This is a genomic window from Bdellovibrio sp. 22V (assembly GCF_030169785.1).
Lineage (GTDB): Bacteria > Bdellovibrionota > Bdellovibrionia > Bdellovibrionales > Bdellovibrionaceae > Bdellovibrio.
The window spans coordinates 1,028,878-1,143,265 of sequence record NZ_CP125854.1 but is presented as its reverse complement, the minus strand read 5'-3'; the positions used below and the strand labels follow the sequence as shown (position 1 = coordinate 1,143,265).

The 114,388-nt window shown below is 46.9% G+C and carries 115 protein-coding genes and 6 tRNA genes (1 of these 121 cut by a window edge); 35 read left to right on the top strand and 86 right to left on the bottom strand.

What is annotated here, in order from left to right; translation table 11 throughout:
* On the top strand, positions 1-784 hold the 3' portion of the coding sequence (locus tag QJS83_RS05535; protein WP_284608140.1) for an MraY family glycosyltransferase. 266 nt of this gene lie to the left of the window's left edge; the window shows 784 of its 1,050 coding nt (coding positions 267-1,050); its start codon lies off the left edge, out of view; its stop codon occupies positions 782-784.
* 53 nt (positions 785-837) lie between these two features.
* Here QJS83_RS05535 and QJS83_RS05530 read toward each other — a convergent pair whose 3' ends face one another.
* From QJS83_RS05530 to QJS83_RS05520, 3 genes are all read right to left on the bottom strand, one after another.
* Positions 838-1,557 (bottom strand): hydrolase, encoded by a 720-nt coding sequence (locus QJS83_RS05530; protein WP_284608139.1) that lies wholly within the window; start codon positions 1,555-1,557, stop codon positions 838-840.
* Positions 1,558-1,888: 331 nt separating this feature from the next.
* A tRNA-Arg gene (locus tag QJS83_RS05525) sits at positions 1,889-1,965 on the bottom strand.
* An 83-nt stretch (positions 1,966-2,048) separates the two neighbouring features.
* Positions 2,049-2,864, bottom strand: a complete 816-nt coding sequence (locus QJS83_RS05520) for a YihY/virulence factor BrkB family protein (RefSeq protein WP_284608138.1) — start codon at positions 2,862-2,864, stop codon at positions 2,049-2,051.
* A gap of 104 nt (positions 2,865-2,968) precedes the next feature.
* Here QJS83_RS05520 and lysM point away from each other — a divergent pair, with 104 nt between their 5' ends.
* Together lysM and QJS83_RS05510 are read left to right on the top strand one after the other, a co-directional pair.
* On the top strand, positions 2,969-3,487 hold the full coding sequence (gene lysM / locus QJS83_RS05515; RefSeq protein ID WP_284608137.1) for a peptidoglycan-binding protein LysM: 519 nt from the start codon (positions 2,969-2,971) through the stop codon (positions 3,485-3,487).
* Between the two features lie 116 nt (positions 3,488-3,603).
* Positions 3,604-4,041: a cupin domain-containing protein gene (locus QJS83_RS05510; RefSeq protein WP_284608136.1), complete on the top strand. Its 438-nt coding sequence runs from the start codon at positions 3,604-3,606 to the stop codon at positions 4,039-4,041.
* 63 nt (positions 4,042-4,104) lie between these two features.
* Here QJS83_RS05510 and QJS83_RS05505 read toward each other — a convergent pair whose 3' ends face one another.
* On the bottom strand, positions 4,105-4,842 hold the full coding sequence (locus QJS83_RS05505; protein ID WP_284608135.1) for a hypothetical protein: 738 nt from the start codon (positions 4,840-4,842) through the stop codon (positions 4,105-4,107).
* A 1-nt stretch (position 4,843) separates the two neighbouring features.
* The gene (locus tag QJS83_RS05500; RefSeq protein WP_284608134.1) at positions 4,844-7,582 is read right to left on the bottom strand and encodes a PKD domain-containing protein; all 2,739 of its coding nucleotides are present in this window, start codon (positions 7,580-7,582) and stop codon (positions 4,844-4,846) included.
* Positions 7,583-7,900: 318 nt separating this feature from the next.
* Between QJS83_RS05500 and QJS83_RS05495 the strand changes: the two genes are divergently transcribed.
* Complete coding sequence (locus QJS83_RS05495) at positions 7,901-8,782, top strand: pirin family protein (protein WP_284608133.1); 882 nt, start codon at positions 7,901-7,903, stop codon at positions 8,780-8,782.
* Between the two features lie 54 nt (positions 8,783-8,836).
* Here QJS83_RS05495 and QJS83_RS05490 read toward each other — a convergent pair whose 3' ends face one another.
* Together QJS83_RS05490 and QJS83_RS05485 are read right to left on the bottom strand one after the other, a co-directional pair.
* On the bottom strand, positions 8,837-9,478 hold the full coding sequence (locus tag QJS83_RS05490) for a phosphoribosyltransferase (RefSeq protein WP_284608132.1): 642 nt from the start codon (positions 9,476-9,478) through the stop codon (positions 8,837-8,839).
* Between the two features lie 14 nt (positions 9,479-9,492).
* Positions 9,493-10,008, bottom strand: coding sequence for a DUF2231 domain-containing protein (locus QJS83_RS05485; protein ID WP_284608131.1), 516 nt, complete (start codon positions 10,006-10,008; stop codon positions 9,493-9,495).
* A gap of 125 nt (positions 10,009-10,133) precedes the next feature.
* Between QJS83_RS05485 and QJS83_RS05480 the strand changes: the two genes are divergently transcribed.
* Entirely contained in the window at positions 10,134-10,799 is a 666-nt protein-coding gene (locus QJS83_RS05480) for a JmjC domain-containing protein (RefSeq protein WP_284608130.1), read from the top strand.
* On the opposite strand, the gene QJS83_RS05475 is transcribed toward QJS83_RS05480, so the two are convergent.
* Positions 10,796-11,929: a winged helix-turn-helix domain-containing protein gene (locus tag QJS83_RS05475; protein WP_284608129.1), complete on the bottom strand. Its 1,134-nt coding sequence runs from the start codon at positions 11,927-11,929 to the stop codon at positions 10,796-10,798. The two genes, QJS83_RS05480 and QJS83_RS05475, sit on opposite strands and share 4 nt — an antisense overlap.
* Positions 11,926-12,300: a hypothetical protein gene (locus QJS83_RS05470; RefSeq protein WP_284608128.1), complete on the bottom strand. Its 375-nt coding sequence runs from the start codon at positions 12,298-12,300 to the stop codon at positions 11,926-11,928. Before QJS83_RS05470 ends, QJS83_RS05475 begins: the two co-directional genes overlap by 4 nt.
* A 191-nt stretch (positions 12,301-12,491) precedes the next feature.
* On the opposite strand from QJS83_RS05470, the gene QJS83_RS05465 reads away from it, so the two are divergent.
* On the top strand, positions 12,492-13,142 hold the full coding sequence (locus QJS83_RS05465) for a methyltransferase (protein ID WP_284608127.1): 651 nt from the start codon (positions 12,492-12,494) through the stop codon (positions 13,140-13,142).
* Here the strand turns inward: QJS83_RS05465 and QJS83_RS05460 are convergent.
* The 3 genes from QJS83_RS05460 to QJS83_RS05450 all read right to left on the bottom strand — a co-directional run bounded on the left by QJS83_RS05460 (position 13,139) and on the right by QJS83_RS05450 (position 15,712).
* Positions 13,139-13,609: a hypothetical protein gene (locus tag QJS83_RS05460; protein WP_284608126.1), complete on the bottom strand. Its 471-nt coding sequence runs from the start codon at positions 13,607-13,609 to the stop codon at positions 13,139-13,141. The two genes, QJS83_RS05465 and QJS83_RS05460, sit on opposite strands and share 4 nt — an antisense overlap.
* Positions 13,609-14,304: a 3D domain-containing protein gene (locus tag QJS83_RS05455; RefSeq protein WP_284608124.1), complete on the bottom strand. Its 696-nt coding sequence runs from the start codon at positions 14,302-14,304 to the stop codon at positions 13,609-13,611. The genes QJS83_RS05460 and QJS83_RS05455 overlap by 1 nt, the downstream gene beginning before the upstream one ends.
* 133 nt (positions 14,305-14,437) lie before the next feature.
* Positions 14,438-15,712, bottom strand: a complete 1,275-nt coding sequence (locus tag QJS83_RS05450; protein WP_284608123.1) for a carbohydrate porin — start codon at positions 15,710-15,712, stop codon at positions 14,438-14,440.
* Positions 15,713-15,804: 92 nt separating this feature from the next.
* On the opposite strand from QJS83_RS05450, the gene QJS83_RS05445 reads away from it, so the two are divergent.
* From QJS83_RS05445 to QJS83_RS05420, 6 genes are read left to right on the top strand one after another with little or no spacing between them, the layout of a single operon-like run.
* Positions 15,805-18,435 carry an alpha-1,6-glucosidase domain-containing protein gene (locus tag QJS83_RS05445; RefSeq protein ID WP_284608122.1) on the top strand — a complete coding sequence of 877 codons (2,631 nt, stop codon included), beginning with the start codon at positions 15,805-15,807 and terminating at the stop codon, positions 18,433-18,435.
* A 35-nt stretch (positions 18,436-18,470) separates the two neighbouring features.
* The gene (locus QJS83_RS05440; RefSeq protein WP_284608121.1) at positions 18,471-20,642 is read left to right on the top strand and encodes an extracellular solute-binding protein; all 2,172 of its coding nucleotides are present in this window, start codon (positions 18,471-18,473) and stop codon (positions 20,640-20,642) included.
* Positions 20,639-21,457 (top strand): sugar ABC transporter permease, encoded by an 819-nt coding sequence (locus QJS83_RS05435; protein WP_284608120.1) that lies wholly within the window; start codon positions 20,639-20,641, stop codon positions 21,455-21,457. Before QJS83_RS05440 ends, QJS83_RS05435 begins: the two co-directional genes overlap by 4 nt.
* Before the next feature lie 3 nt (positions 21,458-21,460).
* Positions 21,461-22,504, top strand: coding sequence for an ABC transporter ATP-binding protein (locus tag QJS83_RS05430; protein ID WP_284608119.1), 1,044 nt, complete (start codon positions 21,461-21,463; stop codon positions 22,502-22,504).
* Between the two features lie 8 nt (positions 22,505-22,512).
* Positions 22,513-23,952: an alpha-amylase gene (locus QJS83_RS05425; protein WP_284608117.1), complete on the top strand. Its 1,440-nt coding sequence runs from the start codon at positions 22,513-22,515 to the stop codon at positions 23,950-23,952.
* Position 23,953: 1 nt separating this feature from the next.
* On the top strand, positions 23,954-24,913 hold the full coding sequence (locus tag QJS83_RS05420; protein ID WP_284608115.1) for an ROK family protein: 960 nt from the start codon (positions 23,954-23,956) through the stop codon (positions 24,911-24,913).
* Here QJS83_RS05420 and QJS83_RS05415 read toward each other — a convergent pair whose 3' ends face one another.
* Complete coding sequence (locus QJS83_RS05415; protein ID WP_284608113.1) at positions 24,914-25,516, bottom strand: hypothetical protein; 603 nt, start codon at positions 25,514-25,516, stop codon at positions 24,914-24,916.
* A gap of 268 nt (positions 25,517-25,784) precedes the next feature.
* Between QJS83_RS05415 and QJS83_RS05410 the strand changes: the two genes are divergently transcribed.
* From QJS83_RS05410 to QJS83_RS05390, 5 genes are all read left to right on the top strand, one after another.
* On the top strand, positions 25,785-26,681 hold the full coding sequence (locus QJS83_RS05410; protein WP_284608111.1) for a hypothetical protein: 897 nt from the start codon (positions 25,785-25,787) through the stop codon (positions 26,679-26,681).
* Positions 26,682-26,744: 63 nt separating this feature from the next.
* On the top strand, positions 26,745-27,122 hold the full coding sequence (locus QJS83_RS05405; RefSeq protein WP_284608110.1) for a hypothetical protein: 378 nt from the start codon (positions 26,745-26,747) through the stop codon (positions 27,120-27,122).
* 64 nt (positions 27,123-27,186) lie between these two features.
* On the top strand, positions 27,187-30,312 hold the full coding sequence (locus tag QJS83_RS05400) for an efflux RND transporter permease subunit (RefSeq protein ID WP_284608108.1): 3,126 nt from the start codon (positions 27,187-27,189) through the stop codon (positions 30,310-30,312).
* Positions 30,313-30,325: 13 nt separating this feature from the next.
* Positions 30,326-30,739, top strand: a complete 414-nt coding sequence (locus QJS83_RS05395; protein WP_284608107.1) for a hypothetical protein — start codon at positions 30,326-30,328, stop codon at positions 30,737-30,739.
* Between the two features lie 8 nt (positions 30,740-30,747).
* Positions 30,748-31,992: a TolC family protein gene (locus tag QJS83_RS05390; RefSeq protein WP_284608106.1), complete on the top strand. Its 1,245-nt coding sequence runs from the start codon at positions 30,748-30,750 to the stop codon at positions 31,990-31,992.
* Between the two features lie 249 nt (positions 31,993-32,241).
* Here the strand turns inward: QJS83_RS05390 and QJS83_RS05385 are convergent, their stop codons facing one another.
* The 4 genes from QJS83_RS05385 to QJS83_RS05370 all read right to left on the bottom strand — a co-directional run bounded on the left by QJS83_RS05385 (position 32,242) and on the right by QJS83_RS05370 (position 35,415).
* A complete protein-coding gene (locus QJS83_RS05385; RefSeq protein ID WP_284608105.1) occupies positions 32,242-32,685 on the bottom strand; it encodes a hypothetical protein in 444 nt (147 codons plus the stop codon).
* 141 nt (positions 32,686-32,826) lie between these two features.
* Positions 32,827-33,366, bottom strand: coding sequence for a hypothetical protein (locus QJS83_RS05380; RefSeq protein WP_284608104.1), 540 nt, complete (start codon positions 33,364-33,366; stop codon positions 32,827-32,829).
* A gap of 158 nt (positions 33,367-33,524) precedes the next feature.
* Complete coding sequence (locus QJS83_RS05375; protein WP_284608103.1) at positions 33,525-34,832, bottom strand: metallophosphoesterase family protein; 1,308 nt, start codon at positions 34,830-34,832, stop codon at positions 33,525-33,527.
* Positions 34,833-34,965: 133 nt separating this feature from the next.
* A complete protein-coding gene (locus tag QJS83_RS05370; RefSeq protein WP_284608102.1) occupies positions 34,966-35,415 on the bottom strand; it encodes a DMT family transporter in 450 nt (149 codons plus the stop codon).
* A 60-nt stretch (positions 35,416-35,475) separates the two neighbouring features.
* On the opposite strand from QJS83_RS05370, the gene QJS83_RS05365 reads away from it, so the two are divergent.
* The 5 genes from QJS83_RS05365 (at position 35,476) to QJS83_RS05345 (ending at position 42,487) form a co-directional block, all read left to right on the top strand.
* Entirely contained in the window at positions 35,476-36,939 is a 1,464-nt protein-coding gene (locus QJS83_RS05365) for a xanthine dehydrogenase small subunit (protein WP_284608101.1), read from the top strand.
* Positions 36,930-39,257 carry a xanthine dehydrogenase molybdopterin binding subunit gene (gene xdhB / locus QJS83_RS05360; RefSeq protein WP_284608100.1) on the top strand — a complete coding sequence of 776 codons (2,328 nt, stop codon included), beginning with the start codon at positions 36,930-36,932 and terminating at the stop codon, positions 39,255-39,257. The genes QJS83_RS05365 and xdhB overlap by 10 nt, the downstream gene beginning before the upstream one ends.
* Positions 39,250-40,062, top strand: a complete 813-nt coding sequence (xdhC, locus tag QJS83_RS05355) for a xanthine dehydrogenase accessory protein XdhC (RefSeq protein WP_284608099.1) — start codon at positions 39,250-39,252, stop codon at positions 40,060-40,062. Before xdhB ends, xdhC begins: the two co-directional genes overlap by 8 nt.
* A gap of 8 nt (positions 40,063-40,070) precedes the next feature.
* Positions 40,071-41,837, top strand: coding sequence for an adenine deaminase (gene adeD, locus QJS83_RS05350; RefSeq protein ID WP_284608098.1), 1,767 nt, complete (start codon positions 40,071-40,073; stop codon positions 41,835-41,837).
* A gap of 83 nt (positions 41,838-41,920) precedes the next feature.
* Positions 41,921-42,487: a hypothetical protein gene (locus tag QJS83_RS05345; protein WP_284608097.1), complete on the top strand. Its 567-nt coding sequence runs from the start codon at positions 41,921-41,923 to the stop codon at positions 42,485-42,487.
* A 7-nt stretch (positions 42,488-42,494) separates the two neighbouring features.
* On the opposite strand, the gene QJS83_RS05340 is transcribed toward QJS83_RS05345, so the two are convergent.
* Complete coding sequence (locus QJS83_RS05340; RefSeq protein WP_284608096.1) at positions 42,495-44,051, bottom strand: PAS domain-containing sensor histidine kinase; 1,557 nt, start codon at positions 44,049-44,051, stop codon at positions 42,495-42,497.
* An 86-nt stretch (positions 44,052-44,137) separates the two neighbouring features.
* On the bottom strand, positions 44,138-45,031 hold the full coding sequence (locus tag QJS83_RS05335) for a S1 family peptidase (RefSeq protein ID WP_284608095.1): 894 nt from the start codon (positions 45,029-45,031) through the stop codon (positions 44,138-44,140).
* Between the two features lie 127 nt (positions 45,032-45,158).
* On the opposite strand from QJS83_RS05335, the gene QJS83_RS05330 reads away from it, so the two are divergent.
* From QJS83_RS05330 to QJS83_RS05320, 3 genes are all read left to right on the top strand, one after another.
* Positions 45,159-46,709, top strand: coding sequence for an acyl-CoA dehydrogenase family protein (locus QJS83_RS05330; RefSeq protein ID WP_284608094.1), 1,551 nt, complete (start codon positions 45,159-45,161; stop codon positions 46,707-46,709).
* Between the two features lie 158 nt (positions 46,710-46,867).
* Positions 46,868-49,426, top strand: coding sequence for an ATP-binding protein (locus tag QJS83_RS05325; protein ID WP_284608093.1), 2,559 nt, complete (start codon positions 46,868-46,870; stop codon positions 49,424-49,426).
* Between the two features lie 161 nt (positions 49,427-49,587).
* Entirely contained in the window at positions 49,588-50,379 is a 792-nt protein-coding gene (locus QJS83_RS05320) for a murein L,D-transpeptidase catalytic domain family protein (RefSeq protein WP_284608092.1), read from the top strand.
* A 34-nt stretch (positions 50,380-50,413) separates the two neighbouring features.
* Here the strand turns inward: QJS83_RS05320 and QJS83_RS05315 are convergent, their stop codons facing one another.
* Complete coding sequence (locus QJS83_RS05315) at positions 50,414-51,790, bottom strand: mannose-1-phosphate guanylyltransferase/mannose-6-phosphate isomerase (RefSeq protein WP_284608091.1); 1,377 nt, start codon at positions 51,788-51,790, stop codon at positions 50,414-50,416.
* A gap of 249 nt (positions 51,791-52,039) precedes the next feature.
* Here QJS83_RS05315 and QJS83_RS05310 point away from each other — a divergent pair, with 249 nt between their 5' ends.
* The 3 genes from QJS83_RS05310 to QJS83_RS05300 are packed head-to-tail and all read left to right on the top strand — an operon-like array spanning position 52,040 to position 55,026.
* Positions 52,040-53,143 (top strand): DegT/DnrJ/EryC1/StrS family aminotransferase, encoded by a 1,104-nt coding sequence (locus QJS83_RS05310; RefSeq protein ID WP_350159282.1) that lies wholly within the window; start codon positions 52,040-52,042, stop codon positions 53,141-53,143.
* Positions 53,143-53,994 carry a 3-deoxy-8-phosphooctulonate synthase gene (gene kdsA / locus QJS83_RS05305; RefSeq protein ID WP_284608089.1) on the top strand — a complete coding sequence of 284 codons (852 nt, stop codon included), beginning with the start codon at positions 53,143-53,145 and terminating at the stop codon, positions 53,992-53,994. The genes QJS83_RS05310 and kdsA overlap by 1 nt, the downstream gene beginning before the upstream one ends.
* A 36-nt stretch (positions 53,995-54,030) precedes the next feature.
* Entirely contained in the window at positions 54,031-55,026 is a 996-nt protein-coding gene (locus QJS83_RS05300) for a lysylphosphatidylglycerol synthase transmembrane domain-containing protein (protein ID WP_284608088.1), read from the top strand.
* A gap of 11 nt (positions 55,027-55,037) precedes the next feature.
* Here QJS83_RS05300 and QJS83_RS05295 read toward each other — a convergent pair whose 3' ends face one another.
* Complete coding sequence (locus QJS83_RS05295) at positions 55,038-56,012, bottom strand: D-glycero-alpha-D-manno-heptose-1,7-bisphosphate 7-phosphatase (protein WP_284608087.1); 975 nt, start codon at positions 56,010-56,012, stop codon at positions 55,038-55,040.
* Between the two features lie 119 nt (positions 56,013-56,131).
* On the opposite strand from QJS83_RS05295, the gene QJS83_RS05290 reads away from it, so the two are divergent.
* The 3 genes from QJS83_RS05290 (at position 56,132) to QJS83_RS05280 (ending at position 59,872) form a co-directional block, all read left to right on the top strand.
* On the top strand, positions 56,132-56,656 hold the full coding sequence (locus tag QJS83_RS05290; RefSeq protein WP_284608086.1) for a TIGR03546 family protein: 525 nt from the start codon (positions 56,132-56,134) through the stop codon (positions 56,654-56,656).
* A gap of 11 nt (positions 56,657-56,667) precedes the next feature.
* The gene (locus QJS83_RS05285; RefSeq protein WP_284608085.1) at positions 56,668-58,614 is read left to right on the top strand and encodes a TIGR03545 family protein; all 1,947 of its coding nucleotides are present in this window, start codon (positions 56,668-56,670) and stop codon (positions 58,612-58,614) included.
* A gap of 178 nt (positions 58,615-58,792) precedes the next feature.
* Positions 58,793-59,872 carry a hypothetical protein gene (locus QJS83_RS05280; RefSeq protein ID WP_284608084.1) on the top strand — a complete coding sequence of 360 codons (1,080 nt, stop codon included), beginning with the start codon at positions 58,793-58,795 and terminating at the stop codon, positions 59,870-59,872.
* Between the two features lie 21 nt (positions 59,873-59,893).
* Here QJS83_RS05280 and QJS83_RS05275 read toward each other — a convergent pair whose 3' ends face one another.
* The 37 genes from QJS83_RS05275 to QJS83_RS05095 all read right to left on the bottom strand — a co-directional run bounded on the left by QJS83_RS05275 (position 59,894) and on the right by QJS83_RS05095 (position 89,299).
* The gene (locus tag QJS83_RS05275) at positions 59,894-60,460 is read right to left on the bottom strand and encodes a TlpA family protein disulfide reductase (protein WP_284608083.1); all 567 of its coding nucleotides are present in this window, start codon (positions 60,458-60,460) and stop codon (positions 59,894-59,896) included.
* A 205-nt stretch (positions 60,461-60,665) separates the two neighbouring features.
* Positions 60,666-61,199, bottom strand: a complete 534-nt coding sequence (gene rplQ / locus QJS83_RS05270; RefSeq protein ID WP_284608081.1) for a 50S ribosomal protein L17 — start codon at positions 61,197-61,199, stop codon at positions 60,666-60,668.
* Positions 61,200-61,378: 179 nt separating this feature from the next.
* On the bottom strand, positions 61,379-62,410 hold the full coding sequence (locus QJS83_RS05265) for a DNA-directed RNA polymerase subunit alpha (protein ID WP_284608080.1): 1,032 nt from the start codon (positions 62,408-62,410) through the stop codon (positions 61,379-61,381).
* A gap of 20 nt (positions 62,411-62,430) precedes the next feature.
* Positions 62,431-63,057, bottom strand: a complete 627-nt coding sequence (gene rpsD / locus QJS83_RS05260; RefSeq protein WP_284608079.1) for a 30S ribosomal protein S4 — start codon at positions 63,055-63,057, stop codon at positions 62,431-62,433.
* A 10-nt stretch (positions 63,058-63,067) separates the two neighbouring features.
* Complete coding sequence (gene rpsK, locus QJS83_RS05255; protein WP_284608078.1) at positions 63,068-63,463, bottom strand: 30S ribosomal protein S11; 396 nt, start codon at positions 63,461-63,463, stop codon at positions 63,068-63,070.
* A 13-nt stretch (positions 63,464-63,476) separates the two neighbouring features.
* Positions 63,477-63,851, bottom strand: coding sequence for a 30S ribosomal protein S13 (gene rpsM, locus QJS83_RS05250; RefSeq protein WP_284608077.1), 375 nt, complete (start codon positions 63,849-63,851; stop codon positions 63,477-63,479).
* A gap of 2 nt (positions 63,852-63,853) precedes the next feature.
* The gene (rpmJ, locus tag QJS83_RS05245; RefSeq protein WP_080683743.1) at positions 63,854-63,967 is read right to left on the bottom strand and encodes a 50S ribosomal protein L36; all 114 of its coding nucleotides are present in this window, start codon (positions 63,965-63,967) and stop codon (positions 63,854-63,856) included.
* Positions 63,968-64,096: 129 nt separating this feature from the next.
* Entirely contained in the window at positions 64,097-64,732 is a 636-nt protein-coding gene (locus tag QJS83_RS05240) for an adenylate kinase (RefSeq protein ID WP_284608076.1), read from the bottom strand.
* Positions 64,732-66,060, bottom strand: coding sequence for a preprotein translocase subunit SecY (gene secY, locus QJS83_RS05235; RefSeq protein ID WP_284608074.1), 1,329 nt, complete (start codon positions 66,058-66,060; stop codon positions 64,732-64,734). Before secY ends, QJS83_RS05240 begins: the two co-directional genes overlap by 1 nt.
* Entirely contained in the window at positions 66,060-66,497 is a 438-nt protein-coding gene (rplO, locus tag QJS83_RS05230; RefSeq protein WP_063204844.1) for a 50S ribosomal protein L15, read from the bottom strand. The genes secY and rplO overlap by 1 nt, the downstream gene beginning before the upstream one ends.
* A gap of 3 nt (positions 66,498-66,500) precedes the next feature.
* A complete protein-coding gene (rpmD, locus tag QJS83_RS05225) occupies positions 66,501-66,686 on the bottom strand; it encodes a 50S ribosomal protein L30 (RefSeq protein ID WP_284608073.1) in 186 nt (61 codons plus the stop codon).
* A gap of 17 nt (positions 66,687-66,703) precedes the next feature.
* On the bottom strand, positions 66,704-67,159 hold the full coding sequence (gene rpsE, locus QJS83_RS05220) for a 30S ribosomal protein S5 (protein WP_063204846.1): 456 nt from the start codon (positions 67,157-67,159) through the stop codon (positions 66,704-66,706).
* 10 nt (positions 67,160-67,169) lie between these two features.
* A complete protein-coding gene (gene rplR, locus QJS83_RS05215; RefSeq protein ID WP_284608072.1) occupies positions 67,170-67,535 on the bottom strand; it encodes a 50S ribosomal protein L18 in 366 nt (121 codons plus the stop codon).
* A gap of 12 nt (positions 67,536-67,547) precedes the next feature.
* Positions 67,548-68,090 carry a 50S ribosomal protein L6 gene (gene rplF / locus QJS83_RS05210; RefSeq protein ID WP_284608071.1) on the bottom strand — a complete coding sequence of 181 codons (543 nt, stop codon included), beginning with the start codon at positions 68,088-68,090 and terminating at the stop codon, positions 67,548-67,550.
* Positions 68,091-68,097: 7 nt separating this feature from the next.
* The gene (rpsH, locus tag QJS83_RS05205; protein WP_284608070.1) at positions 68,098-68,487 is read right to left on the bottom strand and encodes a 30S ribosomal protein S8; all 390 of its coding nucleotides are present in this window, start codon (positions 68,485-68,487) and stop codon (positions 68,098-68,100) included.
* Between the two features lie 10 nt (positions 68,488-68,497).
* Positions 68,498-68,803, bottom strand: a complete 306-nt coding sequence (gene rpsN / locus QJS83_RS05200) for a 30S ribosomal protein S14 (RefSeq protein ID WP_284608069.1) — start codon at positions 68,801-68,803, stop codon at positions 68,498-68,500.
* 11 nt (positions 68,804-68,814) lie between these two features.
* Positions 68,815-69,354 (bottom strand): 50S ribosomal protein L5, encoded by a 540-nt coding sequence (gene rplE / locus QJS83_RS05195; RefSeq protein ID WP_284608068.1) that lies wholly within the window; start codon positions 69,352-69,354, stop codon positions 68,815-68,817.
* 11 nt (positions 69,355-69,365) lie between these two features.
* Complete coding sequence (gene rplN, locus QJS83_RS05190) at positions 69,366-69,734, bottom strand: 50S ribosomal protein L14 (RefSeq protein WP_284608067.1); 369 nt, start codon at positions 69,732-69,734, stop codon at positions 69,366-69,368.
* Positions 69,735-69,746: 12 nt separating this feature from the next.
* Entirely contained in the window at positions 69,747-70,019 is a 273-nt protein-coding gene (gene rpsQ / locus QJS83_RS05185) for a 30S ribosomal protein S17 (RefSeq protein ID WP_284608066.1), read from the bottom strand.
* Between the two features lie 9 nt (positions 70,020-70,028).
* The gene (gene rpmC / locus QJS83_RS05180) at positions 70,029-70,220 is read right to left on the bottom strand and encodes a 50S ribosomal protein L29 (protein WP_284608065.1); all 192 of its coding nucleotides are present in this window, start codon (positions 70,218-70,220) and stop codon (positions 70,029-70,031) included.
* A gap of 4 nt (positions 70,221-70,224) precedes the next feature.
* Positions 70,225-70,632: a 50S ribosomal protein L16 gene (gene rplP, locus QJS83_RS05175; protein WP_041577922.1), complete on the bottom strand. Its 408-nt coding sequence runs from the start codon at positions 70,630-70,632 to the stop codon at positions 70,225-70,227.
* Entirely contained in the window at positions 70,619-71,284 is a 666-nt protein-coding gene (rpsC, locus tag QJS83_RS05170; protein WP_284608064.1) for a 30S ribosomal protein S3, read from the bottom strand. Before rpsC ends, rplP begins: the two co-directional genes overlap by 14 nt.
* A 2-nt stretch (positions 71,285-71,286) precedes the next feature.
* Positions 71,287-71,619 (bottom strand): 50S ribosomal protein L22, encoded by a 333-nt coding sequence (gene rplV / locus QJS83_RS05165; protein ID WP_284608063.1) that lies wholly within the window; start codon positions 71,617-71,619, stop codon positions 71,287-71,289.
* A gap of 12 nt (positions 71,620-71,631) precedes the next feature.
* Complete coding sequence (gene rpsS / locus QJS83_RS05160; RefSeq protein ID WP_284608062.1) at positions 71,632-71,922, bottom strand: 30S ribosomal protein S19; 291 nt, start codon at positions 71,920-71,922, stop codon at positions 71,632-71,634.
* A 9-nt stretch (positions 71,923-71,931) separates the two neighbouring features.
* Complete coding sequence (gene rplB / locus QJS83_RS05155; RefSeq protein ID WP_284608061.1) at positions 71,932-72,750, bottom strand: 50S ribosomal protein L2; 819 nt, start codon at positions 72,748-72,750, stop codon at positions 71,932-71,934.
* Positions 72,751-72,752: 2 nt separating this feature from the next.
* On the bottom strand, positions 72,753-73,031 hold the full coding sequence (gene rplW, locus QJS83_RS05150) for a 50S ribosomal protein L23 (RefSeq protein WP_284608060.1): 279 nt from the start codon (positions 73,029-73,031) through the stop codon (positions 72,753-72,755).
* Complete coding sequence (rplD, locus tag QJS83_RS05145; protein WP_284608059.1) at positions 73,031-73,660, bottom strand: 50S ribosomal protein L4; 630 nt, start codon at positions 73,658-73,660, stop codon at positions 73,031-73,033. The genes rplW and rplD overlap by 1 nt, the downstream gene beginning before the upstream one ends.
* A gap of 1 nt (position 73,661) precedes the next feature.
* Positions 73,662-74,330 (bottom strand): 50S ribosomal protein L3, encoded by a 669-nt coding sequence (rplC, locus tag QJS83_RS05140; RefSeq protein ID WP_284608058.1) that lies wholly within the window; start codon positions 74,328-74,330, stop codon positions 73,662-73,664.
* 9 nt (positions 74,331-74,339) lie between these two features.
* Entirely contained in the window at positions 74,340-74,657 is a 318-nt protein-coding gene (rpsJ, locus tag QJS83_RS05135) for a 30S ribosomal protein S10 (RefSeq protein WP_025308875.1), read from the bottom strand.
* Positions 74,658-74,941: 284 nt separating this feature from the next.
* Positions 74,942-77,047: an elongation factor G gene (fusA, locus tag QJS83_RS05130; RefSeq protein WP_284608057.1), complete on the bottom strand. Its 2,106-nt coding sequence runs from the start codon at positions 77,045-77,047 to the stop codon at positions 74,942-74,944.
* 9 nt (positions 77,048-77,056) lie between these two features.
* Complete coding sequence (gene rpsG / locus QJS83_RS05125; RefSeq protein ID WP_284608056.1) at positions 77,057-77,530, bottom strand: 30S ribosomal protein S7; 474 nt, start codon at positions 77,528-77,530, stop codon at positions 77,057-77,059.
* Between the two features lie 13 nt (positions 77,531-77,543).
* Positions 77,544-77,918, bottom strand: coding sequence for a 30S ribosomal protein S12 (gene rpsL / locus QJS83_RS05120; RefSeq protein WP_284608055.1), 375 nt, complete (start codon positions 77,916-77,918; stop codon positions 77,544-77,546).
* 148 nt (positions 77,919-78,066) lie between these two features.
* Positions 78,067-82,197: a DNA-directed RNA polymerase subunit beta' gene (gene rpoC, locus QJS83_RS05115; RefSeq protein ID WP_284608053.1), complete on the bottom strand. Its 4,131-nt coding sequence runs from the start codon at positions 82,195-82,197 to the stop codon at positions 78,067-78,069.
* A 35-nt stretch (positions 82,198-82,232) separates the two neighbouring features.
* The gene (gene rpoB, locus QJS83_RS05110) at positions 82,233-86,441 is read right to left on the bottom strand and encodes a DNA-directed RNA polymerase subunit beta (RefSeq protein WP_284608052.1); all 4,209 of its coding nucleotides are present in this window, start codon (positions 86,439-86,441) and stop codon (positions 82,233-82,235) included.
* A gap of 226 nt (positions 86,442-86,667) precedes the next feature.
* Positions 86,668-86,847: a hypothetical protein gene (locus QJS83_RS05105; RefSeq protein WP_284608051.1), complete on the bottom strand. Its 180-nt coding sequence runs from the start codon at positions 86,845-86,847 to the stop codon at positions 86,668-86,670.
* Positions 86,848-86,890: 43 nt separating this feature from the next.
* Positions 86,891-87,343: a DUF3015 family protein gene (locus tag QJS83_RS05100; RefSeq protein WP_284608050.1), complete on the bottom strand. Its 453-nt coding sequence runs from the start codon at positions 87,341-87,343 to the stop codon at positions 86,891-86,893.
* A 63-nt stretch (positions 87,344-87,406) separates the two neighbouring features.
* Positions 87,407-89,299 (bottom strand): Lnb N-terminal periplasmic domain-containing protein, encoded by a 1,893-nt coding sequence (locus QJS83_RS05095; protein WP_284608048.1) that lies wholly within the window; start codon positions 89,297-89,299, stop codon positions 87,407-87,409.
* A gap of 148 nt (positions 89,300-89,447) precedes the next feature.
* On the opposite strand from QJS83_RS05095, the gene QJS83_RS05090 reads away from it, so the two are divergent.
* Positions 89,448-90,206 (top strand): alpha/beta hydrolase, encoded by a 759-nt coding sequence (locus QJS83_RS05090; protein WP_284608046.1) that lies wholly within the window; start codon positions 89,448-89,450, stop codon positions 90,204-90,206.
* An 8-nt stretch (positions 90,207-90,214) separates the two neighbouring features.
* Positions 90,215-90,952, top strand: coding sequence for a hypothetical protein (locus QJS83_RS05085; RefSeq protein WP_284608045.1), 738 nt, complete (start codon positions 90,215-90,217; stop codon positions 90,950-90,952).
* A gap of 5 nt (positions 90,953-90,957) precedes the next feature.
* Here the strand turns inward: QJS83_RS05085 and QJS83_RS05080 are convergent, their stop codons facing one another.
* The 19 genes from QJS83_RS05080 to QJS83_RS04990 all read right to left on the bottom strand — a co-directional run bounded on the left by QJS83_RS05080 (position 90,958) and on the right by QJS83_RS04990 (position 101,767).
* Entirely contained in the window at positions 90,958-91,494 is a 537-nt protein-coding gene (locus QJS83_RS05080) for a hypothetical protein (RefSeq protein WP_284608044.1), read from the bottom strand.
* Positions 91,476-92,288, bottom strand: coding sequence for a metallophosphoesterase family protein (locus QJS83_RS05075; protein ID WP_284608042.1), 813 nt, complete (start codon positions 92,286-92,288; stop codon positions 91,476-91,478). Before QJS83_RS05075 ends, QJS83_RS05080 begins: the two co-directional genes overlap by 19 nt.
* Positions 92,285-93,259, bottom strand: coding sequence for a hypothetical protein (locus tag QJS83_RS05070; protein WP_284608040.1), 975 nt, complete (start codon positions 93,257-93,259; stop codon positions 92,285-92,287). Before QJS83_RS05070 ends, QJS83_RS05075 begins: the two co-directional genes overlap by 4 nt.
* 117 nt (positions 93,260-93,376) lie before the next feature.
* Entirely contained in the window at positions 93,377-93,745 is a 369-nt protein-coding gene (gene rplL, locus QJS83_RS05065) for a 50S ribosomal protein L7/L12 (protein ID WP_284608038.1), read from the bottom strand.
* A 58-nt stretch (positions 93,746-93,803) separates the two neighbouring features.
* The gene (rplJ, locus tag QJS83_RS05060) at positions 93,804-94,328 is read right to left on the bottom strand and encodes a 50S ribosomal protein L10 (RefSeq protein WP_063204872.1); all 525 of its coding nucleotides are present in this window, start codon (positions 94,326-94,328) and stop codon (positions 93,804-93,806) included.
* A 270-nt stretch (positions 94,329-94,598) separates the two neighbouring features.
* The gene (gene rplA / locus QJS83_RS05055; RefSeq protein WP_284608037.1) at positions 94,599-95,303 is read right to left on the bottom strand and encodes a 50S ribosomal protein L1; all 705 of its coding nucleotides are present in this window, start codon (positions 95,301-95,303) and stop codon (positions 94,599-94,601) included.
* A gap of 9 nt (positions 95,304-95,312) precedes the next feature.
* Entirely contained in the window at positions 95,313-95,735 is a 423-nt protein-coding gene (rplK, locus tag QJS83_RS05050) for a 50S ribosomal protein L11 (RefSeq protein WP_038448239.1), read from the bottom strand.
* 60 nt (positions 95,736-95,795) lie between these two features.
* Positions 95,796-96,329, bottom strand: coding sequence for a transcription termination/antitermination protein NusG (gene nusG / locus QJS83_RS05045; RefSeq protein ID WP_284608036.1), 534 nt, complete (start codon positions 96,327-96,329; stop codon positions 95,796-95,798).
* 10 nt (positions 96,330-96,339) lie between these two features.
* On the bottom strand, positions 96,340-96,717 hold the full coding sequence (secE, locus tag QJS83_RS05040) for a preprotein translocase subunit SecE (RefSeq protein ID WP_284608035.1): 378 nt from the start codon (positions 96,715-96,717) through the stop codon (positions 96,340-96,342).
* A gap of 27 nt (positions 96,718-96,744) precedes the next feature.
* Positions 96,745-96,820, bottom strand: a tRNA-Trp gene (locus tag QJS83_RS05035).
* 108 nt (positions 96,821-96,928) lie between these two features.
* Positions 96,929-98,119 (bottom strand): elongation factor Tu, encoded by a 1,191-nt coding sequence (tuf, locus tag QJS83_RS05030; protein WP_284608034.1) that lies wholly within the window; start codon positions 98,117-98,119, stop codon positions 96,929-96,931.
* Positions 98,120-98,186: 67 nt separating this feature from the next.
* Positions 98,187-98,261, bottom strand: a tRNA-Thr gene (locus QJS83_RS05025).
* A 154-nt stretch (positions 98,262-98,415) separates the two neighbouring features.
* Positions 98,416-98,492 (bottom strand) — tRNA-Gly (locus tag QJS83_RS05020).
* A gap of 67 nt (positions 98,493-98,559) precedes the next feature.
* Positions 98,560-98,645: transfer RNA gene (locus QJS83_RS05015), tRNA-Tyr, on the bottom strand.
* A 28-nt stretch (positions 98,646-98,673) separates the two neighbouring features.
* A tRNA-Thr gene (locus QJS83_RS05010) sits at positions 98,674-98,749 on the bottom strand.
* A gap of 67 nt (positions 98,750-98,816) precedes the next feature.
* Positions 98,817-99,716, bottom strand: a complete 900-nt coding sequence (locus tag QJS83_RS05005; protein WP_284608033.1) for a TrmH family RNA methyltransferase — start codon at positions 99,714-99,716, stop codon at positions 98,817-98,819.
* Entirely contained in the window at positions 99,703-100,425 is a 723-nt protein-coding gene (gene pyrF / locus QJS83_RS05000) for an orotidine-5'-phosphate decarboxylase (RefSeq protein WP_284608032.1), read from the bottom strand. The genes QJS83_RS05005 and pyrF overlap by 14 nt, the downstream gene beginning before the upstream one ends.
* A 53-nt stretch (positions 100,426-100,478) precedes the next feature.
* Complete coding sequence (locus QJS83_RS04995; protein ID WP_284608031.1) at positions 100,479-101,069, bottom strand: hypothetical protein; 591 nt, start codon at positions 101,067-101,069, stop codon at positions 100,479-100,481.
* On the bottom strand, positions 101,066-101,767 hold the full coding sequence (locus QJS83_RS04990; RefSeq protein WP_284608030.1) for a hypothetical protein: 702 nt from the start codon (positions 101,765-101,767) through the stop codon (positions 101,066-101,068). Before QJS83_RS04990 ends, QJS83_RS04995 begins: the two co-directional genes overlap by 4 nt.
* Positions 101,768-101,928: 161 nt before the next feature.
* Here QJS83_RS04990 and QJS83_RS04985 point away from each other — a divergent pair, with 161 nt between their 5' ends.
* Together QJS83_RS04985 and QJS83_RS04980 are read left to right on the top strand one after the other, a co-directional pair.
* Complete coding sequence (locus QJS83_RS04985; RefSeq protein ID WP_284608029.1) at positions 101,929-102,351, top strand: HAMP domain-containing protein; 423 nt, start codon at positions 101,929-101,931, stop codon at positions 102,349-102,351.
* Between the two features lie 111 nt (positions 102,352-102,462).
* Entirely contained in the window at positions 102,463-102,909 is a 447-nt protein-coding gene (locus QJS83_RS04980) for an Ig-like domain-containing protein (protein WP_284608028.1), read from the top strand.
* A 68-nt stretch (positions 102,910-102,977) separates the two neighbouring features.
* Here the strand turns inward: QJS83_RS04980 and purM are convergent, their stop codons facing one another.
* The 9 genes from purM to purF are packed head-to-tail and all read right to left on the bottom strand — an operon-like array spanning position 102,978 to position 114,327.
* Positions 102,978-103,976 (bottom strand): phosphoribosylformylglycinamidine cyclo-ligase, encoded by a 999-nt coding sequence (gene purM / locus QJS83_RS04975; protein WP_284608027.1) that lies wholly within the window; start codon positions 103,974-103,976, stop codon positions 102,978-102,980.
* Between the two features lie 9 nt (positions 103,977-103,985).
* Complete coding sequence (purH, locus tag QJS83_RS04970) at positions 103,986-105,509, bottom strand: bifunctional phosphoribosylaminoimidazolecarboxamide formyltransferase/IMP cyclohydrolase (protein WP_284608026.1); 1,524 nt, start codon at positions 105,507-105,509, stop codon at positions 103,986-103,988.
* Positions 105,506-106,240 (bottom strand): phosphoribosylformylglycinamidine synthase subunit PurQ, encoded by a 735-nt coding sequence (locus QJS83_RS04965; protein ID WP_284608025.1) that lies wholly within the window; start codon positions 106,238-106,240, stop codon positions 105,506-105,508. The genes purH and QJS83_RS04965 overlap by 4 nt, the downstream gene beginning before the upstream one ends.
* Positions 106,224-109,268: a phosphoribosylformylglycinamidine synthase subunit PurL gene (locus QJS83_RS04960; RefSeq protein ID WP_284608024.1), complete on the bottom strand. Its 3,045-nt coding sequence runs from the start codon at positions 109,266-109,268 to the stop codon at positions 106,224-106,226. The genes QJS83_RS04965 and QJS83_RS04960 overlap by 17 nt, the downstream gene beginning before the upstream one ends.
* A complete protein-coding gene (gene purN, locus QJS83_RS04955) occupies positions 109,268-109,888 on the bottom strand; it encodes a phosphoribosylglycinamide formyltransferase (protein ID WP_284608022.1) in 621 nt (206 codons plus the stop codon). Before purN ends, QJS83_RS04960 begins: the two co-directional genes overlap by 1 nt.
* Complete coding sequence (gene purD, locus QJS83_RS04950) at positions 109,885-111,165, bottom strand: phosphoribosylamine--glycine ligase (protein ID WP_284608021.1); 1,281 nt, start codon at positions 111,163-111,165, stop codon at positions 109,885-109,887. Before purD ends, purN begins: the two co-directional genes overlap by 4 nt.
* Positions 111,123-112,163, bottom strand: coding sequence for a phosphoribosylaminoimidazolesuccinocarboxamide synthase (locus QJS83_RS04945; protein WP_284608020.1), 1,041 nt, complete (start codon positions 112,161-112,163; stop codon positions 111,123-111,125). The genes purD and QJS83_RS04945 overlap by 43 nt, the downstream gene beginning before the upstream one ends.
* On the bottom strand, positions 112,160-112,873 hold the full coding sequence (locus QJS83_RS04940) for an AIR carboxylase family protein (RefSeq protein ID WP_284608019.1): 714 nt from the start codon (positions 112,871-112,873) through the stop codon (positions 112,160-112,162). The genes QJS83_RS04945 and QJS83_RS04940 overlap by 4 nt, the downstream gene beginning before the upstream one ends.
* Positions 112,870-114,327 (bottom strand): amidophosphoribosyltransferase, encoded by a 1,458-nt coding sequence (gene purF / locus QJS83_RS04935; RefSeq protein ID WP_284608018.1) that lies wholly within the window; start codon positions 114,325-114,327, stop codon positions 112,870-112,872. The genes QJS83_RS04940 and purF overlap by 4 nt, the downstream gene beginning before the upstream one ends.
* Positions 114,328-114,388 lie beyond the last annotated feature (61 nt).

Sequence of the window (114,388 nt, the reverse complement as noted above, 5' to 3'; positions counted from 1 at the left end):
CATTGAGGTCTTGGGAATTCTGCTTTTAACCTTCGGAGCTATGATGTCGGGATGGCTCGATGACAAGTCAGTCACTTCCTGGGGCGAGTACAAAAAAGGTTTGATCGACATGGTTCTTGCCATCGCGGCGGCCTTTTTGCTTAGTGGAATGAAAGACGTTGAAATTTGGCTGCCTTTTACTTCGCAAATGTTTTTGCTTCCGTTGTGGCTCTTTGTTCCTCTCGCAACTATTCTGCTCTGGGCGACTATCAACTCTACGAACTGCACAGATGGCGTCGATGGTCTTTCGGGCACTTTGACGGCGTTTGCTTTCACGAGCTTGGGTTCGTTGCTGTATTTTATCCTGGGCCACAAAGAAATCGCGAACCACTTGTTGTTGCCTCACTACGCTGACGGTGCCAACTGGGGAATGATGGCTTTCTCGATGGTCGGCTGTATCTTGGGTTATCTTTGGTACAACGCCAATCCTTCCATTTTACTCATGGGTGATGCGGGTTCGCGCGCTTTAGGATTTTTGCTTGGCGTTTTCGTGATCAAGTCAGGCAACCCTTTCTGTATCTTGATCGTCTCCGCCGTCTTGATGGTCAACGGAGGAACAGGTCTTGTGAAGGTAGCGATCATGCGCTTCTTCAAAGTAGCTTTTCTCAAAAACGTTCGCTTCCCTTTGCACGATCACATGCGCCACAACAAAGGCTGGTCCAACACTCAAGTATTAGTCCGCTTTGCTCTGATCCAAGTGATGATCACTCTCACACTCTTAATTTTCCTGATTAAGATCCGCTAAAAAAACAAACTCGAGCGTAGAGGCAAGAATGGCTCTACGCTCTTAAGACACGGCTAATGCGGTCTATGCTCCTCCCCAGAGGATTTTCCCGACGCTCGCATTTCGCCTCCAGCTTTATATTTATGATAAGCAGCGACTTCACCTTCAAGGGTCAGGTACCAACCCCAAGCTCCACCCTGATCTACAGCGGTTTGCACAAATCCCGAGACCGTCTCGGACCGCGCCCAATCTCTCTGCAATTCGCAAGCGACGGAATTCCAGCCAACGGGTTGTGCGCCCGCATGAACCATTCGCTCAAGAGCCGCGCGGTGTCCTTCCAATGAATTCGCGCCCACGCAGTCAACAACTGGAAACACTTCAAAGCCTTCCTTGAGTGCATCCATTGTCGGAAACAACAGACATGCATCCGTCCATAGCGCCGCGATCAGCAGTTTTTTTCGCCCGGTTGCTTTCACTGCTTTCACGAACTCTTCATCCTCCCAAGAATTAATCGATGTTCGGTCTATCGATGGAACACCCTCCAAAAGTTCTTTGAGTTGCGGAATCGTATCGGGATTTCGCCCGTTAGTATGGTTCACCGTGCTGAGAACAATGGGAAGTTTAAAGTTCTGCGCCGTCTTGATAAGAGCCCTCATGTTGTCAATCAGGAGTTGCCGATCCATCGACACGGTCGTAAAAATCTGCGGGGGCTGATAATCAATAATGACGAGAGCGGCATTTTTGGGTGTGAGTAAGTGATCATTAACTTGATCTCTGATAGGTGTGCTTTTCATTACAACAATCCTTTCAAAACGAAGTTTATTTCGCCTTAATTTCTCCCTTCTAAACGGAGAAATTCAAGACTTCGCCTACAAGCAATGTCAAAGACCAATCCCTCATTACAACTTACAAACGCAGATCACCATTTCCCTCTCTTGCGCAAGTTCCGCAGCAAAAGCAAATTCACACGAAGGCAAAAAACACCATCGAGCCAAAATTCAAACTAAACTAAAAAGAAAAAAACGAGCGAGGAAAAAAATGCCAGGAAGGCATTTTTTCGCGTAGTCCCGCTAGGGATTACTGCCAGGAAGGCAGTAACACTGTTCGCGGCGCAAGAGAGGGAAATGGTGATCCGGGCACGACTCGAACGTGCGACCTACTGCTTAGAAGGCAGTTGCTCTATCCAGCTGAGCTACCGGACCACGAAGATAAAAATATCTTAAAGAGGGACAACCTAGCAAATTGATTCCGAAAATCCAAGCCTATGGGACGCAAAAACCTTAATTTACGCAACGTGTCGTTTTTGTAAAGAGGCGCACAAGGCGACTCCCCCAAGGATCACGTACCACATCGTGAGAATCCATAACAAAAGAATCGGAAGAGCGGCGAACGAGCCATAGATTTTATTGTAAGCAAAAAATTTGATCGCCAAAATCGCATACGCCTTATGTACTCCATACAATGTGATCGATGTCAGAATAGAGCTTACAAAGGCCGCTTTCGTACGCACGGCAAGATCCGGCACCATCTTGTAAATCAGAAACAAAGTTCCCACCAAAACCAGAGAGTTGGAAACCGTCGCGGGTAACACACGATGAACGAACTTGAACTGCTCCAAAGATGTGAAACCCACATAGACCGCCAAGAGCAGAGGAATCGCCAGAATCAAACCCCATTGATAGATCAGCCGCTTGTAAAACGGTCGAGTGTTGCGCTGGTTCCACACACGGTGAATACCGACTTCCATATCATGAAGCAAACGAAGCGACGTCAGGAAAAGCAACAACGCGCCCGTAAAACCGAGCTTGCCGGCACTGATGTTCTTCAGAAAAATGCGGATGAACTTTGTGACATCACTCCCCGCCGCTTCCCTCATATTGCGCAAAAGAAGAGCTTCCACCTTCGGGTAAAAAGCCTCGAGTCCACCGATAGATTGAAAAGTCGCAAGCACGACGGCGATAAAAGGAACCAGAGCAATAGCTGTAGAGAACGACAACGAAGCCGCCACCAATGCCAACTCTCCGTCACGCATTTGTTGAAGAGTGTCTTTGAACACCTCCATCAATCTTTTTATGCCGATTTTCTCTAAAGCAGGACTCATGCTTGAATAGTAACACCTCCGCCTCTTGCTATCAATCAAGTGTTCGTTCTTTTGTTTAACTCCTACGATCGAAGATATCTGAAACAAAAAAGAAAGGATCCAAGATGGGACTTCTGAATTTCATGAAAGACGCCGGAGAAAAATTGTTCGGAGCAAAAGACACGAAGGCGGCACCAACCGCGACGGCTCAGTCACCAGCCACACCTCCTGCAGGAACCAACATCGACGCCATCAAAAAGTACATTCAAGCCCAAGGCATTTCCACGGACGGGATTAACATTTCTTTTGATAGCCTTCAGGATAAAGTTGTTATCTCGGGCAAAGTACCCGATCAGGAGACAAAAGAAAAATTGCTTCTTTGCTGCGGGAATATTCAAGGCGTTGGCGCCGTGGAGGACAATCTCACGGTGACTCAAGCTTCGGGGGAATCACAGTTTTATACCGTAAAGTCGGGAGACACCCTTTCAAAAATCGCGAAGCAATATTATGGCGATGCCAACAAGTACAGTGTGATCTTTGAAGCCAACCGTCCGATGCTTTCTTCGCCCGATAAGATCTATCCAGGACAAACGTTGCGCATCCCAAATCAAGGTCCCTCTAAAGAAAAAATAGCCCAGATATAAAAGGAATTATGTATATTTTCGGAATTACGTGGACCAAAAGCCCTGTCGAATTGCAGACCGGAATCTTTTCCTGTCCCTGAGGAGTAAAATATAAAGAAACAGTAAAGGAGGCGGTTATGGCAACAAATGTATCTGGGCAAACCCCGTCGCCGCAAAAACAACAACCTCAGGGCTTTCAGGAAAGTTTAGATAAAATTTCGAGTCAAAACTTTTCGGAAGCGACCGAAGTTCGCGAATTCCCGAATGGCAAACTTGAGCTGCTCAAGTTTGGTGATCGAGTGATTGGCAGAGCCACTTTGCAACCGGGCTGGAAATGGTCCGAGTCGGTAAAATCCATCGCAGGCACCGAAAGCTGCGAAGCTCCGCACTTTCAATATCATGTGTCTGGCGTTCTCAAAATTAAAATGGACGACGGCACCGAAATCGAATGTAAAGCGGGAGATATTTCAAACGTCCCTCCGGGCCACGATGCTTGGGTCGTCGGCGATGAACCTGTCGTGATCGTAGACTTCCAAGGTATGGCGACTTACGCGCAAGAACCGCATAAGCATTAAGATTAAAACAACTCAGTCGAAAAAAGGCTGAGTTGTTTTTCAAGAACGTGGTTTAAAGAGCTTTTATTTTCCGGCTTCAAAGGCCGATTCGGCGAGATTGCTTTCTTGTTGGGCTTTAACATTGGCCCAAATTTTTTGAGAGGACGGACCAGGCAGCATTCTTTCTAGATCGCCCTGGCTTTGTGGGTAGAGTGAACTCCACTGATACAGAATCTCGCCCTTGATTCCGCCTAAAGATTTACGAATATCCGCATCGACTTTGTTGTCCTCGACGGCAGAATCGGCCACAACATCCTTTAGGACTTGCGCGGCCTCACTATTCGCTGATTTCTGCAAGCCTTCCAAAAGCAAATCCAAGGCTGCGTTTTGCATGGACTCTTGATCTGGTTTTGTCGCAGGAACTAAAAGCAGATCCTTCATGCTCGCGATCGCACGGTGGTTATTAAGCAGATCTTTGCGGAAATTGCGTTCTTCTGGAGTTAAGAAAACTTTCGTATGAATCTTTTTATACTCTTCAAGATCTTTTTTATATGGAAAATCCCGAAAGACGACATCGGCTTTGTCTAACAAAGCTTTGGTCTCGGCCACGGATTTTTTCCCTGCTTGAACTACCGGGGCCTTCACTGCTGGCGCCGCGGGTGACGGGGCTTTCGCTTCCATCACTTCCGTTTCGCCGACACCGGTTTCTTGCGTTGGTGCCTCTTCCACTTTTTCAGACTGAGAGGAAGTCATGACCAGCATGACTCCCCCAACAATAACTATCATTCCTAATACAAGACCGAGTTTCACCTTTGTCGTCATCTTAGAAAGCTCCGCGTGTCAGAGTTTTTCTAAAGAGTGAACGATTCAGATCTTTCGCGCCCGCATTTTGGAAGTATGCGGAACCGTTCAAGTAGCCGTTAAGGACGATGATGTTGTGATGAATCGCATTGGATTTCACATACACGTTGTAAACCTTACCGAAGTACTTGATAGGAGTGATCGACACAATCGGATCCAAGATGCCGCCGACTTGGACAAGATCATCACCTACTTTGAACTCTTGCGAAAGTCTCATAAATCCGTTCGAAGCCACGAGAGGATGGTTTGGAGTCACTCGCAACTCACGACCCGACTTCATTTTGAAAACAAGGATGTCATGTTCACTGTCGATAAGCTCTGTCACCCATTGATCCACTCTCGTTTTCTGAACGTCTTTGCTGCCCATTGATTGAGCGCTTTGTAGTGACGCCACGAACATATAGTTCTTCGTCAAAGCCTCAACAAACGGAACGTATTGCAACTTACCTGAGCCCTCTGCCTGAGCAAGTATTTGCTGTTCAGGTGTCGCGCATGAAGACACACACACTGTCGCTACGTAAACCGTGCTTGGCATTTCACAAGGAGCGCTTTTCTTCTTAGGCGCAATCCAAGGTTTTTCTGGCACCGTCGCGCGGTTCATGAAGCTTGGATACAAGTGCTGACCTTTGGAATCCAAAGCGTAAGACGTGTTGCCTTTTTTCTTCTGAACATCTTCGAAGTACACTAGGAATTCTTTGATGATTGGCAATTGATCCTGACACTTCACCATCCATTCATAGCGGCCTTGCGCTTCAGAGTTGCTCAAGCTGTCGTGTGAACATCTGTGTGCCACGTAGTCACGGCAGTAACTTTCAGAGACCCAAGCACCGTAGATCACGTTTTGTCCCTCGAGTTGCACTTGGTGATCAATACATGCATAAGTTTTCACTGTCGTTACTTCGCGTTTGTTCACAACCACACCGATTTGGTTGGCAGGGCATGTTTGCGAGCTGTTTGCTTCTTCGATCGCAACAGAGGACTCTTGGCGGCGAACCGCTTCTGGATTTCCGTCACAAAGGCGTTCTTCGATTGGATATGCAAGTCCCGCACAACGAGCGGCATCGACTTGCGTCCCTTTATCGTCCACGCAAACGAAGATACGTGATTGTTTGCCTCCGCAGTCTGCAGAACAAGCTGTGAAGTTATCTGTCGGAGCATATTTATAAGTAGGACATACACCTGGAGTTTTGATATTTCCTTGGTGAGTGTTTGAGGTCACAATCTGGCCTTCAACACAGGCTTGATCAGACACTTGCTCAAAGATATCAAAGATACCAGTTTCACCGTAAGCACAAGTTTTCGCGATGCTGATTTCACCAGTCACGACGTTTGTTTTCACCGTTCCATGAGAACCGAAGTCACCACAACCATTATGACAAGATCTTTGATTGTAAGACTCAGATCCCGAAAGGACACCGTTCGTACATACGCGTGTTTGGCTTACTGTCGCACAACTTCCCGCAGGAGTTTGCGTTGAATAAAGGACATGCGAAGTTCCATTAGGCACGATCGTTCCATCAGGCAAACGGCAAGATTGGCCTTCACAAGTTCCTTCATGAGTCGTTTCTTTTGTTCGAGAAACTTCAACCCATTTCAACGTTTCGCCTACAAGCTTACATTCTTCTTTAATAAGATCGCGGTAAGACATCTCTTTCGTTCCGTCGATACCGCAAGACGCTGTCTCAGAGTAAATTTCACCATGAGATTCACGAGTCTGACCCGCAACTGAACACGCAAGAGGTTCAGGTGTCGGTGTTGGCGTGGGCTCTGGTTCTGGCTCCGTTGTTTTTTCAGTTACAAGAACTGAATGTTCCAACGTGAAAAGAGCTTTGTCTGAAGAGTACAACACAGCCTCAACCGCGTATGTCCCCTTCGCACCATAAGTGTGTTGGATGGATTGGCCTGAAGCCGTGCCACCGTCACCCATCGTCCATTTAATCGAAGTCACTTTATCAGCCAAACACTGTGGCATATAAATAGACAATGCGATCGGAGAATCCACCTTCGCTTCAGAAGGACCCGAGATCGCTGCCGCCATCGTACAATTTTCCACAGGTGCTTCTGTGATTTCAATTGTGTGAGTCAAAACTTTTTCGTTACCGTAGTCACCGGCAATTTCAACTTTCACCTGATATGTTCCCACAGCGGTAAACGTGTGTTGCACCGGCTGCAGCGTCGTCTCAGTTGGAGATCCGTCTCCAAAGTTCCAAATGGCTCTATATAAGGTGACGTGGCTTGGAACAGCCAATTGTAAAGAGACAGGTTCGTTGACCACGCCCACTTGCGGACCTGATACAACAACCTCATCCGATACGACTGTTGTCATCATAGCAACTTCTTGAGAAGAAGAGGCTCCGTCCTCAATCTTCGCTGTTACTATATATGTTCCAGCTTTATTAAATGTGGAGTTCACGCTGGTTGCAGTATAAGTGCTGCCACCAACTGTTTTCCATACGACCTGTTGATTTCCATCACAGCTTAAAGACTTATTAAGTCTGTATGAGACGGATTCACCAGCCTGACTGACAGAGTTTCCTTGAATACTCAAGCCCTCCGTCCCTACTTTTTCAGAACCGGGCGTGCAGCTCAGAGCTGAATTACCACTCGTCAATTCGAGCTCCCCGCCTGCTTCCGGCGATTTCGAACAACCCGCCGTCAGCGCGCACAATCCTAATGCTACTAAGAGAATCTTTTTATTCATACAAGACTCCTGATGGTTTGCTTGACCTTTATGTTACAAGAAGCTTTTGGAGTTTCTATAAATTCGCGCATGTTGGCTCATCATGACCTGCACGTCTCTCTAAGTTTTTGACGCTTTTTACAACTTTCAAAAAAGGTCTATTTTAGTGTCGATTGTTTATTCATGGGATTCTGAAACTTCCTAAAGTGGCCTAAAACCTGCTAGATGCCTTTAAATCGCTCCTATTATCCAATAGGCTGAATAATCTTTTCATTTTATACGGACTAATCAAGGCCCGCGAACGGGAGTATAGTCTCTCTATAGATGAAAGGACTGAGTATGAAAAAGCTATTATTCTCTCAACAAAGTAATGATCGTCACTGGGTTGGCGACGGTTTTCCAGTCCGCTCGATCTTTACTTACAACGATATCGCTCGCGAAATGTCCCCATTTCTTCTTATGGACTATGCGGGACCTGCGGTGTTTCCTCCGACTGAACACCGCCGTGGTGTGGGTGAGCATCCCCATCGCGGTTTTGAAACCGTGACGATTGTTTATGAAGGTGAAGTGGAACATCGCGATTCCTCCGGTGGCGGCGGTCTGATCACTCCGGGCGACGTGCAATGGATGACAGCGGCTTCGGGCCTTGTGCATGAAGAATTTCATGGAACCGCGTTTGCGAAAAAAGGCGGTCCCTTTGAGATGATTCAACTTTGGGTCAACTTGCCTAAGAAAGATAAAATGGCAAAACCTAAGTACCAAGGCATTCGTAACGCGCAAATCCCGAAAGTAGAACTGGCGGATTCTTCTGGATACTTAAGAGTCATTGCCGGCGAATACCAAGGAGCCCAAGGTCCTGCGAGCACCTTCACTCCGATGAACTTGTGGGACGTGCGTCTTAATGCAGGTCACAAGTTCGAGTTCACTCCTCCACGCGGTCATACGGCTGCCGTGTTTGTCTTGAGTGGAAAAGTGACTTTAGGAAGCGGTGAAACTTTGAGCGAAGCGGAACTTGGCGTTTTTGATCGCGATGGCGACAGCATTGTTATGTCGGCAACGACCGATACAAAATTGCTTTTCCTCGGCGGAGAACCTATCAACGAAAGAATCGTCGGTTACGGTCCCTTCGTGATGAATTCTGAAGAGGAAATTCGCCAAGCCTTTGTCGACTTTCAACAAGGCAAAATGGGTCAGATTGGATCCATCGAAGGATCACAGTAAACCCTTAAGGGAGGAGTTCGCAAGGACTCCTCCTTTTTTTGCCTTGGCGTCTTTTTAAATTGAAAACTCTTTGTACGAAGAAGGGTGAAGAATCTTAATAACCTCTTCATCTGTCACCTGCGGAAACTCCACGAAATACTGACTGACAGCATAGAACGAGTCAGACTCTACCAACGACACCAGCTTATCCACCTGCGGGCGAATCTTATCCGCCGTATCGTGAGCAATGGCGGCTGTGACAACCACGACCTCTTTAGGGTGCTGTGATTTCACTTCTTCAATAGCGCCAAGAACGGTGGCACCAGTCGCAATTCCGTCATCCACGATCATAACGATACGATCGCGATAAGAAATATCTTTAAGATGAAACTGAGCTTGGCGTCTTTTGAGCACCGCGAGCTCTTCAGCCGCGGCCCGTTCGACATAACTTTCAGGAATGCCATACACGGTGATCAAGCCTTTGTTGCGAAAAATTTTTCCGCTTAAACCGATCGAGCCGATAGCCAATTCCGCATAACCGGGAGCGGGAATTTTATGCACGAGCACGGCGCTGAGTTCGCCGTGCAAGCCCTCCGCAATCGTTTTTGCCATAGGCACGGCGCCTCGGGGAATCCCCAGAACCAGAACGTTCTTGTCTTTATAGGCGCCTAATTTTTTTAAGAGCAAACGAGCTGCTTCATCACGATTTTGAAACATCACAAATCACTTTCTTAATGGAAGACGACGGGAGGCTCTTCCTCATTTTCATAACGATCTTGAATTCTTTCTTGTTCTGCGGTCATGAGGACACCTACTTTGTGTTGGCCCACCATCTTCCAGCCGTAGAATCCGGCGAACATAAGGGTGATACAACCGCAGGCGGTCAAGACGACACTCATGCCAACGCCGGTAATGCCCGTTTCCCATTGGCCCGAGATCATAATCGCATTCGTAGCGAAAATGCCCAGAGTGATGAGATTTAGAGTCATATGAATCATTCCGTCTTTCTTCGCCAAAGTGTCGCGGGGAATCCCGAAGGCCCAATCAATAAACCCGGGAATCGCTGCCACTAAAGCCGTGACTACGCCGGCAAAATTGCAGAAATAAGCAAGCTTAAACCAGAAGATGTCGTTGCTCGCCGTTTGGTACACTAAGAAAGCCACAAATGTCGTAAGGTAAAAAGTGATTGGGAACGCGACAAACATAGGATGAATAGGATGACGGCCGATCTTGGCTTTGCTGTACATAAAGGACTCCTTCCATTATTTTTTCTCGATGCCAAAATTTTAAGAGCCCCCCGTCCCCTCAGCAATTTGTAATTTGTAGGTTTTCTCTCGGCAGAGTATGAAAGCTTTCACGAGGAGCTCTCTACATGTCTATTTTGGAAGAACTTCTGTCTCCTCTGACATTGTCAGAGTTCCAAACTCACTACTTCCAAAGAGAAGCGTTTGCAGCGCCCTTTAAGGCGTCGTTTTTGAAAAACACGGTCTCGTGGTCTTTGTTGAAAGAAATCTTTTTATCCCGACACAGAAATTGTTGGTTGCCAAAAGCAGGATGTCTGCCAGACGAGCCTCACCTTAATACCGGCTTGCTCAATTACGAACAAGCCCGTCAAGGTTTTGTCGAAGGACGCACGGTTCTTGTTCGACATGCCGAGGAAGCACATCCTTTAATGACTCTGATTGGAACGGATTTCAAAAGACTCTTTAACAAACCAATCGATATCCAGCTTTATTGTACGCCGGCGCAGCAGCAAGGTTTTGATTGGCATTATGACATCGAAGACGTTTTTGTCATTCAAAGTGCCGGGGAAAAAGAATTTCATCTGCGCAGAAATACGGTCTCTGAAAAACCTTATGACTTAAAAAAGCAGAATGCCGATTTTATGAAAGAGCCGCGCTCTCAAGAAATACGCTGCTGGCTTAAAGCCGGCGACTGGCTTTACATCCCCGCAGGCTATTGGCATAAAGCCCATGCGATTACGGATTCGTATCATCTTTCGGTCGGCGTCTTGACGACGGCGCCGTTGCCTCACTAAATACCGAATTGGAATTTTTCAAAGCGATGCAGTTCTTCTTCCACTTTGCGTTTAGCAGAAGCCGTTTTTTCTTTTTTTAGCCATGTCCATTTTTGAATCAAGAGTTCTTGCTCTTCACGATCGGCCTTCAAGTCCATCACCGCCACAATGCGATCATCGATCAGAACCGGCAAAGCGAAATAACCGAACACTCTTTTTTCTTTCGGAAGATACGCTTCAAAACGGTGATCGTAATCGAACAAAGCGCTAAGACGTTTTCTCTGAATAACCAAAGGATCAAAAGGAGAAAGAATATGAGTCATTTCATCCCGCGGTTGAAGATCCTCTTGCAAAGCTTCGGGAGTCGCCCAAAAAAAGATTTTCTCAAGCCCCGCTACTTCCACGGGCAATAACAAACCTTTTTTTACTTTTTCGTCGATGACTTTTTTCACGACAGGTTTACGGCTGGGGTAAAGATGACAAATGGAATCCAAAGTCACAAGCCCTTGCGCGCGCAAAGAGCGATTTAACAAATACTCCGTACATTGCTTTTCAGAAGCGGCCTTGGGAAAACGATCCCAGCCAAAGTGACGCTCGGTCAGTTCGTACTTTTTCAACATCCCCACGCGCTCGCTGATCGTCAGCTTGCCAGAGTAAAAGCCCAACTGCAGTGCTCGTTTCGAAGGTTTTTTGCTGGCCCAAGCGTGAGTCTTTTCAACTAAGACGTCGTCCTCAATATCCCGGATAGATAACGCCCCGTCTTTTTTAATCATCCGCAACACTTTGCTGTAATCCGATTTCGTCACCGATTGAAACCACCGCGACGGAGTCTTTTGCATGCGCTTCATCTCGTTCACAAAAAAGGGAAAGTCTTTCGTCGGAATGTACGACAAAGCGTGAGTCCAATATTCAAAAACGGATTTGTTTTTAGATTGGGCCGCAAAAAGATCTTTGCGTGTATAAGCGGGAATCCGCGTAAAAAGAATGTGATGATGGCAGCGTTCGATCACATGGATGGTGTCGATCTGAACGTAACCCAAGTGTTCAACGGCTGCCTCCGTGGCAGAGACCCCTTTCCCAAAAGGCGTCTTTTCGTCCAAACGCTGCGCTCGCAACCACATACGGCGCGCCTGAGCCTTTGAAATTTTCATGAGGGCTTCATTCTTTCAGAGGTGACTTGCGCAGGAATAGCTGTGCCATGCCAGATCTGCGTTTGATAACGGCCTTTCAAAACTTTTTCCGACGTGATGTCGACATCGATTAAGGCATTAAAACGGCCTTTGACGGCAAAGAATGCAAGACGCAGCAAAGTCTCTTCACGGTCGGCGCATCCTTTCACCTTAAAAGGTGTCTCGTTTCTTTTGAAGTTGCGTGTTTCTTTCGACTGAGTTTTAAAAAACACGATGATGTTCTTGGCGTCTTCCAACGCTTGATTATAACTTTCCAGTTCCGGCGCCACCTTGGCGTCAAAACAAGGACCGCAATAAGTTGAATGAGAAAGGTCCTCAGGGATTTTTGCCAAAAAAGAAAAGCTGCCCTCTTCTAAAAACTGGGCGCAGTTCTTACAAACGGCACTTTGACAACATCCGCATTGAAGCGTGGCTTTAGGCTTTTGGCAAACTGAACAACTTTCCATAGATCCCCACCCTATCACAGGTCGGTAAAAAATAGAATGAAACTGGCTTTTTTATTTTGAAAAGGCTAAAAAGAGCCATGTCGTCCATAAACCCGCACTACACCTTTCAATACTCGCAACCCGAAGAGTATCGCTTTTCCCATGATTCGGTGTTTTTGGCCCGAAGAGTGTTTGAATTCGTTAAGGATGACGATTGGGATCAGGCACGCGGCTTAGACCTTTGTTCCGGCTGCGGTATCATCGGTCTTGATTTTTTGTTTCACCTGCAAAATGAAACCGGGAAATCTTTGGCCGCTTTCGATTTTTTGGAAGTGCAGTCTCTTTATCACGACCATTTTACAAAAAATCTGTGTGAACTTGGCGAAACTAAAACGGCTTGTCATTTTATTAACGACAATTATCAAGTTCTCAGCACCGAGCCTTTCAAAGAACGTTACGACATCGTTTTATCAAACCCACCGTATTTCCAAGTGGGTCAGGGAAAACTCTCTCCGTCCGAATTTAAAAATCGTTGCCGCTTTTTTATCGACTCGGATTTTCGCTCGTTGATTTTGGGAATTGAAAACAGTTTGGCGCCGCAAGGACGGGCTTTCGTTCTTTTGCGAAGTTTAGCGGATCATGGAATGAGTTACCTCAAAGAGGCGGAAAGACTTGTCTCGAAAAGGGTTTCCATCCAGAGTCTGGGCGACATTCGTGGCACGGATTTAGTTCTTTTTAAAAAAGACTAAGGGTTCTTCTTAGTCTCTTCTGCCGGGCTCTCGTCATCGGTGTCTTTTTCGCCCAGCGCTTCGCGATTTTCTTTCTTTTTATTCGCGAACATCCCTAGGGTCTCTTTGCGAAGAGCCGCGATTTTTTGACAGGTTTCATGCAACGAAGACTTATGGCAAGAAACGTAAAGTTTACGGCGCAAGATATTCCAGGACTGATACCACTCCGCCGCTTCTTCCAGCGTATGCTTGTCGGTCCCTTCAAGCGAAGGCACCTTCGGAAGAGCCTTAGTTAAAGCCTCCAGATAAAACGTTTTTTGTTCCGGACGAAGATCTTTGAACTCGTCGTAAGACGACATCCAAAATGGCGGCTCCGCCATATCGATTTTATCTTCACCGACTTGCAGAACTTCCGCCGAGGCAAAAGAAGCCGTGCCCATCATCAAAAATGCCAGAAGCCCCAGAAGAAGTAATTTCAATGAACCCATTAGCGTACTCCTCCAACAGCGGCTACCATCACTTCGATCGCGGAAGTGCTGATATTTCGAGTCGCATTTTCAATAGCTGCCAATGATGACTCGTAATTTGGAGTTTCACGACGGATCACAGAGTATTGTTTGTGAAGAGAACACTCGCCCGTATCCACCATGCGCACGTCTTTAGCGCCTCTTAAGCCGAACGGATTGTTCCAGTTGTCGATAGCATAAGAGCCCGTGAAGAAGTCAAAGCGACCTTTGCCCTTAATAGCCCCACCCGTGTCGTGCACGATGAGATAACCTGGATGCACCATGTGTTTTCCGTTTGGCAAAGTAAAGATTTTACCTCTTAATGAAGGCATTTCAATAATGTCGCCCATTTGATAGTGGTCGGCGTCGGCAGCAACGGAAATAAATGGAATCAAACAATTTCCACTCGCACCGAAAGCCGTGTCACAGCTTCCTAGTGAAATGGTCTTTCCCGTATAAGTGAGAAGCTTATTGCCAGGCAAAGTTCCAGAGCCCTGCATCTTCACTTCTTTTTTGAACTTCTTGCAAGGAGTGGAACCTTTGCAATAGTCCTTAATATGCGGGATGAAGTACATGGATGTTGTCGCAATTCCGTCAGAGCAGCGAGATTCTGCAACCTCGGCCGCCATCATCATTGAACAGAACATCATGATTTTAAGCTGTGTTTGTTTTGTCATGCTTTTAAGACAAAGCAAAACTAAGACCGCCTCTAGTGCCGATTATTGTTAGCTGGTTGTCAGCTTCTTTTACAACCTGCTGTCAGCATCGACACTTTCTCAAAATGAAAATTCTCACTCTGAAACGCGACGTTTAGAACCAAGCTTCGAACTGATAACCAAACGACGTCCCGTCATTTTGATTTCTGAAAGCCGGCGCCTGCGTCGCGATGGCATCTTTGTTGTTGTTGTTCCAAAAAGACTGCGACAAGAAGGCTCTTAGAACCGGACGTCCCCAAATAGATTTACGAATTGAAAGCTGCGGAGCAATCGTCACACGCGCCAATTCTCTGGCACCCACTCTCTCGGCGCCGGAAAATTCGTTGTCGTTTTTGTAGCGGGAATAACCGGCTTCAAAAACCCACTGGAAACGATCCGACACGAAGTAAATAGGTCGAATGCCGATTTCTTGAAATTCACGATGATTGTTGCTGTCGTCTTCCGTGCCGTTATCGCCTATCTCTGCGGCCACACCTAACATCACAGCCCAGCGATCAGAAACATCTTGATGCCAGTCTTCAACGATACGCAAAGTCCACGCTTTATTTTGACTGTCGTCATTGGCAGGCAGGGCGCTCTTCGCATAGATATTAAAATCCTTCATCGTTCCTTTGCCGTAAAGAAGTGCAAAGTTATTCTGTCCGCCCCACCACAATCCCTGTAAGCGTGAAGCGATGGAGTAACCGTTTGTTGAGCGATAAGAAGTCATCCCATCGTTGCTTTCCGGAGCCCACGCATACACGGCCCAGAAATTCAGATTGTGGTCTTCTGTCACTGGAATCGTCGTCCAACGCAAGTCCACAGCTTGCAAAACAGGCAGACCCACAGACGTTGAAAGATCGTCGTTGGCCTGCACCAAGTGCGCGACAGCGAAACGACCTTCGCCCAACGGAATGTTTTCAATCCCTGCGCCCACACCGCTCATATCGGCATAGTAGTACCAGTCAAAAATATAAAGATCGACATCACGGTAAAAGCGTTTCCCGATCCACAAGTCTCCAGGAATTTCCGTGAATCCACCCGCTTTAACGAAGGCTTCAATCTGGCTCATGTCGCGGTTTGCCGCAGGTTCCCACTGGCGCGTGCCTTTGGAGTTGAAGACGAGGCGCATCTGAGTTTTGAAATAGACAGAATCTGTCGGTTCCGGTTTCTTGTGATGAAAGATCAGGGCCAACTCTGAATAGAATCCGCACTCATTACCTAAACGCAGGAAATTCCCAGGGATTCCCGTATTAAAAAAACAATCTTGTTTGCCGCCTTCGAGATTTATTCCCGTGCCCCCGCGAAGGTAGCCTGTAAATTCAGCATCCAATGCCGACGCAAAATTTCCCGAGAAAACTAGCATTAAGAACAACGTAATACTTTTCACCTTCGCCCCTTGAAAAAGACGAGGGATACCCATAAAGTCGGCGCCTGACCATACATTACGCGTAGAGACTGACATTTCCTTGAGGGGGGTTTTTGAAAAAAAGCTACTGGGTGTTGCCATTCTTATTGTTGCTCCATTGCTCCAGCGCGATGGCAGGTTTGGCGCGTGCGCAGTGGTTGAACTCCTCGACAATTCGTCTGCAATTGCCTCCAGGTCTTTATGTCAATTCCTCGACAACGCAGTTTTCTTTAGTCGACAGCGTTCAAACCTTGCGCGCTGGAACTTCGATTTCTTTACCGCTGATTCGCGCGCAAGGTGCCTTTGCCGAATTGAGTGCCGCGCACATTCCTCTTGCGACAATAGATCAGCTGATTCGTCTGCCGTTGAAAGTTGTGATTACGAACAACAATAAACAAATCCTCGACATGACGGCGATTCAATATGCGGGTCTGCTCGATGAAAACTATTTTTACGCCGGCGACGATCTGGGCGGACACTGCTCTGCTGTCAATTGCCGTCTAAAACTTTGGGCACCGACCGCGCAAAACGTACGCGTCTTGATCGGCACTGAATCCCTCCCGATGATTCGCGAGAACAAAGGTGTTTGGTCGTTGCAGCTACCGCGCTCGTACGCTCTTGCCTACTATCAGTATGAAGTGCAGGTGTATCAACCACTTAAAGATCAGGTCGAGACGTCCATAACGACAGACCCGTACAGCTTCAGTCTTTCTTTGGGCGGCACTCATTCGCAGCTTGTGGATTTGGACTCAGCGGAAACAACACCGGCACATTGGAAAAACTTTGTAAAACCGCCTTTGAACTCGCTGAAGGATTCTGTGATCTATGAATTGCACGTGCGAGACTTCAGCGCTGACGACCAAAGTGTTCCCGTCTTTCTGCGCGGAACTTATCTGGCTTTTTCAGAGGAAAACTCCGACGGAGTTCACTACCTGCGCTCCTTGGCCAAAGCGGGTCTGACGCATTTACATCTATTGCCTTTCAATGACTTTGGCAGCGTGAACGAAGACAAATCACAGTGGAATCAATACCAACATCACCCAGGAGATTTGCAAGAACCGCAAAGCGAGATCGGCCTTATTCGCGCCTCCGACCCTTTCAACTGGGGTTATGATCCCGTTCATTATTTCGCTCCTGAAGGCAGCTATGCCGTGCAAGGACAAGGAGCCAACCGCATCCGCGAAGTGCGCTCAATGATTCAAGCGATCAACGAGCTGGGTCTGCGCGTGGTCCAAGACGTTGTTTTCAATCACACCTACCAAAGCGGTGCAGAGCCGTTCTCGGTTTTTGATAAGATCGTGCCGCTTTATTATTATCGTGTGGACGACGCGGGCGTGGTTCACAAATCTTCGTGCTGCAACGACACCGCGAGCGAACATCGCATGATGGAAAAACTCATGATCGACAGCGTGGTGTTTTGGGCTAAGACATACAAGCTCGATGGCTTCCGCTTTGATCTGATGTCATTTCATTCTCGCGCAACCATGGAAAAGCTGCGCGACACAGTTCGCTCTTTGACTTTGCAACGGGACGGCGTCGATGGCGAAAAGATTCTTTTCTACGGAGAAGGCTGGAGCTTCGGGTCTTTCTATGACCGTTTCCCTCGTGAAGCGATGACGGTTGAAAATTCGGCGGGAAGCGGTTTTGGATTTTTCAACGATCGTCTGCGTGATGCCGTTCGCGGCGGAACGACGAATTCCGCTGAAAAATCGGATCAAGGTTTTGCAACGGGGCTTTATTTCGATTTCAATCATGAGCCTGCCAATCGCAACACACCGACAGACTTACAAGCGCAACGCGGAAAACTTTTGCACTTAGGCGATGTGATTAAAGTCGGCCTTGCGGGTAATCTGCAAGACTATAGTTTCCGTGAACATCTTGGCACAACCATTCGCTCGGGCGATTTACGCTTCCGTGGCACTCCCGTGGCCTTTGCTCACGATACGATTGAAACCGTCAACTATGTGGTCGCGCACGACGGTTACAGTTTGTGGGATGCCATCCAAGCTAAGGCCCCTTTCCACACTCCTTACAGAAGCCCTGCCACCGCAACAGCGGAAGACCGCCAGCGCATGCACCAATTGGCACTCGCGATTCCTCTTCTGGGTCAGGGCATTCCGTTTTTTGAAGGCGGCACCGAGTTGCTGCGCTCAAAAAATGGCGATCAAGACAGTTACGACTCAGGAGATTTCTTTAATCGCCTGGATTGGACATTGCGCTCGAACCATTGGGGCGAAGGTCTTCCCCCGGCGTGGAAAAATCTGAACGATTGGTCTTTCTGGCAACCGCGCCTGCAAGAGCCTGCACTTAAGCCTTCATCAGCTTTACTGGCGCAAACAAGTCGTTATTTCAAAGCGCTGCTGCGTTTACGCCAAAGCTCGGATCTTTTCAAGCTGCGTACAGCTTCGGAAGTTCAGGCGCATTTGAAGTTTATTGATAACGATCAACAAGCCGAGCCGGGTTTGATTGCCATGTCCCTGCGCAATCACCAAGAGTCTTTATTGATATTCCTCAATGCTTCTCGTGAAGCTCGAGTGTTTCAACATCATTTACTTAAATTCCCTTGGCATGTGCATCCGCTCCTGGATTCACAAGTGGATCCGGTTCTAAGCCAAGTGGTTTTAAATCCTCATCAAGAGTCCGTACAAATTCCCGGGCGTACAACTCTTGTCTTGCGACTCAATCCCGCTGAAAGAACGCACTGATGTTTTTGCGACTGGTATTTTTTCTAAGCCTACTTATGAACATCGCGACGGCTCACGCGGAACCGGTGCGCATTCAGCTTTGGCATCAAATGATTTACGGCCATCGCCAGGTTTTAGCCGAAGCTCTGCGCGCTTTTGAAAAAGAAAATCCCGATATCGTCGTACAAGAAACTTATCGCGAGACGGAAGAACTGCGGTCCTCTTATCAAGCGGCGGCAATGGGTGGCAGCGGTCCGGAACTTGTCTATGGTCCTAGCGATCAAATCGGCCCTTTCGCGGCGATGAATATCATTCGTCCTTTGAATGAGCTTTTAGAAAAAGATTATTTCAAACAGTTCGATCCCTTAGCGACACCTCTGTACCAGGAAAAATACTACATGATCGGCGGCGGCGTCGGAAATCACCTGATGCTTCTTTATAACAAGAAGCTTTTGTCGCAACCGCCGCAAACGTCTCAAGAGCTGATTGAGATCGGTCAGAAAATGACCGCGGACCTTGATGGCGACGGCAAGATCGACCGTTTCGGTTTGGTTTTCAACTATACGGAGCCTTTCTTTTTTGCTCCGTTTATTCCAGCTTTTGGCGCGCCGTTTATGACCGGGAATACAGAGCCGAATCTAGGCACACCGGCTTTGCAAAAAACTTTCGAGTTCATTTTAGATCTGCGCGATAAGTATAAAATCATTCCTAAAGAGTGCGATTACGAAACCGCCAATGCTTTGTTCAAACAAGGCAAAGCGGCCATGCTTATCAATGGCGACTGGTCTTGGGGCGACTACAAAGAAGCTCGCGTGGATTTCGGCATCGCACGCATCCCAATGATCAGCGAGACGCAGCGTTGGCCAAGTCCTTTGGTCGGAACGGCCGGTTATTCCGTGAATGCAAACATTCGCAGTCCCGAACATCTTGCCGCGACTTTAAAAGTTTTGAAGTATCTGACTTCCGAAAAAGTCCAGCTGCTTTTCACAGAACGTGTGGGTGTCCTGCCTTCACTCCTTTCCTTGCGCGCGAATCCTTTGGTCAAAGACAATCCGTTGCTGCAGGTTTCTTCGCAAATCATGGAAGTCGGCACGCCCATGCCGGTGGTGCCCGAGGTGCGCGCGGTGTGGGACAGTCTTCGCATTCAGTATCAAAAGCTTCTGGCGGGCTCGGTAACTCCGCAGGCGGCTGCGCAAGAAGCACAGTCCATGGCGAAAGCGCAGATTCATGACATGAATGAAGTCATTCAACCGGATGCTTCGGCTTTCATTATCAAAGGACTTATTTTAGCGGGAATCCTTGCTCTTCTGTGGATGTCTCGAAACTCCGTCGGCCACTTCATCCAAGGTTTCCGTGGACCGCAGAAGTTCGTATACTACATGATGCTACCGGCGTTTGTGGGAATCTTTGCCGTTATTATTTATCCGTTCTTCTATAATATCGCGATCTCGTTTTCTAATTTCAGTCTGCGCACATTCCAGGATTGGTCGATTGTCGGTGTTCAACACTACGTCGATGCTTTGACAGATCCGAAGTTCTATTCTCTTCTTTTAAAGACAGTGATTTGGACCGTCGTGAACGTTTTCTTTCACGTAACGTTGGGTATTTTTCTGGCGGTGATCATCAATCAGGTGATGCCGGCCAAAGGCTTCTGGAGAACGCTTTTCATTATTCCATGGGCGGTGCCTCAGTACATCACGGCACTGACATGGCGGGGAATGTTTAACCAAGAGTACGGCCCGATTAATATTTTCCTGCAAAAATTTTTGCACCTTTCACCGGTCCAATGGTTAAGCCAACCGTTCACGGCCTTCACGGCGTGTATTATCACGAATGTATGGCTTGGCTTTCCTTTCATGATGATTGTCGCTTTAGGCGGACTGCAATCCATTCCGCATTCGCTTTATGAAGCAGCTTACCTGGACAAGGCCAATGCTTGGCAACGCTTCCGCCACATCACCCTGCCACTCTTAATGCCGGTGATGATCCCGGCAGCTTTGCTTGGCTGTATATGGACATTTAATAATTTGAACATCGTATGGCTCGTCAGCAATGCCGGCGAACCCGGCGATCAAACGCATATCTTAGTGAGCTACGTTTACAAAGCCGCCTTCAATCTTTATCGCTACGGGTACGCGGCGGCCGTGTCTGTTCTTATCTTCCTGATCCTCGTCGGCTGGAGCTTGGGCTCGCTTGTACGCCAATACAACAAAGAGAAAAAAGTATGATCAAAAAAACTCTCGCTTGGCTAAGCATTCTTCTTTTTGCGGTGTTTTCCATCTATCCGATGTTGTACGTGCTTTCCGTTTCTTTACGCGGTGATAATGCTTTCCAGTCCCATTCACTGGAGATCTTTACAAGCACCTCCACCGTAAAGAATTTTATAGATCTCTTCGTTAATACCGATTTTATTTTGTGGATGCGCAACTCTTTATTAGTCGCGACGATGACAACTCTTTTGGGTGTCGCGTTCGCGTCGACAAGCGCTTATGCTTTGTCACGCTATCAGTTCCGCGGCCGCAACATGATGCTGTTCTCTTTGCTGGCGACGCAGATGTTTCCGGCCACGATGTTGATCCTTCCGTTTTACATTATTCTCTCTAAATTGCGTTTGATCGACAGCTTCTGGGGACTTTTCATTATATACTCCTCAACGGCTCTGCCTTTCTGCGTGTGGCAGATGAAGGCGTACTACGACACGATTCCTAAAGAACTCGAAGAAGCGGCGCTATTAGACGGTTGTTCTCCATGGAAAACTTTTTATAAAATCATTCTGCCGGTGTCTTCACCAGCTTTGGTTATCACCGCTCTTTTCAGTTTCATGACAAGTTGGAGCGAGTACGTTATCGCCGCCGTCGTTTTGCAAGACCCGCAGCTTTACACTTTGCCGCTGGGCCTGCGCTCGTTTCAAGCCAGCCTCGCGACGCAATGGGGTTTGTATGCAGCGGGAGCATTGATCGTAAGCATTCCCGTTTTGATTTTATTCATCAGTATTTCACGTTATTTGGTTTCCGGTCTGACGATGGGAAGCGTGAAAGGATAGTTTATGGCGCACATTGAATTCTCTCAGCTCTCTAAAAGTTTCGGCCCGCAACATATCTTAAAGAACGTCGACTTGCAGATTTCCTCGGGCGAGTTTCTGGTTCTCGTGGGTCCTTCGGGATGCGGCAAATCCACATTGCTTCGCACTTTGGCTGGTCTGGAAAAAGCGGATGCCGGTGAAATCAAAGTCGACGGTAAAACGATCAACAAAATCGAACCGCAGGACCGCGACGTTGCCATGGTGTTTCAGAATTACGCTCTTTATCCGCACATGAACGTGGCCGAAAACATGGGCTTTGCTTTGAAGTTACAAAAACGTTCCGGGTCCGAAATTGAATCACGTGTAAAAGAAATCGCGCAGCTTTTGCAAATCGATCATCTTTTACAGCGCAAACCAAAAGAACTTTCCGGCGGGCAACGCCAGCGCGTGGCTTTAGGGCGCGCTTTAGCTCGTCGCACTTCTATTATTCTTTTTGACGAACCACTTTCAAATTTGGATGCGCATCTGCGCAGTCAAATGCGTGTGGAGATCAAACGTCTGCATCAGAATCTGAAAAGCACGATGATCTATGTGACTCACGATCAGATGGAAGCGACGACGATGGGCGATCGTATCGCCGTGCTCAAAGAAGGTGTTATTGAACAAATCGGAACGCCTTCCGAGATTTATCACAAACCGAAAAATCTTTTTATTGCGAGCTTTATCGGGTCCCCGGAGATGAATTTCATCGAAGGTGAACCCGTGCAAAAACTTCCTTGGCCGGAAGCTCGTGTCCCGGGACAGATTTTAGGGGCGCGTCCCGAAGCTCTAAAGGTGTCACAAGGACCGCTCGCAGCCAATGAAATCGAATTGGGGAGCTATCAGATCGAACTATCTGAAAATCTTGGCGGGCAGCAAATGCTTCATGGAAACTTAGCGGGTCAAAACGTCAGAATTCTTGTGGATTCAGCGGATAATTTTTCCAAGGATCAAAAGGTCACGCTGAAGATCGACCTGACAAAGGCTCACCTCTTTGATAAAAAAACCGGACTCAATCAACGCGTCTAGGAGCTGCGATGCCGACGTCTTTTTTTGCCAGAATAATCCCGTTCTTCGTTCTGCTTCTGGCTTTGCAGTCGCACGCGGCCCCGCGCACGGTCTTTGTGCATCTTTTTGAATGGCCGTGGAAAGATATTGCTCGCGAGTGCGAGATTTATTTGGGTCCTGCCGGTTTTGCCGCCGTTCAGGTCTCGCCGCCTCATGAACACATCTTATGGCAAGACAATCCTTGGTGGGAACGCTATCAAGTGGTGTCTTACAAAATTCAATCGCGCAGTGGCAATGAAACGGAATTTGCCGACATGGTTCGCCGTTGCCGGCAAGCGGGTGTCGACGTTTACGTCGATGCCGTGATCAACCATGCTACAGGAATTCCCGGCGGCATCGGATATGCGGGAACAAAATTCAGTCACTATGAGTATCCCGGTCTTTATTCTTACAACGATTTTCATCACTGCGGTCGCAACGGCAACGACAATATCTCGAATTTCAATGACCGCTACGAATTGCAGAACTGCGAGCTCTTAGATCTTGCCGATCTCGCGACCGAGTCCGAATACGTGCGCACAAAAATCGCGGATTACCTCAATCATCTGCTGGATCTCGGTGTTACAGGATTTCGTATCGACGCCGCCAAACACATTCCCGTGCAGGATTTAGCCGCGATCAAATGGAAACTCAAGCGCTCCGCTTATATCTATCAAGAGGTCATTTACGATCCACGCGGTCCCGTTGAGTACAACGATTATCTTCCGGTCGGCGACGTCATGGCCTATGACTATCCTCGCGTGTTGGCGTATGGATTCCGTGATAAAAAAACCGAGCCTTTGCAAAATATCGCGCAAGGATTCCCGGCGAGCATTGACTCAATCGTTTTCGTCACGAATCACGATCTTGAGCGCACTGGAAATATTTTAAGCTACAACGGTTCGGAACAAAACCTGTATCGCCTGGCGCAGATCTTCATGCTGGCCTGGCCCTTTGGTTATCCGCAACTTTACTCTGGGTATGCGTTCAACAACCCTGAACAGGGACCGCCTTTAGCGGCAGACTATTCAACACTTCCTATTTTAGATGCCAGCAATCAATGTCATGCCCCTTGGACTTGCGAACACCGCTTACCGGAAGTCGCAGCGATGGTGGACTTCCGCAATCAAACAGACAAAGCGTTCACAGTAAATAACTGGTGGAGCAACGGTCGCGACGTTCTCTCCTTCAGTAGAGGCGCGTACGGATTTCTTGCCTTGAATTTCTCGAATAAGGACGTCACGCAGGATTTCTCGACGACACTCCCCGAAGGAATTTACTGCAACATCCTGGATTCCGGTTACAACATTAAAAATAAAACGTGTGCGCAAGGTTATCGTGTCAGCAACAACCGTGTCAGAATCCTGGTCCCGGCGATGTCGGCGGTGGCCTTCTTGCGTAAATCAACGACAAAAAATATCTTAGAGTAATATGAAAAAAACCACGTACACTATCGGCTTTGATCTTGGCGGAACGAAACTTGCGGCAGCGCTTTTATCCAACAAAGGCGACATGATCGACTTCATTAAAGTGCCCGTCGATATGAAACGCGAAGGATCCGCGGCAAAAACACAAAAGCGCGTGATTGGTTTGATGGCCGATATTGCTCTGGATTTCAAAAAGAGATTCCCGAAGGAAACCAGCGGTAAAACCTTTTTAGGTATTGGCTTGGCTAGTGCCGGGCCCTTGAATGCCGCCGAGGGAAAACTGATTCATCCCGTGAATTATCCCGGTTGGAAAATCGTTCCGATCCGCGACCTTTTGGAAAAAGAAGTGCTTCGTCAGGGATTTAAAACCAAAGTGTACTTCCAGCATGACGCTACAGCGGCGGCCCTTGCGGAAGGTTGGGTCGGCGGAGCTAAAGCGATGTCTTCCTTTGCCGTCGTCAGCGTTGGAACCGGCATCGGTTCCGGAGTTATCTTCAACGGTTTGCCAGCGCAAAGCCGCGGAATGGGCTCTGAATACGGTCACACGATCGTTGATTTCAAAAGACTGCAGAACCAACCCAACAAACTCCACCACTGCACGGTGGAAGGTGTTGCCTCCGGAACGGGACTCCTTCGTCGCGCGAAAGAAATGGGGTTCCAGGGAAATTCTGTCGAGGAACTTATCGAAACTAAAGATGCGAAGTACGGCGTTTTATTTAATGAAATGGCCAGTGCTTTAGCGTGCCTTTGCTACAATCTTTCTATTGGCTATAACTTAGAGAAAATTTTCCTGAGCGGTGGCCTTATTAAGATCAAAAATCTTTATTTCAACGAAATGAAAGCGCACTACAAAACGATGATCCGCCAGATGAACCCCGCTTTTGAGTGCAAGATTGAGATCGCAAAAACGAAGAATCATGCTGGCGTTTTAGGGGCCGGTTATCTCCCCTATTTGTACCGCTAATTAGTTACAAGAGGCGCTGAGGTCTTTCAACAGAAGGACTTCTTTATATTGCAGGAAAAGGACCTTTCCCAATTTCACTTCCGCACTGCCGTTATCGTACACTTTGCTCACGATAGCTTGTGTGCCAGCTTTGACAGAGCCTTTTGCCGCGTAAAGTTTTTTAGGCACACAAAGATGATCTCCAGCGCGAACGCCCATGTATTCCGCGACTTCGACTCCCAACTTCGCCACAGCAATACGTGTGCTGCGCTTTAACCACGGTTTATTCATGACGGTGGACCACAAGAAGGCCAGACCGTTTTCGAAGACCGCTGTTACTTCCGAAGTCTCCATGTACTTTGTCGATTCGTTATAATAAGTCACCGTCGCGCCTGTGGAAACTCGCCCGTAGGACTCAATACTTTTAAGCAAGTCGGAACTTTTACGCTGAAGAGGCCAGGCCTTTTCGTCATTGTTGTGGATATAGATTTTATCGCCATGAATGCTGTCGATATAGTAAACCCAGCCCGTGACTTTATCATACACGGTATCTCCCTCCGCCAAGGAAGCGGCTGATGCCGGGAGCGCGATCACAAGAACCCAGAGTGCCAATATTGCTTTCATATAATCCTCCACAAAATTAGTAACGCTCTGGTTTTAGCAAGGTTCATTCCGGAATCTCCTGGAATTTAAAGCCTCGTCAGAAAGAGCGCTGTCCAGGGCCTTGACGCTTTCAAAAGTGACTCTAAAAAAAGTGCCTGTTCCAAAATCTTTTCCGGAAGCGGCACCCTCGCCCGTTTTCCTTTGACTTCACGGCGATATTCCTGAAATTTACGCCCCGATGTTGCGCTCTTTAACGATTCTATGTTTGTTTTGTCTCACCAGTCCCGTCATGGCTGAGGAGCTGACGTGGTGGGCCGCCACCGCAGAGCAGGTCTTGCAAGCGCCTTGCAAAACGCAGCATCCGCCTTCTCGCCAAGAGATGTTGCAAAGTTTGAAGTTTCCTCGGGCTTCCCTGCTTACAACGACGGTTCATGGCGTGGCCTTCAAAAATGAGGCTCAGCCTTTAATTCAACTTTTCGCTGATTTGCACGCCTTAGACATCAGCTGGCGTGGCAGACCGGCGCTAAAATTTTCCGTAAAGTGCGACAAAGTTGTCTGTGCGATGAAGGAAATCTACGGAGACGATGAAGGAGTACAGCTTCTTTATCTTTTGAAGACCTTTGGCTTTAACGGTTCACATCTGCGCACAGCCAATGCCTCTGCCTGGAGACCGGATGAGTTGAATGAAATTCTGCAAGCCCTGCATGATTATCCTCTTTCGCTTTATCCGATTACCTATAACAAACGCCTTATTCATTTCGCCCGTGGCAAAAGGTACAGCTTCGGTGAAGAAATCGTGGCCAACGCCAGTATGGAAGTTTTTGATCTTTGGAATGAACTTTCTTTTCCGGAGCGGCAGCAGACGTTTTTGCATGAATTGGGTCACACGCTCGCCTACCGCGGTCAGCTTGACACTTCGACTGCGTGGCTAAAAATCGGCGGTTGGAAAGAGTCGCGTAAGCTCGTGAATAAGCTCGAGTACAAAGTCTATGAGTTGGCGGATCCAAGCAAGGCTGTCTCAGAATATGGCATGCTCAATCCTCAAGAGGATTTTGCAGAGTCCGTAGTCGCCTATCGCTTTCGCGGAGCTTACTTAAAGAAAGCCCAGCCCGAAAAATATGAGTTCTTAAAGACACAGACTTTCGCCAACCGAGAATATCTCAGCGAAGATCAATGTCTTAAATAGATGCGGCATCATTTGAAATGACCGGTGGACATTCCCTCTTTAGGAGCGTAGTCTTATTGAAGCATGAGACCGAAGAACTCCTCAGAAAAGTTCAAAATCTTTCTTCGCCCGTTTTGGGTGCTTATGCTCTTTTTATTTTCTCTGCAAATCGTTTCCTTCAGCCTTACCCAAGCGGATTGTCATGAACATCTGACAAGCTCTCACGTCACAAGCGAGCAGACCGTGAACTCGAATGGTACAGAGACACATCAAGCCGATTGCGAAGATATCGGCCTTTGTTTTTTGGGTCATTGTCACATGGGACACTGTTCGGTCCTAGTAACAAGTAATGCTATTGTTCCTGAAGACTATTATTTTGCGAAACCTCTCACTGTGGTTCGAGAGTCTTCGCTTCGTTCCCTTTTCGTCCAAGGTAAACCTTGGCAACCTCCCCGAGCTTAAATCGATCTTTCGATTTATCGCACGCACCTTCGATTCACTTTAGTTAGAAATTAGAGGCATTAAAATGCTCAATACTATTATTCGGTTCGCGTTGAACCATCGACTGCTTGTGGTGGCGGTCACTGCGCTGATTATTGTCTATGGCGCGGTTACTCTTAAAAATCTTCCCATTGATGTATTTCCAGACATCAATAAACCCACGGTCACGATTATGACCGAGGCGCACGGCATGGCACCGGAAGAAGTCGAAACGCGTGTGACTTATGCGATCGAGTCTTACCTCAACGGCCTGCCCGGTGTTGAAAGAATTCGCTCTCAATCCGGTATCGGCTTGTCGGCCATCTATGTCGAGTTTGAATGGGGCTCCGACATCTATCGCAATCGCCAACTTGTCCAAGAAAAGCTGGCTTTAGCCAAGGAGCGTCTGCCTAAAGACGTGACGCCGATCATGGGTCCTATCACTTCTCTGATGGGACAAATCCAAATGATCGCGCTTTATTCTGAAAACGAATCTGTTCCACCCATGCAAGTGCGCGATCTGGCAGAGTGGGTTTTGCGCCCACGCCTGATGACAGTTCCGGGTGTCGCGCAAGTTATTTCCATCGGCGGTGGACTAAAACAGTATCAGATCCTTCTGTCGGCGGAGAAAATGAATCTCCATCAATTGCACTTAGAACAAATCGATAAGGAGCTTGCGCAAATCAGTCAGAACACCACAGGTGGTTTTTTAGACAAGGATACGCAAGAGTATTTGGTTCGAAATATTGGTGTCGTGGAAAGTCTCGACGACATCAAAAACACTCTGGTCGGTTTGCACTTTGGCCGTCCTATTTTTCTTAAGGATATTGCCGAGGTCGTGGAAGCTCCGAAAACAAAACGCGGCGACGGAAGCTACAAAGCAAAACCTGCGGTGATTATCACGGTACAAAAGCAGCCCTCCGCTGATACGGTGACGGTGACTCGCAATATTGAAAAAGCGATTGCTGAAATCAAACCGTCTTTGCCGCCGGGAGTTACCGTCAATACCGATATCTTTAAGCAATCTCATTTTATTGAGGCGTCTATCGACGGCATTCAAGGGAAGCTCAAGTTCGGAACGGTTTTGGTTTTTGTGGTTCTTTTTATTTTTCTTGCGAACCTACGCATGTCCGTCATTACTTTGACGGCGATTCCCGTTTCCTTTTTGGTGACGTTCGTTGTCTTTCGCTGGTTTGGTCTTTCCGTCAACACAATGACACTCGGTGGACTTGCTATCGCTATCGGCGAATTAGTCGATGACTCGATCGTCGATGTTGAAAACGTTTATCGCCGCTTGCGCGAGAATATGAAACTGTCAAATCCGCGCTCGAGCTTGCGTGTTATTTTTGACGCTTCTTCGGAAGTGCGAAACTCTATCGTCCTCGCAACTGTGATTATTGCTTTGGTGTTTTTGCCGCTCTTTAATCTTACGGGACTCGAAGGACGTCTTTTCACTCCGCTTGCGATTGCTTATCTAACGGCCCTGACGGCGTCATTGTTGGTTTCACTGACTTTAACTCCGGTGCTATGTTCGTACTTCCTGACGCAAGGATCTTTAAAAGAACACGGGGACACTCATTTCGTACAGTGGTTGAAGAAGCAAGATCGCAGAATTTTAGAGTGGGCCTTGCCGCGGTCGAAACTGATTTTAGCGGCAACAAGTGTACTTCTAATTTTATCGTTGTTATTAGTTCCTTTCATGGGCCGCGATTTCCTACCGCAGTTCAACGAGGGCACTGCGATGGTGAGCGTGATCACTCCTCCGGGCACAAGCTTGCAAGCCTCCAATGAGATCGGCAAAAAAGCTGAGCTGATTATTATGAAGACTCCAGAAATTAAGTCGGTGTCTCGCCGTACCGGAAGAGCAGAAATGGATGAACACGCCATGGGCGTCAATATCAGCGAGATCGACGTCGATTTCCATGCAAAAGGCCGCAGCAAAGATACCGTGCTTAATGAGATACGCGAAAACATCAAACGCGACCTTCCTGGAATGGGCGTGAACATCGGACAGCCTATTGGGCATCTGATCGATCACATGCTTTCGGGTGTCAGCGCTGCCGTTGCAATTAAAATCTTTGGACCTGACTTGACGACGTTGCGGGAAAAATCCATCGAACTCAAAGAAGCCATCGAAGGCACACCAGGTTTAGTGGACTTGCGTATCGAAAGCCAGGGTTTGATTCCGCAAGTGAAGATTCACGTCTTGCGTGACGAAGCCGCCAAATACGGAATGAGTCCTGGCGAAGTGACTTCGCTGCTGGAGGGGGCTTTCAACGGCGAAACCGTCGCCCAGGTTTTGGAAGAGACTCGGCAATACGATGTCTTCTATCGCTTCGACGACAAATCAAAACAGTCTTTAGAGAAAATGCAAAAAACTGTTTTAAAAACGATGCCTGACGGTCGCAAGGTTCTTTTGGAGCAAGTCGCCGACGTCTATGAAACAACAGGCCCCAACGAGATCAACCGCGAAAACGGCCAGCGCCGTATCGTGATTTCAGCCAATGTGAGCCAAAGAGATTTAGGCAGTCTGATTCAAGACATTCAAAACAGAGTGACTGAAAAAGTAAAACTGCCTTCCGGCTACTATGTCGTTTATGGCGGACAGTTTGAAAGTCAGCAGGCGGCAACGAAAAAAATTATTCTTTTCGGTGTGCTTTCTTTATTCGGCATCGCCTTCGTTCTTTATACGCACTTTAAATCGACGATGATCACCGCGCAGATTATGGCGACGATACCATTTGCTTTCATCGGCGGCATCGTTCTGCTGTTTATCACGGATCGCTCGGTCACGGTGGCTAGCCTTGTCGGTTTTATTACATTGTGCGGAGTCGCCTCGCGCAATGGCATTATGATGATTTCCCATTACTTGCACTTGATGAAGCATGAAGGTGAAGGATTCAACAAAGATATGATCATTCGCGGCTCGCAGGAACGTCTTGTGCCTGTGATGATGACGGCGTTTGTGGCGTCTTTGGCACTTTTACCTTTGGTCTTTGCAAAGGGCCAACCGGGAAGTGAAATCCTGCATCCTGTGGCGGTCGTGATTGTCGGAGGTCTTTTAAGCTCGACACTTTTGGACATCATCGTCACCCCAACCCTTTTCTACCGCTTTGGAAAAAAGGCGGCAGAACAATCCATTGAAACAGAAAATAACAACGAAACTATTTAATCAGGAGATTTTTATGAAACAGATTTTTCTTTCACTTATCGCAGCTTCTTTTTTCGCGTTGCCTGTGAGCGCTCATGAAGGCCACGATCACGACGGACCTGCGATGGTGCAGGCACCCAAAGGCGGCGTCATCAAATCGCTGGAAGAAGTGCACGTCGAAGTCATTTCTAAAGGCAAAGATATCAAGGTCTATTTGTACAATAAAGACCTCAAGCCCGCAGACGCGAGCCAATTTAAAATCAAATTGAAGGCGGAACTTCCGCGCTCTAAAAAAACAGAAGAGCTGACATATAAAACGGAAGCACATCATCTTGAAGCCAGCTTTGATGCCAAAGGCGCGCATCGCTACAACCTGATTGTTTTAATCACCGATGCGAAACAAGGACATGAAGACAAATTGACGTTCACTGTAGAACCTCGCAAGTGAGAAATAGCATGAAACAAATTATTTATCTTTTCGGGAGTCTTTTATTTGCGCTCAGTGCGAGCGCCAATGAGAGTGTCTCTTTTGAACAGATCGCGGAAAGAGTGCGAAGTAAAAATCCTTTAGTGGAATCGCTTGAAGGTAAGAAAAACGCCAAGAAATCGCGCGAGGGTCATTTAGGGCGCTCGTTTATCCCAGACATCAACGCCGAATACGCACAAGAGACTTTCAAGGTCGGAAACGAAGAACAAAAAACCCAGCCGCATTGGCGTGCTGAGGCCACATTGAATCTTTTCCGCGGTGGCGCGGACTCACAAGAGGAAGCTTCCCGGGAATTAGAAACAAAGGCCGCGGAGTACGAAACCAAATTGTCCCTTCAGGAGGAAATTCAAAAAGCTTACGATCTCTACTGGAATCTTTTGTTTCAGCAGGAAAGGCTGAAGATCCTCAATGACGATTTGAAACTGACCCAACAGAATCTTCAAGAAGCCAGCCGCCGCGTTTCCGCCGGCGTCGCAACGGCAACAGACCGTTTAGAGTTTGAAATGCGCATCTCGGTTATCAAACAAGAGATTTCGCTGACCGAAAAAGACATCCGTCAAAACTCCAAATCTTTGGCCTTGTCTTTGGGTGCCAAGTCTCCCGTCATAGCCCAGGGGTCTCTTCACCATTTTCACGAATGGGAACAGAACCTCAAACCTATTTCCAGCGAACGATTGCCCGAAGTGAATCTTCTCAATACGGAAAAGGAAGTTCTGAAAAGCAAAAAAAGCCAATACAAATCCGACTACTTCCCGGCGATTGATGCCTATGCGGGTCTTGCTGAAAACAATCAACGCGACGAAAGAGATTTCGCCGATGCCTCTGACCGCCGCGAAACCTATATGGGCCTGCGCGCCTCTTGGTCTTTGGGAAAAACCGTTTCCTCTTTTGTTGAAAGAAGCAGCCTGCAAAAGGAACTTGCTTCTAAAGAGTTGGCTCTTAACTACGCTCGCCAAAAAACGGAACTGGATCAAACCAACAAAATCGACGAACTCCGCACCCTGCATTCGTTCGTGCATGATACGGAAGAAAATATCAAAAGTGCTTCCCGCTATCTCGACGCCACAAGAAAGGAATATGCCCGCGGAGTCAAAAACTCCCCCGACATGCTCGAAGCCACGGAAAAATATATCAACGCCAAACTGCGACTCTCTGAAATCGTCCGCGACTTCAATAAACTTTATTCATCTCAACTTCTGCTAAGCGAACTCTAAGCACGAAAAAAAAAAAAAAAAAATGCTTCGTCAAGATCAGGAATACTACATCTTGACGAAGCACCGATTTAAGCGCCGGGCTTTGCAGTTTGCCGGCCGTAGCGTCGACCTTTGCCGGCGCCACGATGGCGCGAACCGGGCGTCAGCCCGGGGCGGCAACTGAGGCACGAGGCCGTGTCGACCGAAGCGCCGGGAAACTGCAAAGCCCGGCGCTTAAATCCGTCGTGCTCGCCAAGAACCCGCAGAAAGTTACTGCTTTTTGACGTAAGCGTTTAACGTCATTCCTGGGGCCATGGAACTTGTTACGGAAACATTTGTCCCGCGAGCTAAGTCCTCGGTCGTTTTATTCTGAAAATCGATATTGAAAGTGACTACGCGAGAGCGGTTGCTAGGGCATGTGAAGGTGCCTTTGAAAGTCTTGCCTTTAGCGAGCAACGCGAAATCATCCCAGAACAAAGTGGGATTAAGATTGTAAGTTCCGTTGCAAAGTTCATCGACATTTCCGTTCGGATACGTTCTTTGCAATTCGAATTCTTTCGTATTGATGACACGGAACTTGATATAAACTTTTTGAAATCCCGCGCGGGCTTCGACTCTGTAACGTCCGATAAGATTTCCCGGAGTCAATTCCGCTGCGAAAGCGGAACTTCCCGCAAGTACGATTAAGGCTGCTGAAAAAAGCATTTTCATCATTGATCATCCCTCCATTTGGATGGTTTTTTATACCGATAAGAGGGAGCGTGTGAGTAGATTTAAACCGGCACTCTGAAGGATTACATGAGGACGAAAACGAAAAAAAAGCGGTGCTTCTTTTAGAAACACCGCTTCTGGAACTTATTCTGGTACGACTTCAGGATCGCTGACAGCAGTGATCGTCAATTTGTCGATGCCAACATTCAAGCCCAAACCTTTAAGAAGTTTGACCGAGAAATTGACAGCCAATTGCGGCAAGCCCACTTTCACACCTGTGAAAGTTCCGACACCTGCAATGATCGAAGCGTCCGCTGTTGCAATTTTGTATTTGCCCAGAATCACTTCTGGAGACTTATTCAACAAACTGATTTCAGAAGCTGCCCCTGCCATTTTGAAGTAACCAATGCCGGCTGACGGGCCGATCCAGTGGTGACCGATCGTAAGTTTCACATCTTGGTAATACTTTTTACCAACCCCCTTACATACGAGCGTGCCGTAAGCCACCGTTTTGAAGTGACCGATAATAACTTTCAAGCCTTTAGCCGTTCCTTTGAAAGTCATTCCGCACACCCAGGCACCCATTGCATGAGCGTCGTTGCCGTATGTATCCAGTTCTGTGGTCTCAGCGTGAGCAAAGGCTCCCATCAAGCTGAACGCCAAAATCATCGCTAATTTTTTCATGATTCCTCCTTGTTGTTGTTTGAACACTGGCTCCAATAAAGACTGAAGACCAAATGTCAGGCAAGTCAGCGGATGAAAGACATAAACATACTGATACGCGAGAAAATATTTTCAGCAAACTCGTGGTAAAATCCGGAACGGCTGTGTTCATTCACAAACTAACGAATCACAGAACCTTCATGGTAAAAAAGATTTCGGCCAAAGCGGCCCGTCGCATAACAAGAAGTTTTAAGACCGCCTTTTATCACTTTCGAGTGCATCATGACGAAGTTGTGTTTCCACGTGTGCGCCACCCGACGGGGATTTTTCAAAAACCACGTCGTCGGAAAATTAAAACTGTGCATTGCACTCGAAGTGAATTCAAAAGTTTTATAACCTAAAACCCGCGGCTCAATTCGCATCACTTCGCTAAAATGAATATCGCCGGAAGCAAATAAGACAGGCGCTTCCATTTTCGATAATTTGCGAGTCACGTCGACAAGATTTTTAAAGAAGTTCTTCTGGAAAGATTCGTCCGTCATATAGTTGCCAAAAAATTGGCTTCCGTTCATGATCCATGTTGGCTTTGAACTTTTAGAAATCAAGTCGAGCACCATCTCCTGCTGCTCTCCTCCCCACATCATGCCGCCGGAGGTATTCTTTGGATCACGAAAGGTCCGATCATCCATGAAAAAGAAACGCTGCCCGAAACCCGTGAAGACAGAACCGACTCCCACGGTTTTTTTATACCCGGTCACCTCTCTGGAACCGAAAAACAATTCGAAACAACGTTTCGCCATTTTTTTATTCTTATAATATCGATCCGCATTGTCTTGGCCATAATCATGGTCGTCCCAGACGGCAAGAGTCGGCACAAGATTGGATTGCTTAAAGTGCGATAAGGTTCTACGTGTTTCACAGTAGCGGCGCCAAATATCGAACTCACTGCCGTCCGTTCCTAAATCGGCATAACAGGCATCGCCTAAAAGCATGATGACTTCGGGCCGGTCATCAAAAAGACGGTGCCACATGTTTTTATTCTGAAAAAAGTATGCATCACAGGCGCAGCTAATCAGTGCGAACTTTGCGGACGCCCTATTAAGAATAAGATTTTTAAAAAATCTTTCATCGATAACTGTTCCACGATCTTTATCAATGATACGCAAGCGGTATTTTGTGTCTGACTGCAAGTTTCTTACGATGAGTTTGTCGATGCCCCAACCATAACTTTTCAATTTGTCATGATCGTACATCTCGACCGGCAGTTCTTTGCCGTGAGGATCAAAAACCCGGTAGGCATACGGCAGTTTTCCCGGAGTCAGAACTGAAAACTGCGCGGAGGTTTCATTGGTCATGTGCTGATTTACTGCCACATGGCCGGTATAATAACTGGTAAGCAGTTCCTCCCACGCTGAGCTCAAGCCCGGAAGTGATGTCAATGCCGCTGTCCCTGCTATTTTTAGAAAGTGCCGACGAGAAGAGTCCATTCTTTTCCCCTACTCTTCAAGGGGACCTTTAAACTTCCGACCGTTCAATCAGTGGAGAGAAAATACAAAATGAAAAGACCGCGCAGAGACCGCAACATGGCGCACAAACGAACGAGATTAAAACCTCGCAAGACTATTTTTTCGAACTCATAAGAATAAAGAGCCCCACACACATCACGGCAACACCGACGAGGCTCATCCATGACGGCGGAGTTTTTTGCGCGTACGAATCCCAAAACAGACTGACCAACAACTGTGTGCAAATAATCACCGAGAACGTCAGATTCGCACCGAAATTTTCAATGGCCATGGGGGTCGCGAAAACAATCAGAAAGCCGCACAAGCCCGGTAAAAGCTGCCACCAGCGTAAATCCATAAAGGGCTTCGCGGACAGCGCAGGAGTACCGGAAATAATCTGGAACTTCATCAGTAACCACAAAGCTCCCGCCAACACGAGCAGAATCCCGGCATTCAAAAGAATCGCGGAAACCAAGCCTATTTGCGTGGCGGAATTGCGGTTCAATGTTCCTTGTAAAACGATGGAAAGCCCGGCCACGATTGGTAAGAAAAATTTAATCACCATGCATTCAACGCTACTTGAATAAGTGTTGTAATGAAAGTGATTTTATGAGAGCCATTTAAAATGGCTCAATTCACACGCAATCAAATTCACCTTCTGATTAACGGAACCGAACACGTCGTTCAGGGCGAACACGCCTTTTTACCGCTCGCACAGTATTTGCGATATCACGCACACTTGCCTGGAACTAAGGTCGTTTGCGCCGAAGGCGACTGCGGAGCCTGCACGGTTCTTGTCGCACGCTGGAACCAAGAATCTTGGACTGCTTTCCAAACACTCAACTCGTGCATCGCGCCGGTTTATTTGTTCGATCTGGCTTCGATCGTCACGGTCGAAGGCTTGGCTTTCGAAGAAGAACTCAATGAAGTGCAACAAAAAATGCGCGAATTTCACGGCGGCCAGTGCGGCTATTGCACACCGGGTATGGTGTGCTCCCTTTCAGGACTTGCAGAGGCTTGCGCTCCGACACGCACGAAGATCAGCGAAAAGAAAGCCCGCAATCACTTAACCGGAAATCTTTGCCGCTGTACGGGATATGAGCCGATTCTCAATGCCGCCACACATATCGACTTAGAAAAATGGTCTTCTTTGAAAGCTCGCTATCTGACGGCCGAGCAAGCACTTCAGTTCAAAGCTCGCGCGCAAGACGCGATCACTCTTGTCGACGGTCTTAAAGAAATCCATGCGCCGAAAACGCTGGATGAAGCCGTTAAAATTAAAATGCAAAAGCCGGGCATTCGCATTACCGCGGGCGCCACAGATCTTGGCGTTTTGCATAACAAAGGAAAATACTTCCTTGATCAAGTTCTTGTTCTTAATCGCATCCCCGAGTTAGGACGCGTTGAAATGACAGCACAAGGGCTGTGGGTGGGCGCCAAAGTCACTCTGACCGAGTTTGAAAACGAAGTCGAATTATCCGTCCCCGAGTTCAGCCGTCTTTTAAGAATTTTCGCTTCTCCGCAAATCAAAAATCAGGGAACTCTTCTGGGCAATGTCTTAAACGGTTCCCCTATCGGAGACAGCATCCCGGCTTTACTCGTGTTGAATGCAGAACTCCATTTGATGTCGACAAGAGGTTTGCGCAAAGTGCCTCTGACACAGTTTTACAAAGCCTACAAATCTTTTGATCTGCAGCCGGATGAAATCGCGATCGGTCTTTCGATTCCGCCTTTGCGCGATAGTTGGAGCTTGAAGTTCTTCAAAATGTCTTTGCGTAAAGATCTAGATATTTCTGCGGTGACTTTCGCGGCGGCTCTTCGCATTGAAAACGAAACGATTCTTGAAGCGCGTATCGCCGTAGGTGGCGTGGGACCGACCGTTGTTCGCGTGCCCGCTATCGAACAAGATTTTGTCGGCAAAACTTTTAGCGAAACGGTCTTTAAAGAAGCCGGTAAAAATATTCGCCAATACATTAAACCCATCTCTGATTTGCGTGCGAGCGATGCTTATCGTCTGCAAGTCGCAGAAAATCTTTTCCATAAATGCTGGTATGAAATGGCCGAAGAAAAGGAGAGCGTATGTCCATAGGACAAAACATCCCTCATGACTCTTCACGTGGTCATGTTTCCGGTGGCAGCGTTTTTATCGACGACCGTCTGTTGACGCAAAAAGAAGTTTTGATTCTGCCTGTCGGAGTTCCGGCGGCCTCGGGAACCGTGAAGAATATTTACACCGACATCGCAGCCCAACAAGAAGGCGTGCTGGCGGTTTTCACAGCAAAAGATCTGCATCACAATGCGTGGGGCACCATCATTCCCGAACAACCTATTCTTGTGCAGGATAAAATCGGATACTACGATGAGCCCGCAGTACTTCTTGTCGGCACCTCCATGGAGGCCTTGTTACGCGCCAGAAGCCACATCAAGTTTGAAATCGAAAAATCCGAACCGATTCTTTCCATTGACGACGCCATCCGAAAAAATAGTTTTATTTACAAGGCGAATGCCTTTGTCACCGGGGACGTTGATGCGGCTTTGGCCAAAGCACCGCACAAGCTGAAAGGCGAATTTGAGTGCGGCGGCCAGGAACATTTCTATTTGGAATCGCAAGCCTGCATCGCTTACCCTCTTGAAGACGGACAAATTGAAATTCATTCCAGCTCGCAACATCCAAGTGAGACACAGCACGTGGTGGCAGAGGCCTTGGGTTTGAGTCTGCACGAGGTTGTCTGCATCGTAAAAAGAATGGGCGGCGGCTTCGGCGGAAAAGAAAGTCAGGCGGCTCCTTTCGCAGCGATGGCGGCGCTGGTGGCGACTCGTATGCAGCGCCCGGCGCGTCTTTGTCTTTCAAAAGATGACGACATGATGATGACCGGAAAACGTCATCCTTTTAAAAACTTCTATGAGGTTGGCTTCGATAACGACGGTCGCATTCTGGGCTTGAAAGCTCACCTCTATGCGGATGGCGGCGCTTACGCTGACTTGTCTTCGTCGATTCTTGATCGCGCCATGTTTCACATTGACGGAGCCTACTATCTGCCAAACGCGCACATCGAAGGCTCGGTGTGCAGAACGAATTTTCATTCGAATACGGCCTTTCGTGGATTCGGCGGTCCGCAAGGAACAATGACTATTGAAAGCATTCTTGAAGATATCGCGGTTTACTTAAAAAAAGAGGCTTTCGAAATCCGTGAACTCAATTGTTATGGCGTCGAGAAAAACAACGTCACTCATTACGGACAGAAATTAGATCACAACCCGCTTCCAGAGCTTTTTGCCCGTATCAAAAAAGATTCCGACTATGAACGCCGTCGTCAGGAAATTGACGTTTTTAATCGCAGCCAAAGCGGATACATCCGCGGTCTTTCGGTAACAGCGACAAAGTTTGGGATTGCTTTTACGGCGCGCTTTCTGAACCAAGGCAATGCGCTGGTCAACGTGCACAAAGACGGCACCGTGCAAGTTTCCACCGGCGCCACGGAAATGGGTCAAGGCGTGAACACGAAAATTCAGCAGATCGTGGCGCATGCTTTTGGTATTCCTCCTCAAGATGTCAAAGTCATGACGACGTCGACAGAGAAAAATCACAACACGTCGCCCACGGCCGCCTCCAGCGGTTCTGACATTAACGGCGCCGCCGCTTTAAAAGCGTGTGTGGCTTTGCAAAAAAGATTGGCGTGGTTGTTTCAGCATATTATTCATGGCACGCCTATGAACGATATTGCGGAATGTCCGCCTCTTGAAGACGCGCAATTGCGATTGGAAGATTTCATTTTCTCCGGTAAAGAGCTTCAGCATTTGCCGACGAAACAAACCATTGCCTGGCCGGATCTGGTGAAGCGCGCCTATCTGAATCGCATTTCCTTAGGAGAATACGCGCACTTTACAACCGAAGGACTAGGTTTTGATAAAGCCCGCAGCATGGGAACACCGTTTAGCTATTTCACAAATGGTGTCGCTGTCTGCGAAGTGCAAGTGGATACTTGGACCGGCGAGTACAAAGTTTTACGCACTGATATTTTGATGGATCTAGGCCGACCTTTAAATCCAGGTATTGATCGCGGGCAAGTGACAGGAGCTTTCATTCAAGGCATGGGTTGGGTCACAACGGAAAAACTTTATTACAATAAAGACGGCAAACTTTTAAGCCATTCTCCGACAACTTATAAGATTCCGAACATTCAAGATACGCCCCGCGAGTTTCACGTGCATTTTATTGAGAACAATGAAAACCGTCAGAACGTCCATCGCTCAAAAGCGGTGGGAGAACCGCCTTTCCTTCTGGGCATCAGCGTGTGGACGGCGCTTAAAGATGCATTGAAGTATCGCAGTGGCAAAACTCTTCCTTATATAAAATCTCCGGCAACACCGGAAGAAATGCTCATGGAGCTTTCACGTTATGAGTAAAACAAACTTTGAAGATTTTCTTTCCGCAATGAATGCTTTAAAAGAAGCCGGCAAAAATTTTGTCGCCGTAACGCTAGTTAAACAAGTGGGCTCGTCGCCGCAAGACGTGGGCGCCCGCGCCTTGGTCAGCAGCGATGGTCTTGAGTACGGAACCGTCGGCGGCGGCAAAGTCGAAAACCGCGCAATTCAGGAAGCGAAAAAAATGATCGCGGATAAAACGCGCTATCAGTATGCCGACTGGAATCTGCAAAAAGACATCGGGATGACCTGCGGTGGAGTCGTCGGTTTCTTTTTCGAGCTTTTTGAAAAAGAGCATCCGTTTCATGTCGCCGTATTTGGCGCCGGCCATATTGCTCAAGAATTCATTCCTCTTCTGCTTAAGCTTGACTGCAAGGTCACTTGTTTCGACTCACGCCCTGAATGGATCAACCGCTTACCGTCGTCGCCAAAACTCACGACACTGTGTACGGAAAACCTGGCAGAGCAAGTCGCGAAGCTTCCCCCGCGCTCTTTCGTCGCGATCATGACAATGGGACATGGTACGGATCTTCCTATATTGATTGAAACAATGAAACAGCGAGAGCGCTTTAGTTATGTCGGGAACATCGGGAGCGACCTCAAATACTTGCGTCTTAAGAAAGATCTACAGCAAGCGGGCATTTCAGAAGATACGATCCAACAGTTTCATTGCCCCATGGGTGAAAACTTTGGCGGAAACTCCCCTATTGAAATCGCCTTTAGCATCGTCGCACAACTTTTAAAAACCAAAGATCAAATCTTTGCAAATACCGAAACTCTTGCTTAGGAGGGTTTATGGCATCAACGCTGAGTCAAAAGAAAACACAGAAAATTTCTTCCACGGAACTTCCTCAGCGTTTGGCGCAAGCCCGCGGCGATGCGGAGCTGGATCTTCTCATTACGAATGTTCAGCTTTTGGATGTGATTACCGGTGAAATTTATCCGACGTGCGTAGCTATCGGCGGTGAATACATTGTCGGTGTCGGCGAAGAATACAAACAAAGCCCTGCGAAAAGAGTCTTCGACGCTCAAGGCGCTTTTGTCACAGCTGGATTTATCGACGGGCATTTGCACATTGAATCGTCGATGATGTCGCCTTTTGAATTTGAACGTGCCACTTTGCCTCTTGGCACGACGACGGCGATCTGCGACCCCCACGAAATCACCAACGTTCTTGGTTCACGCGGATTTACATGGTTTTTACGCTCCTCCGAGTTGATGCATCAAAATCTGTTCGTGCAAATGTCTTCTTGCGTCCCTGCCCTGCCGGGATTTGAAACGACAGGCAGTGATTTTCCTTTAGAAGAAATGAAAAAGCACAAAGATCATCCCGCCGTCTTGGGACTGGCAGAGATGATGAACTTTCCCGGCGTGATCTATGCCGACAAAGATGTGCTTGCCAAAGTCGAAGCCTTTGATGATTTGAATCTGGATGGTCATGCGCCACTTTTGCGCGGCAAATCTTTAAACGCTTATCTTCTGGCCGGAATTCAGAACTGTCACGAGACGGTGACTTTAGAAGAAGGTCGCGAAAAACTGCAAAAAGGCATGGGCCTTATCATTCGTGAAGGCAGTGTCGCAAAAAATCTGCGCACGCTAGCGCCTTTGGTGAACGAGTTTTCCTCTGCACAGTGTTTGCTTTGTACGGATGATCGCAATCCTTTCGAAATCGCTCACGAAGGACATATTGATTTCATCATTCGCGAGATGATTAACAAACACGGGGTTGCCGTGCATGTGGCTTATCGCTTAGCCACTTATTCCGCCGCGAAACACTTTGGTCTGAAACGCTTGGGACTTGTCGCGCCTGGCAAGAAAGCCGATTTGGTGCTGCTCACGGATTTAGAAAAAGTCGCCATCAAAGAAGTTCTTATCGGGGGCAAATTCGTCAGCGAACTGAAACTCGAAAAAGGCGTTCAGGAAAAACTGCACGCCTCCCAGCCGCCTCTTGAAAACACGATGAAGCGAAACCCGCTCTGTGAAAAAGATTTGAACTATCAGTTGCGAGCCGGCCAGTACAATGTCATCGAGATCGTTCCGAATGAAATTATAACGAAACACTTAAGTATTTCCTATGACGGCCAGAAATTCTCTGAATCCGACGTTCTGTTTATGGCCAATATTGAACGCTATGGCAAAGGCCTTCCTCCTGGTTTGGGATTAGTGAAAGGTTTGGGTTTAAAAAGCGGCGCGATCGCAAGTTCGGTGGCTCATGACTCCCACAATCTGATGGTCATCGGAACGAATGCCGCTGACATGGCTGTGGCGGCAAATTCACTGATCGCGTGTGGCGGCGGCTTCGTCGTCGTCGATCAGGGAAAAGTAAAAGCGTTGGTGGAGCTTCCTATCGCAGGCCTTCTCAGCCTGCAAAGTGCCGAAGCCATCAAGGTGGGAATTGAAAAACTCAAGGTCGCTTTCCGCCAGCAAGGTGTGATCCTCGACGAACCTTTTATTCAAATGGCATTTTTAGCGTTGCCGGTGATCCCGACCTTAAAGCTCACCGACCGAGGACTGGTGGACGTAACGAAGTTTTCTTTTATTCCGCTTATACAAGAAGCCTGATTTGTTTTCTGTCAGTTTCAGGCGGGGTCGCATGCTTTCCAGTTTTAACAAGCTCATAATCTATATTAGACAAGGAGCTTTTTATGGAACTTGGACAAGAACCGCAAAGAGAACCTCGCGAACCCCGTCGACAACCGCCCCGTGGAATTTCCCAACCTCCCACGGAGCCCGCTCGGCCAGAGCCCTCACGACCTCGTCCTTATCAAGGTAAACCTACCGAGACTTTGCTCCCCGTTGAACGCACTTATGTACAGGAAACTTGCGTTGTCCTGGGAACAGCTTTGCTCATCTACGGCCTTCTTGGTTTTGTTATCGACAATCTTTTCCGCGCGCATCTTTCTTACACCGTCAATGCCCTTCACTTCGCCTCGGGCGCTTTGTCGTTATGGTTTGGTTTTGATAATGAAGTGAACGCGCGACGTTTTAGCTGGGTGGCCGGAGTTTTTTATGGGCTTTTTGGCTTGATAGGCTTTATTGCCGGCCGACCTGGAATGCCCACAGTTGGAGCCATTCGAGAAGATCAGTTTTTATGGAAGGCGATACCCGGAGTGATAGAGCAAGGTACCGCAGACCATCTGATTCACCTTCTTATTTGCGGCGCTTTTATTTTGGGTGCGACATTGAAATTCCGTCGCTTTCAAAAACTCTAAACGCAGCTCACACGTTGGCATCGGACTCTTTTTCCTTTTTTAGATTTTCCAGATGGCCGATCAAAGTTTTGCGATCAATGGGTTTGGCGAAATGATCGTCGAACCCCTCCGCAAGACATTTATCTCTCTCTTCTCTAAGAGCGTAGGCGGTGACAGCCCAGATCGGTTTTTTATAGCCGTCTTTTCTTAAAGTTTTTGTCGCCTCCAAGCCGTCCATCACGGGCATTTGCAAATCCATCAGAATGCAATCGTAATCTTGCTTGCGCGCCTTTTCCACCGCCTCTGCGCCGTTTTCAGCAAAATCCAAGTCGTGGACCCCTACTTTTTTGAGGTAACGGCTGACGAGGTCTTGATTGTCTTTAACGTCATCGACGACTAAAAGTTTCATTCCTTTTAATGGCAAGTTCGCTCCTCCCATGGAGCTGCCCGCCGACTCCATTTTATCTTTATGCAATGAAGGACTGCGCACGAGAGTAACTTTGAATTTGCTTCCTTTACCCGGTTCACTAAAAAGAAGTTCCACATTACCTCCTAACGATTGCGCTAAATTTCTGGCAAGTATAAGGCCAAGCCCTACGCTTCCCTCGGACAACTCCAGCTCTGCTGACTGAAACGGATTAAAAATGGCTTTTTGCTCTTTAACGGTCATTCCCCGACCCGTGTCGGTAATGACAAAAGATAAAAGATCCTGTGCCTCCGGAGAGACTTCAACAACAACTTCTCCTTTCGTGGTGTACTTAATTGCAAGGTCGATCACGTTAATGAGGATTTCTTTGAGGCGAAGTCCGTCTGTATAAATCCAGCGCGGCAGATTATGTTCAAACTGCAGTCTAAGAACGACGTTCTTCTCCAACGCCTGCAGACTCATGGTGGCAATCACTTCATTCAGAAGATCGAGCAGATTCACATCCGCTTTTTTGACTTCCAGTTCGCCGGTCTCAATCTTTGAAAGATCCGTGATGCTGTTAATAATTTGCGAAAGCTGGGCGCCTTTACGTCGGACACTCTGGCGATAATGTTCTTTCTCCGAGCGGGAGAGATCCCCGCCGGAAAGCATTTCTGAAAAACCCAAAAGAGCGCCCAAGGCCTCGCGAATCTCGTGCGTCGCCACGGCTAAAAAACCGCTTTTCATTTTATTGGCGGTTTCGGCTTGCAGTTTTTCACTGCGCAGAACAGCTTCGGCTTCTTTTTTCTCTGTGATGTCCAGACAGCAACCGACATAACCTAAGAATTCCCCGCCTTCTGAAAGCCGAGGGAAGCCCTGATTTAAGACCCACACGTAGGTGCCGTCTTTTTTTTGCATTCGATATTCTAATTGGAAGTTGGCGCGAGCGTTGACAGCCGCGGAGTATTTATCCATGACCATTTGCGCGTCGTCAGGGTGCACTCCATCCAGCCATCCGACGCCTTTTTCTTTTTGCAAAGAGGAACCGCGAAAATTCAACCACGTGCGATTCACGTAGCTGCACATACCATCCACGCCCGACATCCAAAGAAGTGCAGGCGATGAATCGACAGCATAAGACGAGGATGAGGAGGATGAAAAGGCGGAAGATGCATCCATGCCTTGAGTCTAACATCAAGGTATGGATAACCATGCATCTTCTGGAAAAAAACAAAATCGATTTGTTTACGTTGTGTGTTTACAAACTATTTCATCTTAAGAATTGTTTCAGCAATCCACGTACGGTAGTAAACCGCGTTCGTGTAAACGCCGACACTGTCACAAAGCTGACTGCCGCGACTTGTGATTCCGAAAAGATAATACTGGCCGTTCTTTTCAATGTAAGCAGGGCCGCCGGAATCTCCCGAACAAGTTCCATGTCCCTTGGATTCATCCAAGCGAACTTCCGTTTCTTGCAAAGATGAAACCGGAGCTTTTGTCTCGCGCAAAACGCCGTCGCCTGACATTTCAACTTTAAGACAATTGCGAAGATTCTCATCGCACATGACTTCGCCGTACTCTAAAGCTTCATCAAGATTTTTTACTTTCTTAGGATCTACGGGCTCTGTGTAAATATCAGAAACGCCATATCCCGCCAAAGTAACCAGCACACCACGACGGAGAACGCTGTCGTCCGGTAGAATCGATACGGGTTTATAGCCTTGTGGCAAAGCGCCCTGGAACTTAATCAAAGCGATATCCGCGTAATCAGTCTCTTTAGTCTCGTGCTCTGCAGGATTGTAGTCCTCATGAACCTTCACATCGACAACCCGGCGAACGTATTCTTGCAAGACATCGGGCTCGCGTGTGGCCATCGCGGCATCAATATCATTGCCGAAAATGACTTTAAGTTTGGAAGGTTTTGTCGTCACGCAGTGAGCGGCCGTCAAAACGATGTTCTCGCCGATAATAGAACCTGTGCAGATCGCATTGTCTTGCGTATCGAAAATACCTACGATTCCTGACGCTAAAGTGGAATTTTCCTTCACCAAAGTCCCGCCCATAATGGCTGAACCTACGGATCCGTTCATATCGTTGTTGTTTTTAGGTGTACAGGACACCAAAGCAATAAGGCTTAATGCAAATACAATACGGGACACTTCTCTCTCCTTCAGGAAGGGGGCTCTTATAATGAGAGGCTTACAAAACAGCAACAATTTTCTTAAAAAAGGCGAGGCGGATGACATATTCTTGTCCGTTCTCCTCTGAAAGCCTAAACTACTCACTATGAAAAACTTTTATCAAGAGGGACCCCGCCTCACGAACACATTCCGTTCTGACGAGACCTTGCAGAAGTTTCTTAAAAAGATTCTCCCCGAGGACGTTCAGAGAACCGCACTTCCTCACCTCGATCACCTAGGCCACAGAGCCGCGACCGACATGCTTGAATGGTCACAAGAGGCTGAAGCCCAACCGCCTCAGCACGTTCCTTTTGATCCTTGGGGCCGACGTATCGATGACATCAAAACCTCCAACGGCTGGAAACAGCTAGAAAAAGCGGCCGCCGAGGAGGGCATCGTAGCGACAGCTTACGACCGACGCTTTGGTCCTCTGTCACGCATCTATCAAATGGCTTTGCTTTATCTTTATTCTCCTAGCTCGGCGATTTTTTCTTGTCCCCTAGCGATGACGGATGGAGCGGCTCGCGCTCTTGAACTTTACGGCAGCATGGATTTGAAAGAGCGAGCGCTTCCGCATTTGTTGTCGAAAGACGCGAAAATATTTTGGACGGCAGGCCAATGGATGACGGAAAGGACCGGTGGTTCTGACGTCAGCGGCACGTCGACGGATGCACATGCCTTCTCTGGTACGAGCGCTTTTGGAGCAACACACTCGCTACACGGAACGAAGTGGTTCACATCTGCGACAACTTCGCAGATGGCTTTGACCCTCGCCCGCCCCGACGGCGCCCCCACGGGATCCAAGGGTTTAAGCCTCTTTTACCTGGAACTTCGTAACGATCAGCAACAGCTCAACAATATTCAAATTCACCGTCTTAAAGACAAATTGGGAACAAAAGCTCTTCCCACGGCCGAGCTCAGTTTGCAAGGAACACCTGCACGTCTGGTCGGAGGCGAAGGCGACGGCATTAAAAAAATTGCCAGCGTTTTAAATATCACGCGTATCTATAATTCGATGTGCGCCGTAGGACACATGCGCCGCGCTTTGGATCTGATACAGGACTACTCTCGCAAAAGAAAAGCCTTCGGAAAACTTTTGATCGATCATCCTCTTCACCGCGGCACATTGCTTGCGTTGGAAGAAGATTTCCGTCGCTGTTTTATTTTTAGTTTTTTTGTCGCGCATCTCTTAGGCAAAGAAGAAGTGGGAGAGATTTCCGCTTCCGAACGCGTGCTTCTGCGTGCGCTAACGCCGATTCTGAAATTGTACACCGCTAAAAAATCCATTCATATTTCCAGCGAAGTTGTGGAGATGTTCGGTGGCGCCGGGTATATCGAAGATACCGGTTTGCCGCGCTTGTTGCGTGATGCGCAGGTCTTTTCTATTTGGGAAGGAACGACCAACGTTCTTTCTTTAGATATGTTGCGTGCCTTCGAAAAAGAACAGGCTTTGCCGATTGTCATGGAGCATTTTAAAAACTGTTCCGCGATGAAAGACTCCGCATCTTCTTTTGTCGACAAATGGACCGCCTTGCAAAAATGGATCGGTATCTTGTCGAAGGGCACTCCCGAGGAATGGGAGACCCATGCCCGGCAATTGGCTTTCTCCGTCGCTGACTTGATGACGGAAGGTTTGCTCTACGAATACAAAATGTAACTTCAAAAAACCGCGCTCCCCGCGCGGTTTTTTTGTGAAACCACACAGACCTGCAAATAAAAGTATGTATAAGTTCACTTTCCTTGTTTGTTTATGACAAAGGAACGGCAGTCTTTACAATAGAAACCGTGTATGGACCTTGTCGGACTGGAAACTGAATGAAGTCAAAGACGTCAAATTCCACAAACAACACTGCGAAAAACATCTTAGGATGTTTTCTTATCTTGGCTCTTGTGGCTGCCTTGGAATTTACCCAAACAACAGCATGGAAAATTCCGCCAACAACAATTCTTATTCTAGCTGTGGTTCTTTCCGGTTTCTTTGGTCGTATTTTTCTGACGGCGTTCGCTGTTGTCTGCGCCTGGCTGTACTTGATTTACGGTTCGCTCACGCCTGACAATGCTCTGTACGCCCCTCAAAACATTGGCTTGCGTCTTTTGGTGTGGTCCTTGGCGCTTCCGATGATTGGCGTCCTGATCATCATTCTCAAACAGCGCACGGACAAACCTCTGCGGGAACAACTGGCAGAGCTCGCCCGCTCAGAACACGCCTTACGCGAAAGTGAAGAAAGATTCCGCGCCATCGTTTCCTCCGCGCACGACGCTTTAATCGTGATCGACTCGCACAGTATCATTCAAGAGTGGAATCCTCAGGCCGAGGTGATGTTCGGATGGAAACGGAGTGAAGCTCTTTCCCGGCACTTGACGTCGACAATTATTCCGGAGCGTTTTCGTGAAGCTCACAACCGCGGTTTATCGCGCTTTCTCAATACGGGCGAGGGTCCCGTCCTCAATAAACGTTTTGAGATCATGGGGCTCACCAAAGAAGGGCGTGAGATTCCAGTGGAATTGACGATCTATCCTTTCAAGCAAGGCGATCTCTATTTTTTTGGTTCTTTCCTGCACGATATATCTGAAAAGAAAAAAATTGAACGCATTCAAACCACGCATTTCGACGTGACGCGAATTATGACAGAGGTGAATACTCTGGAAGAGGTCATTCCACTGGCCTTGCAATCGCTTTGCACGGGGCTGGACTTCGCCGTCGCGGAGCTGTGGCTGGTGCATAAAGGACTTTTTGAGTGCAAGGGATTTTGGCCACCGAATGAGCCAAAGTACGCCGAGCTTCATGAAAGCTCGCAACAAAAAGTCATTCCCGACGACGATCTTTTCTGCAAAAAACTATTGAGTTCTCTCGAAGCTTGTTGGTTTTCGGATATCGCCAAAGAGCCTAAGTATCAACGCGCCGATCTGGTTCGTCGGGCCGGCCTCAAAACCTGTGTCGCCAGTCCCATCTATGAAGGCGGGAAGGTTTTTGGCGTGATGATGTTTTATAGCCAAGAGCAGCTTTCTCCCGACCGACAAATTATCGAAACCTTAGAAGATACGGGAAAGAAAATGGGACTTTTCATGCGCCGTCGTCTGGCGGAAGAAGAGCTCGCCGTGCTTTACCGCAACTTAGAAAAGAAAGTTGAACAAAGAACCTTGGATTTAGCGTTAGCGAACGATCAGCTCACCAAAGAAATTGAAGAAAAAAAAGTTCTCTATGAGCAGGCGCAAACGGCGAACCGCCTGAAGGATGAATTTCTTGCGACCATTTCACATGAGCTGCGCACACCTCTTAACGTTATCATCGGTTACAGTGAAATGCTTTCGAACGAAGACATTCCTGAAGATGAGCTGCCGCAATACTATGAAACCATTTACCGTAATGCCAAAGCGCAGTCGCAGATCGTGAACGATATTTTGGATATTTCGCGCATCGTGACTGGGAAATTCAAACTGACGGTGGATGACGTCGATATCCCTTCTGTGATCAAAGCGGCCACGGAGTCCCTTCGTCATGCGGCGGAGGCAAAGAAGATCCGCATCACGACAACTATCGACCCCGTGGCGGCGACCGTGGCGGGTGACTTCGGGCGCTTACAACAAGTGATGTGGAATCTGATTTCGAACGCGATTAAATTCACTCCCCAATACGGTCACATCGAAATCGAAACGAGCGTGATAGAATCGCAAGTCAAGATCACAGTTTCAGACTCCGGTATTGGAATTGACCCCAGTTTTGTGCCCTATGTCTTTGAAAGATTCCGCCAAGAGGACGCCACCACCACCCGCCGCTTTGGCGGTTTGGGATTAGGCCTTGCCCTTTGCAAAAACATCGTAGAGCTGCATGGCGGAACCATCCAAGCCCACAGCGCCGGGAAAGGCAAAGGCTCGGTTTTTTCCGTGATTCTTCCCGTTCACGCGGTCCGTCTGCAAAGCAATCTGCCGTTTGATTTTACTGAAAACCGCAAGCCTGAATTGATTTTGCAGGGTCTGCGTCTGCTTGTCGTCGAAGATCAGCCTGATGCGCTCAATCTTCTCGCAAAAGTTCTTTCGCGCGCGGGGGCTGAGGTCAACACGGCTATGTCCGCCTCTGAAGCTTTGAAAAAAATTGTGAATATAAAACCGCACGTTCTTATCAGTGATATAGGTATGCCCGAACAAGACGGTTACGATTTGATTCGCATGGTTCGGCAGTTGCCCGCAGACCATGGCGGAAACACCTTGGCGATCGCGCTCACCGCTTATGCTCATGACGAAGACCAAGGGCGCGCCCTCCGCGAAGGATTTAATCTTCACGTCGCGAAACCCGTCGATAGCTCCACCCTCATCAAGACGGTCAGTGAATTGGCCAAAGGCAATGCGCCCCCGCAACCCGAAATAACGATGTAAAACTTTTAAACAGGGAGTCCTTCCCTGTCACTCCCCACCAGATTCCGGGAATTCATCTCGAAATTAAGTTCTGAAGAGGCTCCCTTGCCGATGGCATAAGGCTTGTATGGGAAGTCTCCGTTATTCAGGAATTGTTTAAGAATTTTGGAAGAGGGTTAGAAATGAAAATCTTGAGCTTCATGATCATCACGTTATTCAGCATTCAGAGCTTTGCCAGCAGCCTTTATGACGTCAAAATCAAAGACCAACGCCTTTACGATATCGTCTTAAAACAAGGTGTTCCTGAGTTAGCCCTCCAGCGTACCTTTGAATTCCTCGACGTGAATGGCGGCAAGACGATTCGTGTGCCCGCAAAGATTCGCGAAAAAACAAAGACATATATGGATGAGCGAGACCTCACTATTAAAAATGATGCCATTGCCATCATCGATTTCTCTCTTCCTTCCAGCGAGCGCCGTCTTTATGTTATTAATTTAAAAACGGGTGCTGTTTCAAAACACTTCGTAGCCCACGGAAAAGGTTCGGGCGTTCGTATTGCCGCGAAATTCTCGAATGTTGACGGCTCGAAGATGTCTTCATTAGGTCTGTACGTAGGCGGGACGGTTTATTACGGCGGCCACGGAGCTTCGTTGAACCTTCATGGCTTGGAAGCTTCCAACAATAAAGCAGCAGAGCGTGACATTGTCGTTCATGCCGCCAACTACGTTTCTGAAGACTACGTGAAAGAGACAGGCCGTCTTGGTCGTAGCTGGGGCTGCCCTGCCGTGGCTCCTGGAATTATCAATAAGATGCTCACAAACTTCAAAGAAGGCGGCGTGATCTACGCCTACCATAAAGATTTGATCGGTAAGGCTGTAAAGAGCCCGACGCTGCAAGAAGTTCAACCGGAGAATGACGATGAAGACATCGACTTACCGGGTGAAGAAGAGTCCATCCGTAAAAATGAAAAATAAGTTAAAGAAAAAAGGGATCGTAAGATCCCTTTTTTTATTTCCTCGCGTAGTCGTCCTGATATCTCACGATATCATCTTCACCGAAGTACGTTCCTAACTGCACCTCGACAAATTCCAACATCTCGTTGGTGTTATTGCGGATACGATGTTTCGCTCCCAGAGGAATGTGAATATGGCTCCCCGCTTTTACTGGAATCACTTCATCATTCAAAACAACTTCGCCGGCACCTTTCGTGATCGTCCAATGCTCTTCTCTTTTCGCATGGGATTGATACGAAATCTGTGAGTGCGGATTCACGCGAATCACTTTGGATTTGAAATTTTCCGTGTCTTTTAAAATCTCGAAGTAACCCCACGGACGGTATTCAAAAACATGGTCTTTCACTAAGGAAGACTTTTGCTGAGTCAATGCTTCCACGACATAGCGCACGTCCTGGGAATGACCTTTTTTAACCAACATCATGGCGTCTTTGGTATCAACGACGATCACGTCTTCCATGCCGATCATGGAATAGTTTTTTCCTGCATCACCAAAGACGAAATTATCCTGACCTTTCACATTCAGAACTTCTTGGCCCTCTTGCAAAGACGCGACGGCATCCCAGGAACCTACGTCGCTCCATCCGAACTCTGCCGGCACGCACGTAAGTTCGTCACCGTTCAGTTTTTCCATGATCGCGTAGTCAATCGAGATCCCCTGCACTTTGCCGTAAACAGTTTCCAAATTCGAAGCGTCTTCTTTCAATCCCGCGATCTCTTTCCAGAGTGCCGGCTGATGTTTTTCAAAAAGACTGATCATGTGTGAAACTTTGAAAACAAAAATCCCCGCGTTCCAACTAAAGCTTTCTTGCGCGATAAATTCTTTCGCTTTCTGCAAGTCCGGCTTTTCATGAAACTTCACGACGGAATAAGCCTTCAAAGGACCTTCTTCTTTGAAACTCACCGCACGTGTTTGAATGTAACCGTATCCTGTTTCTGGATAGGAAGGCGTGATTCCCAAAGTCACCACTTTGTTATCAGCAGCGACCTTTTGCGCAAAATCCACGACTTTCAAAAAAGCTTGTTCTTTTGTGATAAGATGATCCGAAGGAAATATCCCGACGATCTCTTCCCCCAAACCTTTCATTTGCAAAAGTTTGCAAAGAGCGGCAATCGCAGGCGCCGTATTTTTTCCGATAGGCTCGTACACCACTTGGACTTGCGACGCTTTATTTTCTTTGAGATTCAGTTCCGTCAACGTCTGCAAAGCTTTCGAGGTTACGATCCACGGCGTGCCCATTTGCAAACATCTTTGTAACGTCAAAGTCTGAAGAGGCTGGCCGAAAATGCTGCAAAACTGTTTCGGCATGTGCTGGCGCGAAACAGGCCAAAGGCGCGTGCCGCTGCCGCCTGAGAGTATAACTGGAATCAAAACGTACCTCCGAGCTGAGTTCATAATCTATATCACGAACCGGCTAAGTGAGTAATTATAGTCACATAATGGCTCATTTCGTCAAAAAACTGAGGCCTTTTGTAAACACGAGAGCGTAGCTTCCCCGCCACACTGGCCAAAAAGCTCTCGACCCAAAGCCCTAAATCCCTGTGTGCAATGGACTTTTCGCTCGAAGAGAGTGATACTTTTCCTGTTTAAAAAACACTATTTTCGGAGGTATCAATGTCCATTCCTTTCATCGATTTGAAGTCGCAGTACAAGGCTTTAAAAACGTCTATCGATTCTCGCATTCATAAAGTTCTTGAGCACGGCGCTTACGTGAATGGCCCTGAAGTTGTTGAACTTGAACAAACACTCGCAAAGTACGTAGGAGTTAAACACTGTCTGACAATCGCAAACGGAACGGACGCCTTGTGGGTTCCTTTGATGGCATTGGGTATCGGTCAAGGTCACGAAGTGATCACGACAGCTTTCTCTTTCATCGCAACTGCGGAAACAATCGTCCTTGCCGGCGCGAAACCTGTTTACGTGGATATCGATCCGAAAACTTTCAATATCGATGTCACTAAAATCGAAGCGGCGATCACTCCTCGTACAAAAGCGATCATGCCCGTTTCTCTTTACGGCCAAATGCCAGACATGAATGCGATCAATGCGATCGCAAAAAAACACGGCTTGGCGGTTATTGAAGACGCCGCACAAAGCTTCGGTGCAAAATATCACGGTCACCGCAGCGGCAGCATGACAACAGCAACTGGCACAAGCTTCTTCCCGGCGAAACCTTTGGGTTGTTACGGTGATGGCGGCGCGATCTTCACAAACGATGACAACATGGCGAAGATCATCAAAGAAATTCGCGAGCACGGCTCTGAATCTCGTTACTACCACACACGCTTGGGCATCAACGGCCGCTTGGATACAATCCAGTGCGCGGTTCTTCTTGCGAAAATGGAAAGATATGATTGGGAATTGGCACAACGTCAGCGCGTAGCAGATCGCTATAACGACGCATTCTCATCGATCAAGGCGGATGGTTTCTCAACTCCATTCGTAGCTGCTGGCAACAACTCAGCTTGGGCGCAATACACATTGACTGTGAAAGACCGCGCGGGCTTCCAAAAGAAAATGTCCGATGCTGGAGTTCCAACTTCAATTCACTACCCTCGCATCATGCCGGATCAACCTTGGTACAAAGAGCACACGGCAGATCCGCAACAAGAGCTTCCAGTAGCGCGTTGGGCGGCAGAGCATGTGATCAGCTTGCCAATGTACCCAGATATGGACGATGCAACTCAAGATAAAATTATCGCCGCAGTTAAAGGGGCGTTCTAATGAACACAGGATTTGGTCCTTTAAAAAAACCAGTTGTCTTAAAGACAGCTCACGAAACAATCACTTGGGGTGACGGCAAAAACTTCGTGTTATTTGCCGGTCCTGACATTATCGAAGACGAAGGCATGGTGCTTGAGACAGGAAAAGAAATCCAACGCATCACTCGCGCGTTGGGTATTCCTTGGATTTTGAAATGCTCTTTCGATAAAGCCAACCGCCAAAGCGCTTCAAGCTTCCGCGGACCGGGTGTAAACTCCGCTCTTAAGAGCTTGGAAAAAATCAAAGGCGAATTGGGCTGCGCTCTTTTGACAGACGTGCACGAAACAATTCAAGTGAAAGAGACGGCCGAAGTCGCAGACGTTTTGCAAATTCCGGCGTTTCTCTCTCGCCAAACGGACCTTCTTGTTGAGACCGCAAAAACAGGCAAAGTTATTCATATCAAAAAGGGTCAATTCTTGGCTCCTTGGGATATGAAAGCTATCGCCCAAAAAGCCGTGAATGCTGGCAACGATAAGATTCTTCTTTGCGAGCGCGGAACGACTTTCGGTTACAATCGTCTTATCAACGACATGACCGGCTTGGTTGAAATGCGTCGCTTGGGTTACCCGGTGATCATGGACTGCACGCACTCCACACAGCTTCCTGGAGCTACCGGAGAAAGCAGCGGCGGCCGTGGCGACATGGTATGGCCTTTGGCTCGCGCCGCGATGGCTGTCGGCGTGGATGGCATCTTCCTTGAGACACATCCAAATCCAGAAAAAGCTCTTTGTGACGGACCAACTTCTCTGCGTTTGGATAATTTGGAGACCGTTCTTACAAATCTTAAAAAAATCTGGACGACTCATTTCTAAGTAGAGTTCTGTTGATATTTCAAGTAAGACTGAACCATGGTAAAGCACACGAAAAAGCTCCTGGTTCAGTCTTTCAAGATCCTGTTTTCTGCAGGCATCATTTACTGGCTGGTCCAATCAGGAAAAATTAATTTTGCAGCTTTAAAGAACTTGCTGACGCCGACAGCGGCCGCAGTGGCTTTAGGTCTTGTGCTTATCAATCTTTTCTTTGCCAGCGAACGTTGGCGTATTCTTATCCGCTCGCAAGATGTAGCCGCCAGTCCCTTCTCGGTTTTTAAACTCAGTTTGATCGGCAGCTTCTTTAACTTCGCCATGCCCGGCGGAGTCGGCGGAGATGTTATCAAAGCTTACTACTTCACACGCGACAATCCCGGCAGCAAAGTCATTGCCGTGACAAGCGTTCTTATGGATCGCGTATTGGGCTTATTTGCGATGGTGCTTCTAGCACTCCTCGTAATGACTTACGATTTCAACCACATCGTGCAAACGCCGGCTTTGTTGACGTTGTTTTATTTCATCTCCGGTCTTTTCGCGGCTTTTGTGATTTCTCTTTCCTTGGTTTTTTCACAGAAAATTTATGACAAAGGCGTTCTGAAAAAAATCATCGCGAAACTGCCTCTCTCGGAAAAGTTTTTAAAACTTTACGAAAGCATGCACCTTTATGGCCGCGATGGTAAGCGCTTTATTCTTGTGATTTTCCTCAGCTTGATCTCGCAGGCTTGCGCCATTGTATTCCTCTATCTTGCGGGGTCTATGGCGGGCTTTACGGATGTTCCCGCAAAGACCTATTTCCTCGTGGCACCTTTGGGCTTTATGGCGACGGCCATTCCCGTTTCGCCAGCAGGTGTTGGCGTGGGCCAAGCGGCTTTCTATTTTCTTTTTAACTTGTATACGGGAACAACAAGCGAGCTCGGCCCGACAACAATCACGGCTTATCAAGTTGCCACATTTATTACGAGTTTGCTTGGCGCTTTCTTCTATTTGCGCCGCAAAGACCGTGTGGAAACAGCGGATCTTATCGACCAGCCTTGAAAGCGGAGTCTCTAGATCTCCACTTCCTTGAAATCAAGAATGAGATTGTAAGAAAACTGCGGGTTTTCCGTTTGAAAACGATAAAGCTCCTGCTTTTCTTTTTCCACTTTTTCAGAGTTAAAAAGATAAAGATCTTTTACTCCCGCAGAAAAAGCAGCCATTAAATCGGAAGCACTATCTCCCACCATCGCGGACTTGCTCATATTGACCTTCAGCTTTGCATGCACCATTTGAAACATGCCCGCACGAGGCTTGCGAAGCCCTGCCAGAAAACGGCCTTGCGGAACGCCCTCTTGATCAATAAACGGTGACCAAACACACTCGTCGATCCAGCAACCTTTTTGCGCCAGAAGACGCATCATTTGTTGATGGACAAGTTGATAGTCGTGCCACGAAATCCAGCCACGTCCTAAACCAGATTGATTGGTGACTAAAGCCACCCAGTAACCGGCAGCATGGGCGCGGTTGATCAATTCTTCAATCCCCGGCATCAACTGAACTGCATCGGGATCTTTATTGTAAGGCACGTTCTTCACGATGACATCATCACGATCGAGAAAAAGACAAGGTGACTCGCCACTTTTGGCAAAATCCACCGGAGCCTGCAGACGGTCCCAGTTTGCACGCAAACTCTGCAATGCATGAGTCCACACTTCTTCATCGCAGTTCCAGGCAAAATCCACGTAAGGGTTTTTCTCCCCTTCATGCTCGGTAACTAAAACTCTTTGCCCCTGCAAAACGTGATTGAGTTTTTTAAGCACCTCTTTTTGTTCCGAGAAAACAATAACAAGATCCTCCGGACGCGTTTTAAATTTTTCCGTTAAGAGATCGTCGGTGCGACGAAGAACAAATGGAATTTCGTGCGCAAAATGACTTTGCAACGGCTTAAACCATTCGCGCTGTTGCGATGGAGCTTTCTCGGCAAGGAAAACCAGACTTCCGCCGATTTGAACCGTATCAAGGATAAGATTTTCCCAACGCATCATCTTTGCAATCTCCTGAAAATGTCCCCACATTTTACGACAAGACCCCTCCCCTGTCCTCGGCTTTCTACTTGCCGCCTTGCATTTATGCTTATTAAAATCAGCAACGGAGGAACCAAAAAATGACTCTCTTACTGAAGCAGATTTTCAACTTCCTAAAACTCCTGAATTCAGATACAGGCACCACGCAGTTGGCGGCCGGTATGTCTCTGGGATTGATTTTGGGATTCGCGCCCTTTCTTTCGATTCAAACATTCATTGTGTTCTTGATCATCTTTGTGTTCAGAGTGCAAATTGGCGCCGCTTTTGTTTCCGCATTTTTCTTTAAGTTCGTCGCGTTCCTCTTCGACACTCCCGCGCACCATCTTGGCAAAGCTGTCTTGGAAACCGAAGGTCTGCGCCCGCTTTTCACGGCGATGTACAACATGCCTTTTGTGCCGATGACAAGATTCAACAATAGCATCGTGATGGGTTCGATGATTGTTTCCATTCTTTTGCTCCCATTTGCATTTTTTGGCTTCAAAGCTTTGATCATCAAGTACAGAGCGACCGTCGTGGCGCGCTTCAAAAACACGAAGTTCTGGAAAGCCTTCGCCGCGACAAAGTTTTACAACTGGTATCTTAAATACGACGAGCTGTACGGATAGGACAAAAAACAATGGCAACACAACCTCAAGATCAGCAAAAGAAAAAATCCAAAGGTCCTATTCGCTGGGAAGCGATCATTCCCGCTACGATCATCGTGCTTTTAATTGTGGCGTACTTTCATTTCTTCTTCGACGGACATCTTCGTCGTGCTCTCGAATGGGCGGGCTACAAAGCTGTTGGAGCCGAAGTGAACATCGCGAATCTCGAAACCAGCTTTTTCAAAGCCAGCTTGCGCGTACAAGGCATCGAAGTGACGGATGCAGAGAAGCCGACGCATGACTCGATCAAAATCGGCGACATTCGGTTTTCTATGCTTTGGGACGCTCTTTTGCGCGCGAAAGTCGTCGTGAATGAAGCGGCTGTCGAACAAATCGAATTCGGCGTTAAAAGAAAACGCCCGGGCAAAGTAAAACCTCCCGAGGCTGACGATGGAAAACCCGGCGCTACTGAAGTTTTGAAGAAACGCGCCCTGGAAGAAGCGCAAGGACAAGCCGGCGATAACGTCCTTGGAGACGTCATTGCAATGCTCGGCGGTTCTGATGCCAACGTACAATTGGAAAAACTGAAAGAGTCTTTGCCGTCCAAAGCGATGCTCGAAAAATTCGATGCCGATCTGAAAGGCAAACAGCAAGCCTGGGATGCGCGTCTTAAAACCTTGCCGCAAGAAAAAGATATTCGCGCTTTGAATGATCGCTTGAACAAAGTGAAATACAAAGACTTTAAATCACCACAAGAGCTGCAGACGTCCATTCAGGAGTTGGATCGCATCTACAAAGAAGGCGACGCCATGTACAAGCAAGTGCAAAGCACTGGCGACGATCTTGGTAAAGATTTAAAAGCGGTCGAATCCCAGTACAAACAAATCGAGACCCAGATTAAGACAGATGTTAAAACGCTCGAACAGCACTTCCGTATTCCACAGTTGGATGCGAAAGCAATGACGATGGCGGTATTCAACCGCTACCTTGCGCCTTACAAATCCAAGTTCTATCGCTACAAAGAAATGGCGGATAAATACATCCCGCCAAATCTTAAAAAGAAAGGCGAAAAGGACGAGGTCCCTATTCAACCGCATCCGCGCGAAGAAGGAATCAGCTACGAATTTGGCAGACCGAATTCTTATCCACTCGTCTGGATCAAGCGGACAGCCGTAAGCTCTCAGGCCGGATCGTCTCCTGACGCGGGCGACATCAAAGGCGAGATCACGGATATCACCACAAACCAAGCTTTGACCGGAAAGCCCACGGTCGCTTCTTTGTCTGGTGACTTCCCTGGCAAAGAGATCTTCGGATTCTTGCTTCGTCTTTCTCTCGACAACACGAAAGCGGAAAGCGAAATTGACTACCGCTTTAAGGTCGACTCTTATTCTATTTTGGGGAAAGAGCTTTTGCAGACACCAGACGTGCAAATCGCGTTTAATAAAGCCATCGGCAGCATGGGCATTGAAGGCAAAGTCATCGGTCTTAAAAATATTATCCTGGGCATGGAGAATAAATTCTCGAAAGTTGATTATCTTATCACTTCCAAGAATGAGATCGCCGATCAAATCCTGAAAGCCGTCTTTGCCGGCATCCCCGTTGTGACCCTGAACGTGCAGGGCCAAGGCGTGTTCCCGGATATTCCGTTGTCGATCAACTCGAACTTGGGACCGGAACTGCAAAAAGGATTTGAAAAACAAATCCAGGCTAAAATCAACGAAGCTCGCAAAAACATCGAAGCCGCCGTAAACCAAGAAATTGGAAAACAGAAAGCGCAAATTGATGCGCAAATAAATCAATTGCGTGGCGAATTCGACTCTCAAGTGAAGAAAGCTCAAAGTGAACTTGATAATCAGAAGAAACAAGTCGAGTCGCGCGTTGAGCAAGCCAAGAAAGACGCCGAAAATCAAGGGCGCAAACAACTCGAGAAAGAAGGACAGAAAGCTGTCGACGAGTTGAAGAAAAGATTCGGTCTTTAATTCCTATTTTTTCTGTCTAATTAGTTTTTCTGTGAATGTCGAAGCTCTCTACAGGACCTGTAAAGAGCTTCGACAGAATATCTAACTTACCGAATTTACTAAGTTATTTTCCCTCATTTTTAACTCCTGCCTCTTTTTTTCGCAAATGTTTTCGTGCTAGCCTGACGATGAGGTGTGTATGAAAGCTTCGACTCTAACATCCAAATTAGTTTTGAGCTGTGTTGTGATTACTCTAAGCACGGCCTGCGCAAAGATGAACTTCGCCCCTGTTCCCGAGGAACAAGCATCGACAGTGGATACTTCGAAAACGATTTCGAAGACCGAAGTTGTCGCGTATGGGAATAAGCAGGTGGATTTTCTTTTAGTCTTGGATGACTCGAACTCGATGCTGCCCGAGTTGAAAAAACTTGCGGCCCGCATGTCGACTTTTGTGACCTCTTTGGATGCGAGCAATATTGATTGGCAAATGTGTTTGACCACGACACGCGGTTATTCTGCGAATGGCTCTCTTGCCTATGGCACTCCGTTAAGCTGGAATAACTACGTACCAACAACGGGCACTCCTGCATACTTGTTAAAAAAAGGAACGCCGGATCTCAATACTGTATTCACATCGACGATCGAAAACACAACGATCGGCGGAACGAACTCGGGTGACGAGCGCGGAATCAAAGCGGCTCATAACAGTTTCCGCGATTCCGTATCTCATTCATGCTATCGCCCAGGCGCTGCGGTTTCCGTGATCGTGATTTCCGATGAAGACGAACGCTCTGTTGGCGGTGACCCTAAAAACGTAAAACCCAACGATGCATCGGGAGCTTATCAGCCGCTTGAGACCGATGATCTTCCGCAAAATCTTTTGGCCCAAGCCAAGTCGAGTTTCGGTGACGACGTTCGTTTTACATTCAGCTCTATCATCGTTAAACCCGGCGATAAAAACTGCGAAGCCGAACAAGACCAGGCAACGTCGCCAAGCCACGCAGGAAACGTTTACGCCGAGGCCTCTAGGCTGACTGACGGAGGCGTCGGAAGTATTTGTGACGCCGATTATAGCGCGAATTTGAACACCTTTAAGGATAAGATCGTGAACTCTTTGTCGCACTTGAATTTAGAGTGCACGCCGAAGCCGAAAACTTTGAAGGTTCGCATCGGCGGCTTGGATGTCTCGGGACTTAAACTCGACGGCAAGATCCTGAAATTCTCTTATGCACTGATTGAGGGCACAGAGATCGACCTTATGTACGAGTGTCTGGATTAGATACTCGTGCCGCAGAAACTCCTACTGAGGTTTGCTGAAGAGAGTTTTGATATAAGCGATCGAGTCTTGATTATACCAATCAATAGAGCCAACCAGTTTCTTCGCTAACTTTTGCTCGGGATTGATCACCAAAGACTCCGGAAGGCGAGAAACCTGGTACTGCTTCATCAGGGCACGGTCCTCATCCCACACGATTTTGATATTAGTATCTTTCAGCTCTGGGAATGACTTCATGAAGACTTCGATGTCTTCCCGGTTGCTATCTCCTGAAACCGCGATCAACTGCACATCGCCTTTAAACTCTTTCACAAGCTTGATCAGCGACGGCACTTCCTCAATACAAGGTGCGCACCACGAAGCCCAAAAATTGAGGATAACCACTTTGCCTTGATAGCTTTTAAGATCAAACGACGTCCCGTTAAGATCCTTGGTTTCAAAGTTCGGCACCCCTTCTTTTTCCATAACTTCCAGCGCTGAATACGCCGAAGGAGCCTTACCCTCTTTGCTGCCGAAGAAATGCGTGTAACCCCACACCCCTGCCACAGCAAGAATAACAACGACAATAAAGGCTTTAAGATGTTGGCTCATAGAAGTGACTCCTTACCGACAAAACTCTATTAGAACGACCGTCCGAGCGCAAGACGCACAAAAGAATGCAACCATTTGAATTCAAGGTTTTTGGGATCAGAAACCGACGCTAAATTTTGGCTGCTATTTTTGAGCGCTACCTTCGAAATAAAAAAAGGCTCTGTTTCCAGAGCCTTTTTCGAAAGTGCTATTTGATTTTTTCAAATTAAGCGCGAGCTGCTGCTCTTGCTTTCTTTTGAGTTTTCTTAACAGACTTTTTCTTAGCAGCAACAAGCTTAGTAGAAGCTTTTTTTGCTTTTGTAGCAGTTGCTTTAGCCGCTTTAGGTTCTGCTTTTGCTTTAGCTTCTTTTGCTTCAGCAGCTGCACCTTTAGCTTCGAAATCGTAGTCTACGAACTCAAGGAATGCCATCTCAGCAGTGTCACCAGGACGACGACCAATCTTGATGATACGAGTGTAACCACCAGGACGTGTCTTAAAGCGAGGAGCAAGGTCCTTCATGATAGTCGCAACAGCTTCTTTATTTGGGTAGCGAGACATCAACAAACGAGTTGTTGCCAAGTCACCTTTTTTACCAAGAGTGATTGCTTTTTCAATGTGACGACGTACTTCTTTAGCACGGTCAACAGTTGTAGTGATACGGCCATGCTCAACAAGAGAAGTTACAAGACCTCTCAACAAAGCTTTTCTTGGGCCAGATTTACGATCGAAATGTTTTACTCTTCTTCTGTGTGAACTCATTTTATTCTCCGTTAAAACGTACTGACCGTATTAGGCATCAGCACGAGAGGACCCGAGGGTCACTTTTAAGGGCTCCCTGCCCCGCAACCCCCGCAAGGGTCACTTGTCCAGAACACCATCATTGGTCATTCTTAAAAAAACGATGGGTGTCCTACCTAAGCAGAACACCCTTTAAAATCTTACTGTGGAGTCTCTCTCTTTTGAGGAGGTTGACTTGGATCCCAACCAGCTGGTGGCCAGCCTTCGATCTTCATACCAAGGCTAAGTCCCATTTCGCCCAAGATCTCTTTGATCTCGTTCAAAGACTTACGTCCGAAGTTTTTAGTTTTAAGCATTTCCGCTTCAGAACGAACAACCAACTCACCGATGTAGCGGATGTTAGCGTTCTTCAAGCAGTTCGCAGAACGAACAGAAAGCTCAAGATCATCAACAGAACGGAATAGGTTCTCATTCAATGAAGGAGATCCAATTTCGCGAGATTCTTCAGCAGGTTCCATGCTTTCATCGAAAGTAAGGAAGATTTGAAGTTGTTCTTTCATGATTTTAGATGAAAGCGCAACCGCTTCTTCCGGCTTCAATGAACCGTCAGTCCAAACTTCCAAAGTCAAAGCATCGTAGTCAGTTCTTTGACCAACGCGTGCATTTGAAACATTGTAGTTTACCTTTCTGATAGGGCTGTAAAGAGCGTCAACGCCGATAAAGCCAACAGGAAGATCAGTTTCTCTGTTTTCAACAGGAACGTATCCGCGACCGAACGTCACAAGGATTTCCGCATTGAAATTTGCATTCGCACCCAAAGTAGCAATATGGTGATCTGGGTTCAAAACCTCGATCTTATCTGTAGTTTGGATGTCTGCAGCTGTTACTTTACCTGGACCTTTTTTAGAGATCTTCAAAGTAACAGAGTCAGAAGTGTACTGTTTGAAACGAACTTCTTTGAGGTTCAAGATGATGTCAGTGACATCTTCAAGAACGTCAGGGATCGTAGTGAACTCGTGCAATACGCCTTCAAACTTAACAGCTGTAATTGCAGAACCCATCATTGAGCTAAGAAGAATTCTTCTTAGGGAGTTACCAAGAGTAACCCCAAAACCTCTTTCGAGGGGACGGATAATGAATTTAGCGTAGTCCTCACGGAGAGTATCACGATCAACCTCAAATCCCTTTGGTTTGATCATCTCTCTCCAGAATTTATAATAGTGCTCTTGCATGCTTCCCCCGAGAGGTAAAATTATCTTGAGTAGTATTCAACGATCATGTTCTCTTCAACTGCTACTGTTACGTCTTCACGATTTGGAAGATCTTTAACAGTTCCAGTGAATTTCGCATGATCAGCTTCAAGCCATGCTGGCACAGATCTGCGTGCTACTGATTGAATAGCAGCTTGGATCTTAGCAACTTCGCGGCTTGATTCCGCAACCGTAATAACGTCACCCTTATTTACGATGATGCTTGGAATGTTAGCTCTCTTACCATTCAACAAGAAATGGTTGTGTTTAACAAGCTGCCTTGCTTCACGACGAGAGTTAGCATACCCCAAAGAGTAGACAACGTTATCAAGTCTTGTCTCGAGGAACTTAAGAAGCGCAGTACCAGTCAATTCTTTTGAACGGTTGGCTTCAGTAACATACTTTACAAATTGTTTTTCAGAAACACCGTAGTATCTCTTAGTTTTTTGTTTTTCACGCAATTGAAGTGCAAATTCAGAGAACTTCAAACGAGATTGACCGTGTTGTCCTGGAGGATAAGGTCTTCTTTCGAAAGAACACTTATCAGTGTAACAACGATCACCCTTCAAGAAAAGTTTCACATTTTCGCGACGGCAAAGCTTACAAACGCTTTCGTTAATGCAGCTCACGATATACTCCTTAGATTCTTCTACGCTTAGGTGGACGGCAACCGTTATGAGGAACAGGTGTGATATCTTTCAAAGACAAGATTCTCATGCCTGTTGCAGCTAGTGCACGGATTGCAGGCTCACGTCCAGCGCCTGGTCCTTTAAGATAAACGTCCACAGATTTCATGCCTGCTTCCATAGCCTTCTTTGCAGCGTCTTCTGCCGCGACTTGAGCTGCAAATGGAGTACCTTTACGGCTTCCTTTGAAACCGAGGTGTCCAGCAGAGGACCAAGACACCGTAGCTCCGTTTGGATCTGTCATCGTAACGATCACATTTCCGAAACCAGCTTGGATATAGCAGTTCCCTTGAGGAACGTTTCTTTTAACTTTTTTCTTAGCAACTGTTTTTTTGTTATCAGTATTCATTTCTCAGCTACCTTTATACGGCTTTTTTCTTGTTAGCTACCGTCTTCTTAGGTCCTTTACGAGTGCGTGCATTAGAACGAGTGTTCTGACCACGAACTGGCAAGCCTTTACGATGACGAATGCCACGGAAGCAATTGAGGTCCATAAGACGCTTGATAGACAAACCGATTTCACGACGCAAATCACCTTCAACTTTGAAGTTTTGTTCGATGATTCCGCGGATTTTAGCGATGTGTTCATCAGTAAGCCCCTCAGTTCTCAATTCATGAGGAATTCCTACTTGTTTACAAATCATAGCCGCACGTGGACGGCCAATGCCGTAGATATAAGTCAAAGCGATTTCTACTCGCTTATTTCTAGGTAAGTCGACACCAAGAATACGTGCCATGATTAGCCCTGCCTTTGCTTATGTTTAGGGTTTTCACAGATAACGCGAATAACGCCTTTTCTTTTGATAACTTTACACTTATTACAGATTTTTTTAACTGATGGTCTTACTTTCATAATGTCTTCCCATACTTGCTATATTTTTCGCCCCCAAAATGAGGCGTAAATTCCAGCAAAAATACAAACGCGGTTCGGCACGCTAACACCGAGAACCATTAAAGTCTAGAGATAAAACAATACAGCAGCCTACTTTATTATTTTTTCGATCTCTTTATAGACTTCCTCGGTGCCTCTATTACCGTCCACTTCGATGTACTTCCCTGATTTTTTATAAAATTCTTTTAGTGGGCTTGTGAATTCTTGATAGGTTTTGAGGCGAGTTTCAATCACCTCGGCTTTGTCATCATTCCTTTGAATGACTTCGCCACCGCAATTATCACATACACCTTCTACTTTAGAAGGCTTACTGACGATATGGTAAACAGCCCCGCAATTTTTACAAACGCGTCTACCCGTCAAACGATCCATTAAAATCGCCATTGGAACTTCCAAAAAGATGGCTTTTCCAATGGAGAAGTTCATTTTATTCAATAATTCATCTAGAGCTTCTGCCTGCGCAGTCGTTCTAGGAAAGCCGTCCAAAATAAAGTTTTTTACACCTTTTTGGAGGACCTCTTCAACCATGCCGATAACGATGCTATCTGGCACAAGTTGGCCCTTATCCATATACTCTTGGGCTTTTTTCCCTAGGGCTGTTTGTCCTTTGATTGCTGCTCGGAACAAATCACCTGTGCTGATCTGTGTCATTCCCATGCGCGCAATCAAAAGTTCAGACTGAGTACCTTTACCGGCCCCTGGGGCACCAAAGAGGATCACGTTCATTAGAACTGAACCCTTCTGCTGCGGATCTTAGCTCCCTTAAGGAAGCCCTCATATTTTTGAGTGATCATGTGAGACTGGATTTGTTGAGCCGTATCCAAAGCGACACCCACCAAGATCAACAGGCTTGTTCCACCGAAGTAGAAAGGCACGTTGAATTGGCTTGCCATAATACCTGGCAAGATACAGATCGTGCTAAGGTAGATACAACCAAGAACGTTTACGCGCTCAAGAACTTTTTGGATATAGTCAGCTGTGCTCTTACCAGCGCGAACGCCAGGAACGAAACCGCCATATTTCTTGAGGTTGTCAGCTACGTCGTTTGGATTGAATACGATCTCTGTATAGAAGAAAGAGAAGAATACAATCAAAGCCACGAACATGATGTTGAAGATCGTGCCTGAAGGATTCAAAGAATCTTGCAAAGACTTCAACCATGGTGTGTTCACAAACTGAGCCATTGTTGCTGGGAACATCAACAAGGAGCTTGCGAAAATTGGCGGAATAACGCCAGAGAAATTGATTTTAATTGGCAAGTGGCTTGTTGGAGTTTGCATAGACTGCATTCCGCCGCCGCCTTGTCTTTGAGAGTATTGTACAGTGATGCGACGTTGAGCTACTTCCATGTAAATAACTGCTGCGATGATCGCAACCATGAAAGCCACCAACAAAAGAACCAAGGCAAAACGCATTTCACCAGTACGAACTAGTTCCCAAAGTTTTTGAGCTCCACCAGGGATAGCCGCAGCGATACCTGTGAAGATGATCAAAGATGAACCGTTACCGATTCCTCTTTCAGTGATTTGCTCACCCAACCACATGATGAAGCAAGTACCTGCTGTCAATGTGATGATAGTCATAAGTTGGAATGGCAAGAATGCCACAGTTGGAGCCACAACAAGAGGGTGTCCATCTGGGCTTGTAGAATTCATCAACCAGCTGCTGATACCGTAGCCCTGAACAACTGCCAAGGCTACTGTTGCATAGCGTGTATACTGATTGATCTTACGACGTCCCTGCTCCCCTTCTTTCTTCAACGCTTCCAAGTATGGAATCGCCGAAGTCAAAAGTTGGAAAATGATGGAAGCAGAGATGTACGGCATGATTCCCAATGCAAAAACGCTGAATTGGGAGAGAGCACCACCCGTGAAGGTATTAAACAATCCAAAGATCCCTTGGCTTTGTGCTTGGAAGAACTGAAGTACGGCGCCGCCATCAACTCCAGGAGTTGGGACGTGCACACCAATTCTGTAGATAGCTAACATAGCCAACGTGAACAAGATGCGTTTACGAAGATCCGAATTCTTTGCGATGCTCTCAATTGCAGACACTACTTAATTACCTCGACTTTGCCGCCAGCAGCTTCAATAGCTTTCTTAGCGCTTTCTGAAAATTTATGAGCTTTTACAGTCAAAGCTGCTTTTAGCTCACCATTTCCCAAAATCTTAACCGCGCCGCCATTGATAAGGCCAGCTTGGTGAAGAGTTTCAGGAGTTACCTCTCCAGAAAATTTAGCAAGTTGTGATAAATTAACAATCTCAAATTTGTTAGCAAACGCGACGTTGCTAAAACCAAATTTAGGTAGGCGACGGTGCAAAGGCGTTTGACCACCCTCGAAACCGCGGCGTACACGGCCACCAGTACGAGCCAATTGACCCTTGTGACCTTTTGTCGCAGTGCCACCCATACCAGAACCGATACCACGACCGATTCTTTTTGGGCTGTGCTTAGATCCCGCTTTGGGAGCAAGTGTTTTAAGCAAGCTCATGGATTACCCCTTAACTTCAACATCAACAAGATGCTGAACTTTCATAATGTTACCACGAGCAGCAGGAGAATCTTTCACTTCTACTGTGTGATGACGTCTCTTCAAACCAAGGACGCGAACTGCATCTTTTTGATCTTGAGTGCAGCCGATCGTTGATCTTTTCAATGTAACAACAAATGTTTTAGCCATATTTGCCACCGTTCCGATTAAAGCTGTTTCAACTGCTTTAAGCCGTCGATTGTTGCTCTTACCGCGTTGTGTGGGTTACGAGTACCAACACACTTAGTAAGAATGTCTTTTACGCCAACAGACTCAAGAACTGCACGCACCGCGCCACCAGCGATAACGCCAGTACCAGGAGCTGCAGGTTTCATGATGACTTTTGCTGCGCCGAATTTACCGATAACTTCGTGAGGGATTGTACGTCCTTCTTTCAAAGCTACAGACTTAGCAGACTTCTTTGCAGATCTGCTTGCCTTACCGATAGCCTCAGGAACTTCGCCTGCTTTACCAGAGCCGAAACCTACGTCTCCAGCTTTATTTCCAACAACTACGAGAGCTGCGAAAGAGAAGCGACGACCACCCTTAACAACTTTTGTTACGCGGTTGATCGCAACTACACGCTCTTCTAATTCAGCTGCTTGAGCTTGAACTTTCTCCACACATCACTCCTTAGAAATTAAGGCCGCCCTCACGAGCGCCTTCTGCTAGAGATTTAACACGGCCGTGGTAAAGGTATCCGTTACGATCGAAAACCACGTCTTTGATATTTTTAGAAACTGCTGCTTTAGCCGCTTCCATACCAACAAGCTTCGCCATCTCAACACCAGATTTGTCCTCTTTACCAAGAGAAGAAACAGCTACCAAAGTAGTGCCGTCTACGTCGTTGATGATCTGAGCGTACATGTGCTTGCCGCTACGGAATACGCAAAGACGAGGTCTGTCCGCAGTACCGTTTACAGTCTTGCGGATTCTGATTTTCTTTTTGAGGCGATTAACTTTTCTGTCGCTTGTATGCTTATTGAATTTTAATTTCATTTTCTACCTCAATTATTTACCAGCCGACTTACCAGCTTTACGTCTGATATGCTCACCAGCGTAACGAACACCTTTCGCAAGGTAAGGCTCTGGCGGACGGAATGAACGGATTTTAGCCGCTACTTGTCCAACCAACTCTTTACTTGGGCCAGTGATAGAGATGTTAGTTTGCTTATCAACTTTAATTTCGATTCCTTCAGGGATATCGAAGATCACAGGATGAGAGAAACCCAAAGAGAGTTCCAATTTTTTGCCGGCTACGTTTGCACGGTAACCAACCCCATGAAGTTCCAAACCTCTAGAGAAACCTTTAGTCACGCCAGTCACAGCGTTTTGAATAAGAGCTCTGTAAAGACCGTGCAATGCGCGGCTTTCTTTAGAGTCATCTTTGCGAGTCAAAACAACTTTGCTACCTTCTACTTTCGCAGAGATCGCTGGCTGCATGCCAATTTTCAAAGAGCTTTTTGCACCTTTAACGATGACTTCGTTAGCAGGTGAAACGCTTACTTGTACTGTGTTATCAAAAACAACGGGTGCTTTTCCAATACGAGACATAATTCACCTACCAAAGTGTGCAAAGCAATTCACCGCCGAGGTTTTGCTCAGCAGCTTGTTTTGCGCTCATGATTCCCTTGCTTGTGCTAAGGATGGACATACCCATACCAGAGCGAACAACAGGAACCTTGTCAGATTTAACATAAACTCTGCGGCCTGGTCTGCTCACGCGATCAATAGAATTGATAGCGTGGTTACCCGCCTCATCGTACTTCAAATAAACACGCATGATGCCTTGTTTGCTATCTTTCGCTACTTTGAAGCTTCTGATGAAGCCTTCGTTCGCTAGGATTTGAGCAATACCAGCTCTCACTTTAGAAGCAGGAAGATCCACTTTTTCGTGTTTCGCTGCTCCTGCGTTTCTGATCATTGTAAGAAATTGAGAAATTGTATCCATCTATAACCTCTTACCAGCTAGCTTTCGTTACGCCAGGCAATTTACCATCAAGAGCCAATTGTCTGAAGGCAATACGAGACAAACCAAACTTTCTGTAGTTACCACGAGGGCGACCAGAAATCTCACAACGTGTGATCACGCGGTTTGGATTTGTATTTTTAGGAAGAGATTGCAACTTCTTACGTGCAGTTGCTCTTTCTTCTTCAGAAAGCTTCATATCAACAGCTTTCTCTCTAAGCTCTTTTCTGTATTGAGCGTATCTCTTAGAGAGTTCTTTTCTTTTGTTATTTTTTTCAATACTTGCTTTACGAGCCACTTGACACCCTCTTACTTTCTGAAGGGCATGCCAAGTGCTTCAAGAAGCGCTCTGCCCTCTGCATCGTTTTTCGCAGTTGTACAGATAGTGATATTCATTCCGCGTACTTTATCTACTTTATCGTAGTTGATTTCCGGGAACACGATTTGCTCTTTCAAGCCCATGTTGTAATTACCACGGCCGTCGAAACCTTTATTTGGCAAACCGCGGAAGTCTCTTACGCGAGGAAGTGCCAAAGTGTTCAAACGATCCATGAAAGACCACATTCTCTCTCTTCTCAATGTCACACGAACACCCAATGGGATGCCAGCACGCAATTTGAAGTTAGAGATAGCTTTTTTAGCTTTAGTGATAACAGCTTTTTGACCAGTGATCGCAGTGATCTCGTCAACAACTGTGTTCAAAATTTTTGGATTTTGAACAGCTTCGCTCAAGCACACGCTAAGAGTAATTTTCTCCAAGCGAGGAACTTGCATCACGTTCTTAGCTCCCAATTGCTTCATAAGAGCGGGAGCGATCTCTTTTTGATATTTATTTTGTAAGCGATTCATCTCATCACCCCTTATAGAACTTCCGGAGCCAAAGATACGATCTTAACGAACGACTTTGCTCTCAATTCTCTGGCTACTGGGCCAAAGATACGTGTTCCAATTGGTTCTTTAGAAGCGTTGATAAGAACTGCAGAGTTGTCATCGAAACGGATGTAAGATCCGTCTGGACGACGAAGTTTTTGAACAGTTCTAACAACAACAGCTTTAGCTACGTCACCTTTTTTAACTTTAGCGTTTGGCAAAGCTTCTTTGATAGAAACAACGATAATGTCGCCGATAGAAGCAACACGACGTTTAGAACCACCAAGAACCTTTACGCACATAACTTCTTTAGCGCCAGAGTTGTCAGCTACATTGAGTCTAGTTTGCATTTGAATCATGTCAGCCTCCCCTTACGCCTTCGCCGTTTCAACGACTTCAGCCAAAGTCCAACGCTTAGTTTTGCTAAGAGGGCGTGTTTCACGGATCTTAACGATGTCACCAATTTTAGCTTGGTTCTTCTCGTCATGAGCCTTGAACACAGATGTCTTCTTAACGTACTTACCGTATTTTGGATGTTTCACCATGCGGTAGATGAGGACAGAGATAGTTTTATCCATCTTGTCACTGATAACTTCACCTACGACTTCAATTTTACGTCCTCTAGTATTAGTTTCAGTTGCCATTCTCTACCTCTATCTCGCCACTTTTTTAACGATCGCTGTGTTGATTTTAGCGATGTTGCGACGAAGATTACGAATCTCGATTGGATTAGAAAGTTGACCAATTGAGTTCTTAATACGTGCTTGGAACAACTCTTCAGAAAGAGCTGCTCTTTTCTTCTTCAATTCAGTTACAGAAAGATCTTTAATCTCTACGAACTTCATACAACTACTCCCTCACCAAGAAACGAGTTTTGAAAGGAAGTTTGTGAGCTGCGCGTTCGAAAGCTTCTTTAGCTTGCTCACGAGTCACACCGTTCATTTCGAAAAGAACTTTTCCAGGAAGAACGCGTGCTACCCACAACTCCGGATTACCTTTACCGCTACCCATACGAGTTTCAGCAGGTTTCTTAGTTACTGGGATGTTCGGGAACACACGGCACCAGATTTTACCACCACGTTTTACTGAACGTGAGATAGCAATACGACCAGCTTCCAACTGACGAGCAGTCAAGCGGCCTTCCTCGATAGCTTGAAGACCGTAGTCTCCGAAATCGAGGTTAGCACCTCTTACTGCAAAGCCAGTAGCGCGGCCTACAAATTGTTTACGCCATTTTACTCTTTTAGGACTTAACACGACCTGCCTCCTCAACTTCGCGAGCAGATAAGATATCGCCTTTATAGATCCATACTTTCAATCCGATGATTCCGTATGCAGTCAAAGCTTCAGCAGTACCGTAGTCGATATCTGCACGCAATGTATGAAGAGGAACGCTCTTCTCATTGTACCACTCTGAACGAGCAATCTCGGCTCCATCAAGACGTCCTGAAACACGGATCTTGATACCTCTCACGCCGCCTTTGATAGCAGCTGCAATAGCTTTTTTAAGTGCTCTTCTCCAAGAGATACGTTTCTCAAGTTGTTGAGCAATGCTCTCAGCAACGAGCTGAGCATCGAGGTCTGGCTTGCGCACTTCTTGGATGCTCAAGAAAACTTCGTTGGGTGTAAGTTTTTGAACTTCCGCTTTAAGAGCGTCAATACCAGTACCTTTTTTACCAATTACAACACCTGGGCGCGCAGTAGAGATGATGATTTTAATCTTCTTCGCTGCACGTTCCATTTCAATTTTCGCAACACCCGCGTGTTTGAGCTTAGTTTTCAAATACTTTCTCAAACGGATGTCTTCGTGGAGATTGTCAAAATATTGTTGACCCTTCGCATACCAGCGAGAATCCCAAGTTCTGATAACACCAACTCTTAGACCAATTGGATTAACCTTTTGTCCCACGACTATTTCTCCTCGAGTACTACGTTAATGTGGCTGGTCTTCTTACGAACGCCGAACGCGCGACCTTGTGCACGAGGACGGAATCTTTTAAGAACGGGACCTTGATCAACCCAGATAGCTTTAACGTAAAGGCTATCTACGTCCATAACCTTTTTGTATTCAGCGTTAGCTACCGCAGATTCGATCAATTTTTTGATCATTCCAGCAGTTTTTTTGTTCAAGAAAGTAAGAGTTTTAACTGCGTCGTTTACGTCTTTACCGCGAACGAGGTCAGCAACCAATCTTGCTTTTTGAGCACCTACTCTTGCATATTTCAAGCTTGCTTTAACTTCCATTATCAACCTCTATTACTTCTTCGCAGCAGCAGGAGCAGCAGCTTTCTTCTCGGCATGACCGTGGAAAGTTCTTGTTGGAGCAAACTCACCGAGTTTGTGACCAATCATGTTCTCAGTGATGTACACTGGAACGAACTTTCTTCCGTTATGAACTGCGAAAGTGAGTCCAATTGCCTCTGGAAGAATTGTTGAGCGGCGAGACCAAGTTTTAATAACTTTCTTATCATTTTTTTCGATCGCATGGTCGATTTTCTTTTGTAGAGAAATATCAACAAATGGACCTTTCTTAATTGAGCGTGCCACCTTTTACTCCTACTTACGTCTCTTGATGATTGAAGAGTTGGTTCTCTTATTGTTTCTAGTTTTGTAACCTTTACATGGTTGACCCCATGGAGTTACAGGATGATGACCTTTACCAACACCCTCACCACCACCGAGAGGATGGTCAACTGGGTTCATCGCCATACCGCGAACGCCAGGACGGATACCTCTCCAACGAGAGCGACCTGCTTTACCAAGAGAGATGTTCTCGTTATCAGTGTTACCAACTTGACCGATTGAAGCTTTACATACAGAGAGAACTTGCTTCAATTCACCAGAAGGCATACGGATTTGGCAGTATTGTTCACCTTTACCAGCCAATGTCGCGCTAGCACCAGCGCCTCTGCACACTTGACCACCTTTACCAGGACGCAATTCGATGTTGTGAATTACTGTACCTACAGGGATCGCAGAAAGAGGAAGCGAGTTACCAGGCTTAATATCTGCAGAAGCAGAAGCAACAACTGTATCACCTACATTCAAGCCCACTGGAGCAATGATGTAAGCTTTTTCACCGTCTGCATAGCTAAGCAAAGCAATACGGCAAGTTCTGTTTGGATCGTACTCGATCGCAGCAACTTTAGCTGGAACTTCTAGCTTGTTACGTTTGAAATCAACCAAACGATATCTTCTCTTATGACCACCACCTTGGTGACGGATCGTGATTTGACCATGGTTGTTTCTCGCCGCTTTTTTCTTAAGCGGAGCCAACAAAGACTTCTCTGGAGTTGTCTTTGTGATTTCAGAGAAATCAAAACCAGTCATTCCTCTGCGACCATGAGAGCGTGGGGCGAATGTTCTGATACCCATCTTTATACTCCCTCAAAAAGAGCGATCTTCTCACCTTCAACAAGCTTAACGTAAGCTTTTTTCCAGTAAGGGACCTTAGTTAATCCAAATTTAGTGTACTTCGCATGACCGCGGCAGATGCTTGTTCTAACGCTGTCAACTTTCACTTTGAAGTTCTTTTCAACAGCAGCTTTGATGTCTGTTTTAGTAGACTTCAAATCTACTTCGAACACGTACACGCCAGCAGCGTTGTGATAAGTATTTTTCTCAGTAATGAGAGGCGCTTTAATTACTTGTTTCATTACGCTTTCTCCAATGAGCAACGATCTACGATTTTTGCTACTGAATCTTTAGTGATTACTGCAGCGTCGTATTTCAATAGATCGAATACGTTCAAACCTTCTACTGGGAAGTATTTGAAAGATTGCAAGTTTTTAGATGCACGGTTGAACTTTTCGTTCACAGTCGCATCAACCAATACAGCTTTTGTAAGACCGAATGCTTTCAAACGCTTGTTAAGCTCAGCTGTTTTTCCTTCAGATTGCATGCTGTCTACGATGAACAACTTGCCTTCTTTTTGAAGGTGAGAAAGAGCCATGCTCAAACCCAAACGACGAACTTTTTTAGGCAATACGAAAGCGTAGCTGCGAGGTTGTGGACCGAACATAGTACCACCACCAGGCATCAAAGGAGAACGGCTAGAACCTTGACGAGCTCCACCAGTACCTTTTTGTTTGAAAGGCTTCTTACCACCACCAGACACAAGACCTTTAGTCTTTGTCATGTGTGTACCTTGACGACGAGCCGCCAATTGCCATTGAACTACAGTGTGAAGAACTTCCTTTTTAACAGGAGCTTCGAACACGTCAGCAGCCAATTCAACTGATCCAACTTTTTCTTTTTTCCAGTTTAATACGTTTACTGTTGCCATACTATTCTCTCACCAACTTAACCAAAGTGTTTCTAGCACCAGGAACTGGTCCCTTAACCATAAGAACGTTCTCGTCAGCAAGAACTTGAACGATCTCTACGTTGCGAACAGTAACTGTCTCAGCACCCAAGTGACCTGGGAATTTCTTACCCGGCATTACACGACCTGGCCAAGTTCTGTTACCAGAAGAACCAGGACGACGGTGGAACTTAGAACCGTGGGCAGCAGGACCACCCGCGAAGTTCCAACGCTTCATTGAACCCGCAAAACCTTTACCTTTAGATTTAGAAGTGATTTTTACGAAATCACCTTTAACCAAAGAGTCGATAGAGATTTGCGCGCCAACAGAAGCACCTTCAGGAAGAGCTTGACGAAGTTCTTTTACGAACTGAGCGCCATTCTCGAAGCCAGCTTTATTAAGGTGACCTTTTTCTGCTTTGTTAGAGTTTTTTGCTTTTTTTGGTTTGCAAGCCAATTGAAGAGCTTCATAACCATCAACTTCGTTTGTTTTGATTTGTGCAACAAACCAAGGCTCATAACGAAGTACTGTTACAGGAACGGCCTCACCTTGCTCATTATAGATGGTAGCCATGCCTTCTTTGAATGCGAACAGGCCATTCAGCTTAAGGCCTTGCTCATTTGTATTTGTAGTTTGTGTAGTTTCGCTCACTTGTTACTCCTAGATCGCTGAAAGTTTAATTTCAACATCAACACCAGCAGAGAGGTCGAGTTTCATGAGCTGATCGACAGTCTGTTGTGTGGGTTCTAAAATATCGAGCATACGCTTGTGAGTTCTTACCTCAAACTGCTCACGAGATTTTTTATCAACGTGAGGAGAGCGCAATACAGTGTAACGATTGATGCGAGTTGGCAAGGGGATAGGACCCGCAACCTTTGCGCCTGTACGACGAGCAGTCTCAACGATTTCTTTCGTCGACTGATCAAGCAATTTATGATCGAATGCCTTCAATCTGATTCTAATCTTCTGACTTTGCATAATGGACACTTCTCTTCTTTTTATAAAGTAGCGTAATTACTAGCAAATTTGTTAAAAAATAACGTCAATATCCCATCGAAAACTTGCCCCGAATTAGCCCTTGCGGCCGTGAAATCACCCAATGCGGGGGGTTTTTTGTAGATTTAGACGTCACGAGTGCGCGATTATGCGCAACAAAAAAAACATTGTCAAAGGGAAATATTATTTTTTTGAGGGATGTTTAGAAAGTCCGATTTCGAGGCGCAACCCCAGTAAAAAGGATATGGCGCCCGTTCAAAAAGCCTCTAGTAGCGGCCCATCTTATGAAGGATTTCCGCGCGTGCTTTCGCAGGAACCGGAGCGTACTCCAAGAACTCCATACTAAAGCTTGCACGCCCCTGACTGATACTGCGCACGTTCGTCGCATAACCAAACAGGTTCGCCAACGGAGCTTCCGCAGAAATAACCTGCCCGCCGCCCACTTTTGCATTCATTGTGAGGATTTTTCCACGACGTGAATTAAGATCCCCAACCACGTTACCTACGAATTCATCAGGGCAAGTCACTTCAAGCTTAAAGATAGGCTCTAGAAGCTCTACAGTGGCTTTCTTAACAGCATCCCGGAACGCCAAAGACGCTGCCGCCTTAAAGGCCATTTCCGTAGAAGCCTCAGGACGCACTTCCACAGAGTTCAAAGTCCCGCGAATACCCAGCATTGAATAGCTCGCCAGAGGTCCAACCTCAGCGGCCTCTTTAAAGCCGCTCTCAACTGCCTTTAAGAAAGGAGCTGTAAATTCCTTGGACACGGAAACTTTTGATTGGAACTGAATGCCGTCATGCTGATTGATCGGATCGATCGTCAAAGAAACTTTTGCATAGTTCGCTTCGCCGGCGATCTCACGTTCATACACGTGCTCAGCCGTCGCAGAACCAGAAATAGTCTCGCGATAAGAAACCTGCGGATTCCCCACGTTTGCTTGAACTTTATGTTCACGCAAAAGACGATCCACGAGGATTTCCAAGTGCAACTCACCCATTCCCGAAAGAAGAATTTGTCCTGTCTCAGGATCTGTTTTCACGCGACAAGAAGGATCTTCCTTGCCGAGCTTTTCCAAACCTTGAAGCATTTTTTCCTGGTCTGCCGAAGACTTTGCTTCGATCGCCACAGAAATAACAGGCTCAGGGAATGTGATGGATTCAAGAACAACAGCGTGCGATGTCTCGCAAAGAGTATCGCCCGTAGCAGTGAACTTCAGGCCGACAACAGCACCGATATCACCCGCTTTTAATCCCGTGATTTCTTCACGAGAGTTTGCGTGCATTTTCACAAGCTTTTGGATGCGCTCTTTTTTCTCTGTACGAGGATTCAAAAGCTGGTCGCCCACTTTCACTTCGCCAGAGTACACACGGATATAAGTCAAAGTTCCCGCAAACGGATCATTGGCAATTTTGAACGCCAACGCTGCGGTATGCGCATCGAAATCAGTCTTACACACGATTTCTTTTTCAGGCTTTTGTGGATCATGACCAATGATATCTGGAACTTCAATTGGAGACGGAAGATAGTCGATCACACCGTCAAGCAGAGGCTGAACGCCTTTGTTTTTGAAGGCAGCTCCGCAGAATACGGGGAACGCCTTCAACTCTAGAGTTCCCTTACGAAGAGCCCGTTTCAATTCTGCGACTGAAACCTCTTCTCCGTTAAGATACTTCTCAAGAAGAGCATCTTCAAACTCAACGATCTTCTCAATGACTTCAGTGCGGAAGCGCGCGACTTCTTCTTTCATGTCATTGGGAACATCGGTAACTTCGAAATGGTCACCCATTCCGGATTGATCCCACATGTACGCTCTGTTCTCGAGCAAATCGACAACGCCGCGGAATGTGTCTTCAACTCCGATAGGAACTTGAACAGGGATTGGATTCGCATTGAGTTTGTCTTTGATTGTCCCATAAGACATCACAAAGTCAGCACCCACACGGTCCATTTTATTGACGAAACAAATTCTTGGAACTTTGTATTTGTCAGCTTGTTTCCAAACAGTTTCGGACTGAGGCTCGACACCGTTTACACCGTCGAAAACAGCAATAGCACCATCGAGAACGCGCAAAGAACGCTCAACTTCAATCGTGAAGTCAACGTGCCCCGGAGTATCGATGATGTTGATTCTGTGATCTTTCCAGAACGCCATGGTCGCAGCAGATGTGATAGTGATACCACGCTCTTGCTCTTGAACCATCCAGTCCATGGTAGCATCGCCATCATGGACTTCGCCGATTTTATGACTTTTACCTGTATAGTAAAGAATACGTTCGGTGGTGGTCGTCTTACCGGCATCGATGTGAGCCATGATGCCGATATTACGAGTGTACTTGAGATCAGCTACAACTTTAGGATCTTTAGCTGACATGAATACAGATTACCAATTGTAGTGAGAGAAAGCCTTGTTCGCTTCAGCCATTCTGTGAACATCGTCTTTCTTCTTAATAGAGTTACCTCTATTGTTGTAAGCGTCGATGAATTCACCAGCCAAGCGTTTAGCCATATCTTTTTCGCCACGCTCGCGTGAGTACTCAACTAACCATCTCATAGCAAGTGCCAAGCGACGAGAAGGACGTACATCCACAGGAACTTGGTAAGTAGCTCCACCTACACGGCGAGAGCGAACTTCGATAGAAGGCTTAACGTTCTCAAGAGCTTTTTTGAAGATAGACATTGGTTCTTCACCTTGGATCTTACCTTCAAGCTCTTTCAATGCTCCGTAGAAAAGCTTCTGTGCAGTCGCTTTTTTACCTTGGATCATCATTTTGTTTACGAATTTAGCAATTACTAGATCCTTAAAAACGGGATCTGGAATAATTTCTCTTTTAAAGGTCTTTTTACGACGAGACATTTGTCACTACCCCTTATTTCTTAGGTCTCTTAGTACCGTACTTAGAACGACCGCGAAGACGACCGTTTACACCTTGAAGGTCCAATACCCCACGCACGATGTGGTAACGAACACCCGGCAAGTCCTTCACACGACCACCGCGAATCAAAACAACGCTGTGCTCTTGAAGGTTATGGCCGATACCAGGGATGTAAGAGATAACTTCGAAGCCATTTGAAAGACGAACTTTCGCTACTTTACGAAGAGCAGAGTTCGGCTTCTTTGGAGTCGTCGTATAAACACGAGTACAAACACCACGACGCTGAGGGCAAGATGCCAAAGCAGGTGATTTTGTTTGGTTCTTTTGAACAGTACGCTCACTTTTGATGAGCTGGTTAATTGTTGGCACTTTAATACCCCTTATAACAATTATTCGAATCCTGGACGCTGGAACTTACATTTGCCTAGCACCCAGGTCAAGACTTTGTTGTTAAATTTATATTTCTCTACAAAAAGGGGCGTGAGTTCCCCTTTTTGTTATTTTTTCACTCTTTCGACTAACCTTGGTGAGGTTGAGTTGAAGTCGCCATACCCGGCAATGCTACGAAAGCCGTATCGTCGTCTTCAGCTACAGACACTTTCCAACGTTTGTACGAAGTCAAACCAGTTCCCGCAGGGATCAAGCGACCCATAATGATGTTCTCTTTCAGGCCACGCAAATGGTCTGTACGAGAATTGATCGCCGCCTCTGTGAGGACTTTCGTCGTTTCTTGGAATGATGCTGCAGAAATCCAGCTGTCAGTGCTCAAAGAAACTTTCGTAATACCTAGAAGAAGCGGGCTGCATGTAGCAGGTTGTCCGCCTTCACGGTTGATACGATCATTTTCTTCGTCGAAAGCATATCTCTCAACTTGTTCACCCGCCAAGAAACGGCTGTCACCAGCGTCTCTGATTTCTACTTTACGTAGCATTTGGCGAACGATCACTTCGATGTGCTTATCGTTGATACCAACCCCTTGAAGTCTGTAAACTTCTTGGATTTCATTCACAAGGTATGCAGACAAGGCCTTCGCACCCAGAACCGCCAGAATGTCATGAGGATTTGTTGGACCATCCATCAAAGCCTCACCGGCTCTTACGTACTCACCTTCTCTTACAGCAACGTGCTTACCTTTAGGGATGAGGTATTCTTTTTGCTCACCCACTTCAGGAGTAACGATCACACGTTGTTTACCTTTCACGTCTTTACCGAATGTCACGTAACCATCGATCTCAGAGATGATAGCTGCTTCTTTCGGTTTACGAGCTTCAAACAATTCAGCAACGCGCGGTAGACCCCCCGTGATATCCTTCGTTTTCGAAGCTTCACGGTGCATCTTCGCGATAACGTCACCGGCATGAACTTCCTGTTGGTCAGAAACCAGAAGCTGTGCACCCACTGGGATTAAGTATCTCGCAGGGATATCACGGCCAGGAAGATTCAATGTCTTACCAGCGCCATCGACAAGGAATACTGTCGGCTTAATGTCAGAAGACTTAGACTCCATGATAACTTTGGTCGCGAAACCAGTTACCGCGTCGACTTGCTCCTGCATTGTAGAACCTTCTTCGATATCAGAGTATTGGATCTTCGCAGATACTTCCGCGATGATTGGATTCGAATAAGGATCCCACTCAGCAACAGTTTGACCTTTCGTGACTTTTTCACCCTCTTTAAAGTTCAAAACAGCACCGTATACGAGCTTGAAGTTTTCGCGCTCACGACCTGTTTCGTCGATAACAAGGGCAGAACCGTTACGATTCATCACAGTCAACTTACCGTTACGGTTTGTCACTGCATGAACGTTTACAAGTTTAATTGTACCATCGTGACGAGTCGTATGAACTGATTGCTCAACCGCACGAGAAGCCGCACCACCCAAGTGGAACGTTCTCATTGTCAACTGAGTACCAGGCTCACCGATAGATTGTGCAGCAATGATACCTACTGTTTCACCAAGGTTCACAGTGTTACCGCGAGACAAGTCACGGCCGTAACATTTCACGCACACGCCACGTTTAGATTTACATGTTAAAGCAGAACGGATTTCAACTTTGTCGATTCCGAGCTCTTCAATTCTCTTAACATCAGACTCTGTCATCTCTTGGCCGGCTCTCACCACCATAGAGTTGTTCATTGGTTCAACAACGTCTTTAAGAGCTGTTCTACCAAGGATACGGTCACCGATGTTTTGGATGATCTCACCAGCTTCATAAACTGGAGTTACTTCCAAACCGTCTTCAGTACCGCAATCGATTTCTGAAACAACAACGTCTTGAGCAACGTCAACCAAACGACGAGTCAAGTAACCAGAGTTCGCTGTTTTCAATGCGGTATCGGCCAAACCTTTACGCGCACCGTGTGTAGAGATGAAGTACTGGATAACTGTCAAACCTTCACGGAAGTTCGCAGTGATCGGAGTTTCGATGATCTCACCAGAAGGTTTCGCCATCAAACCACGCATACCACCGAGCTGACGGATCTGAGCAGCGGAACCACGGGCTCCGGAGTCAGCCATGATGTAGATAGGATTGAATGAAGGTCCTACTACTTCTTTGCCATCAACTACGAAAGTTTGTTTTTCGATCGCGTTCATACCTTCTTTTGCGATCTTGTCACCCGTTTGCGCCCAGATATCCACCACTTTATTGTAGCGCTCACCATCTGTGATCAAACCTTCATCGTACTGCTGTTGGATCTCTGTCACTTGTTTCTCTGCATCAGCGATCATAGTCGCTTTTGCTGCAGGGATCACCATGTCGTCGATACCGATCGACATACCCGCTGCTGTAGAATATTTGAAACCAAGTTCCATGATTTTATCAGCCAAGATACAAGTCGCTTTTGCACCGGCAAGACGGAACGTCTTATCGATCAAAGCTGCGATTTGCTTCTTATTCATTGTTACGTTCACTTCGTTGAACGGAACTTCTTTAGGAACGATGTCAGACAAGATCGAGCGACCTACGGAAGTCTCTTGAACTTTTCCGTTGATACGAACTTTACAAGCCGCTTGCAAGTCAACAAGACCTGTCTCGTAAGCGTACTGCGCTTCTTGAACGCTCGAGAACGCTTTACCAGTTCCTTTTGCGCCAGGACGGATACGAGTCAACCAGTACAAGCCCAACACGATATCTTGTGAAGGGTTGATGATTGGCTTACCGTTCGCCGGAGAAAGGATGTTGTTTGTAGACATCATCAATACGCGAGCTTCAACTTGAGATTCCACAGAAAGTGGAACGTGAACCGCCATTTGGTCACCGTCGAAGTCGGCATTGAACGCCGTACACACTAGAGGGTGCAATTGGATTGCTTTACCTTCGTGAAGTACCGGCTCGAAAGCTTGGATACCAAGTCTGTGAAGAGTTGGCGCACGGTTTAGAAGAACTGGATGTTCTTTAACCACGTCAGCCAAGATATCCCAAACTTCTACTGTCTCTTGATCAACAAGGCGTTTTGCTTGCTTGATTGTCGCAGCCAAACCTTTTTCTTCAAGTTTGTTGTAAACGAATGGCTTGAAAAGCTCCAAAGCCATCTTCTTAGGAAGACCGCATTGGTGAAGTTTCAAAGTTGGACCAACTACGATAACCGAACGGCCAGAGTAGTCGACACGTTTACCCAAAAGGTTTTGACGGAAACGACCTTGCTTACCTTTCAACATATCAGAAAGAGAGCGAAGAGGACGTTTGTTAGGACCAGTGAAAGTCTTACCGCGACGGCCGTTGTCCAACAATGCATCAACCGCTTCTTGCAACATACGTTTTTCGTTGCGGATGATGATGTCCGGAGCGTTCAACTCCTGAAGACGTTTCAAACGGTTGTTACGGTTGATAACACGACGGTAAAGATCGTTTAGATCTGAAGTCGCGAAACGACCACCATCAAGTGGTACCAACGGACGAAGATCCGGAGGAAGAACAGGAAGTGCTTCCAACATCATCCATTCTGGTTTGTTGATAGAGCCTTTGAAAGCCTCAACAACGCGAAGACGCTTCGTCAATTTCTTGATTTGCGCTTCAGATTTCGTGTCTTTCACTTCCATGCGAAGTTTACGAGACAAATATTCAGGATCGATTTTGCGAAGAAGATCACGAACTGCTTCACCGCCCATGCCCGCTTTAAAGCTTGGGCCGAACTCGTTCAAAGCAGCTTGATAAGCTTCTTCAGTCAAAATTTGACCTTCTTCCAATGTTGTATCCATTGGATCGATAACAACGTGCGCTTCACAGTAAAGAACTTTTTCAACGTCTTTCAAAGAAAGGTTGAGCAAGTTACCGATACGAGAAGGCAAAGAGCGCAAGAACCAAATGTGCGCTACAGGAGTTGCCAATTCGATGTGACCAAGGCGCTCACGGCGAACCTTAGTTTGTGTTACTTCAACGCCGCACTTTTCACAGACGACGCCACGGTACTTCATACGTTTATACTTACCGCACAAGCACTCGTAATCCTTGATAGGACCGAAGATTTTCGCACAGAACAAGCCATCACGTTCAGGCTTGAATGTACGATAGTTGATAGTTTCAGGCTTCTTAACTTCACCAAATGACCATTCACGAATCATTTCCGGCGATGCGAGCGAAACGCGAACCGCATCAAACGAAAGTGGATCTTTTGGTTTATCGAAAAAATTCAACAAGTCTCTCAAAGAACACCCCTGTTGTTAAAAATTAAAAATCAATCCTAGTGCTGACCTGGTTCATCGTTTGGAACCACGTCAACTGCTGGCACTTCTTCACCCATACCGTCGTCGCCAAGATCTTCATCTTGATCACGAAGGATGTCGGACTCCATCAACTCCACGTTCAATGCAAGAGACTGAAGCTCTTTCACCAATACGTTGAAGGACTCTGGAAGGCCCGGCTCTAGGATGTTTTCACCTTTCACGATGCTTTCATACATACGCGTTCTTCCTGCCACGTCATCTGACTTAACAGTGAGGAACTCTTGCAATGAATAAGCGGCACCGTAAGCTTCGATCGCCCAAACCTCCATCTCTCCGAGACGCTGACCCCCGAATTGCGCTTTACCGCCAAGAGGTTGTTGCGAAACAAGAGAGTAAGGCCCGATAGAACGAGCGTGGATCTTCTCTTCCACAAGATGGTGAAGTTTCAACATGTACATGATACCCACAGTAACTGGGTTCGTGAACGGCTCACCTGTACGACCGTCAAAGAGGATCGATTTACCAGATGTCGGAACTTGCGCTTTCGTCAACAAGCCCTTCACGTCTGTTTCACGAGCACCGTCGAAGACCGGCGTTCCAACGTGGATACCGTGCTTCATACGAGTTACCATTTGTTTCAATGAAGCATCGTCTGCGCCATCAAGTTTCGCGGAGATTTCTGAATCACTGAAGATATCTTTCATTTCAGTACGAGCATTTTCCGCATTCCATTTTTCAAGGTGTGCAGAAAGCTGTTTACCCAAGTTATGAGCAGCCCAACCCAAGTGAACCTCAAGGATCTGACCGATGTTCATACGAGAAGGAACGCCCAGTGGGTTTAGAACCATGTCAACTGGAGAGCCGTCTGCAAGGTATGGCATGTCTTCAACAGGCAATACTTTAGAAACGACACCCTTATTTCCGTGGCGGCCGGCGAACTTGTCACCGACTTGCATTTTACGTTTAATTGCAACGTAAACTTTGACCATTTTGATCACGCCAGGAGGCAACTCGTCACCTTTGCGGAGACGGTCGATCTTTTCGTTGAACACAAGTTTAACAGCATCAAGTTGGTTGCGAGCATTGTCGATGATCTTGTTCACTTGGAACTCTAGATCTTGCTCAAGAGGGATATAGTTCAACAATTCGAACGGAATTGTTTCGATATCCGCAACTGTGATGGATTGGCCTTTATTAAGAAGCTTTTGGCTTCCGTCTTCGTTCAATAGAACGCCCGTAGTGACTTTACCTACGAGGATATCACGAAGCTTCGAGATCGCGTTATTTTTGATAACGTTTTGCTCAACAGCCAAGTCTTTCTCAAGTTTGCGTTTCTTTTCCTCGATGATAGACGCGAGACGTTCGTCACGATCCGCACCTTCACGAGAGTAAACCTGAGCATCGATCACAGTACCGTAAACGCCTGATGGAGCACGAAGTGATGTATCACGAACGTCGCCTGCTTTTTCACCGAAGATCGCTCTCAAGAGTTTTTCTTCAGGAGAAAGCTGAGTTTCACCTTTAGGAGTTACTTTACCAACAAGGATGAAGCCTGGACGAACTTCCGCACCGATGCGGATGATACCAGAGCTGTCGAGGTCTTTAAGAGCCTCTTCACCGACGTTAGCGATATCGCGAGTGATCTCTTCCTTACCAAGCTTTGTATCACGAGCCACACACTCGAATTCTTCGATGTGGATGGAAGTGTAAACGTCGTCTTTCAACAAACGTTCAGAAATAAGGATGGAGTCCTCGAAGTTGTAACCTTGCCAAGGAGTGAACGCCACTAGGATGTTTTGACCTAGAGCCAACTCACCAAGCTCTGTAGAAGGACCGTCAGCGATGATGTCGCCTTTAGAAACCTTGTCACCTACAGTTACGATTGGTTTTTGGTTAAAGCATGTATTTTGATTTGTACGTTGGTACTTCGTGAGGTTGTAGATGTCTACGTTCGCACCAAGCTCCCCGCCTTTTGCAAAACGGCGAACAACGATACGAGATGCATCGACTTCTTCAACGATACCGTCGTTTTGCGCAACAACGGATGTACCAGAATCACGAGCTACCAAACGCTCTACGCCTGTACCAACAAGTGGTGCGCGAGAACGCAACAATGGAACCGCTTGACGTTGCATGTTCGATCCCATCAACGCACGGTTGGCGTCGTCATGCTCAAGGAATGGGATCAAAGAAGCCGCGATAGAAACGAGTTGCGATGGAGAAACGTCCATCAAAGCAACTTTGTCTTTATCAACGATTTCGTACTCACCGTCACGACGAGTGATCGTCGTTGCAGTTTGGATAGCTTTGTTACCAGCTTCATCACGAGCCGCAGGAGCAATGTAGTGACCTGCTTCTTCCAAAGCTGACAAGTAGTTGATGTCTTTAGAAACAGCACCTTGATCAACTTTACGATACGGAGTCTCAATGAAACCGTAGTTGTTGATACGAGCGTAAGTCGCCAAAGATGCGATCAAACCGATGTTTGGACCCTCTGGAGTTTCGATCGGGCAGATACGACCGTAGTGCGTAGGATGTACGTCACGTACTTCGAAACCGGCACGGTCACGAGTCAAACCACCAGGGCCGAGAGCTGACAAACGACGTTTGTGAGTGATCTCTGACAATGGGTTTGTTTGGTCCATGAACTGAGACAATTGAGAAGAGCCGAAGAATTCTTTAACAACCGCGTTCACTGGTTTCGCGTTGACTAGATCGTGAGGCATCATCGTCTCAACATCTTGAAGAGACATACGTTCACGGATCGCGCGCTCCATACGAACTAGACCGATACGGTATTGGTTCTCAAGCAACTCACCTACAGAACGAACACGACGGTTACCCAAGTGATCGATATCATCGATAACGCCGCGACCGTTTTTAAGGTCGATCAAAGTTTTAATAGTGCTCAAGATATCTTTGTGAGTGAGTGTTCTGTGTGAAGGAGGGCACTCATCCATAGAAATACCGAATCTGTGGTTGATCTTAATACGACCTACCTCAGACAAATCGTAAGTTTCTGGATCGAAGAACAAACGACCGAAGAACGTCGTAGCCGCTTCCAAAGTTGGAGGCTCACCAGGACGAAGGCGTTTGTAGATCTCAACAAGAGATTCTTCTTTGTTAGTCACTTTATCTACTAACAATGTGTTGCGAAGGTAAGGACCTACTGTCAAACCGTCGAAGAAGATCATGAAGAAACGGTCAATGCCCGCCTCGATGGATCTCTTGATGATTGCAGAGTTCAACTCGGCATTGGCGTCAGCGATGATCTCACCCGTAGATTCATCGATAAGAGGTTTCGCCAAAACTTTTCCATCAAGATCGTCTGGCTGAACTTCAAGCTCAGTGATGTTGAGGTCTTTGATTTTCTTAACGATCGCACGAGTGATACGACGACCTGCTTTAACAAGCGCCTCACCTGATTTTGGATCGATGATGTCAGTCAATGCTCTTTGACCCGACATACGCTCGATATCAAGTTTACGATAAAGCTTTCCAGATTTTACGTAAACTTCGTCGAGGTCGTAGAAGTACTCAAGAAGTTGCTCAGTGTTGTAACCAAGAGCTTTCAAGAGGATTGTCACAGGGAATTTACGACGACGGTCGATACGTACGTGGATAAGATCTTTTTGATCGAATTCAGCATCCAACCAAGAACCACGGTACGGAATCACACGTGCAGAGTAAATCAATTTACCAGAAGCATTGTTCTTACCACCATCGTGGTCGAAGAACACACCTGGAGAACGGTGCAACTGAGAAACAACAACGCGCTCAGTACCGTTGATGATGAAAGAACCGTTCGCAGTCATAAGAGGAATTTCACCGAGGTAAACTTCTTGCTCTTTTACGTCACGGATGCTGCGTGCTTCAGTTTCTTCATCAACATCGAATACGATCAAACGAAGAGTCACCTTGATTGGAGCAGCGAAAGTCATACCACGCTGACGGCACTCGTCCACATCGTACTTAGCTGGCTCTAGAGTGTAAGAGACAAACTCAAGGCTTGCTGTGTTGTTGAAATCTGTAATTGGGAATACAGATTTGAAAACGCCATTGAGACCCGCATCGCCACGGCGATCTGGATCCATATCTTTTTGAATGAAAGCTTCGTAAGAAGATTTCTGCAATTCAATCAGATTTGGGATATCAATGACCTGCTTGTTTTTTGCAAAAGACTTTCTAACTCGGATGTTAGAAGCTGTAACTGGAGTTCTTTCCAATTTACTCTCCTGTAAAGAAAATCGGACATTCGCTTCGGGGGGAAAATCCAAGGCCCACATTAAATAAAAAAAAGATAAGCACTTTAAACTACCGGAAGTTTTAAAGAAATCAAGTGATTATAAGGGTTTTTGGCGTTCTTTCTTAGAGGAGCGATCGAGTCATTTTTCTACTTCAAAACCGCCGCGAAAACCAAATATGCAGCGCGACATTTGTTCGCATTCGCTTTTAATGAAAAAAGTTCAGAGAAAAAGAGAAGAAAGTGACTAAAAATCCACTCTCAACATCACGACTCATGGCGGCGTAGGGTAAAAAGCCCGCCCAAAATACAAAAATGCCAGGAAGGCCTTTTTGCGCGCCAGCCTCGAAGGGTTTTTGGGCCACGACGGCCCAAAACAAAAAAGCCACGGGTTTGAAACCGTGGCTTTTCGTTTTGAGTAATACTCAATAATTAGATGCAAAGGCCAGCTACGTCAGCTTTGATACCTTTGTACAACTCAACAGCGTTAGCAGCAGGAGCTACTACAGTGTTGTAGTTCTTTTGCAAACGAGTGCCGATCATGTCAGCAGAAGCTTTGCAACCCATTGCTGTTGCCAAAGCAGTTACGTACTCACCACGACCCGAAGCCAATTCAGACTTCAAAGAATCGAAGTTTGTCGCTACGTACTCAGCAGCTTCTTTATCGTTTTTACCGATATCAAGTTTATCACAACCCATAGTTCCAGTAGTCATACCGAAAGTTGGAGGGATGAAAGCATTTGTTGTTCCGCGAGTTGTTGTCGCAGTGTAAGTTTTTTTGCTAGTTACTTGCCAGCCAAGACCGCAACCGTCCAAACGATCTGCTGCAGAGCTGATTGATGCAAATGCTGATACTGTGATGAACGCTACTAAAACTTTTTTCATTGTTTCTCCTTTAGTTGTTTAGCGTAACAAACCTTATTAGGTTTTCTCTTCTGCAAGGATTCGTCAATTGAAAAACCGAACGAAACTCAACCCGACTTCCCAATAGTCAGGACGCAAGCGATGATCGGGTTGGACCCACTTGTTATAGTTTCTGATTTCTAGATTTCGGTCCAGGCTCCACGATTGATTCAGTGACACGGAAAGAAGATTGCGGCAGTCCTCGAAATAATTTGCGTAACAGAAATCGCGAACTTCCAACTGCGCTTTGTAATTCTCAAACGGATGATACAACAAGCCCAACTCGACGCCGGGGCCGTAGTCATAACCTTTCTTTAGGTGCTCTGCCAAATCGACTTGCGCCAGAAGCAAAGCGTAACCCCACACTTCGTTGCCAGAGGTCGCCCAGGTAAAACCGCCACCGACTTCACCGTACACTTGATTGCATTCATAACAATCAGCGAACTCGCGCGAGGTGTTCATTCCCACCGCCATGCGATAACTGATCGGCGTGCGCAGCTCATTCAAAGGCGTGAGCGATGTTGTCGCAAGACCGATAATTTCTTCGACACGGAATTGGCGACGAACGTCGTTGTATTGAAATTCGATCGAAGGAAAATCAATGTGCGCGTAAGAGGTATATCCCAAATCACGGTTAAGAAGATCGTGATACGCGGACTTAATTTTAAGACGACCGAAAGTTTCATCGTTCGCCTCTCCCCCACGATGACCCACACCGGCTTCAAAAGAGTAAGAGTCATGGCCCCAGTCAGGACGAGTGGTGCCGACGATGTCTTTGTAACGGCTTTCCTCTTGCGCCGTCATGGGTCCCAATTCCGCACGACGTTTCAGAGAAGAAGCCTGCAACGTTTGATATTTCGAATCGAAGTTTTTGTCTTCGCTTTTCAAATAGTCCAAATGATAAATCACGGCTTCCATCACAGGTCGCGAAGTCACAGAATCCAATGGGCGACTTTGCGCCATCACTCCGGCAAAACTTGCGCGCTCTTCCGCATCGAGCACTTCGTATTTCTGCCACATCTTTCTGTACAGCGAAGGACGATATTTCACACTTTTGAGAATATCCGGCTCACTGAGCGCGAACTTCACACTCTCCCCGGGGATCATGTAAATAAAATGATGATCCAAGTTCCAATTCGGTTTCACGACTTCTATCGCCTTCAAAACCTGATACGAGCAGTTTTCGTCGAAAAAGTAATAGTCGAAATAACTGTTCGTTTCGATCTCCCACAAATGCGCCAACAGACGACGTGTTTCTTCCGGAGAAAGATTCAGTTCATACTCCCATAAATCGCGGCTTTCGAAATTCACGTACTCACGCACCTTCACGTAGTAGGGCTGTGTGGACCACTGGCCGATGTAACCGCCGGTCACCCCAAACCAAACGAAAGCAAAAGGATTTTCGTCGTCGGAAACAGCCGCGGCGAAATTAACACCGGTATCGAGAAGGTCTGTACCTCGTGAAGAGTTTACTTTTAAAAAAGTATGTCCAAACATGGACGCCGGATTATTAGGATAGGCGCTCGAGAATACCAAACTCAGGCTTTGCGGATCATGAAAGCGTTCCATGAAAGCATCGAACAAAGCACATGGCGTTTTTTGCAAATTCAGTTTAAACGTTTCATTAAGATAACGGAAGCGCTCCGGAAAAGCGCAGCGTGGAGTTTGTTTGACCTTGCCGACTTCAAGGGTGTTTTCCTGAAGAGCCTTGATCGAAGCCTTGAGTTCTGCCTCGGGGTCGTACTTGCCCTGCGGAGAAAAGAAAAAATCCTGGCCGTCAATTTCGCTGACGTACCCGCCAAAAGTTCCCTGGCGATAATGCATGAGTCGCAGCCATTCTTTGGAGTTCGCGACTGCCTTCAATGCAGAGTCATTCAACTCTTGGGAGTATGCTCCATGAAAAGCAAAAAGGATTGCGACAATGATGATATATCTCAAAGAAAGCCTCCACATCGAAAACAAACCTTGTTAGGTTAATGGCATGCGAAGCAACTGTCACTGGGCCATATCGACACTGAGCATATTATTTTGCGCCTTACTTAGCGGGTGCAGTCATCTTTTTTATTATCCAACCTCTTATATGTATGTGGATCTGAAAAAGTTAGAGCCACAACCGCAGCAGATCGAACTTGCCGGCAGCGATGGCAACAAAATCATCGGTTGGTATTTCAAAAGCAAAGCCACAAAACCAAAAGCCCGACTTCTATTCTTTCACGGGAATGCCGAAAACATCTCTTCGCATTTTATTGCGCTCCACTGGATCTTAAAGCACGACTACGATTATTTTATTTTCGACTATCCCGGTTACGGCGGCAGCGAAGGTGAACCCACGCAAAAGAGCACGACCGAAGCCGGTCGCGTCAGCCTGGAATGGTTGGCGAAAACTGAGCCCAAAACGCCGCTGGTTATTTTTGGTCAAAGCTTAGGTGGAAACGTGGCTCTCTATACCGCCGCCACAAGCAAGGATATTCCCGTTTGCCTAGTCGCCGTTGAAAGCACGTTTAAGTCCTACCGTAAAGTGGGCCAACGCGTGCTTGCGGGACATTGGTGGACGTGGCCTTTTCAGTGGCTTCCTTACGTGGTGACTCGTGATAAGGTCTCTGCACAGGATCATATCGCGGAGATTTCACCCACTCCCCTGCTCGTCATACATGGCGACGAAGACGACATTGTCGGAATCGAAAACGGCGAAGATGTTTTCGCTTCTGCTCGCGAACCGAAAAAGTTTTTGAAAGTTCCGGAAGGCAAACACATTCAGGCCTTTACGGGCCCCAACGCCGAAGAATACCAACGTCTATTTTTACAGGAATTAAATAAGCAGTGTGCGCCACAGCCGAAACGTTAAGGAGATTTATGAACATTCTGATTTTACTTTTGTCTGTCGTTGTTCTGTCGGGTTGTGGACATACAATCAACTTTCGTGCTTCTCACTTTGCGGTGCCGGTGACGGGCGAAGAACAATGGAGCGGACATGTTGCTCCGGTTGTTGCTTCTGCAACCAAGGTCAATGTTATTAACGACATTACTTCCAATCCGCCTTTGCGCTCGGAAGTGCGCATTAACGAAGACATCACGGCGGGAGATTTAATCTACGTCACGAATATCGGCTTGGATGCCAGCGTGAATGTCTTAAAGGGCACCGACATTATTCTCGACAATTCGCTTTTGGGTTTGCGCTTTCAATTCCTCAATCACGGCGTAAAAGAAAACGCGTGGGTGGCGGCTTTGCACGGCGCGATCGGCAAAAGAAATGTTTCAACGAGTGAAACGTCAGGCACGACGTCAGACGCCGACTCAGACGTCAGCTCCACTCAAGCCGGCATAAGCCTGGGCTACAAATACGCTTTTTTTGTGCCTTATCTAAGCTACATCTATGAATCGCATGATGTGAGCACGAAGGTGACAAATTCACACGGAAGTTTCGGTCCCTATGACGACAAGGGCGTACATCAATACTATTCTCTGGGCGTCACGACTCATGGCAAAGGACTGCGTTTTGCTGTGGAATATAACTACATCAATATCAAATGGGACAACTCGGATAACAAATCACAAAACACCTTGGGTCTTAAGGTCGGATTTGCCTGGTAAGAACACTAGAACAAGTACTGCAACGAAAATCCGGAAGAGATATAATACTGAAGGTCGCGGTTGGTATTGTTGAAAATCGCGATCACCCCGTTATCAAAGATACGAATTCGGTAAGCTAATCCAATGCGGCTGCGCATGAAGGTGTACGTCGTTCCGAATTCTGCGCCATAACGAAGAGCCGTAAAGTCATAATAGTCTGGATAAGGATACTTATCCGGAGATTCCAGAAAATACTTATCAGAGTTGAGCGCATATACCATGAAAAAACCGAACTGCAGAGGTCGCCACATATCGTGACCCACAGGGCTGTTCCAGCGCGAATAACGATAAACGAAGTTCGCTTGATAAAAAGTTTCGTCGTCAATCGGGTATCCGCCAATAGAAAGATCCGTTGCATGCTCAGGACGCCATTCGTAGCTGGCCCCCGCAGCGAGAGTTCCCATAAATCCGGCCCGTTCAACAATGGCCCGCCAGTCTCCGGCGTGAGCGCTCAGGCTCCACAAAAAAGAAAAAAATACGAAGGCTATTTTATAGTTTCGCACGTTTGCGCCCCCGTATCTTTTCTTGTGACACAAAACTGATTTCCTTGAACTGTGATAAGCAACCAATGGGAGCCTTCGTCACCATCAACACGCCCACATTGCATCATGATGGTATTATGATCTTTTGAAAGATCGTAAACGTGGTTATGGCCGTTAAAGATAATCTTGACCCGCGGGTGCTCGATCACATAACCCAATGTTGCGGCATCAGCGTTGAAATAGCGGTCCGTATCACGCAATTGAACGTGCGAAAAAATCATGATGTCTTTGCCCGTCTCATCAACTCGATCCTTTAACCATTGCGGGTCAAATTCTTTTGGATTTTCAAGATTGTTCGAGTTGAAAAAAATGTAGCGATAGGTCGCGGATTCGAAATAAAAATTCGAAGGCCCGAAAGCTTTGCGATAGAGCTCGGGCCCGGCCCCGATAGAGTCATGGTTCCCCACCGCATTCAAAGTGATTTGCCGCAAAGGTTTGATAGCTTCAATAAATTCGTCGAACTCAAGATTGTAGGCGGAATTCGTAAAATCCCCGAGCCCCGCGACGAAGTCGACGCCCGTTTCTTTGTTCATTCCAAAAACCATTTTGTCGGTCGCTTTATAGTTCTGATGCGGATCCGAGAAAACAGCTATACGAATGATTCCGTCGCCTTCAATGTCGCCAATTTTTCCTAAAGACAACTGATTGAGGTTTCTTTCAGGGCGCAAAAGATTGTCCGAAAAAGGCGAATCCACAAAAGGCGCACAGGAACTGCAGAAGACAAAGAATGAGAAATAAAAACATATTCTCTTCATAGCCTGAACTCCACACCAAGGCGTCCGTAAAAATCACTGTCAATGGTTGTGACCTTCGAGTTGGGATGATAGATGCGTTCCGATTCGTAAAGGCGTCGGTCGACCGCCGCCCCTAAAGCGAAGGAAACACCTGTTTCCGGCGTTACAAATTTTTTGAAAGCGCCCTCAACAAAAATTTCCTGATAATAAAGCCGGCTGCTGTCTTCTGTGCGTTCATCCAACATGTACGAACGCACCGTCAAAGCGGCGCGCGCATCAAAAGCAAAGCCATGCGCAAGATCTTTGGCTGCTCCAATTTGCGTTCCAAAAGGTGTCATGCTGAAACTTTTAATCCAATTCTCTCCGGTTCCCCATTGCAAGACTACAAAAGGAAAACCAAAAGAAGCTTTGAACTCGGGATTTACATCGCGAATCACACCGATAAAGGGAAACGGAGTTCCGTTATAAATACCGCGATTGTTGGACTGATTGACGGCGAAGATCCAGTAATAGTCACCACCGGGAGCCGTTCGATAAGAAACAGTTCCGTTAAAATAATTGTTTCGAAGATCAGCCCATGGATCGTCGCTGGCAGTGGCGTAGGCAGCGAAAACACTCAGTGTACTTCCCGATTCAAAATCTTTGCGCACTCCGAATCCGACACCTTCATCTTGCAGAGTGTTCGCGATAAAGACATCTTCTCCGCCCAACGAGAACTGCGTGCGGCCCAAGTTCAGACCTTCAAGAAAAACATTGGCCGATGCACTCCAACTTTCCGACTTCAAAAGTGGCACACGAATATCGCCGCCAATAATTCGTAAAGGAGATTCTTTGTATGTGTATGGAGAAGCCCACAAATCCGAACGGAAATTAAAGAGCATCTGAAGATTCTGCTCTTGAATTGTTGGAATAGTTCCGAGCGGGGCCGCGAAAGCCGTTGGCAGATACAGACTTGCTAAGAATGAAAAAATAAAACTGATTTTTTGAAGCACTCCTAGTTTTAGATTTCGACTAAACTGGAGTCAATATAGGTCTCGAAGAGAGAAGCCAAAATAAAAAAAGCCCCTGGTTTCCCAGAGGCTTTTGTGAATTCGCATTCAAGTGCAAAATTACTTAACAGTAACTTTCGCGCCCGCAGCTTCAAGAGCTTTCTTGATTTTTTCTGCGTCTTCTTTAGTAGCGCCTTCTTTAACAGCTTTGCCGCCAGCTTCAACAAGAGCTTTAGCTTCAGCAAGACCCAAACCAGTCAAACCACGTACTTCTTTGATTACGTTGATTTTGTTCGCGCCTGCATCAACCAAGATAACGTCGAAAGCAGTTTTTTCTTCAACAGCAGCAGCAGGACCAGCGCCAGCAGCAGCTACAGGAGCAGCAGCAGAAACGCCCCATTTTTCTTCAAGCATTTTTACAAGTTCAGCGATCTCAAGAACTGTTTTTTGAGACAACGCATCAACCAATTGATCGTTTGTTAGAGACATTTTTAAATCCTCCAGAGGATAAAATTATTTATTAATTCAATTTATTAGCGCCGCAAGCTTATGCTTGTGGAGCTTCTTCAGTAGTAGCACCGCCACCAAGTTTCTCAGCGTAAGCATTCAAGCATCTAGCAAGTGCAGAACCTGCACCCAATAGTGTACCGAGGAACATAGCGCGAAGTTGGTCTTTGCCTGGAAGAGTCGCCAAGAATTTAATTTTAGCGTCATCCAAAGCTTCGCCATCCATAACACCAGACTTGATTTGAAGAACTTCTACGTCCTTAGCAAACTCAGCAAGTGTTTTAGCTGTAGCGTTCACTTCACCGTATGAGAATACGATGGCGTTAGTACCTTTCATTGAATTAGCAAAAGCTTTTTCAATAGCTGGGTGATCTTTGAACGCTCTCTTCGCAAGAGTGTTACGAACAACCTTCATCTCAGATTCAGCAGCATTCAATTTTTTGCGCAAAGTAGTAACTTGCTCAACCTTGATGCCTTTGAAGTCGACGATGAAGGCTCCTTTAGCTTTACCGAACTTTTCAGTGATAAGCTTAATCTCTTGCTCTTTATCTGCGCGAGTGATCATGTGTGAGCCTCCTTTCGTTAGATTTAAGTCCTTCGTGTTACCGAAGAACCTCTGTGCGAATCAGGTCGGTTTGGAGGTCATTTATAGCTCTAGAGAACCCAGAACTTTCAGAAAACCTTTTTGCCTTATCTCGGTAGGCCCCACACAATCGCGGGATTACATCTACTAGAAGAAACCTACTGTCTCTGATCGCAATTAAAAACTTAAAAACTAATACAAAAGAACCAACCAAAAAACAAGGCCCCGAACACGTCGGAGCCTATTTTATTCTTAGTTAGCGCCTGTTGCAGCTGCTGCTGCATTTGGCTCGATCTTAATACCAGGACCCATAGTTGAAGCTACGGAGATAGTTTTAAGATAGATACCTTTGGAAGCTGCTGGCTTCGCTTTAACAATCGCGCCCAAAAGGGTCATGAAGTTGTCACGAAGTTTAGCATCGCCCATAGATTTCTTACCGATACCAGCGTGAACGATACCTGCTTTATCAACGCGGAAATCAAGCTTACCTTTTTTCTCGGCAGCAACTGCTTCACCAACGTTCATAGTTACAGTACCGATTTTTGGATTCGGCATCAAACCACGAGGCCCCAAGATCTTAGCAACTTTAGAAACAGTCGCCATCATATCTGGAGTCGCGATACATTTATCGAAATCCAACCAACCACCTTGAATTTTAGCTACAAGGTCGTCAGCACCAACGAAGTCAGCGCCAGCTGCTTTCGCTTCAGCCTCTTTAGGACCTTTTGCGAAAACAACAACTTTAACTTCTTTACCAAGACCGTGAGGCAAAGAGATCGCACCACGAACTTGTTGGTCAGATTGCTTAGGGTCAATACCCAAGCGCAAAGCTACGTCGATAGATTCATCAAATTTAGCTGGAGCTGCCGCTACCACAAGTTTGAATGCTTCTTCAACAGAGTATTTTTTTTGAGAATCAACCTTCTTAGAGGCTGCTTCGAATTTTTTACCTGCCATACATCACCCCTATGCGATATCGATGCCCATGCTCTTAGCTGTACCAGCAACTTGTGACATTGCGGATTCAACTTTCAAGCAGTTCAAATCAGGCAATTTCGTTGTAGCGATTTGCTTAATTTGATCGTTATTGATTTTGCCAACTTTGTCTTTTTGAGGCTGTTTAGAGCCTGATTCAAGCTTCAACGCCTTTTTGATCAAAGAAGACACCGGAGGTGTTTTAGTGATGAAAGTAAACGATCTGTCTTGGTAAACAGTGATGATGATAGGGATGATGCTATCACCCAACGCTTGTGTACGAGCGTTGAACTGCTTACAGAATTCCATGATGTTTACCCCGTGCTGTCCAAGTGCCGGTCCAACGGGAGGAGCTGGATTCGCTTTCCCTGCCGGTATTTGCAGCTTGATCATTCCTGTAACTTTTTTTGCCATGACCCACTCCTGCAAGAGGTTGTGTTATTAAATTCCTCGTCCGCCCTATGCGGATTTGGATTATTGTTTTTCTACTTGAATGTAGTCCAACTCTACTGGAGTTGGTCTACCGAAGATGCTCACAAGAACTTTCAGTTTCCCTTTGTCCTCGTTTACTTCTTCTACAGAACCCTGGAAGTTACTGAATGGACCGTCGATCACAGTCACATTTTCACCTACAGCGAACTTCACTTTTGGTTTCGGTTTTTCTGCAACACCAGCCATTTGCTGTGTTACACGCAAAACCTCAGCTTCCGGAACTTCCGGAGGACGAGTTTTAGTACCGCCCACGAAGCCGGTCACTTTAGACGAATTACGTACTAAATGCCAAGTCTCATCGTTCAAAAACATCTGAACAAAGATGTATCCCGGGAAAAATTTACGCGATTTAGTTTGTTTTTGGCCTTTTACGAGCTCAACAACACTTTCCGCAGGAATAAGGATCTCCCCGAAGAACTCTTCCATCTTGTTAGATTTGATTTTTTCTTCGATGGCTTTTTTCGCCGTGTTTTCACAGCTCGTTTGAACGTTTACAATATACCATTTCTTTTCCATGGTCCGTTCCTTACTTCATGAGATAGTTGATAAAAAAGCCGGAGATCAAATCGAAAGAGCTAATAATCACGCTGGAAATAAGAACCATAACGACACATGCGATAGTCATTGCCGTTGTATCTTTGCGCGTAGGCCATACAACCTTACGAATTTCAGATACAACTTCTTCACCCCATGCCATTACGCGCGGGTTGAATTGAAGAACAGCAAACAAGGCAAGACCTAATACAACCGGCAAACCGTGTCTTACTAAATCAGAATCCGCAGCTCTTGCAACTACACCAAAAGCTCCAGCGAAAGCTTTGATAAGAAGAGAGACTGTCAAACCGACCAAGATACCTGCGATAGCAAAGCTGAGAGTCAAAATCTTAGAGTTGGCTTTTTCCATGGTTCCTCGTTTTAAGATTTACAAATTTGGCAGGGGCGGAGGGATTCGAACCCACGACCTAACGATTTGGAGTCGTTCGCTCTACCACTGGAGCTACACCCCTGCACTCAAAAAACATTAAAAAAATGTACGTGCCAAGAAACACCGAGGGGGACCCTTTTGTCAAGGAGTCCCCCGGGTGATTTTAATTTAGCATTATGCTGCGTTAATCCTACTCAAGGATTTCAACAACTACGCCGGCGCCTACTGTACGGCCACCTTCGCGGATCGCGAAACGCAATTCTTTTTCCATTGCGATTGGAGCGATCAACTCAACTGCCAATTCAACGCGGTCACCAGGCATAACCATTTCAGTTCCAGCTTTCAAAGTACAAACACCAGTTACGTCTGTTGTACGGAAGTAGAACTGAGGACGGTAACCATTGAAGAATGGAGTGTGACGTCCGCCTTCTTCTTTAGTTAGGATGTACGCTTCAGCTTTGAATTTTTTGTGAGGTTTTACTGAACCTGGTTTAGCCAAAACTTGACCACGTTCAACTTCTTCTTTTTTAGTACCACGAAGAAGAACACCACAGTTGTCCCCTGCTTGACCTTCATCAAGAAGTTTACGGAACATTTCGATACCAGTTACTGTAGTTTTAGTAGTTGGGCGGATACCGATGATCTCAACCTCGTCACCAACTTTAACGATACCACGCTCTACACGGCCAGTAACAACTGTACCACGACCAGAGATAGAGAATACGTCCTCTACTGGCATCAAGAAAGTTTTGTCAGTAGCACGAACTGGTTCAGGGATGTAAGCATCACAAGCGTCCATCAATTTCATGATAGCTGGACGACCGATTTCAGAAGTGTCACCTTCCAAAGCTTTCAAAGCAGAACCTTTTACTACTGGGATTTCGTCGCCAGGGAATTCGTACTTAGAAAGAAGTTCGCGAACTTCAAGTTCAACAAGGTCCAACAATTCTTTATCGTCAACCATGTCAACTTTGTTCATGAATACAACTAGAGCAGGAACACCTACTTGACGTGCAAGAAGGATGTGCTCACGTGTTTGTGGCATTGGACCGTCAGCAGAAGAAACTACTAGGATAGCTCCGTCCATTTGTGCGGCACCAGTGATCATGTTTTTTACGTAGTCGGCGTGGCCTGGGCAGTCAACGTGAGCGTAGTGACGTTTGTCAGTTTCGTACTCAACGTGAGTTGTAGAGATAGTGATACCACGTTCTCTTTCTTCAGGAGACTTATCGATTTGATCGTAAGACATCGCCTGAGCTTTACCAGCTGCTGCAAGAGTAGTAGTGATAGCAGCAGTCAAAGTTGTTTTACCATGGTCAACGTGACCGATTGTGCCGATATTTACGTGCGGCTTCGAACGGTTAAATTTCTCTTTAGACATTATTCCTCCTGCAGAGATTTATTTTAAAAGTCTTAAACCATTATCAAATATTATTCAAAGTAACAAGTGGAGCCCATGATCGGAGCCGAACCGACGACCTCACCCTTACCAAGGGTGTGCTCTACCACTGAGCTACATGGGCAAGCGCATCGCCAGATAACCCTTCTCCGCGTTGCTCTGTCGTCGGCGTACGATGTACGCCTTCCTCCGTCGCGCCTTGATAAGGCTTATCTGACGAAGCACTTCTCACAACCGAGAATAGTTATCTCGCGATGCCCTCTTAAGTTCTGATATATTGGAGCGGGAGACGGGTCTCGAACCCGCAACCCTCTGCTTGGAAGGCAGATACTCTAGCCAATTGAGCTACTCCCGCCCATCAGAACGCCCGGAAGAGAAGTACAACCCTCTCTTCCCATCTTTTTCTTGGGAAACATTCAAAATGGTGGGCAGGGAAGGATTCGAACCTTCGTAGACGCGAGTCAACGGATTTACAGTCCGTCCCCTTTAGCCACTCGGGCACCTACCCAGATCGTGAATGTTGACTCAGAAAAAAATGGAGCTGGTTATGGGACTCGAACCCGCAACCTGCTGATTACAAATCAGCTGCTCTACCAATTGAGCTAAACCAGCCTTACTGAGATAACCGAAATGTTGTACGGACAAAATCGGACGCCGTCAAAGATATTTATACGACAGATTACGATTTTTTTCGGTTTCCTCGCGGTGCATGCTGCCTCAACGTCTCAGTGAGTGCCATGGCTGTCGCCACGGACGCATTGTAACTCGCCGAAGAGCTTGCCTGCGGAATGAACACTAATTCATCACAAAGACGCTCCGTTGTCACTCTCAAACCTTTATCTTCCGCACCAATCGCCCAAACAACTTTGTCTGGCAGATCTAATTCGAAGATAGATCGTTTTCCACGAGGACTGAGCCCGAAAATCCAATAGCCTTTTTTCTTTAATTCTTCTGCATAGTTAGAGAAATTCGTCGTTTCTTCAACCGGAACATGCTCGACGCCGCCGCACGCGACCTTATGAACTGTCGGAGTTAGACCCACTGCGCGATCTTCCGGAATCAAAACTCCGTGTGCGCCCGTAAGCCAAGAAGTTCTCATAATTGCACCCAAATTGTGCGGATCTTCAATACCGTCCAACATCAAGACGACAGACTTATCAAAACTGTCCAGCCCGTCCATATCCAAAGTCGGTACGCCATCGACGAAGATCGCGGCCCCCTGCTGAGAAGAACCGAATTTTTCGATCACATTCTCTGCTTTGATCTCTACTTTCACCTTTTTCTCGAGAGCGAGTTCGTGCATATCGCGAAGATCTCCGGAATGCTCCCAACCTGAGCGAATCCACATGCCTTTCACTTGATGAGGACGCACGTTCAACACTTCATTGATCGCGTGTGTACCGATGACGATACGCCAGTCGCGCGGAATTTGATTTTCAGAGCGAGCCGCAGGATGCGGACCACGTCCTTGCTGAGGACGACCGCCTTGAGGACGGCCTCCACCAGAGGGGCGAGCCCCACCTTGTTGCGGACGTTGTGAGTGAGAACCACGAGAAGGACGAGAATTATTTTTCTTCATATACAGCCATTACAAAATCAGTTGCAGCTTCCTTGATGTTCTTTGCTTCAAGGATGGGTCGACCGACTACTAACGCTGAAGCTCCTTTACGAAGAGCTTCTTTCGGACCCATGATACGCTTTTGATCGCCGGAATCCTGCATACTAAAGCGAATTCCAGGTGTGACAAGATAAAGATCGCGGTTTTGTAAAAGGTCTAATTCATGCGGAGAACAAACCACGCTCGAAAGCCCTGAACTCTGCACAAGGCCCACCAGATCCGTGACATGCGTCGCAATCGGTTGTTCTTTCATATTCTGCGGCAACGAGTTCTGATCCCAAGAGGTCAGAATCGTCACGGCAAGAACCTTAAAAGGCCGCTTTTGACTGAGCTCTTTTTCAACTTCCGCCATACGCTGCAAAGCCTCGCGCCCGCTCAGCGCATGCACTGTCACCAAAGAGGCTCCCGCTTCAAAGCTGGCCCGCACGGCCGCCTCCATTGTCGAAGGAATATCGAAATGTTTATTGTCGAGAAAAACAGGCGCACGGCTCGCGATCTCTTTTACGAAATCCGTACCGTAGCGAAGGCACAAGCGAGGGCCGAGTTTAATGCCCCCCACGATATCCGCGACATCGTCCGCGATTTGGAGGGCCTGATCACGGGTATCGACATCCAAAGCTAAAATAATCGGATTGTTCATGGGATGTGAACGCAGGTTTTTGTTCTTCATGAAAGCTCCTGAGATGAAAAGAGTCTCGCACTCAGGGAACCAGGAATCAACCCTCAACGAGATAAGTCGACGATGAGGTTCAGCGTGAGAAGCCAGGAATCCGCTTGCACAGGTTTCGAAAAGTGCGAACTGCTGTAGGAAATAAAGTTGCGGCGCAAACCGAGAGAACCGTCCACACCTTCTTTTGAAGGCGGGAAGATTTTCTCTGCCGCCAATGTCCAACCCCAGACGTCGTCGACCGTCGCCGATGCGGATGAGCTTAAACCATTGGCAGAAAGTTCGTTGCCTGTGTGATAAATCGCGCCGTAACCCAGGCGATAACGATGATCTGTATTCTTGTAAAAATAAATCGCCTCTAAAGGCAGGCGCCGCCACAAAACTTCATCTGTTTCTTCTGTGCCCGTGAACATAACGCCCGCAGTGAACTGAATTTCGAAATAGTGCGGGAAAGTTTTCGACACCGGAAAAATAAAACCGGCGCTGAGATAAAATCCGTCGCCGGCATCAATCCGATAATCTTGCCCCCCGGTCGCGGTTGAAAGAGACTCCCCACCCTTCGCATAGCCGGCAGACAGAAGAAAATCCGCAGCGTATGCCGGTGCCGAAAAACCAAGGAGAATTACAAAAAGGAGTTTTACATTCATTGCTTCTTTTGCAAAAGCATTTGCTGCATTTCCGCTTGCAGTTTTTGCAGCGCCTGACTTTTGGCTTTATTAAAAAGTTCTTTATCTGAAGGATGAAAGGCCGCTATGTAACGATCGTTGGTTTGCGCTTCAGACTCTACGGTAAAATATAGAAATTCATTTTTTACATCATAGATAACGGCGTTGGCTAAAAACAAAGTGTCTGATTCGGAACCAGGCACAAAAAATGCCGGCAATAACAGGATGTAACTCCAGCCCCACTTGTTGATGTAACGGTCAATTTCACCTGTACCACTGACAACAAGCAAAGCATCGGCTCCGTGTTGAGCCGCAGCCAAACGCAGGGATTTAAGATCTTCTGATTCCACGACGGAATTTACGATCGGAAAAATCTCCGAGACAGCTCCGTTGAAAGATGGCGCCATGTCCGTAAATAAAGCTTTGTCTTTTTCTTGCCAGTGCCAGGAAGCTAAACCACCTTGAAAGTTTTTAGGTGTTTTAAAAAACACGGCGAGCTTAAACGGCTTTGGCAGATTGGGTTTCTTTTTGAACGCCGCTTTAATAGCGGCATCATCGAACTCAGGTTTGGTGACGCCAAGAGCGTTGGTGAGCTCCTGCCGGTGAAAACCCTTGCTCTTACATCCCAGTTGTAAAATCAGGCTGGCGCCCACGATTGCCACTACGGTCCATTTTCTCATTTGAACTCTCTCCATCGTTTTACCAAACACGATTCTGTCGACTCCAGATTGAGACGTCAATACCTAGTTGTCTCATTGGGGGACGGTTGTATTGCAGGCGCGAGATTTCGGGGAAGTCTCGCGCCACTTCGGCTACCATAGTTTAAGGAGCTCCTTCCTCTATGAAATTATTCAAACCGCGCCGGAAAATGATCGTGAATCAAGAGGTTCAGTACGACGTTCTTATGTACGTGGGCCTCTTCGTGGTTTCTATTTTTATCGTGCAAATTTTTACGGCCTATCTGTTTATTGAACAGGTGGAAAAAGTGGTCGGTTCTATGTCGGCTCTGGAGTTTCTGTCCCGCTACAAAGTGAGCTTTTTGGTTTATCAAATCATTCCTGTCAGTTTGAGTCTGCTTGTCGGAATATACATCTTCAATCGTCTAACCAGTCGTATAGCGGGTCCGCTCTATAACATTAAAAGAGTTCTGCGCCGAGTGAGTGATGTCGGCGCTGACAACGTCGAGATTAAACTGCGTCAAGACGACTACTTCCAAGAGGAAGTTAAAGACATCAATGTCATTCTAAAGAGAAAATCGAAATAGTCTTCTAACAATCGACTAGACAGACTCTGCATGAAAATATCCCCATGCTTGGATTTTTTTTTGCCCCTCCTATTAGGTTCATAAAAAATGAATCCATCAAGGAGGTGCCCTATGAAATTCTTTTTCGCAGTATTATTCGGACTTGCTCTTTCGATTCCTACTCATGCTCAAGAGATCTACGACACCCAGGCTGTGCAACCACAGAACGAAGAAGCGTATGAGATATCTCTCACGAATGATGAGGGAGCCCAGATCAAAGTACGCAACCTCTTTTACAACTTTCGTCGCACCCGTCTTTTCACAACAAAATCTGTCCGCTTTTATTTACGCAATACCGGCGTGCTGCCTATCTACATCAACGACATTGATACCGATGGAAGCAGTTTTTGGCACAGCGAAAACTGCCCAAGTCTTTTGTGGCCGGGACAACGCTGCTCTGTGCGCGCCTTTTTCAGACCGACTTCTTTAGGAGTTAAGACCGGAGATATCGAGATCGAACTTACAGGCGCCGAAGATGTGCGCATTCATTTGCGCGGCCGTGGCGTTTGGCCTTACTAAAATTATTTTGCGAAAAAGGGAGACCTTGCCGTCTCCCTTTTTATTTGTCTGCGACTTGCTTTACCAGATTACCAGACAGCGGAAATGTTTATATTTCCAGTTCCTTGACGAATCTCTCCCAGACGCCATGCTTTCACTCCGTTGCTTTGCAGGTGAGTTAAAACATTCGCGGCGAAATCTTTTTTCACGAGGAGAGTAAAGCCGACGCCCATATTGAAAGTTCGGAACAACTCGTCTTTGGCGATATCGACTCTTTCCAAAATCGGTTTAAAAACAGGTGCGATTTCTTGCAGCGACGGCCAATAGGAAATTTCGTAATCGAAATTCTCACTCATGCGTGGGATGTTGTCGATACCTCCGCCGGTCATGTGCGCCGTCGCCAGCAAAGCGGCTGGAAATTGGCGGCGCAGACTGTTGAACGTCTCGACGTATATTTTCGTAGGCTCCAGAAGTTGCTGAAGAAGTTCCGTTTCCTCGTCCTTCACGAGCTTTCTTAGAAGCGAATATCCGTTTGAGTGAAATCCACTCGAGGCAAGACCGATGAGAACGTCTCCCTCTTGCATCTTTTCCTGCGTAAACATTTCTTCGGGAGATATGTCACCCACACTGAAACCAGCAAGGTCATATTCACCCTCAGCATAAACGCCGGGCATTTCTGCGGTCTCCCCGCCAATCAAAGCCATTCCGGACTGACGACAGCCATCGACCATGCCGGCAATCAGCTCTTCGCTGATCTGCGTGTCGAGTTTCCCAAAGGCCATGTAATCTAAAAAGAATAGAGGTCGCGCTCCCACACAAAGAAGGTCATTCACACACATGGCAACTAAGTCAATGCCGATGCCGTGATGACGGTTCATCTTTTGCGCCAGCTTAAGTTTCGTTCCTACACCATCCGTGCACGACGCCAGGTACTTTTGTTCATTCAATTTGTAGACAGCGGCGAATCCGCCAATCCCCTGCATAACCTGTTCATTGAAAGTCGAAGGAACCAAAGTTTTGATTCTGTCCACGAAGGCATCGGCTTTATGAACATCCACTCCTGAGTTTTTGTAGTCGATTTTTTCCATGGTAACCTCCTAGTGTAAAAAGTGGCGACGACCGGTGAACATCATGGCAATTCCTAATTTGTCAGCTTCGTTAATGACATCGTGGTCCTTCACCGAACCTCCGGGTTGAATAATGTATTTAACCCCCAGCTTCGCTGCGACCTGCACTGAATCCGGGAAAGGAAAAAACGCATCCGAAGCCAAAACGACTTGGGAAAGATCGAAAATGCCTTTGTCGTGCAAGCGCGAGGTGATCAGTTTTTCGATACAGTCAATTCGATTTGTCTGCCCCGATCCCATCGTCAGCAACTCGAACTCGGGTCCTTCCTGCGCACAAAGAGCGATGGCGTTGCTCTTCAGGTTTTTAACTGCAAGCATGGCGAAGGCCGCGAGTTTTTCTTTTTCCGGCGCAACGGGATTCTTAGTGACTGTTTTCAAATCACTGAGGTCGAAGCTGTCTGGTTCTTGAACAAGAAGTCCTCCTTCAATGGAACGTGCTTGCCAAGCAGGCGTCGCCTTAAGACTCACTTCCATCACACGGCAGTTCTTTTTAAGTTTTTCGCAGGCTTCTTTCGCAAACGAAGGCGCTAAAATCACTTCCACAAATTTGTCAGAGAAAAAAGCAGCAACTTCTTCCGTCACTGGAAAATTCAAGGCAATGATTCCACCAAAGGAGCTTTTTTCGTCTCCTTTCCACGCTTTTTCAAGAGCTCGGAAAGGTGTTTCGGCAATAGCCAACCCACAAGGAGTGTTATGTTTCACAACGACCGCCGTCGGAAGTGCTTTGTCCTTTTGCCAGCGCTGCATATCTTGCAGAGTCTTCAACGCAAAATCGGCATCAAGAAAATTATTATATGACATTTCTTTGCCCTGAAGACTTGTCGCGTGCGCCAGCCCTGCGTGAAAAGGATCCTTCAAGACAAATGCTTTTTGATGCGGGTTTTCGCCATAACGCAAAGCCTGCCCCGCATTTTCCGTCATGAATCCTGCGATCGCAAGATCGTAAAAAGCAGTCATCGTGTACACGCGAGCCGCGCATCTTTGGCGGAATTCAAAACTTGTTCCTCCGTCACCGCCTGTGAATTCGCTGATAAATTCAGCGTATTGAGTCGGCTCACACAGAACCGTGACAGAGCGGAAGTTCTTTGCACCGGCCCGAAGCAACGTCGGTCCACCGATATCAATGTTTTCAATGCACTCGCTCAAGCCGCTTTGTTTTTTGCGTGTCTCATGAAAGGGATAAAGATTCACAACCACCAGATCGATCGGTTCAACACCTAAAGCTGATGCCTGCTCGATGTCTTGCGTGTCTTCCCGCCGAAACAAAAGGGAAGAGGCGATTTCAAAACTTATCGTTTTCATGCGACCTTGAAATGCTTCGCCTTTGCCACTAAGGGTTTCAACAGGAGTCACCTGAAGCCCCGCCTCTTGCAACGCCTTGGCTGTTCCGCCACTGGCGATCAGTTCGACGTTTTTTTCCGCCAAAGTTTTTGCCAGGGAAATAAGACCGGTTTTGTCGGACACGCTTAATAGCGCTCTGCGAATGGAGTTCATGCTTCACCTCTTAAATAAGTCACTGCACTTTTAAAAAAATCAAGACCATAAGCTTTGCCGGCAAAGGGAAGATGCCAATCATGAATTGCCGCCTCTGGATGAGGCATCAGAGCAAACACCAAGCCTGACGGATCACACACGCCGGCGATTTGCGCCATAGCTCCGTTGACGTTCTCTTTATACTTTAGAACAGCTTGATGATTGTTTTTAAGACGAAGCAGTGTTTTTTCATCCTGACAAATAAAGCGGCCTTCGCCATGACGAATCGGCAAAACGAAATCTGTCGGCAGATTATTCGTCCAAACACAGTTGGAATGCGGGTCCTTTTCAAGCTCTACCCAACGATCAATAAAATGACCCTGTTCATTTTTTACAAGAGCGCAGCTTCTGACAAAATCCGCATCAGGCAGAAGGCCCAAACGAATCAGCGTTTGAAAGCCGTTGCAGATTCCGAGAACAGGTTTTGTTTTTACGAAAGTCGCAAGCTCTGCTTTGAGAGTATTTTCAATCTTGAGCGCTAAAATCTGACCGCTTCCCAAATGATCACCGAAAGAAAATCCTCCCGGAAAAACCAGAGCATCATAGTGATGTAGACTCTGCGGATTTTTGAGGAGCTCATTGACATGCACTTTGCCGGCTTCGCCTCCGGCAAGTTGAATGGCGTGAGCGGTTTCGTTCTCGCAATTAATTCCATCGCCCCATAAAACCAGAAACTTAGGCTTCATAGACATTTTGCACTCCTTGAGCCCAGATGTTTTGAAGATCTTGCAGAGGCGTTTGCATTTCGCCGTCTGCAAAACGCCAAGTCACTTGCGGGTTCGCCGTCACGACGCCAAGATAAAGGGCCGCCTCGCCAAAGTGGGTTGTGAACAGCTCTTTCTTATGCGCAGGTACACTCACCACGAATAAAGAACCCGTTTCCGACCACAGGCCATTCCATGTGAATGCCGACAAATTGACATTCATGCCTAATGCATTGCCAAAGCAGCTTTCGGCCAAAGCGGCCATAAGACCGCCTTCAGAGATGTCATGGCATGAAGACACAAGGCCCTGCTGGATGCTTTGATGAATTCTTTCGTACAGACGTACATTGTCTTGAAGCTGCGGGTATTCAGGTGGCAAAACCTCCGCCGTTGCAAAAACATCGGCGTATGCAGAGGCATAAAGACTTTGGGTTATTTTTCCGACGACATAAATTTCATCGCCTTCATTTTGGAAAAAACCCGGTGTCGTTTTCGTGGCGTCAGGTATTTGACCAATCGCTGTCACCAGCACCGTGGGTGGAACCGAGATTTTGACGGTATCACCTAATTTCGTTTTGCCGATAAAGTCATTCTTCATACTGTCTTTGCCGCTGACAAAGGGCGCTTTAAAAATCACGGCGGCCTGATAAAGACCTTCGCAGGCGCGCACAAGCTGCGCCATCTTATGAGCGGCATCGGGATTAGTCTCTTTGCCAATGGGATCCGGCCAGCAGAAATTATCGACTAACGCCATCTTGCGTGGATCTACACCCGTCGCGATCAGATTACGAACCGCCTCATCGACGGCTTTTTGTGCCATTAAGTAAGTATCGTAGTAAGAAAACTGCGGGCAAAGACCATTGGATACCGCCACAGCATTTCCGGTTTCACCCCCATGCACGGCTAAATCTAAAACTCCGGCGTCGCTGGCCCCTTGTTGAGTTTTCCCGCCGTAAGGTTTTAAGCGAGTCGCCCCTTGCACTTCGTGATCGTAATACCGAATGATCGGTTCACGTGAAGCGACGTTCGGTGAGGCCAGCACTTCTTTTAAGGCTTCCAGAACACCGGCTGCTGTTGCCGGTGGGGATTTCTTTTTCGGCGTTTCGCGATGCCATTCCTTGTACTCTTTCGCTCCGGCAAAATGCGCTGGAATTTGCATGCGACTCAAGCCCTCGTGAAGAAAATGAAGATCCAGAACCGCAAGAGTTTTTTCCCCGTGCACAACTTCAAAAATTCCCGAGTTATTAAACTCGCCAAGCACGCTGGCTTCAACGCCCATATCCTGAGCGAGTTGCAAGAAAGGAGCAATGTCAGATGGTTTCACCGCATAGGAAATTCTTTCTTGCGATTCGCTGATCAGCATTTCCCAATACTCCAGATTTTCATACTTCAAAGGATGTTTGCTTAAATCCAAGCGAGCACCCCCGGAAATCTGCGCCATCTCTCCGATGGAGGAACTGACGCCTCCGGCACCGTTATCAGTGATTGCTTGAATCCAACCACGATCCCGGGCCTGCAAAGTAAAATCGAGAAGGCGTTTTTGTGTGATGCTGTCGCCAATCTGCACCACGTTTGATGCAACCTGATCGTGCAAAGCGAGCGAACTGAAGGTCGCGCCATGCACGCCATCCTTACCCAAGCGTCCTCCTGCGACGACAATCAGATCGCCGGAAGCGATTTCTTTTTTCTCGGAAGGACGACCCTGAACCGTTTTCGGCATAACGCCCAGCGAGCCGACAAAAATCAAAGGTTTTGCTGCAAACTCACTGGCAAAGTAAAAACTGCCGTTGACCGTTGGAATGCCGCTTTGATTTCCGCCCTCTTCGACTCCTTGATGGACTCCCCGAAAGATCACGCCAGGATCTTTTAGAAGCTCGGGACGCTGGCCCGAATTGGCAGAGGGAAAAAGATCTTTCTTAGAAAGACAAAACACATCCGTATTCGCGATAGGTTTTGCGCCCAATCCGCAGCCCAGAATATCGCGGTTCACACCAAGAATTCCTGTTAGTGCGCCACCGAACGGATCTAGCGCCGAAGGACTATTATGCGTCTCGACCTTCACGCAAATATTGATGTTCTTATCGAAATCGACGATGCCGCCGTTGTCTTTAAAAACGGAGACCAGATAGCCGCAGCTCTCGAGCTCTTTGGTGGCCTTTTGAATATAGCTTTTGTAAAGACTTGTGATTTTTTTCGAGCCAAGGGCGGGATAAGCTCCGGGCTCTTCCGAGTACTCCACTTCGGCGGCAAAAATCTTGTGCTTGCAGTGCTCACTCCATGTTTGCGCCAAACATTCCAGTTCCACTTCCGTGATCATTCCGTTCCAACCTAATGAGCGGCGTTTCTCTGTCACATCGGGCGAAGAAAAATGTGCGATGATCACTTCAATCTCTTCACCACTTAAAGCCAATCCTCGTTCTTGATTGATCTTCTCAAGAACAAGTTTGTTCAACGGAAACAGAGTTAATTGCCGGTCCGTCACTTGAGGCGACTGCCAAAAGGTTGCAAAACGAGCCCACGAGTTATTTTCAAGAAGCTCGTGCCCGCGACGACATTCGACTTTATTTAAAAGAGGATTTGCCAGGGATTGAAAAAGCACTTTTTCGATCTGCTTTTGGGAAATATCCCCTTCCAGCTCAAGCTCCCAACCGCTGTGGCATTCGATACCAAAATCCTGCCAGGAAGTCTTATGTTGCGGAGAAAAAAGCATCAGTGCTTCTGTCGCAGACCGCGCTAAATTGTCTGTCACTCCCGCCAAGAAACGAACCTCAACGTACGTTTTTTCTTTTTGCAATCCCGAAAACCCAAGACGCATTTCTTCCGAGATCGGATCAAAGAAAACTTTACCCAGAAGGGATTCAAGGTTCAATTCTTTGCTATAACCTGCTTTCTTTTCTAGAAGCCAGTACACCCGGCGCAATTGCAGATTTTGTACCGATGTCTCTTGCGCAAAGATTTTTTTGAGAGATGTTTCGGCACTGTGATCATAAAGACTGCGCACAGATATTCTTTGCATTATTTATTCTCCTCAAAATGAACCGATGGAATATGTCCTAAATAAAGTTTTTCTAAAAAACCGGTATAGAGCTCGTGCTCTGCCGCGTGAATCTCCTGACTCCAACTTTGCAAAGAAGCCGCGGAATTCAGAGGGACGACTTTCTGAACAAGAATCCGTCCTGTATCCATGCCCTCATCAACCAGATGCAGGGTCACGCCACTTTCACGGACACGATCGTTGAAAGCTCTTTGGATAGAATCAACACCGGGATAGGCCGGCAAAAGAGAAGGATGAATGTTCACCACTTGCGACGCGCCCCCATGCCACTGGGCAAAGGTGTGCAAAAAATCTGAGGATAAAAGGCGCATATATCCCGCAAGAAAAATCCAGTCGATCCTGAATTCCCGCAAAAGATTTAGTTTCAGGTTTTCGTGCTCCTTCTTGGTCGTGTTCTTTTCTACAAGAAAATTTTGAACGCCTGCGTCTTGCGCTTTTTTCAAAACAGGCGCGTCTTTCTTGTCACTTAGAACAAACGTAACTTCCACTTTCTGCTCGGAAAAACTTTGGCACTTCTGAATAAGCGCTAAGGCATTGGATCCTGTTCCTGAAGCAAAAATAGCGACACGAAGAGGTCTCATTCAGCGATGTCCTCTCGCATATACATGCCGTTAAAAGAAATTTTTCTGATATCCGTGTAAGCATTTTTACGTGCAGACTCTTTGTTTTCCCCGAGGGCGGTGACACCTAAAACCCTCCCACCCGAATTCACAAGTGTCTGATTCAATTCCTTGATGCCAGAGAAATAGAGCCGCGTTGAAAGTCCGTCCCATGAGGGCAGCGAAATCGAGTGCCCTAAATCCATGTTTGCCTGTGGATACCCTTTGCTTGTTGCCACCACATGCACGGACCATTGCGACGAAAGCTCGCACGTTTGGCCTTTGAGTTCGTGCGTGACCGCGGAAACCAGCAGCTTACCCAGGTCGCTACGAATTCGTGGAAGCAAAGCTTGTGTTTCGGGATCGCCCATACGCACGTTGTATTCGAGAACGAAAAGACCGCGGGATGTTTTCATCAAACCCGCAAAAAGAAATCCCTGGTAAGAAAGTTTTTTTCTTTTAAGGCAAGAAAGTGTTTTGGCGAAAATATTTTTAATTTCCGTCTCGTCTTGTGTGGAGATGAAATCGCAAGGGCTATAGGCCCCCATGCCCCCGGTGTTCGCACTGAAAACTTCAGAGGAAATACGCTTGTAATCACATGCCGTTCCTAAAAGAACGAAGTCCTCGCCATCACATAAAGCAAATGCGGAAAGTTCTTGCCCCAGTAAACACTCTTCCAAAAGAAGAGGAAAACCGTACTGACGGCCAAGAGTTCGAACCGCTTCTTGCGCCTTGCTTAAACTTTCACAAACACTGACGCCCTTGCCCTGCGCAAGTCCGTCCGCTTTAATTACAATCGGCTCTGAAAAATCATGCTGGCTCAATGTTTCTAAAGCTTCTTCTTCGGAATAGCTGACGACACATTTGGCGGTCGGCACCTCGGCGTCGTGCAAAATGCCTTTGCAGAATAGTTTTGATGATTCCAGCTGCGCCACTTCTTTAGAGGGAGCAAAGCAAGCAATGCCCTGTCGCTCTAAATTGACTTTTAGATTTGAAAGGATCGCCGCCTCGGGTCCCACGACGACTAACGAGATTTTATTTTCAACGCAGAAAGTTTCAATCGCTTCCGGAGTTTCGACATCTGTCTGGCATTGAATTCCCATTTTCTGCATGCCGGGATTTCCGGGGCAAACCCACAATTCTTTGACGATGTCGGACTCTAATAACTTTGCCGCTAAAGCGTGTTCGCGCCCCCCTTTGCCCACGACGACGACTTTCATGGTGTCCTCTGCAAAAGAGCCTGCGCCTTTTGATGCCACAATGGTAAATTTAAATCCGCTGCAAACGGTTTGTCTCTTCCCACAGCGTGCGCGACCTCATTCGCCAATGCTTGATACAAAAGAGAGCTTACTGCAATTTGCTCTGCCGAAAGTTTTTTCGGCACCTCACCTAGCTCTTCACTGCAGATCTTTTTCCACTCTTGAGTTTTTCTTGTTACCGCCAATTCTTTGGCGGCTTTAACGGAGGCCGCCCATGTTGACGGTGCATAGATTTGCCTTAAAAACTCTTTAGAAAGAGGCAAGCCTTCATAAGTCAGACGAAGTTCGTCAGGTCCAATGGAGTCTACAAGCAAAAGTGCTCTGTGACCCGAGGATGCGTCTTTTGCGCCGAAAGCGAATTCCAATTTTCCGTCCCACAGTTTCACACCAAAAGAAGCAAAAAGTTTTTCAAGCTCCAAGGCTACGGCCTGGGTTTGCAAGCGCAAGTTCTGCAGCTCTTCGTCAGACAAAATATCCATGGCTGCGATTTCTGCGCGTGTCAGGTAACGGTCTGAGGACTCGAGCTTTGTTGAAAACTCAATGATTGGCGGAACGAAGCTGTCGGCTGCGGTGGGGATAGCTTCAAGACCTAAATCCGCAAGGTAAGCAGGATTCTTTTTTAAGCGTCCTTCCAAGGAGTTTCCCTGGCCGAGGTGACGGCGGAAAATCACTTCCAAAGGAACTAAGATTCCCGAGGGCTTCGCCGCGTACTCCGCGTAATTGTAAGAATCATTTTGCCAGGAAGGTCGCAACACCTTGACCGCCGCAACTTCAATCGACGTTTTTGAGGCTATGCCCTTATAATGAGAAGAAATATCTTTGGTTTTCAGATACTCAAAGAAAGAAGCCGCCATGGAAGCCAGAGCTTCACCTTTATAAGGAATTTCATCAGGCATCTCGCCCCAGTCAAAAATCGAATAGCGATTGCTGTACTCAAAAAACAAAGAAGCGTCTTTTTGATAGAGATCTTTCACAGAGCCCGAATAAATCAGCTTCATGGTCTTCCTCCCAATGAAACGAGCTTTTTCCATTGCTCGACAAAATTTCCGATATTGTTGGCACCGACCCAAGCTCCGCCGTGTCGCGCTTTTGCGAAAAAGTCCAAAGCAAGGTTAGAACTTGTAAGCTGCTCTTTCTCACAGAGGAATAAATTCAAACCTGTCATCCGCGGCAGTTCCCAAGGACTGACGATTTCACCCAGGCATTGAGAGTCGCGTGGCTCGCTCCAAATAACCTTCACACCGCTTTGGTTCTGAATGTCTTCAATCGCTTTTTGAATCGGCGAATACGTTTCTAGATTTCTATTCCAATGCAAATAGATTTTATCGGCTGGAAGCGACTTCCAACGCAAAAGCAGATCTGCAATGGTCGAAGCATTTTCTTCCGTCACAGCCATCACCGGAACCCCTTTAGGCATTTGTACGATCGACAAAAAGGAATCCAGCCCCGCAAATGCGCCGTTAACAGCCACGCCAAAAACCGGCTTCGTCGTTAAAGAAGCCACAACACCCGGAAGGTGCGCCGCGAGCCCGGCTCCCGCGACAAAAACGTCGGCTCCGCAGGTTTGTACGATCTCGCGAACTTTATCGGGATGACGATGTGCCGAGGCCACTTCCATTTTGACGTCGCCACATTTTTCCAAAGACCGGCAAAGCGGCCCGTAAACTCTTTCGTCGCTTGGACTACCGAACATCACTTGAATTTTCATAGTGGCACCTCACTTTTTCCATCGCCGCCAATATTTTGATGCCGTGTCTTCAAAAAGTTTTCGCTTGAAACAGGCACCGGATAATCACCGTCTAAACAAGCACTGCAAAAATCATTAAGTCCCAAGCCTTCTTTCAGTCGCGACAAGGGCAAATAAACCAGACCGTCCACTTCCAATACTTTCGCCACGTCGGCCTCGCTTTTTTTGAAAGCAACTAAAGACTCTCCGTCAGGGAAATCAATGCCGTAAAAACAAGGATGACGAATGGGAGGACACGTACTGGCCAAATAAACTTTTTCAGCTCCCGCCTCGCGCAGCAGACGGATGATACGCGCGGAAGTAGTTCCTCGTACGATGCTGTCGTCGACAAGCAGAATTTTTTTGCCACGGATTTCACTTTCCACAGGTGAAAGTTTTAAGTTCACCATCATTTTGCGCAGCTCGGGTTGATTGACGATAAAACTTCTTTGCACGTAACGATTTTTTATTAAAACTTCGCGATAAGGTTTTTCCAGCACTTCCGCCAAGCGACAAGCTGCGGCCCGGGACGTATCAGGCACCGGAGCCACGACATCGACATCCAAACCTTGCGCTAAGCATTCCTCCGCCAAAATTTGTCCCAGTTTCAAACGCACTTCATAGACGGGACGGCCGTGCCATTCCGTTTCAGACCCTGCAAAATAAATCCACTCAAACATGCAAGGCTTCGGTTTTTTTTCACTTAGAACGAAAGAATGCAGCTGCAAATCTTTGTCGACAAGAACGAGTTCCCCCGCACGCATGTCCCGCCAGTATTCATAACCAAGACCGAAAAACACCTGTTTTTCAGAGGCGAAACAGTAACTATAATTTGCCCCGTTCTTTTTACGACCTATTAAAAGAGGACGAATCCCGTTGGCGTCACAGAAAGCAAACATGCCCTGATCGGCCAACATTCCGATCGCACTATAAGCACCTTGAACGTGCGTAAGAAGTTCTTTAATAGATGCCGCCAGATTCTCGGAAAGGGAACCCGTTTCTTTGCGCGCGGCCAAGCCCACAGCCGTCATGTGCAAAAGAATTTCCAGATCATTGCGACTGAAAGTCCAACGCAGTTTACGATGACGAAGATAATCGACAACTTCATCGTAATTGGTAACGTTTCCATTATGAATCATCCCGATTCCGTAGGGATAACTCAGAAACAGCGGCTGCAAATCCTCTTTATCCACGGTTCCGATCGTGGAATAACGTGTGTGCCCTAATGCCATGGAGCCTTTAAGGCGTTGCTGTCTTTCGTCCGTGAAGACGTCCTCAACAAGTCCCAGATCTTTTTCTAAATGGAATTGGGACTTTTCAAAGTCATAACTTAAAATTCCCGCTGCATCCTGCCCGCGATGTTGAAGAGCGAAAAGAGCCGGATATAGTTTCTGCCCCGCCTTGGGTTCGCCAATCAATCCAACGACGCCACACATAGTTTCACTCCATGATCGCTGAAAATAAAAACGGCGTCACATGGGACGCCGTTTTTGATAT

Coding starts and splice junctions, on each gene's coding strand:
- QJS83_RS05530 (WP_284608139.1), bottom strand. CDS start 1,557: ATGAAAAGCACACCTATCAGAGATCAAGTTAATGATCACTTACTCACA.
- QJS83_RS05520 (WP_284608138.1), bottom strand. CDS start 2,864: ATGAGTCCTGCTTTAGAGAAAATCGGCATAAAAAGATTGATGGAGGTG.
- lysM (WP_284608137.1), top strand. CDS start 2,969: ATGGGACTTCTGAATTTCATGAAAGACGCCGGAGAAAAATTGTTCGGA.
- QJS83_RS05510 (WP_284608136.1), top strand. CDS start 3,604: ATGGCAACAAATGTATCTGGGCAAACCCCGTCGCCGCAAAAACAACAA.
- QJS83_RS05505 (WP_284608135.1), bottom strand. CDS start 4,842: ATGACGACAAAGGTGAAACTCGGTCTTGTATTAGGAATGATAGTTATT.
- QJS83_RS05500 (WP_284608134.1), bottom strand. CDS start 7,582: ATGAATAAAAAGATTCTCTTAGTAGCATTAGGATTGTGCGCGCTGACG.
- QJS83_RS05495 (WP_284608133.1), top strand. CDS start 7,901: ATGAAAAAGCTATTATTCTCTCAACAAAGTAATGATCGTCACTGGGTT.
- QJS83_RS05490 (WP_284608132.1), bottom strand. CDS start 9,478: ATGTTTCAAAATCGTGATGAAGCAGCTCGTTTGCTCTTAAAAAAATTA.
- QJS83_RS05485 (WP_284608131.1), bottom strand. CDS start 10,008: ATGTACAGCAAAGCCAAGATCGGCCGTCATCCTATTCATCCTATGTTT.
- QJS83_RS05480 (WP_284608130.1), top strand. CDS start 10,134: ATGTCTATTTTGGAAGAACTTCTGTCTCCTCTGACATTGTCAGAGTTC.
- QJS83_RS05475 (WP_284608129.1), bottom strand. CDS start 11,929: ATGAAAATTTCAAAGGCTCAGGCGCGCCGTATGTGGTTGCGAGCGCAG.
- QJS83_RS05465 (WP_284608127.1), top strand. CDS start 12,492: ATGTCGTCCATAAACCCGCACTACACCTTTCAATACTCGCAACCCGAA.
- QJS83_RS05460 (WP_284608126.1), bottom strand. CDS start 13,609: ATGGGTTCATTGAAATTACTTCTTCTGGGGCTTCTGGCATTTTTGATG.
- QJS83_RS05455 (WP_284608124.1), bottom strand. CDS start 14,304: ATGACAAAACAAACACAGCTTAAAATCATGATGTTCTGTTCAATGATG.
- QJS83_RS05440 (WP_284608121.1), top strand. CDS start 18,471: ATGAACATCGCGACGGCTCACGCGGAACCGGTGCGCATTCAGCTTTGG.
- QJS83_RS05435 (WP_284608120.1), top strand. CDS start 20,639: ATGATCAAAAAAACTCTCGCTTGGCTAAGCATTCTTCTTTTTGCGGTG.
- QJS83_RS05430 (WP_284608119.1), top strand. CDS start 21,461: ATGGCGCACATTGAATTCTCTCAGCTCTCTAAAAGTTTCGGCCCGCAA.
- QJS83_RS05425 (WP_284608117.1), top strand. CDS start 22,513: ATGCCGACGTCTTTTTTTGCCAGAATAATCCCGTTCTTCGTTCTGCTT.
- QJS83_RS05420 (WP_284608115.1), top strand. CDS start 23,954: ATGAAAAAAACCACGTACACTATCGGCTTTGATCTTGGCGGAACGAAA.
- QJS83_RS05415 (WP_284608113.1), bottom strand. CDS start 25,516: ATGAAAGCAATATTGGCACTCTGGGTTCTTGTGATCGCGCTCCCGGCA.
- QJS83_RS05410 (WP_284608111.1), top strand. CDS start 25,785: ATGGCTGAGGAGCTGACGTGGTGGGCCGCCACCGCAGAGCAGGTCTTG.
- QJS83_RS05405 (WP_284608110.1), top strand. CDS start 26,745: ATGAGACCGAAGAACTCCTCAGAAAAGTTCAAAATCTTTCTTCGCCCG.
- QJS83_RS05400 (WP_284608108.1), top strand. CDS start 27,187: ATGCTCAATACTATTATTCGGTTCGCGTTGAACCATCGACTGCTTGTG.
- QJS83_RS05395 (WP_284608107.1), top strand. CDS start 30,326: ATGAAACAGATTTTTCTTTCACTTATCGCAGCTTCTTTTTTCGCGTTG.
- QJS83_RS05390 (WP_284608106.1), top strand. CDS start 30,748: ATGAAACAAATTATTTATCTTTTCGGGAGTCTTTTATTTGCGCTCAGT.
- QJS83_RS05385 (WP_284608105.1), bottom strand. CDS start 32,685: ATGATGAAAATGCTTTTTTCAGCAGCCTTAATCGTACTTGCGGGAAGT.
- QJS83_RS05380 (WP_284608104.1), bottom strand. CDS start 33,366: ATGAAAAAATTAGCGATGATTTTGGCGTTCAGCTTGATGGGAGCCTTT.
- QJS83_RS05375 (WP_284608103.1), bottom strand. CDS start 34,832: ATGGACTCTTCTCGTCGGCACTTTCTAAAAATAGCAGGGACAGCGGCA.
- QJS83_RS05370 (WP_284608102.1), bottom strand. CDS start 35,415: ATGGTGATTAAATTTTTCTTACCAATCGTGGCCGGGCTTTCCATCGTT.
- QJS83_RS05365 (WP_284608101.1), top strand. CDS start 35,476: ATGGCTCAATTCACACGCAATCAAATTCACCTTCTGATTAACGGAACC.
- xdhB (WP_284608100.1), top strand. CDS start 36,930: ATGTCCATAGGACAAAACATCCCTCATGACTCTTCACGTGGTCATGTT.
- xdhC (WP_284608099.1), top strand. CDS start 39,250: ATGAGTAAAACAAACTTTGAAGATTTTCTTTCCGCAATGAATGCTTTA.
- adeD (WP_284608098.1), top strand. CDS start 40,071: ATGGCATCAACGCTGAGTCAAAAGAAAACACAGAAAATTTCTTCCACG.
- QJS83_RS05345 (WP_284608097.1), top strand. CDS start 41,921: ATGGAACTTGGACAAGAACCGCAAAGAGAACCTCGCGAACCCCGTCGA.
- QJS83_RS05340 (WP_284608096.1), bottom strand. CDS start 44,051: ATGGATGCATCTTCCGCCTTTTCATCCTCCTCATCCTCGTCTTATGCT.
- QJS83_RS05330 (WP_284608094.1), top strand. CDS start 45,159: ATGAAAAACTTTTATCAAGAGGGACCCCGCCTCACGAACACATTCCGT.
- QJS83_RS05325 (WP_284608093.1), top strand. CDS start 46,868: ATGAAGTCAAAGACGTCAAATTCCACAAACAACACTGCGAAAAACATC.
- QJS83_RS05320 (WP_284608092.1), top strand. CDS start 49,588: ATGAAAATCTTGAGCTTCATGATCATCACGTTATTCAGCATTCAGAGC.
- kdsA (WP_284608089.1), top strand. CDS start 53,143: ATGAACACAGGATTTGGTCCTTTAAAAAAACCAGTTGTCTTAAAGACA.
- QJS83_RS05300 (WP_284608088.1), top strand. CDS start 54,031: ATGGTAAAGCACACGAAAAAGCTCCTGGTTCAGTCTTTCAAGATCCTG.
- QJS83_RS05295 (WP_284608087.1), bottom strand. CDS start 56,012: ATGATGCGTTGGGAAAATCTTATCCTTGATACGGTTCAAATCGGCGGA.
- QJS83_RS05290 (WP_284608086.1), top strand. CDS start 56,132: ATGACTCTCTTACTGAAGCAGATTTTCAACTTCCTAAAACTCCTGAAT.
- QJS83_RS05285 (WP_284608085.1), top strand. CDS start 56,668: ATGGCAACACAACCTCAAGATCAGCAAAAGAAAAAATCCAAAGGTCCT.
- QJS83_RS05280 (WP_284608084.1), top strand. CDS start 58,793: ATGAAAGCTTCGACTCTAACATCCAAATTAGTTTTGAGCTGTGTTGTG.
- QJS83_RS05275 (WP_284608083.1), bottom strand. CDS start 60,460: ATGAGCCAACATCTTAAAGCCTTTATTGTCGTTGTTATTCTTGCTGTG.
- rplQ (WP_284608081.1), bottom strand. CDS start 61,199: ATGAGTTCACACAGAAGAAGAGTAAAACATTTCGATCGTAAATCTGGC.
- QJS83_RS05265 (WP_284608080.1), bottom strand. CDS start 62,410: ATGCAAGAGCACTATTATAAATTCTGGAGAGAGATGATCAAACCAAAG.
- rpsK (WP_284608078.1), bottom strand. CDS start 63,463: ATGAATACTGATAACAAAAAAACAGTTGCTAAGAAAAAAGTTAAAAGA.
- rpsM (WP_284608077.1), bottom strand. CDS start 63,851: ATGGCACGTATTCTTGGTGTCGACTTACCTAGAAATAAGCGAGTAGAA.
- rpmJ (WP_080683743.1), bottom strand. CDS start 63,967: ATGAAAGTAAGACCATCAGTTAAAAAAATCTGTAATAAGTGTAAAGTT.
- QJS83_RS05240 (WP_284608076.1), bottom strand. CDS start 64,732: ATGAACGTGATCCTCTTTGGTGCCCCAGGGGCCGGTAAAGGTACTCAG.
- rplO (WP_063204844.1), bottom strand. CDS start 66,497: ATGAGCTTGCTTAAAACACTTGCTCCCAAAGCGGGATCTAAGCACAGC.
- rpmD (WP_284608073.1), bottom strand. CDS start 66,686: ATGGCTAAAACATTTGTTGTTACATTGAAAAGATCAACGATCGGCTGC.
- rplR (WP_284608072.1), bottom strand. CDS start 67,535: ATGAAATTAAAATTCAATAAGCATACAAGCGACAGAAAAGTTAATCGC.
- rplF (WP_284608071.1), bottom strand. CDS start 68,090: ATGTCTCGTATTGGAAAAGCACCCGTTGTTTTTGATAACACAGTACAA.
- rpsH (WP_284608070.1), bottom strand. CDS start 68,487: ATGGATACAATTTCTCAATTTCTTACAATGATCAGAAACGCAGGAGCA.
- rplE (WP_284608068.1), bottom strand. CDS start 69,354: ATGAATCGCTTACAAAATAAATATCAAAAAGAGATCGCTCCCGCTCTT.
- rplN (WP_284608067.1), bottom strand. CDS start 69,734: ATGATTCAAATGCAAACTAGACTCAATGTAGCTGACAACTCTGGCGCT.
- rpsQ (WP_284608066.1), bottom strand. CDS start 70,019: ATGGCAACTGAAACTAATACTAGAGGACGTAAAATTGAAGTCGTAGGT.
- rpmC (WP_284608065.1), bottom strand. CDS start 70,220: ATGAAGTTCGTAGAGATTAAAGATCTTTCTGTAACTGAATTGAAGAAG.
- rplV (WP_284608063.1), bottom strand. CDS start 71,619: ATGGAAGTTAAAGCAAGCTTGAAATATGCAAGAGTAGGTGCTCAAAAA.
- rplB (WP_284608061.1), bottom strand. CDS start 72,750: ATGGGTATCAGAACATTCGCCCCACGCTCTCATGGTCGCAGAGGAATG.
- rplW (WP_284608060.1), bottom strand. CDS start 73,031: ATGAAACAAGTAATTAAAGCGCCTCTCATTACTGAGAAAAATACTTAT.
- rplD (WP_284608059.1), bottom strand. CDS start 73,660: ATGGCAACAGTAAACGTATTAAACTGGAAAAAAGAAAAAGTTGGATCA.
- rpsJ (WP_025308875.1), bottom strand. CDS start 74,657: ATGCAAAGTCAGAAGATTAGAATCAGATTGAAGGCATTCGATCATAAA.
- fusA (WP_284608057.1), bottom strand. CDS start 77,047: ATGTCAGCTAAAGATCCTAAAGTTGTAGCTGATCTCAAGTACACTCGT.
- rpsG (WP_284608056.1), bottom strand. CDS start 77,530: ATGTCTCGTCGTAAAAAGACCTTTAAAAGAGAAATTATTCCAGATCCC.
- QJS83_RS05100 (WP_284608050.1), bottom strand. CDS start 87,343: ATGAAAAAAGTTTTAGTAGCGTTCATCACAGTATCAGCATTTGCATCA.
- QJS83_RS05085 (WP_284608045.1), top strand. CDS start 90,215: ATGAACATTCTGATTTTACTTTTGTCTGTCGTTGTTCTGTCGGGTTGT.
- QJS83_RS05075 (WP_284608042.1), bottom strand. CDS start 92,288: ATGAAGAGAATATGTTTTTATTTCTCATTCTTTGTCTTCTGCAGTTCC.
- rplL (WP_284608038.1), bottom strand. CDS start 93,745: ATGTCTCTAACAAACGATCAATTGGTTGATGCGTTGTCTCAAAAAACA.
- rplJ (WP_063204872.1), bottom strand. CDS start 94,328: ATGATCACTCGCGCAGATAAAGAGCAAGAGATTAAGCTTATCACTGAA.
- rplA (WP_284608037.1), bottom strand. CDS start 95,303: ATGGCAGGTAAAAAATTCGAAGCAGCCTCTAAGAAGGTTGATTCTCAA.
- rplK (WP_038448239.1), bottom strand. CDS start 95,735: ATGGCAAAAAAAGTTACAGGAATGATCAAGCTGCAAATACCGGCAGGG.
- nusG (WP_284608036.1), bottom strand. CDS start 96,329: ATGGAAAAGAAATGGTATATTGTAAACGTTCAAACGAGCTGTGAAAAC.
- secE (WP_284608035.1), bottom strand. CDS start 96,717: ATGGAAAAAGCCAACTCTAAGATTTTGACTCTCAGCTTTGCTATCGCA.
- tuf (WP_284608034.1), bottom strand. CDS start 98,119: ATGTCTAAAGAGAAATTTAACCGTTCGAAGCCGCACGTAAATATCGGC.
- QJS83_RS05005 (WP_284608033.1), bottom strand. CDS start 99,716: ATGAAGAAAAATAATTCTCGTCCTTCTCGTGGTTCTCACTCACAACGT.
- pyrF (WP_284608032.1), bottom strand. CDS start 100,425: ATGAAGAACAAAAACCTGCGTTCACATCCCATGAACAATCCGATTATT.
- QJS83_RS04995 (WP_284608031.1), bottom strand. CDS start 101,069: ATGAATGTAAAACTCCTTTTTGTAATTCTCCTTGGTTTTTCGGCACCG.
- QJS83_RS04990 (WP_284608030.1), bottom strand. CDS start 101,767: ATGAGAAAATGGACCGTAGTGGCAATCGTGGGCGCCAGCCTGATTTTA.
- QJS83_RS04985 (WP_284608029.1), top strand. CDS start 101,929: ATGAAATTATTCAAACCGCGCCGGAAAATGATCGTGAATCAAGAGGTT.
- QJS83_RS04980 (WP_284608028.1), top strand. CDS start 102,463: ATGAAATTCTTTTTCGCAGTATTATTCGGACTTGCTCTTTCGATTCCT.
- purM (WP_284608027.1), bottom strand. CDS start 103,976: ATGGAAAAAATCGACTACAAAAACTCAGGAGTGGATGTTCATAAAGCC.
- purH (WP_284608026.1), bottom strand. CDS start 105,509: ATGAACTCCATTCGCAGAGCGCTATTAAGCGTGTCCGACAAAACCGGT.
- QJS83_RS04965 (WP_284608025.1), bottom strand. CDS start 106,240: ATGTCTATGAAGCCTAAGTTTCTGGTTTTATGGGGCGATGGAATTAAT.
- QJS83_RS04960 (WP_284608024.1), bottom strand. CDS start 109,268: ATGCAAAGAATATCTGTGCGCAGTCTTTATGATCACAGTGCCGAAACA.
- purN (WP_284608022.1), bottom strand. CDS start 109,888: ATGAGACCTCTTCGTGTCGCTATTTTTGCTTCAGGAACAGGATCCAAT.
- QJS83_RS04945 (WP_284608020.1), bottom strand. CDS start 112,163: ATGAAGCTGATTTATTCGGGCTCTGTGAAAGATCTCTATCAAAAAGAC.
- QJS83_RS04940 (WP_284608019.1), bottom strand. CDS start 112,873: ATGAAAATTCAAGTGATGTTCGGTAGTCCAAGCGACGAAAGAGTTTAC.
- purF (WP_284608018.1), bottom strand. CDS start 114,327: ATGTGTGGCGTCGTTGGATTGATTGGCGAACCCAAGGCGGGGCAGAAA.